Origin of the sequence: Bacillus sp. FSL R12-0074, assembly GCF_038005725.1 — a bacterium.
GTDB classification, from domain to species: Bacteria; Bacillota; Bacilli; order Bacillales; family Bacillaceae_G; genus Bacillus_A; species Bacillus_A mycoides.
Window position 1 is genome coordinate 3,866,823 of sequence record NZ_JBBOTR010000001.1, and the last position, 115,343, is coordinate 3,982,165.

At 35.3% G+C, this 115,343-nt stretch carries 126 protein-coding genes and 1 riboswitch (2 of these 127 cut by a window edge); of the genes, 35 read left to right on the forward strand and 91 right to left on the reverse strand.

The features are described 5' to 3' along the window. The 10 genes from spoVE to panE form a co-directional block, all read right to left on the reverse strand. On the reverse strand, window positions 1-862 hold the 5' portion of the coding sequence (gene spoVE / locus NSS97_RS19940) for a stage V sporulation protein E (RefSeq protein ID WP_002014736.1). It extends 230 nt beyond the left edge of the window; 862 of the gene's 1,092 nt are visible here — the first part of the coding sequence; its start codon is at window positions 860-862; its stop codon lies off the left edge, out of view. A gap of 89 nt (window positions 863-951) precedes the next feature. Beyond that, window positions 952-2,304, reverse strand: coding sequence for a UDP-N-acetylmuramoyl-L-alanine--D-glutamate ligase (murD, locus tag NSS97_RS19945; protein WP_012261608.1), 1,353 nt, complete (start codon window positions 2,302-2,304; stop codon window positions 952-954). Beyond that, window positions 2,305-3,279: a phospho-N-acetylmuramoyl-pentapeptide-transferase gene (mraY, locus tag NSS97_RS19950; protein WP_107886414.1), complete on the reverse strand. Its 975-nt coding sequence runs from the start codon at window positions 3,277-3,279 to the stop codon at window positions 2,305-2,307. It lies immediately after the preceding gene. Window positions 3,280-3,301: 22 nt separating this feature from the next. Then, complete coding sequence (murE, locus tag NSS97_RS19955; protein WP_002014740.1) at window positions 3,302-4,777, reverse strand: UDP-N-acetylmuramoyl-L-alanyl-D-glutamate--2,6-diaminopimelate ligase; 1,476 nt, start codon at window positions 4,775-4,777, stop codon at window positions 3,302-3,304. Window positions 4,778-4,987: 210 nt separating this feature from the next. Continuing rightward, window positions 4,988-6,904 (reverse strand): stage V sporulation protein D, encoded by a 1,917-nt coding sequence (locus tag NSS97_RS19960; RefSeq protein ID WP_002014741.1) that lies wholly within the window; start codon window positions 6,902-6,904, stop codon window positions 4,988-4,990. A gap of 81 nt (window positions 6,905-6,985) precedes the next feature. After that, complete coding sequence (locus tag NSS97_RS19965) at window positions 6,986-9,133, reverse strand: PASTA domain-containing penicillin-binding protein (RefSeq protein WP_107886413.1); 2,148 nt, start codon at window positions 9,131-9,133, stop codon at window positions 6,986-6,988. A 22-nt stretch (window positions 9,134-9,155) separates the two neighbouring features. After that, window positions 9,156-9,518, reverse strand: coding sequence for a cell division protein FtsL (ftsL, locus tag NSS97_RS19970; RefSeq protein ID WP_002014745.1), 363 nt, complete (start codon window positions 9,516-9,518; stop codon window positions 9,156-9,158). A 15-nt stretch (window positions 9,519-9,533) separates the two neighbouring features. Then, window positions 9,534-10,466, reverse strand: coding sequence for a 16S rRNA (cytosine(1402)-N(4))-methyltransferase RsmH (rsmH, locus tag NSS97_RS19975; protein WP_002014746.1), 933 nt, complete (start codon window positions 10,464-10,466; stop codon window positions 9,534-9,536). Between the two features lie 366 nt (window positions 10,467-10,832). Then, window positions 10,833-12,449: a bacillithiol biosynthesis cysteine-adding enzyme BshC gene (bshC, locus tag NSS97_RS19980; RefSeq protein ID WP_341113882.1), complete on the reverse strand. Its 1,617-nt coding sequence runs from the start codon at window positions 12,447-12,449 to the stop codon at window positions 10,833-10,835. A gap of 79 nt (window positions 12,450-12,528) precedes the next feature. After that, complete coding sequence (panE, locus tag NSS97_RS19985; protein ID WP_107886411.1) at window positions 12,529-13,416, reverse strand: 2-dehydropantoate 2-reductase; 888 nt, start codon at window positions 13,414-13,416, stop codon at window positions 12,529-12,531. Between the two features lie 295 nt (window positions 13,417-13,711). Between panE and NSS97_RS19990 the strand changes: the two genes are divergently transcribed. After that, window positions 13,712-14,185: an N-acetyltransferase gene (locus NSS97_RS19990; protein ID WP_002014751.1), complete on the forward strand. Its 474-nt coding sequence runs from the start codon at window positions 13,712-13,714 to the stop codon at window positions 14,183-14,185. A gap of 33 nt (window positions 14,186-14,218) precedes the next feature. Here the strand turns inward: NSS97_RS19990 and NSS97_RS19995 are convergent, their stop codons facing one another. The 3 genes from NSS97_RS19995 to NSS97_RS20005 all read right to left on the reverse strand — a co-directional run bounded on the left by NSS97_RS19995 (window position 14,219) and on the right by NSS97_RS20005 (window position 15,590). Then, a complete protein-coding gene (locus NSS97_RS19995; protein WP_341113886.1) occupies window positions 14,219-14,725 on the reverse strand; it encodes an RsfA family transcriptional regulator in 507 nt (168 codons plus the stop codon). Between the two features lie 129 nt (window positions 14,726-14,854). Beyond that, window positions 14,855-15,028, reverse strand: coding sequence for a 50S ribosomal protein L32 (gene rpmF, locus NSS97_RS20000; protein WP_001984764.1), 174 nt, complete (start codon window positions 15,026-15,028; stop codon window positions 14,855-14,857). A 61-nt stretch (window positions 15,029-15,089) separates the two neighbouring features. After that, a complete protein-coding gene (locus NSS97_RS20005; RefSeq protein WP_002014753.1) occupies window positions 15,090-15,590 on the reverse strand; it encodes a YceD family protein in 501 nt (166 codons plus the stop codon). A 153-nt stretch (window positions 15,591-15,743) separates the two neighbouring features. Here NSS97_RS20005 and NSS97_RS20010 point away from each other — a divergent pair, with 153 nt between their 5' ends. After that, window positions 15,744-16,985, forward strand: coding sequence for a nucleotidyltransferase (locus NSS97_RS20010; RefSeq protein ID WP_164081469.1), 1,242 nt, complete (start codon window positions 15,744-15,746; stop codon window positions 16,983-16,985). A 26-nt stretch (window positions 16,986-17,011) separates the two neighbouring features. Here NSS97_RS20010 and NSS97_RS20015 read toward each other — a convergent pair whose 3' ends face one another. Continuing rightward, the gene (locus tag NSS97_RS20015; protein WP_002088283.1) at window positions 17,012-18,037 is read right to left on the reverse strand and encodes a SepM family pheromone-processing serine protease; all 1,026 of its coding nucleotides are present in this window, start codon (window positions 18,035-18,037) and stop codon (window positions 17,012-17,014) included. Next, the gene (locus tag NSS97_RS20020) at window positions 18,030-18,821 is read right to left on the reverse strand and encodes a patatin-like phospholipase family protein (RefSeq protein ID WP_002088284.1); all 792 of its coding nucleotides are present in this window, start codon (window positions 18,819-18,821) and stop codon (window positions 18,030-18,032) included. Before NSS97_RS20020 ends, NSS97_RS20015 begins: the two co-directional genes overlap by 8 nt. Before the next feature lie 112 nt (window positions 18,822-18,933). On the opposite strand from NSS97_RS20020, the gene ylbJ reads away from it, so the two are divergent. Next, a complete protein-coding gene (gene ylbJ / locus NSS97_RS20025) occupies window positions 18,934-20,163 on the forward strand; it encodes a sporulation integral membrane protein YlbJ (protein ID WP_002033736.1) in 1,230 nt (409 codons plus the stop codon). On the opposite strand, the gene coaD is transcribed toward ylbJ, so the two are convergent. Together coaD and rsmD are read right to left on the reverse strand one after the other, a co-directional pair. Then, window positions 20,155-20,646, reverse strand: a complete 492-nt coding sequence (gene coaD, locus NSS97_RS20030; RefSeq protein WP_044442849.1) for a pantetheine-phosphate adenylyltransferase — start codon at window positions 20,644-20,646, stop codon at window positions 20,155-20,157. The two genes, ylbJ and coaD, sit on opposite strands and share 9 nt — an antisense overlap. After that, the gene (gene rsmD, locus NSS97_RS20035; protein ID WP_001266992.1) at window positions 20,643-21,209 is read right to left on the reverse strand and encodes a 16S rRNA (guanine(966)-N(2))-methyltransferase RsmD; all 567 of its coding nucleotides are present in this window, start codon (window positions 21,207-21,209) and stop codon (window positions 20,643-20,645) included. The genes coaD and rsmD overlap by 4 nt, the downstream gene beginning before the upstream one ends. A gap of 529 nt (window positions 21,210-21,738) precedes the next feature. Between rsmD and NSS97_RS20040 the strand changes: the two genes are divergently transcribed. Then, window positions 21,739-22,128: a DUF7147 family protein gene (locus tag NSS97_RS20040; RefSeq protein ID WP_002014762.1), complete on the forward strand. Its 390-nt coding sequence runs from the start codon at window positions 21,739-21,741 to the stop codon at window positions 22,126-22,128. 55 nt (window positions 22,129-22,183) lie between these two features. Here the strand turns inward: NSS97_RS20040 and NSS97_RS20045 are convergent, their stop codons facing one another. From NSS97_RS20045 to NSS97_RS20070, 6 genes are all read right to left on the reverse strand, one after another. Continuing rightward, a complete protein-coding gene (locus tag NSS97_RS20045; protein ID WP_002088292.1) occupies window positions 22,184-22,450 on the reverse strand; it encodes a YlbG family protein in 267 nt (88 codons plus the stop codon). A gap of 127 nt (window positions 22,451-22,577) precedes the next feature. Beyond that, the gene (locus tag NSS97_RS20050) at window positions 22,578-23,030 is read right to left on the reverse strand and encodes a YlbF family regulator (RefSeq protein ID WP_002014765.1); all 453 of its coding nucleotides are present in this window, start codon (window positions 23,028-23,030) and stop codon (window positions 22,578-22,580) included. A 116-nt stretch (window positions 23,031-23,146) separates the two neighbouring features. Next, complete coding sequence (locus NSS97_RS20055; RefSeq protein WP_107886410.1) at window positions 23,147-23,719, reverse strand: histidine phosphatase family protein; 573 nt, start codon at window positions 23,717-23,719, stop codon at window positions 23,147-23,149. Window positions 23,720-23,796: 77 nt separating this feature from the next. Further along, window positions 23,797-24,042 carry a YlbE-like family protein gene (locus NSS97_RS20060; RefSeq protein ID WP_002014770.1) on the reverse strand — a complete coding sequence of 82 codons (246 nt, stop codon included), beginning with the start codon at window positions 24,040-24,042 and terminating at the stop codon, window positions 23,797-23,799. 11 nt (window positions 24,043-24,053) lie between these two features. Beyond that, window positions 24,054-24,491: a spore coat protein YlbD gene (locus NSS97_RS20065; RefSeq protein WP_107886409.1), complete on the reverse strand. Its 438-nt coding sequence runs from the start codon at window positions 24,489-24,491 to the stop codon at window positions 24,054-24,056. A gap of 173 nt (window positions 24,492-24,664) precedes the next feature. Next, window positions 24,665-25,699, reverse strand: coding sequence for a CAP domain-containing protein (locus NSS97_RS20070; RefSeq protein WP_002088298.1), 1,035 nt, complete (start codon window positions 25,697-25,699; stop codon window positions 24,665-24,667). Between the two features lie 208 nt (window positions 25,700-25,907). Here NSS97_RS20070 and NSS97_RS20075 point away from each other — a divergent pair, with 208 nt between their 5' ends. After that, complete coding sequence (locus tag NSS97_RS20075) at window positions 25,908-26,273, forward strand: YugN family protein (protein ID WP_002066906.1); 366 nt, start codon at window positions 25,908-25,910, stop codon at window positions 26,271-26,273. Between the two features lie 36 nt (window positions 26,274-26,309). Here the strand turns inward: NSS97_RS20075 and ctaG are convergent, their stop codons facing one another. The 6 genes from ctaG to cyoE all read right to left on the reverse strand — a co-directional run bounded on the left by ctaG (window position 26,310) and on the right by cyoE (window position 32,218). Further along, the gene (ctaG, locus tag NSS97_RS20080) at window positions 26,310-27,215 is read right to left on the reverse strand and encodes a cytochrome c oxidase assembly factor CtaG (RefSeq protein WP_033708188.1); all 906 of its coding nucleotides are present in this window, start codon (window positions 27,213-27,215) and stop codon (window positions 26,310-26,312) included. Between the two features lie 81 nt (window positions 27,216-27,296). Continuing rightward, window positions 27,297-27,629 carry a cytochrome c oxidase subunit IVB gene (ctaF, locus tag NSS97_RS20085; protein WP_002014776.1) on the reverse strand — a complete coding sequence of 111 codons (333 nt, stop codon included), beginning with the start codon at window positions 27,627-27,629 and terminating at the stop codon, window positions 27,297-27,299. Window positions 27,630-27,632: 3 nt separating this feature from the next. Beyond that, a complete protein-coding gene (gene ctaE / locus NSS97_RS20090) occupies window positions 27,633-28,256 on the reverse strand; it encodes a cytochrome c oxidase subunit III (RefSeq protein WP_000557861.1) in 624 nt (207 codons plus the stop codon). Continuing rightward, the gene (gene ctaD, locus NSS97_RS20095) at window positions 28,256-30,091 is read right to left on the reverse strand and encodes a cytochrome c oxidase subunit I (RefSeq protein ID WP_176126945.1); all 1,836 of its coding nucleotides are present in this window, start codon (window positions 30,089-30,091) and stop codon (window positions 28,256-28,258) included. Before ctaD ends, ctaE begins: the two co-directional genes overlap by 1 nt. Window positions 30,092-30,151: 60 nt before the next feature. Continuing rightward, on the reverse strand, window positions 30,152-31,201 hold the full coding sequence (gene coxB, locus NSS97_RS20100; protein WP_341113891.1) for a cytochrome c oxidase subunit II: 1,050 nt from the start codon (window positions 31,199-31,201) through the stop codon (window positions 30,152-30,154). A 93-nt stretch (window positions 31,202-31,294) separates the two neighbouring features. Beyond that, window positions 31,295-32,218 carry a heme o synthase gene (cyoE, locus tag NSS97_RS20105; RefSeq protein ID WP_002033731.1) on the reverse strand — a complete coding sequence of 308 codons (924 nt, stop codon included), beginning with the start codon at window positions 32,216-32,218 and terminating at the stop codon, window positions 31,295-31,297. A 497-nt stretch (window positions 32,219-32,715) separates the two neighbouring features. Here cyoE and ctaA point away from each other — a divergent pair, with 497 nt between their 5' ends. After that, window positions 32,716-33,651 carry a heme A synthase gene (gene ctaA, locus NSS97_RS20110; RefSeq protein ID WP_002014781.1) on the forward strand — a complete coding sequence of 312 codons (936 nt, stop codon included), beginning with the start codon at window positions 32,716-32,718 and terminating at the stop codon, window positions 33,649-33,651. Between the two features lie 86 nt (window positions 33,652-33,737). Here ctaA and pyc read toward each other — a convergent pair whose 3' ends face one another. From pyc to NSS97_RS20125, 3 genes are all read right to left on the reverse strand, one after another. Next, the gene (gene pyc, locus NSS97_RS20115; RefSeq protein WP_012261618.1) at window positions 33,738-37,184 is read right to left on the reverse strand and encodes a pyruvate carboxylase; all 3,447 of its coding nucleotides are present in this window, start codon (window positions 37,182-37,184) and stop codon (window positions 33,738-33,740) included. A 333-nt stretch (window positions 37,185-37,517) separates the two neighbouring features. After that, on the reverse strand, window positions 37,518-38,696 hold the full coding sequence (gene ftsW / locus NSS97_RS20120; protein ID WP_044442845.1) for a putative lipid II flippase FtsW: 1,179 nt from the start codon (window positions 38,694-38,696) through the stop codon (window positions 37,518-37,520). Window positions 38,697-38,821: 125 nt separating this feature from the next. Next, the gene (locus tag NSS97_RS20125) at window positions 38,822-39,109 is read right to left on the reverse strand and encodes a YlaN family protein (protein WP_000135698.1); all 288 of its coding nucleotides are present in this window, start codon (window positions 39,107-39,109) and stop codon (window positions 38,822-38,824) included. Window positions 39,110-39,259: 150 nt separating this feature from the next. On the opposite strand from NSS97_RS20125, the gene NSS97_RS20130 reads away from it, so the two are divergent. After that, on the forward strand, window positions 39,260-39,757 hold the full coding sequence (locus tag NSS97_RS20130; protein WP_044442844.1) for a hypothetical protein: 498 nt from the start codon (window positions 39,260-39,262) through the stop codon (window positions 39,755-39,757). Between the two features lie 49 nt (window positions 39,758-39,806). Here NSS97_RS20130 and NSS97_RS20135 read toward each other — a convergent pair whose 3' ends face one another. Both NSS97_RS20135 and NSS97_RS20140 read right to left on the reverse strand, forming a co-directional pair. After that, the gene (locus NSS97_RS20135; protein WP_002088317.1) at window positions 39,807-41,135 is read right to left on the reverse strand and encodes a PhoH family protein; all 1,329 of its coding nucleotides are present in this window, start codon (window positions 41,133-41,135) and stop codon (window positions 39,807-39,809) included. Between the two features lie 246 nt (window positions 41,136-41,381). Further along, a complete protein-coding gene (locus NSS97_RS20140) occupies window positions 41,382-41,837 on the reverse strand; it encodes a pyridoxamine 5'-phosphate oxidase family protein (RefSeq protein ID WP_002014791.1) in 456 nt (151 codons plus the stop codon). Between the two features lie 145 nt (window positions 41,838-41,982). Between NSS97_RS20140 and NSS97_RS20145 the strand changes: the two genes are divergently transcribed. Beyond that, entirely contained in the window at window positions 41,983-42,183 is a 201-nt protein-coding gene (locus tag NSS97_RS20145) for a YlaI family protein (protein ID WP_044442843.1), read from the forward strand. A gap of 35 nt (window positions 42,184-42,218) precedes the next feature. On the opposite strand, the gene NSS97_RS20150 is transcribed toward NSS97_RS20145, so the two are convergent. The 3 genes from NSS97_RS20150 to typA all read right to left on the reverse strand — a co-directional run bounded on the left by NSS97_RS20150 (window position 42,219) and on the right by typA (window position 44,814). After that, window positions 42,219-42,494: a hypothetical protein gene (locus NSS97_RS20150; protein ID WP_002033723.1), complete on the reverse strand. Its 276-nt coding sequence runs from the start codon at window positions 42,492-42,494 to the stop codon at window positions 42,219-42,221. 14 nt (window positions 42,495-42,508) lie between these two features. Beyond that, window positions 42,509-42,811: a YlaH-like family protein gene (locus tag NSS97_RS20155; RefSeq protein ID WP_000893662.1), complete on the reverse strand. Its 303-nt coding sequence runs from the start codon at window positions 42,809-42,811 to the stop codon at window positions 42,509-42,511. Window positions 42,812-42,969: 158 nt separating this feature from the next. After that, window positions 42,970-44,814 carry a translational GTPase TypA gene (typA, locus tag NSS97_RS20160; protein ID WP_002014867.1) on the reverse strand — a complete coding sequence of 615 codons (1,845 nt, stop codon included), beginning with the start codon at window positions 44,812-44,814 and terminating at the stop codon, window positions 42,970-42,972. Between the two features lie 140 nt (window positions 44,815-44,954). On the opposite strand from typA, the gene NSS97_RS20165 reads away from it, so the two are divergent. Continuing rightward, window positions 44,955-45,134 carry a DUF5325 family protein gene (locus NSS97_RS20165; protein WP_000400127.1) on the forward strand — a complete coding sequence of 60 codons (180 nt, stop codon included), beginning with the start codon at window positions 44,955-44,957 and terminating at the stop codon, window positions 45,132-45,134. A 43-nt stretch (window positions 45,135-45,177) separates the two neighbouring features. On the opposite strand, the gene NSS97_RS20170 is transcribed toward NSS97_RS20165, so the two are convergent. Together NSS97_RS20170 and NSS97_RS20175 are read right to left on the reverse strand one after the other, a co-directional pair. Further along, window positions 45,178-45,969: an inositol monophosphatase family protein gene (locus NSS97_RS20170; RefSeq protein WP_002033721.1), complete on the reverse strand. Its 792-nt coding sequence runs from the start codon at window positions 45,967-45,969 to the stop codon at window positions 45,178-45,180. A gap of 88 nt (window positions 45,970-46,057) precedes the next feature. Further along, window positions 46,058-46,246, reverse strand: coding sequence for a hypothetical protein (locus tag NSS97_RS20175; protein ID WP_002121995.1), 189 nt, complete (start codon window positions 46,244-46,246; stop codon window positions 46,058-46,060). A 207-nt stretch (window positions 46,247-46,453) separates the two neighbouring features. On the opposite strand from NSS97_RS20175, the gene NSS97_RS20180 reads away from it, so the two are divergent. Then, window positions 46,454-47,080: a YktB family protein gene (locus NSS97_RS20180; protein WP_002014864.1), complete on the forward strand. Its 627-nt coding sequence runs from the start codon at window positions 46,454-46,456 to the stop codon at window positions 47,078-47,080. Between the two features lie 80 nt (window positions 47,081-47,160). Here NSS97_RS20180 and NSS97_RS20185 read toward each other — a convergent pair whose 3' ends face one another. Continuing rightward, complete coding sequence (locus NSS97_RS20185) at window positions 47,161-47,430, reverse strand: UPF0223 family protein (RefSeq protein WP_002014862.1); 270 nt, start codon at window positions 47,428-47,430, stop codon at window positions 47,161-47,163. Between the two features lie 383 nt (window positions 47,431-47,813). Here NSS97_RS20185 and speA point away from each other — a divergent pair, with 383 nt between their 5' ends. Both speA and NSS97_RS20195 read left to right on the forward strand, forming a co-directional pair. Then, window positions 47,814-49,286 (forward strand): arginine decarboxylase, encoded by a 1,473-nt coding sequence (gene speA, locus NSS97_RS20190; protein ID WP_002128878.1) that lies wholly within the window; start codon window positions 47,814-47,816, stop codon window positions 49,284-49,286. 618 nt (window positions 49,287-49,904) lie between these two features. Next, a complete protein-coding gene (locus NSS97_RS20195) occupies window positions 49,905-50,735 on the forward strand; it encodes a protein-glutamine gamma-glutamyltransferase (protein ID WP_078175401.1) in 831 nt (276 codons plus the stop codon). A 37-nt stretch (window positions 50,736-50,772) separates the two neighbouring features. Here the strand turns inward: NSS97_RS20195 and NSS97_RS20200 are convergent, their stop codons facing one another. The 4 genes from NSS97_RS20200 to NSS97_RS20215 form a co-directional block, all read right to left on the reverse strand. Further along, entirely contained in the window at window positions 50,773-50,901 is a 129-nt protein-coding gene (locus NSS97_RS20200; protein ID WP_002111497.1) for a GapA-binding peptide SR1P, read from the reverse strand. 44 nt (window positions 50,902-50,945) lie between these two features. Then, window positions 50,946-51,074 carry a GapA-binding peptide SR1P gene (locus tag NSS97_RS20205; RefSeq protein ID WP_002033839.1) on the reverse strand — a complete coding sequence of 43 codons (129 nt, stop codon included), beginning with the start codon at window positions 51,072-51,074 and terminating at the stop codon, window positions 50,946-50,948. 59 nt (window positions 51,075-51,133) lie between these two features. Beyond that, the gene (locus NSS97_RS20210; protein ID WP_000536778.1) at window positions 51,134-51,262 is read right to left on the reverse strand and encodes a GapA-binding peptide SR1P; all 129 of its coding nucleotides are present in this window, start codon (window positions 51,260-51,262) and stop codon (window positions 51,134-51,136) included. Between the two features lie 195 nt (window positions 51,263-51,457). Next, window positions 51,458-51,754: a DUF3055 domain-containing protein gene (locus NSS97_RS20215; protein ID WP_000462037.1), complete on the reverse strand. Its 297-nt coding sequence runs from the start codon at window positions 51,752-51,754 to the stop codon at window positions 51,458-51,460. Between the two features lie 134 nt (window positions 51,755-51,888). Here NSS97_RS20215 and NSS97_RS20220 point away from each other — a divergent pair, with 134 nt between their 5' ends. After that, complete coding sequence (locus NSS97_RS20220; protein ID WP_002014853.1) at window positions 51,889-52,281, forward strand: DUF1885 family protein; 393 nt, start codon at window positions 51,889-51,891, stop codon at window positions 52,279-52,281. A gap of 1 nt (window position 52,282) precedes the next feature. On the opposite strand, the gene NSS97_RS20225 is transcribed toward NSS97_RS20220, so the two are convergent. The 5 genes from NSS97_RS20225 to pdhA form a co-directional block, all read right to left on the reverse strand. Continuing rightward, window positions 52,283-52,510 carry a hypothetical protein gene (locus NSS97_RS20225; protein ID WP_002088334.1) on the reverse strand — a complete coding sequence of 76 codons (228 nt, stop codon included), beginning with the start codon at window positions 52,508-52,510 and terminating at the stop codon, window positions 52,283-52,285. 212 nt (window positions 52,511-52,722) lie between these two features. Beyond that, complete coding sequence (gene lpdA / locus NSS97_RS20230) at window positions 52,723-54,135, reverse strand: dihydrolipoyl dehydrogenase (RefSeq protein ID WP_002014851.1); 1,413 nt, start codon at window positions 54,133-54,135, stop codon at window positions 52,723-52,725. Between the two features lie 5 nt (window positions 54,136-54,140). Beyond that, entirely contained in the window at window positions 54,141-55,433 is a 1,293-nt protein-coding gene (gene pdhC, locus NSS97_RS20235; protein WP_002033838.1) for a pyruvate dehydrogenase complex dihydrolipoyllysine-residue acetyltransferase, read from the reverse strand. 93 nt (window positions 55,434-55,526) lie between these two features. Then, window positions 55,527-56,504 (reverse strand): pyruvate dehydrogenase complex E1 component subunit beta, encoded by a 978-nt coding sequence (gene pdhB / locus NSS97_RS20240; protein ID WP_000068162.1) that lies wholly within the window; start codon window positions 56,502-56,504, stop codon window positions 55,527-55,529. 3 nt (window positions 56,505-56,507) lie between these two features. Continuing rightward, complete coding sequence (pdhA, locus tag NSS97_RS20245; RefSeq protein ID WP_000536893.1) at window positions 56,508-57,623, reverse strand: pyruvate dehydrogenase E1 component subunit alpha; 1,116 nt, start codon at window positions 57,621-57,623, stop codon at window positions 56,508-56,510. 513 nt (window positions 57,624-58,136) lie between these two features. Between pdhA and NSS97_RS20250 the strand changes: the two genes are divergently transcribed. Beyond that, window positions 58,137-58,286 carry a YjcZ family sporulation protein gene (locus tag NSS97_RS20250; protein WP_002014847.1) on the forward strand — a complete coding sequence of 50 codons (150 nt, stop codon included), beginning with the start codon at window positions 58,137-58,139 and terminating at the stop codon, window positions 58,284-58,286. Between the two features lie 167 nt (window positions 58,287-58,453). Continuing rightward, window positions 58,454-59,008 carry a peptide deformylase gene (gene def / locus NSS97_RS20255; protein ID WP_002014846.1) on the forward strand — a complete coding sequence of 185 codons (555 nt, stop codon included), beginning with the start codon at window positions 58,454-58,456 and terminating at the stop codon, window positions 59,006-59,008. A 62-nt stretch (window positions 59,009-59,070) separates the two neighbouring features. On the opposite strand, the gene NSS97_RS20260 is transcribed toward def, so the two are convergent. Then, window positions 59,071-59,844, reverse strand: coding sequence for a Cof-type HAD-IIB family hydrolase (locus NSS97_RS20260; protein ID WP_002033835.1), 774 nt, complete (start codon window positions 59,842-59,844; stop codon window positions 59,071-59,073). A 548-nt stretch (window positions 59,845-60,392) separates the two neighbouring features. On the opposite strand from NSS97_RS20260, the gene NSS97_RS20265 reads away from it, so the two are divergent. After that, the gene (locus NSS97_RS20265) at window positions 60,393-60,605 is read left to right on the forward strand and encodes a DNA-dependent RNA polymerase subunit epsilon (RefSeq protein WP_000576436.1); all 213 of its coding nucleotides are present in this window, start codon (window positions 60,393-60,395) and stop codon (window positions 60,603-60,605) included. Window positions 60,606-60,609: 4 nt separating this feature from the next. Further along, entirely contained in the window at window positions 60,610-62,277 is a 1,668-nt protein-coding gene (rnjA, locus tag NSS97_RS20270) for a ribonuclease J1 (protein ID WP_060749587.1), read from the forward strand. 38 nt (window positions 62,278-62,315) lie between these two features. Here the strand turns inward: rnjA and NSS97_RS20275 are convergent, their stop codons facing one another. From NSS97_RS20275 to NSS97_RS20320, 10 genes are all read right to left on the reverse strand, one after another. Then, the gene (locus tag NSS97_RS20275) at window positions 62,316-62,981 is read right to left on the reverse strand and encodes a potassium channel family protein (protein WP_000504033.1); all 666 of its coding nucleotides are present in this window, start codon (window positions 62,979-62,981) and stop codon (window positions 62,316-62,318) included. An 83-nt stretch (window positions 62,982-63,064) separates the two neighbouring features. Further along, window positions 63,065-63,931, reverse strand: a complete 867-nt coding sequence (locus NSS97_RS20280; protein WP_002014843.1) for a hypothetical protein — start codon at window positions 63,929-63,931, stop codon at window positions 63,065-63,067. 272 nt (window positions 63,932-64,203) lie between these two features. Then, window positions 64,204-65,334, reverse strand: a complete 1,131-nt coding sequence (locus tag NSS97_RS20285; RefSeq protein ID WP_107886408.1) for an amidohydrolase — start codon at window positions 65,332-65,334, stop codon at window positions 64,204-64,206. A gap of 61 nt (window positions 65,335-65,395) precedes the next feature. Then, the gene (gene dapD, locus NSS97_RS20290) at window positions 65,396-66,118 is read right to left on the reverse strand and encodes a 2,3,4,5-tetrahydropyridine-2,6-dicarboxylate N-acetyltransferase (protein ID WP_002014841.1); all 723 of its coding nucleotides are present in this window, start codon (window positions 66,116-66,118) and stop codon (window positions 65,396-65,398) included. Window positions 66,119-66,189: 71 nt separating this feature from the next. Next, complete coding sequence (locus NSS97_RS20295; RefSeq protein ID WP_002014840.1) at window positions 66,190-67,074, reverse strand: LysR family transcriptional regulator; 885 nt, start codon at window positions 67,072-67,074, stop codon at window positions 66,190-66,192. A 177-nt stretch (window positions 67,075-67,251) separates the two neighbouring features. Then, complete coding sequence (cbpB, locus tag NSS97_RS20300) at window positions 67,252-67,695, reverse strand: cyclic-di-AMP-binding protein CbpB (protein WP_002014839.1); 444 nt, start codon at window positions 67,693-67,695, stop codon at window positions 67,252-67,254. 169 nt (window positions 67,696-67,864) lie between these two features. Next, window positions 67,865-68,056, reverse strand: coding sequence for an antirepressor AbbA (gene abbA, locus NSS97_RS20305; protein ID WP_002145987.1), 192 nt, complete (start codon window positions 68,054-68,056; stop codon window positions 67,865-67,867). A 127-nt stretch (window positions 68,057-68,183) separates the two neighbouring features. Beyond that, a complete protein-coding gene (locus tag NSS97_RS20310) occupies window positions 68,184-68,702 on the reverse strand; it encodes a ribonuclease H-like YkuK family protein (protein WP_002033829.1) in 519 nt (172 codons plus the stop codon). 74 nt (window positions 68,703-68,776) lie between these two features. Further along, window positions 68,777-68,926, reverse strand: coding sequence for a hypothetical protein (locus NSS97_RS20315; protein ID WP_002033828.1), 150 nt, complete (start codon window positions 68,924-68,926; stop codon window positions 68,777-68,779). A gap of 185 nt (window positions 68,927-69,111) precedes the next feature. Next, the gene (locus NSS97_RS20320) at window positions 69,112-69,348 is read right to left on the reverse strand and encodes a YkuJ family protein (RefSeq protein WP_000055151.1); all 237 of its coding nucleotides are present in this window, start codon (window positions 69,346-69,348) and stop codon (window positions 69,112-69,114) included. A gap of 232 nt (window positions 69,349-69,580) precedes the next feature. On the opposite strand from NSS97_RS20320, the gene NSS97_RS20325 reads away from it, so the two are divergent. Continuing rightward, entirely contained in the window at window positions 69,581-69,817 is a 237-nt protein-coding gene (locus tag NSS97_RS20325) for a glutaredoxin domain-containing protein (RefSeq protein WP_002014835.1), read from the forward strand. 25 nt (window positions 69,818-69,842) lie between these two features. Here NSS97_RS20325 and NSS97_RS20330 read toward each other — a convergent pair whose 3' ends face one another. From NSS97_RS20330 to fadH, 3 genes are all read right to left on the reverse strand, one after another. Beyond that, a complete protein-coding gene (locus NSS97_RS20330) occupies window positions 69,843-70,331 on the reverse strand; it encodes a DUF3993 domain-containing protein (RefSeq protein WP_002128890.1) in 489 nt (162 codons plus the stop codon). A 183-nt stretch (window positions 70,332-70,514) separates the two neighbouring features. Next, window positions 70,515-71,732 carry an EAL domain-containing protein gene (locus NSS97_RS20335; protein WP_002128891.1) on the reverse strand — a complete coding sequence of 406 codons (1,218 nt, stop codon included), beginning with the start codon at window positions 71,730-71,732 and terminating at the stop codon, window positions 70,515-70,517. Window positions 71,733-71,987: 255 nt separating this feature from the next. Continuing rightward, window positions 71,988-72,752, reverse strand: coding sequence for a 2,4-dienoyl-CoA reductase (gene fadH / locus NSS97_RS20340; protein WP_088034435.1), 765 nt, complete (start codon window positions 72,750-72,752; stop codon window positions 71,988-71,990). A 244-nt stretch (window positions 72,753-72,996) separates the two neighbouring features. On the opposite strand from fadH, the gene NSS97_RS20345 reads away from it, so the two are divergent. Next, on the forward strand, window positions 72,997-73,854 hold the full coding sequence (locus NSS97_RS20345) for a metallophosphoesterase (RefSeq protein ID WP_107886407.1): 858 nt from the start codon (window positions 72,997-72,999) through the stop codon (window positions 73,852-73,854). A 97-nt stretch (window positions 73,855-73,951) separates the two neighbouring features. Next, window positions 73,952-74,188 (forward strand): hypothetical protein, encoded by a 237-nt coding sequence (locus NSS97_RS20350; protein ID WP_000283744.1) that lies wholly within the window; start codon window positions 73,952-73,954, stop codon window positions 74,186-74,188. A 168-nt stretch (window positions 74,189-74,356) separates the two neighbouring features. Here the strand turns inward: NSS97_RS20350 and NSS97_RS20355 are convergent, their stop codons facing one another. Both NSS97_RS20355 and ppx read right to left on the reverse strand, forming a co-directional pair. Beyond that, window positions 74,357-76,465 carry a polyphosphate kinase gene (locus NSS97_RS20355; protein WP_341113900.1) on the reverse strand — a complete coding sequence of 703 codons (2,109 nt, stop codon included), beginning with the start codon at window positions 76,463-76,465 and terminating at the stop codon, window positions 74,357-74,359. Between the two features lie 107 nt (window positions 76,466-76,572). Next, entirely contained in the window at window positions 76,573-78,111 is a 1,539-nt protein-coding gene (ppx, locus tag NSS97_RS20360; RefSeq protein ID WP_107886405.1) for an exopolyphosphatase, read from the reverse strand. Window positions 78,112-78,288: 177 nt separating this feature from the next. Here ppx and NSS97_RS20365 point away from each other — a divergent pair, with 177 nt between their 5' ends. Then, the gene (locus tag NSS97_RS20365) at window positions 78,289-78,747 is read left to right on the forward strand and encodes a YkyB family protein (RefSeq protein WP_000804864.1); all 459 of its coding nucleotides are present in this window, start codon (window positions 78,289-78,291) and stop codon (window positions 78,745-78,747) included. A gap of 31 nt (window positions 78,748-78,778) precedes the next feature. On the opposite strand, the gene NSS97_RS20370 is transcribed toward NSS97_RS20365, so the two are convergent. Together NSS97_RS20370 and NSS97_RS20375 are read right to left on the reverse strand one after the other, a co-directional pair. After that, window positions 78,779-79,441, reverse strand: a complete 663-nt coding sequence (locus tag NSS97_RS20370; RefSeq protein ID WP_105590041.1) for a YkyA family protein — start codon at window positions 79,439-79,441, stop codon at window positions 78,779-78,781. Between the two features lie 641 nt (window positions 79,442-80,082). Continuing rightward, a complete protein-coding gene (locus tag NSS97_RS20375) occupies window positions 80,083-80,724 on the reverse strand; it encodes a diguanylate cyclase domain-containing protein (protein ID WP_002192636.1) in 642 nt (213 codons plus the stop codon). 164 nt (window positions 80,725-80,888) lie between these two features. Between NSS97_RS20375 and NSS97_RS20380 the strand changes: the two genes are divergently transcribed. Next, window positions 80,889-81,122 carry an SPP1 phage holin family protein gene (locus tag NSS97_RS20380; RefSeq protein ID WP_002192635.1) on the forward strand — a complete coding sequence of 78 codons (234 nt, stop codon included), beginning with the start codon at window positions 80,889-80,891 and terminating at the stop codon, window positions 81,120-81,122. A 31-nt stretch (window positions 81,123-81,153) separates the two neighbouring features. Here the strand turns inward: NSS97_RS20380 and NSS97_RS20385 are convergent, their stop codons facing one another. Next, entirely contained in the window at window positions 81,154-81,654 is a 501-nt protein-coding gene (locus NSS97_RS20385) for a hypothetical protein (protein WP_107886403.1), read from the reverse strand. Window positions 81,655-82,079: 425 nt separating this feature from the next. On the opposite strand from NSS97_RS20385, the gene NSS97_RS20390 reads away from it, so the two are divergent. The 3 genes from NSS97_RS20390 to metE all read left to right on the forward strand — a co-directional run bounded on the left by NSS97_RS20390 (window position 82,080) and on the right by metE (window position 87,100). Beyond that, window positions 82,080-83,621, forward strand: a complete 1,542-nt coding sequence (locus tag NSS97_RS20390) for an MDR family MFS transporter (protein ID WP_044442822.1) — start codon at window positions 82,080-82,082, stop codon at window positions 83,619-83,621. Window positions 83,622-83,712: 91 nt separating this feature from the next. Beyond that, window positions 83,713-84,270 carry a PadR family transcriptional regulator gene (locus NSS97_RS20395; protein WP_002165135.1) on the forward strand — a complete coding sequence of 186 codons (558 nt, stop codon included), beginning with the start codon at window positions 83,713-83,715 and terminating at the stop codon, window positions 84,268-84,270. Window positions 84,271-84,493: 223 nt separating this feature from the next. Then, window positions 84,494-84,681, forward strand: a riboswitch (cobalamin riboswitch). 130 nt (window positions 84,682-84,811) lie between these two features. Next, window positions 84,812-87,100 carry a 5-methyltetrahydropteroyltriglutamate--homocysteine S-methyltransferase gene (metE, locus tag NSS97_RS20400; protein WP_002014819.1) on the forward strand — a complete coding sequence of 763 codons (2,289 nt, stop codon included), beginning with the start codon at window positions 84,812-84,814 and terminating at the stop codon, window positions 87,098-87,100. 40 nt (window positions 87,101-87,140) lie between these two features. Here the strand turns inward: metE and comJ are convergent, their stop codons facing one another. Both comJ and nucA read right to left on the reverse strand, forming a co-directional pair. Then, on the reverse strand, window positions 87,141-87,530 hold the full coding sequence (comJ, locus tag NSS97_RS20405; RefSeq protein WP_002088359.1) for a competence protein ComJ: 390 nt from the start codon (window positions 87,528-87,530) through the stop codon (window positions 87,141-87,143). 39 nt (window positions 87,531-87,569) lie between these two features. Beyond that, window positions 87,570-88,004 carry a DNA-entry nuclease gene (gene nucA, locus NSS97_RS20410; protein ID WP_002014817.1) on the reverse strand — a complete coding sequence of 145 codons (435 nt, stop codon included), beginning with the start codon at window positions 88,002-88,004 and terminating at the stop codon, window positions 87,570-87,572. Window positions 88,005-88,240: 236 nt separating this feature from the next. On the opposite strand from nucA, the gene NSS97_RS20415 reads away from it, so the two are divergent. Continuing rightward, complete coding sequence (locus NSS97_RS20415; RefSeq protein ID WP_002014816.1) at window positions 88,241-88,984, forward strand: DUF3967 domain-containing protein; 744 nt, start codon at window positions 88,241-88,243, stop codon at window positions 88,982-88,984. 58 nt (window positions 88,985-89,042) lie between these two features. Here NSS97_RS20415 and NSS97_RS20420 read toward each other — a convergent pair whose 3' ends face one another. Next, window positions 89,043-90,317, reverse strand: a complete 1,275-nt coding sequence (locus NSS97_RS20420) for a sensor histidine kinase (protein ID WP_044442820.1) — start codon at window positions 90,315-90,317, stop codon at window positions 89,043-89,045. 309 nt (window positions 90,318-90,626) lie between these two features. Between NSS97_RS20420 and NSS97_RS20425 the strand changes: the two genes are divergently transcribed. Together NSS97_RS20425 and NSS97_RS20430 are read left to right on the forward strand one after the other, a co-directional pair. Beyond that, on the forward strand, window positions 90,627-90,827 hold the full coding sequence (locus tag NSS97_RS20425) for a hypothetical protein (RefSeq protein WP_000929276.1): 201 nt from the start codon (window positions 90,627-90,629) through the stop codon (window positions 90,825-90,827). 117 nt (window positions 90,828-90,944) lie between these two features. Beyond that, a complete protein-coding gene (locus NSS97_RS20430; protein WP_002033816.1) occupies window positions 90,945-92,108 on the forward strand; it encodes an aminotransferase A in 1,164 nt (387 codons plus the stop codon). A gap of 4 nt (window positions 92,109-92,112) precedes the next feature. On the opposite strand, the gene malR is transcribed toward NSS97_RS20430, so the two are convergent. The 4 genes from malR to NSS97_RS20450 all read right to left on the reverse strand — a co-directional run bounded on the left by malR (window position 92,113) and on the right by NSS97_RS20450 (window position 96,891). Then, window positions 92,113-93,144 (reverse strand): maltose operon transcriptional repressor MalR, encoded by a 1,032-nt coding sequence (malR, locus tag NSS97_RS20435; protein WP_088034426.1) that lies wholly within the window; start codon window positions 93,142-93,144, stop codon window positions 92,113-92,115. Window positions 93,145-93,410: 266 nt separating this feature from the next. Continuing rightward, the gene (gene malD, locus NSS97_RS20440) at window positions 93,411-94,253 is read right to left on the reverse strand and encodes a maltosaccharide ABC transporter permease MalD (protein WP_098220054.1); all 843 of its coding nucleotides are present in this window, start codon (window positions 94,251-94,253) and stop codon (window positions 93,411-93,413) included. Next, complete coding sequence (malC, locus tag NSS97_RS20445; RefSeq protein WP_107886400.1) at window positions 94,254-95,555, reverse strand: maltosaccharide ABC transporter permease MalC; 1,302 nt, start codon at window positions 95,553-95,555, stop codon at window positions 94,254-94,256. A gap of 76 nt (window positions 95,556-95,631) precedes the next feature. Then, window positions 95,632-96,891: an extracellular solute-binding protein gene (locus tag NSS97_RS20450; RefSeq protein WP_107886399.1), complete on the reverse strand. Its 1,260-nt coding sequence runs from the start codon at window positions 96,889-96,891 to the stop codon at window positions 95,632-95,634. Between the two features lie 324 nt (window positions 96,892-97,215). Here NSS97_RS20450 and NSS97_RS20455 point away from each other — a divergent pair, with 324 nt between their 5' ends. Beyond that, window positions 97,216-98,976, forward strand: a complete 1,761-nt coding sequence (locus NSS97_RS20455) for an alpha amylase N-terminal ig-like domain-containing protein (protein WP_107886398.1) — start codon at window positions 97,216-97,218, stop codon at window positions 98,974-98,976. Window positions 98,977-99,014: 38 nt separating this feature from the next. Here NSS97_RS20455 and NSS97_RS20460 read toward each other — a convergent pair whose 3' ends face one another. Continuing rightward, on the reverse strand, window positions 99,015-100,691 hold the full coding sequence (locus tag NSS97_RS20460) for a glycoside hydrolase family 13 protein (RefSeq protein ID WP_107886397.1): 1,677 nt from the start codon (window positions 100,689-100,691) through the stop codon (window positions 99,015-99,017). A gap of 278 nt (window positions 100,692-100,969) precedes the next feature. On the opposite strand from NSS97_RS20460, the gene NSS97_RS20465 reads away from it, so the two are divergent. Next, window positions 100,970-102,070 carry an ABC transporter ATP-binding protein gene (locus tag NSS97_RS20465; protein ID WP_044442811.1) on the forward strand — a complete coding sequence of 367 codons (1,101 nt, stop codon included), beginning with the start codon at window positions 100,970-100,972 and terminating at the stop codon, window positions 102,068-102,070. Between the two features lie 64 nt (window positions 102,071-102,134). Here the strand turns inward: NSS97_RS20465 and NSS97_RS20470 are convergent, their stop codons facing one another. The 3 genes from NSS97_RS20470 to NSS97_RS20480 all read right to left on the reverse strand — a co-directional run bounded on the left by NSS97_RS20470 (window position 102,135) and on the right by NSS97_RS20480 (window position 103,539). Continuing rightward, window positions 102,135-102,644 (reverse strand): SDR family NAD(P)-dependent oxidoreductase, encoded by a 510-nt coding sequence (locus tag NSS97_RS20470; protein WP_107886396.1) that lies wholly within the window; start codon window positions 102,642-102,644, stop codon window positions 102,135-102,137. 65 nt (window positions 102,645-102,709) lie between these two features. Continuing rightward, on the reverse strand, window positions 102,710-102,805 hold the full coding sequence (locus NSS97_RS20475) for a hypothetical protein (protein ID WP_000145641.1): 96 nt from the start codon (window positions 102,803-102,805) through the stop codon (window positions 102,710-102,712). Window positions 102,806-103,083: 278 nt separating this feature from the next. Then, entirely contained in the window at window positions 103,084-103,539 is a 456-nt protein-coding gene (locus NSS97_RS20480) for an RDD family protein (protein ID WP_044442808.1), read from the reverse strand. Window positions 103,540-103,670: 131 nt separating this feature from the next. Between NSS97_RS20480 and NSS97_RS20485 the strand changes: the two genes are divergently transcribed. Next, a complete protein-coding gene (locus NSS97_RS20485; protein WP_002138153.1) occupies window positions 103,671-104,102 on the forward strand; it encodes a DUF3997 domain-containing protein in 432 nt (143 codons plus the stop codon). Window positions 104,103-104,146: 44 nt separating this feature from the next. Here the strand turns inward: NSS97_RS20485 and NSS97_RS20490 are convergent, their stop codons facing one another. After that, entirely contained in the window at window positions 104,147-104,905 is a 759-nt protein-coding gene (locus NSS97_RS20490) for a hypothetical protein (protein WP_002066932.1), read from the reverse strand. Between the two features lie 171 nt (window positions 104,906-105,076). After that, window positions 105,077-105,805, reverse strand: a complete 729-nt coding sequence (locus tag NSS97_RS20495) for a DUF4184 family protein (protein ID WP_107886395.1) — start codon at window positions 105,803-105,805, stop codon at window positions 105,077-105,079. 148 nt (window positions 105,806-105,953) lie between these two features. Here NSS97_RS20495 and NSS97_RS20500 point away from each other — a divergent pair, with 148 nt between their 5' ends. Beyond that, the gene (locus NSS97_RS20500) at window positions 105,954-106,223 is read left to right on the forward strand and encodes a hypothetical protein (protein WP_107886544.1); all 270 of its coding nucleotides are present in this window, start codon (window positions 105,954-105,956) and stop codon (window positions 106,221-106,223) included. Window positions 106,224-106,233: 10 nt separating this feature from the next. Further along, window positions 106,234-106,959: an AAA family ATPase gene (locus tag NSS97_RS20505; RefSeq protein ID WP_107886394.1), complete on the forward strand. Its 726-nt coding sequence runs from the start codon at window positions 106,234-106,236 to the stop codon at window positions 106,957-106,959. Between the two features lie 29 nt (window positions 106,960-106,988). Here the strand turns inward: NSS97_RS20505 and NSS97_RS20510 are convergent, their stop codons facing one another. The 3 genes from NSS97_RS20510 to NSS97_RS20520 form a co-directional block, all read right to left on the reverse strand. After that, window positions 106,989-108,164: an acetyl-CoA C-acetyltransferase gene (locus NSS97_RS20510; protein ID WP_002128911.1), complete on the reverse strand. Its 1,176-nt coding sequence runs from the start codon at window positions 108,162-108,164 to the stop codon at window positions 106,989-106,991. A 139-nt stretch (window positions 108,165-108,303) separates the two neighbouring features. Further along, window positions 108,304-108,753, reverse strand: a complete 450-nt coding sequence (locus NSS97_RS20515) for an NUDIX hydrolase (RefSeq protein ID WP_033708394.1) — start codon at window positions 108,751-108,753, stop codon at window positions 108,304-108,306. Between the two features lie 261 nt (window positions 108,754-109,014). Beyond that, complete coding sequence (locus tag NSS97_RS20520) at window positions 109,015-109,308, reverse strand: DUF3928 family protein (RefSeq protein ID WP_002088390.1); 294 nt, start codon at window positions 109,306-109,308, stop codon at window positions 109,015-109,017. Between the two features lie 177 nt (window positions 109,309-109,485). On the opposite strand from NSS97_RS20520, the gene NSS97_RS20525 reads away from it, so the two are divergent. Then, window positions 109,486-110,103, forward strand: coding sequence for an ImmA/IrrE family metallo-endopeptidase (locus NSS97_RS20525; RefSeq protein ID WP_016120760.1), 618 nt, complete (start codon window positions 109,486-109,488; stop codon window positions 110,101-110,103). A 194-nt stretch (window positions 110,104-110,297) separates the two neighbouring features. Here the strand turns inward: NSS97_RS20525 and NSS97_RS20530 are convergent, their stop codons facing one another. From NSS97_RS20530 to NSS97_RS20545, 4 genes are read right to left on the reverse strand one after another with little or no spacing between them, the layout of a single operon-like run. Further along, window positions 110,298-110,570 (reverse strand): hypothetical protein, encoded by a 273-nt coding sequence (locus NSS97_RS20530; protein WP_044442785.1) that lies wholly within the window; start codon window positions 110,568-110,570, stop codon window positions 110,298-110,300. A gap of 51 nt (window positions 110,571-110,621) precedes the next feature. Beyond that, on the reverse strand, window positions 110,622-111,383 hold the full coding sequence (locus NSS97_RS20535; protein ID WP_341113921.1) for a DUF1129 domain-containing protein: 762 nt from the start codon (window positions 111,381-111,383) through the stop codon (window positions 110,622-110,624). 13 nt (window positions 111,384-111,396) lie between these two features. Continuing rightward, window positions 111,397-112,164, reverse strand: coding sequence for a DUF1129 domain-containing protein (locus NSS97_RS20540; protein ID WP_044442781.1), 768 nt, complete (start codon window positions 112,162-112,164; stop codon window positions 111,397-111,399). Continuing rightward, window positions 112,164-112,496, reverse strand: a complete 333-nt coding sequence (locus NSS97_RS20545) for a PadR family transcriptional regulator (RefSeq protein ID WP_002014879.1) — start codon at window positions 112,494-112,496, stop codon at window positions 112,164-112,166. The genes NSS97_RS20540 and NSS97_RS20545 overlap by 1 nt, the downstream gene beginning before the upstream one ends. 196 nt (window positions 112,497-112,692) lie before the next feature. On the opposite strand from NSS97_RS20545, the gene NSS97_RS20550 reads away from it, so the two are divergent. Continuing rightward, the gene (locus tag NSS97_RS20550) at window positions 112,693-113,469 is read left to right on the forward strand and encodes a 3-hydroxybutyrate dehydrogenase (RefSeq protein WP_002128918.1); all 777 of its coding nucleotides are present in this window, start codon (window positions 112,693-112,695) and stop codon (window positions 113,467-113,469) included. Between the two features lie 150 nt (window positions 113,470-113,619). On the opposite strand, the gene NSS97_RS20555 is transcribed toward NSS97_RS20550, so the two are convergent. The 3 genes from NSS97_RS20555 to mtnK all read right to left on the reverse strand — a co-directional run. After that, window positions 113,620-113,757, reverse strand: coding sequence for a YvrJ family protein (locus NSS97_RS20555; protein WP_002014881.1), 138 nt, complete (start codon window positions 113,755-113,757; stop codon window positions 113,620-113,622). Between the two features lie 290 nt (window positions 113,758-114,047). Next, window positions 114,048-115,103, reverse strand: a complete 1,056-nt coding sequence (gene mtnA / locus NSS97_RS20560) for an S-methyl-5-thioribose-1-phosphate isomerase (RefSeq protein ID WP_341113927.1) — start codon at window positions 115,101-115,103, stop codon at window positions 114,048-114,050. Next, on the reverse strand, window positions 115,100-115,343 hold the 3' end of the coding sequence (mtnK, locus tag NSS97_RS20565) for an S-methyl-5-thioribose kinase (RefSeq protein WP_105589699.1). Its footprint extends 935 nt past the window's final position; only the last 244 of its 1,179 coding nucleotides appear in the window; its start codon lies off the right edge, out of view; its stop codon occupies window positions 115,100-115,102. The genes mtnA and mtnK overlap by 4 nt, the downstream gene beginning before the upstream one ends.

Below are 115,343 nucleotides of genomic sequence, written 5' to 3' on the forward strand. Positions count from 1 at the left end.
GCCATAATAATAGACTAAATAATAATAACACAAATGAACCACCAATAAAACCTAATTCCTCGGATAAGATTGCAAATATAAAGTCTGTTTGTGGTTCAGGTAAATAAAGAAATTTTTGTCTACTTTGTCCAAGTCCAAGCCCAAATAAACCACCAGGTCCAATTGCGAGTAACGATTGGATAATTTGAAATCCACTTCCGAGCGGATCCGACCACGGATCTAAATATGATGTGATGCGTTTCATTCGATATGGCGCTGATGCAATTAACCCTACAAATCCCGCTGCACCAAGCAAACCAAACATTGCAAAGTGAAAGACCCTTGCTCCCGAAATAAATATCATAATAATACATGTCCCAATCATTACCGTTCCCGTACCAAGATCTGGCTGTAACATAATTATCCCAAAAGCAAGAAATACAAAACTAAGAGCCGGTAGTAAACCTCGTTTAAAAGATGTAATTAATTTTTGTCGTTCCGCTAAAAATTTTGCTAAGAAAATAATCATCGCGAATTTCATAAACTCTGACGGTTGGATAGAAAATGCCCCGATTCCAATCCAACTTCGCGCCCCTCCACGAACGAGACCTACTCCAGGAATAAGAACGAGAATAAGAAGAACGAAACAAACTAGTAAAATTACTTTTGAATACGTACGCCATACCCAATAATCAATTTTCATCAGAAAAAACATAGCTACTACCCCAAGACTTGCAAATAACAATTGTCTTTTTGCAAAAAAGAATGAATCCCCCATTTTATAAGAGGCCCAAACCGCACTCGCACTATAAACCATAATCATTCCGATTGTTAACAACGCAAGTGTAACGATGATGAGAATAAAATCAGGCGTTTTCTTCATTACCCATGAACACCACCTCTTTGGGCAGAACCTTTGCCCTATGTAACAAAACATCAGTAGGTGTTAGCCTACTGATGTTTTGATTTACTTTATATAAGTTTATGCACAGCTTGTATAAAAATGTCTCCTCTTTCTTCAAATGTTTTAAATTGATCCCAGCTTGCACATGCTGGTGAAAGAAGAATTACATCACCATCGGTAGAATGAGCATAAGCTTTCACTACTGCATCATCTAAAGTATCGACACTTTCAATTACATCTAATCCTGCTTTTTCTGCCGCTCTTACTAATTTTGGTGCAGTTTGTCCAAATGTCACAATCGCTTTGACATGTTTAAAATATGGAATTAAATCATCAAATTCATTACCACGATCAAGTCCACCAGCCAATAATACAATCGGTTGTGTAAATGCAGATAATGCTTTTTCTGTCGCTAGCATATTCGTCGCTTTTGAATCGTTATAAAATTTACGATTATTAATCGTTGTTACATATTCTAAGCGATGTTTTACACCTGTAAAACTTTTTAACACAGCAGTAATTGCTTCATTAGAAACACCTAGTAATTTAGCAATACTCATTGCTGCTAAAATATTTTCTAAATTGTGCTTACCAGGTAAAACAATATCACTTACTTTAACTACTTTTTCGCCTTTAAAATAAAGAGCGTTATCTTTTATATACGCACCATCTTCAATTTCTTTCGTCGTCGAAAATAATACTTTCTGTCCTTTACTATATGCCGATAACGCCATGACATCTGCATCATCTGCGTTAATTATACTATAATCTGTTTCAGTTTGGTTTTTGAAAATATTCGCTTTCGCCAAACCATACTCTTTCTTCGTCCCGTGATAATCTAAATGCGCTTCAAATAAATTTAAAAAGGCTGCAATTTTTGGTTGGAACGATTCCACTCCCATCAATTGAAACGATGAAAGTTCCGTAACGACAACTTCATTTTCCTTCGCCAATTGTGCAACTTCACAAGCTACAGTACCTATATTCCCCGCAATAACTGGGTGCTTTTGTCCTTCTTTTAACATTTCAAACGTTAACATTGTCGTTGTTGTTTTACCGTTAGATCCCGTAATCCCAACAAACGGTGCTGCTGAAATGGAATATGCTAATTCAACCTCAGTTACAATTGGAATTTGTTTTTCTTTCGCCGCCACTAAGAGTGGATTAGAATATGGAATTCCTGGATTTTTTACGACAAGTGAAATGTTTCTCTCCAGCAATTCTAATGGATGCCCACCACACACAACATCCATTCCTTCCGCTTGTAACTCAGCTGCAAGCACATTACCCGCTAATGGTTTCCCATCATTTACAATGACGTTTGCCCCTAATTTTTTTAATAAAGTAGCTGCTGCATAACCACTTTTAGCAATACCTAATACAAGAACATTTTTATTTTGATATTCAGTTACAGTTTTCAATTACATCCACACCCCGATATAAATTCCTAGCACAGCTAATAAAAATCCTACAGACCAAAACGTTACAACAACGCGCCACTCTGACCAACCACATAATTCATAATGATGATGTAATGGACTCATTTTAAAGACACGCTTTCCTGTTGTTTTGAACGAAATAACTTGGATAATAACAGATAACGTTTCCGCTACGAATACACCGCCAATAATAACGAGTAACAATTCTTGTTTTAACAAAATCGCTACAGCTGCGATAGCACCACCTAAAGCTAGAGAACCAGTATCCCCCATAAATACTTTCGCTGGATTCGCATTGAATACTAAAAAGCCAAGTACAGCTCCTACGACTGCCATACAGAAAATCGCTACCCCAAATTGTTCTTGAGCTACAGCAATAATACTAAATGCTCCGAATGAAATAGCAGCTGTTCCTGATAATAAACCATCTAAACCATCTGTTAAATTAACCGCATTTGATCCACCAATAAGCATAAATAATACGAGAACAAAATACGCCCAGCCTAATTCAAATTTAACATCAGTTCCTGGAATCATGATATACGTGTGAAATGCTTGCCCTTTTCCAATTAAAAAGAACGCAATAGCAATTACAAGCTGACCAATCAATTTTTGTTTTGATGTTAAACCAAGATTTCTTTTCTTTACTACTTTTATGTAGTCATCTAAAAATCCGATTAATCCGTACCCAAATGTAACTAATAATAACAATGATACTTCTGCACCTAAATTGTTAAATTTAATCGCCATAATAAGCGTAGTCACCATCATAGATACATATATGACAATACCACCCATCGTTGGTGTCCCTGATTTCTTTTGGTGTGACTTCGGTCCTTCGTCACGAATACTCTGTCCGAACTTTAACTTTCTTAAAAATGGAATAAATAATGGCGAAAGGGCAACAGAAATTAAGAATGCTACCCCAGCCGTTACTAATAAACCTTGTTCAAGCACATGTAGTCCTCCTCTCATGCTGTTACACTTCGTTGTTTAAACGCTCCGTGATTGCTTCTTTAGCAACTTCACGATCGTCAAAATGATGAACTTCTTTACCAATAATTTGATACGTTTCATGCCCTTTACCAGCAATAATAATAATATCTTCTGCTTTTACTTTCGAGATAGCGGAACGTATCGCTTCTTTTCGATCGACAATTACTTCATAATTATTCCCATTTACATCATTTACCATATCATCTAAAATAGCCTTCGGATCTTCACTTCTTGGATTATCTGATGTATAAATTGCGTGAGTTGCATATTCGGTTGCGACACTTGCCATTATTGGTCTTTTCGTTCTATCTCTATCACCACCGCAACCAACGATACAATATACATCGCCTTTTGCAAACTGTTTTGCTGTTTTTAGTACGTTCTCTAAGCTATCAGGTGTATGCGCATAGTCAACAATAACTGTGTAATTTTGTCCACCATCAACAACTTCAAAACGTCCAGGAACGCCAGCAAGCTCTTTAATTACATCAATAATTGTTTGTAAGCTCACTCCTGAAACAAGACCTGCTGCTGTAGCAGCTAACACGTTGTATACATTAAACTTACCAATTAATTTCATCGTAACATTTACAGTTTCGTACGGTGTTACAAGTGTAAATGTTGTACCGCCACTCGTCATTACGATATCTCGTGCCATAATGTCGCTTGCAACATCTATACCGTATGTTACAACAGTAGCTGCTGTACTTCTCATATACTCTTCTGCTACTGGATCATCACTGTTTAATATAGCGTATTTTTCACGATTATGATGATAACTATTGCCAAGCTGTGCGAAAAGCAACCCTTTCGCATGTTTATATTCTTCCATCGTTTTATGATAGTCTAAATGATCTTGTGTTAAATTCGTAAATACTGCAACATCATAATCGCACCCGTGTACACGGCCAAGATCTAAAGCATGAGACGAAACTTCCATTACTGTGCTATCCACACCTTGTTCAACCATTTTTGAAAATGTCTGTTGAAGTGTTAGTGCATCTGGTGTTGTATTTTTCACCTCAAATGTTTCATCACCGATTTTCATATTAATCGTTCCAATTAGCCCTGTTTTATGACCATGTGCGCGCATAATTTCATCCATAATATGCGATGTTGTTGTCTTTCCATTTGTACCTGTAATACCGATTAAATGTAACTTGTGTGTTGGTTGGCCATAAAAATAATCAGCTAAAACCGCTAGCGAACGAAAAGTATTTTTCACAAGTACAACTGGAACGTCAACATCAATTGGTCTTTCCGCAACAATAGCAGCCGCTCCTTGTGCGGCTGCTTGCTTAGCAAAGTCATGGCTATCAACCGTATATCCTTTCATACATATAAATAAGCTTCCCTCTTTCACTTTGCGTGAATCCGCTTCAATAGATGTTATTTCTGGATTTTCTGTTGGAACAACTGGAAAATCATGCAAACATGATACAAGTGTATGCAACTTCATTTCACTAAACCCTCTCTACATTGTTTATTTATCTCTTATTTTAGCAAGTAACACGTTACCTCCTAGTTATATAAAAATAGGAGGTAAGTGCTACTATAGTCTAATCAATAGATTTATTTATTAATGAGACACTTATCGTCTCAAATAAAGCAATTTTTCTATAAAGAACTCACTTCCACCAATTGTACCATAAAACACAATCAGTTACCTTTAATTCCCGAAGTAAATTCTAACTTTTGAACCCTCTTTTACTTTAGCTCCTGCTTCTGGTGATTGTTTAATTACTTTCCCACCATCACCACTTATATCAAGCTTCAAGTCTACAAGTTGCGTTTGTAAATCTTTCTTTTTCATACCAATTAAATTCGGAACTTCCACAGTTGGTGTATCGCCCCATTTATATTCTTTCTCAACTTGCTCTTTTCTCGGTTCCACTCCCATTACAGGAAGTGCGTCACGAAGAATATTCCCAACAATAGGTGCTGCTACAACTCCACCAAATTGAGTGACTCCTTTTGGATTATCCACTGCTACATAAACAACAATTTGCGGATCGTCAGCTGGAGCAAAACCGATAAATGATACAATATAGTTATTATCTAAATATTTTCCATCTTTCACCTTTTGAGCAGTTCCAGTTTTTCCACCTACACGATATCCATCAATATAAGCCCCTTTACCCGAACCTTTCGCTACAACATTCTCTAATGCGTAACGAACTTTCTCTGAAGTTTCCTTGGAAATAACTTCCCTTTTCGCAACAGGTGTCTTTTTGCTGACAACTTGATTATTCTTCGGATCAATAAATTCCTTCGCTATATATGGCTGATACAAAGTTCCACCATTTACAGCGGCTGCTACAGCTGCTACTTGTTGAATCGGTGTAACAGAAACACCTTGCCCAAATGAAGTCGTCGCTTGCTCGACTGGACCAACTTTATCTAAATTAAATAAAATCCCGCTACCTTCACCTTGTAAATCAATTCCGGTCTTCTGTCCAAACCCGAAATTGCGAATGTATTTAAACAATCGATCTTTACCAAGACGATCACCGAGTTCAATAAATCCTGGGTTACAAGAGTTTTGAACTACCTCTAAAAACGTTTGGCTACCATGGCCGCCAGCTTTCCAACACCGCAATCTAGCTCCACCAACTTCAGCTGCCCCATCATCATAAAATGTATCTTTCTCTAAGTCTACTAAATTTTCATTCAAGGCTGCAGCTAATGTAATAATCTTAAATGTTGACCCCGGCTCATACGTACTCCATACAGGTAAGTTTCTGTTATATACTTCCGGAGAAACACTTTGGAAATCTGCTGGATCAAAACTCGGTCGACTTGACATACCTAAAATTTCACCATTTTTCGGATTCATTGCAATTGCTATCATACCGTCAGGATTATACGTTGATTCCGCAATATTCATTTCTCTTTCCATAATCCTCGTAATGCGTGAATCAATTGTTAATCCTAAATTCAAGCCGGCTTCTGGTTTTTTGAAATCATCTCCAACGTTAGGCATTCTCTGTCCTTTCGCGTCTGCAAAAAATCGCACATGACCTTTATCACCATTTAGCTCTTTATCATAATATTTCTCTAGTCCCATAAGCCCTTGATTATCACTGCCCGCAAATCCTAATACGTGTGATAAAAAATTACCGAATGGATAGTACCGGATAGAATCCTCTGCGATGTACACACCCTTTAAACTTAATCCGCGTACTTCTTTCGCTTTGTCATGCGATATTTTCCTTCCGCCTTTATCAAGCCTTACAATCGATTCTTTTTTTGTAATCCGCTTATAAACATCATCTTTTTCCACACCTAATACTGCAGCTAACTTCTCTGCAGTCTCTGCTGGTTTTTCAATTTGCCTCGGCACAACAAAGACGGTCGGTGCACTTTTATTCGTAGCAAGCTCCACACCATTTCGATCTAAAATTTTCCCTCGCTCTGGTTCAAAAGTAATATTACGACTCCATGAATCCTTCGCACGATCCGTTAACATATTTCCAAGAAAAAATTGCACATATCCAAGACGAATATCGATAATGGTGAAAATGAGTATACCCGATATAAGTATAAAAATAAGTCGTTTTCTAACTGTTACATTTGATACACGCATATTGGAACAAGCCTCCCTTACGCCTAGCTTGTTCCAATATATGCTTGTACTTATTTAATTAGAACTTCTTCCCTATTACCATTATGGCTTTTCTGCTTCTTGCTGCGGTTCAAGTGGTGGTACGAGTGTTACACCTAATTCTGTACCAGGTTGCAACAATGTCCCTTCCGCTACACTTTGCTCAGTTACATATCCTGTACCAGAAGGTTTTAAGTTAAGCTTTAATGTTTTTGCTAAATTCATAACATCACGCAGTGCCCATCCCTGTATATTTGGCATTGTAGGTTTATCTCCTACTAAGAAGACTCGATCACCCTTTAATGTTTGTTCAGTTGCTTTTGGCACTTGTTGCTGCACTTTACCTTCACCTAATACGATTGGACGAAGTTTTGCTTTATCAATTGTTTTTTTCGCTTCTTCCATCGTTTTTCCGGTTACATCTGGAACGACAGTTTGTTGTTCTTTCACATATTTTTTCGGGTCTTTTACTTCATTCGGCTTAATCTTTAAGTACTCTAAGCTATTTTTCGTTACATATTTAAAGATATCCGCTAAAGGTTTAGCCCCGTTTTCATCATCTTTTAATTTTGGTTGTTTAACGGCCACATACACAACAAGTTGCGGATCGTCCATCGGTGCCATACCTAAGAATGAGAATATATAATTCTCTCTTCCTGTCATATAGCCACCTTTCCCGTCAGGAATTTGTGCTGTACCTGTTTTCCCCCCGACTGAGTACCCATCAACTTTATATGCAGTTCCTGTTCCTTTCGGTGATGTAACAACACGTTCTAGTAATTGCCTTACTTGCGCTGCTGTATCTTTGGAAACAGGTTTCCCTACTTCTTTTGGTTTATGCTCTAGCTGTACTTTACCTGTTATTGGATCCACAATTTTATCAATTGTATAAGGTTTCATCATTTTCCCATCATTTGCAATCGCTGTTGCAGCTTGTACAAGTTGAATTGGTGTAACTGTAGAACCTTGTCCAAACGCTGTTGTTACTTGTTGTATTTGTTGATCAAATAAAATTGTATTTGACCCTTCACTAGGTAAATCAATGTTTGTTTTTTCATCTAATCCAAAATTATGAATATATTTTCGGAAACTATCTGGACCAAGTTTTTGATCACCTAAAATTGCAAATGCTACGTTTGAAGAGCGCTCTACCCCTTCATCGAAAGTAATAGAACCCCATCCAGCACCGCCGTTATGATCTTTTATTTTGCGATTACCAACTTGATATGTACCAGACTGATAAAAGTCTTGCCCATTGTATACACCTTCATTAATGGCCGCCGCTAACGTGAAAATCTTCATTGTTGATCCCGGTTCAAATGCATTTGCAATTGCGTCGTTATAATAATAATTCATCTTTCCCTGGTTCGGATCATAACCAGGTTTACTAGACATCGCTAATATTTTCCCCGTCTTTGGATCCGCAACAATTCCAATTAAATTTTCTGGTTCATAATGTTTACTCGCTTCTTTCATTGCGTCTTCTAAATAACTTTGAATACGTTGGTCAAGCGTTAAATACACATTATCTCCATTTTTAGGTGCCTTTACATTCACTTTTCCACCGTCAAGAGATACTCCTTTACGGTCACCTGTATAAGCTACCTCACCATTAGAAGCCCCTAAATACTTATCCAAACTCTTTTCTAAGCCAAATTGACCTACTGCGATTCCATTCTCATCAGGGCTGGCATGACCTATGACGTAAGATGCGAAATCACCGTTTGGATACACTCTCGCATTTTCGGTGATAAAAGAGATTCCTGGCAATTTCAATGCTTCTATTTGTTCTTTCTTTTCTTTCGTCAAGCCCTTACCCAATGTTCCAAATTCCACTTGACTTCTATCTTTATTTAAAGCGGCTAAGATCGCATCTTCGCCCGTTCCGAGTACTCCAGCGATTTTCTTTGCAGTATCCTCTTTATCCTCAACAGGCTTAGCACCTTTTAATTCCGCTACCATTCTATAGGAATTTGCGTCTTGTGCTAGCACATGACCATTTTGGTCATAAATTGTTCCTCGATTCGCTTCGAGAACACCTTTTTTACTATGTTTCTGTTCAGCAAGTTTTTTCAAATCATGATTGTCCACTGTTCCTGTTACTTGTATGTAAAAAAATCGGGCTAATAACAGCAAAAAGAGCAGGAGGAAAAATATCATAAAATAACCTGCTCCCTTATTGGTATGAAATTTGGTCATATTTCTCTTCATCTTTTCTTCACACCTATTTGCCTTACTTTAGGCCTTTCACATTATTCGCATTAATTTCTAGCCCGTGTTTTTTTGCAACTTCAGCGATACGTTCATAACGACTTAACTTCTCTACTTCAGCCTGCAATTCTTGATTTTCCTTTTGTTTTTTCACAATTTGTTCTTCTATCGTCGCTGCTTCTACATTAACTTGATATAGACCCGCTTTATTCCCAATAAAAGCTACACAAGCATATAATAAAAATCCAATAAACGTTACGTACAATAGCTTTTCAATTCTTGTAATTTTCGTTTTAACTTTTGGCTTAACCATCTGCTGTGGCGGCGCTTGAATTTGTACCTCTTCTTGCGCCTGTTGTTTATACTTTACAGCTAAATTAGTCATACCTCTCTCTCCTTTTTATCGTTTTTCAGCGATTCTCAACTTCGCAGAACGCGCTCGATTATTTTCTTCTAATTCAATGTCAGAAGGTAAAATCGGTTTCCTTGTAATAAGCTTTAATTTCGGCTTAAATTCATCCGGAATAATCGGTAGTCCCTGTGGTAATTGCGGCGTTGTGCTATTTCGCTTAAACGTCGTTTTACAAATACGATCTTCTAAAGAATGGAATGTTATAACACTAACTCTTCCACCAGGCTTGACCATATCAATTGCAGATTCCAACGCTTCTTCAAATACTTTTAATTCATCATTTACAGCAATACGAATCGCTTGAAATACTCGCTTCGCAGGATGTCCACCTGTTCTACGTGCCGGAGCTGGAATACCTTCTTTAATTAATTCCACTAATTCTCCTGTCGTTTCAATAGCCTTATTCTCGCGATAAGCTTCAATTTTCCTTGTTATTTGCTTTGAAAATTTTTCTTCTCCGTATTGGAAGAAAATTCTTACGAGTTGTTCATATGACCAGCTGTTTACAACATCATATGCTGTTAATGGGGCATCTTGATCCATCCGCATATCTAACGGTGCATCATGATGATAACTAAAGCCACGCTCTGGTGTATCTAATTGTGGGGATGAAACACCTAAATCGAATAAAATCCCGTCTACTTCTGTGATACCTAATTCATGTAGTTTTTCAGATAAATAACGGAAGTTGCTCTTCACTGTTACAAATTGTTCACCATAAGAAGAAAATTTTTCCTTCGCATTTTGAATCGCTATTTCATCTTGATCAAATGCTATTAACTTTCCACCATCTGTTAGCTGAGATAATAAATAAGAACTATGTCCTCCTCCACCCAGTGTACAATCTACATATGTACCACTCGGTTTTATATCTAAGCCATCTACTGTTTCTTTCAAAAGTACTGTTACGTGTTTGAACATTGCTGCACCTACTCTTTTTCCAATTAATTATGTTAAATACATTTCTCACTCTACAAACACAATTTACTACTAGAGGATGAAATGCTACTAAAGAACGACTCATTTAACTTCCAACAAGGTAGTACGCTATACAAATCGCTATTTTATTTTATTATATACTAAATTTTATCATTTTTTGCGGGAATTTAAACAAAAACCTGTCGAAAAAGATATTAATCCGTTTACATTTTGTGCTATTTTGTCATATATATATACCTGATACATAGCGATTCATTACATTAACATAAGATTGATAATTCAGAAATATTTCACTTCACAGTTAATTCAACAGAATAAAAATAAAATCCTGCTCAAAAGAGCAAGATTCTATAGTTTTATTACATGATGTTTTCCATCCCACGAAAAAGATTGTTCCATTACCCGGTCAACAAAATCAAGGCCGAACTGATTTAAATAATAACACACATTCCACACACGTTCTTGCGGTGCTCCTAATGGACGAAGCGCGAATTGTAAACGGCGGAATTTATTCAGTTGAACCTCATGTTTCTTCTCAACATTTCTTTTCAACATTTTTTCTAACAGTTCAATTTGCTCATTAATTTTCAGTTCATTTTTCCCCGCAAACTCATTTAACCCTGGATCTATTTTTTTCACGAATTGTTGTAATGATGTATGAATATCCATTATTTCTTTTTTCGCTTCTATAAATCGCTCGTCTATCGGTTCCTCCATTTGATTAGAAAGCCAATTGTCACGCAGATTATCTATATTATTTAGAAATGGATCAATTTCTTGCAAATCTAAATCATATAAATCTGTCGCTATATCTCGCTCCATATAAGTAATTGTAAGCCGTGGAACAACAGGTGGCATTTGGAAACCTGCCGTATGAAACACTTGTTGCAATTCACTCCAATAAGCTAACTCCCCTGGACCGCCAATAAACGCTAACGTAGGAAACACATATTCTTGCATAAGAGGGCGCGTTACAACATTATTACTAAAACGTTCTGGACTTCTTTCCATCTCTTCCATCAATTCTTCATACGAAAATGAATGCACTCCATCTTTTCCAATAAACTTCCCTTGATTCTCTTCAAGCAATACTCGCTCATTATCAATTTCCATAAATATATGCACTGCATTTGTCTTCGTTTCAATAATCGGTTTAAATCCTAATTCCTTAAGTACTTCCTGTTGATTACGAAGCCCTACTTGAATTTCTTTATATTTACTTATAATTTGTTGTAAAAACGGCACTTCTAATTTTCTTAATGCAGGATGATGTGAATCTACAAGAATTAAACCAGAATTTGCGAACATTTTCGTAATAAGGTGCGCAAAGAAATCTACATATGTATGCGATTTACCTAAAGCATCATCAACAAATTGTAATACATCCTTTGTAAAATTCGTTTCCGGATATGTTTTAAAAATCTCTTCGACCCATTTTCTACAGTCTTCAATAGAAAACTCAGACTCAGAAGCACTCGCCTTTTTCGGATAACGATCATGAAAAATGGTCTTTTTTATTTTTTTATTTTTCGTTACAAATGTATGATTAATTTCATCCATATCATGGTCTTCACCAGCAATCCAAAAGACAGGAACAACCCGAACCCCTAAGCTCTCTTCTTTTTCTTTTGCAAGCTGTAAAATTGAAATGATCTTATGAACTGTATAAAGCGGACCAGTTAATAACCCAGCTTGTTGTCCAGCTATAACTACATATGTATTTTCATCTTCAAGCGCTTTTATATTTTGAATTGTAAATTCTCCCGCTTGCAATTGTGTATTATATTCTAATAAATGCGTTACTAAATCTTGACGGAAAAACTCTCTCTCACGTAAATCATGTAAACGCTGTTTAAAAGCATCCTCTGTTAACAGATAATCAAAACATGACTGTATCTCTTTTTTACCGTTCATATAGTCCGCTACAACACCTTGTAGTGGAACAGAGATTTCTTTTATCTCCATATAATTCTTCCTTTCGTATCCTGTTCTCTCACCAACCCACATTGTATTCAATGTTTCACGTAAAAGCAAAGAAAAACACTTATAATTCCATTCCTTTTATTGCATTGAACAAAAATCGAAGTGTCGGAACAGATTGTTGTTGTTCCTTAGCTTCTTCTAATACATATCCAACAATCGCATTAACTTCCGTTTGTCTATTCGCTCTTACGTCCGCTAACATAGATGAAGTATTACGGGATGTTTTTTCACATACTTGGCATACCATTTTCCATAGCATTTCCTTATCTTCTTCTTTAACAAGAAATGCAACTTCCTGAAATACTTGCTCCATCATTTGATAAAAAAGCGGGTTTGAAATTAACTCCCCGTTCTCAACCCGCAATAATGCCGTCAACGGATTAATACATACATTGACTACTAATTTATTACGCATAATCCCCTTCCAATCATCTTCTATCTGAATCGGAAAATAATCAAAAGGAAAACAATTAAATACCTTTTTAAAACAACTAGATTGACCACGCACTACACCAAACTTTGTAACACCTATTCCAGTATGACGAACTGTATGTCCATCCTCTTTTTTTGCACCATGCTCCACAATCCCGACTGCTATACGTTCATTTCCTATTTTTTGCATAACGTGAAGATGTGACATTCCATTTTGCAAAAAGATTAATGACGATTCTCCCTGCACAAAAGGTAATATATCAGTTACATGATATTGTTTTACAGCAATAAATGTATAATCTAACTGTTTATCCAGCATACTTTCTATCGGTAAAATAGATGGAAATACCGTTTCACGTTCTCCATTCCTAATACAAGTTACACCCGTTAAGTTTAATTCTTCTGCTTGCTTATCGTTTCTTGTAAACAACGTAACATCTTGATTACTTTTTTGTAAATAAAATGTATATAGGAGACCAATAGCTCCCGGTCCAACAATTCCAATTTTCATCTTCACACAAAGAACTCATATTAACAAGTGATATAAGTTCCCTTGCCTTTCCCCCTTTATATCTTATTAAATTACAATTACATAGTTGAGGATTCAATTATCTTTTAACAAATGCAACCTCTTCTTTCACTACGTATATACTACCTAAATACATAGTTCTATTCTTAGTTTAGCAAATCCTCAAAAAAATAATGAAAGAAATACTCTATCTTCTTCATAAAAATTTAAAAATGAGTTATAATATTATTATAAATATTTTAACTTTTCTGCATTCAACAAGATAAGAAAAGGACGTGATGTAATGGGATTCCCAAAAGTTGAACGCTTGCTCATCAATTATAAAACATTAGATGAATTTAAAAAGTTTAAAGGGTGCGGAGCTCAAGAACTATCCATGTTGGAAGAATTACAAGCAAACATTATTGAAAATGATAGTGAGTCTCCATTTTACGGTATTTATTATGGTGGATCGCTAATCGCACGTATGAGTCTATATATGAAAAGGAACGGTGGAGAACCATTTGAAATTACAGGTACTTACCTAGAACTTTATAAACTTGAAGTATTGCCGACTTTTCAAAAACAAGGATTCGGACAAATGCTTGTTAATTATGCGAAACAACTACAATTCCCAATTAAAACGATAGCACGTATCCAGTCATCTGGTTTTTGGGATAAATTAAGTTTCCAGCCAGTATCAGTAACTGATGGTGATTTTTATATTTGGCATCCAGAAACAAATTCGAATGCGATTACAAACGAAGAATCTGCATAAGAAACAAAAAAAACAGCTGTTACGCAGCTGTTTTTATTTCTTTAATTTTTCTAATTCTCCATTCGAGCGAGCGCCATTTCTTTCCGCTACCATTACACTTCTTTTTTGATCGATATAATCAAGTAATGTTCTATATTCTTCCTCATATACTGATAATCGCTCCAGAAGACGTTCTTTCTCTGTTTGTAACGATTCAATTCGTTGTTGCAACACCATTAAAGAGCTTTCATCTTTATAATTTCGCAAGAATTCAATAACATCATTCAATGTAATTGATGTAGGCTCTAATACCTTTGTCTCTTTCACTTCATAATTTTCTACTTTACGAAGTTGCTTTGCTTCTTCAATACGTTCTTTGTATTGCTTTCTAACATAAGAATTCCATCTAAATCCACATGCTGCTGGTGTGCGAGACAAATGTCTCCCCACTTCTTTAAAGGCAGAAAGTTGCGTTCCACCTTCTTGAATATGCCGGAGTACTACTTCTGCCAGAAGCAAATCTTCATCATCAGTCCAAGCATCTTGTCTTGTTGTCGCCATCTCTCTAGTCCTCCCTATGCATTTTTTATTAAGCATATGCAGTTACTAGAAAAGATAGAATACAACAAATAAAGAATAAGACAAAAAAAATAAACGTAGAAGATATCTTCTACGTTTATTTTCCCGCAATTACTTGCTGATTACTTCTTTACCTTTGTAAGTACCGCATGCTTTACATACACGGTGAGCTAATTTCGCTTCACCACAGCTTGGGCACTCTACCATACCAGGTACTGATAATTTGAAATGCGTACGACGCTTTCTTTTTACTGTTTTAGAAGTTCTTCTAAAAGGTACAGCCATTCTTCCCACCTCCTTAAAAGAAATAGTTATTTTCATATGAAGGCCTAAACCAGTCTTCCGATTATTTGTCAAAAAACTTTGCAAGTCCTGCTAATCGTGGATCAACAGTCTTTTCTTTGTTTTCTTCCGAAATCACTTGCCAGTCTTGACCTTGCATCGGTGCTCCACCAGAAACATCATCACTGAAAATTTGCATTGGAATCTCCAAAAGTATATTTTCCTTGATTACGGGCAGTAAGTCAAGTACTTCTCCTTCTAAACAATGAATTTCAGCTTCTGTTTCAAATTCTTCTTCCGAAGTTTGGAACACCTCAGTTGTTTTAATGTCAAATGGTAATGTCACATCTACTAAAGAGCGAGAACATGGTAAAACCATGCTTCCAGTTATATGTAGATGAAACGTAAACTTACCGGAGCCAAAATCAACTCTTCCTGTTACATGAGCAGGATTAATTTCACGAATATCTTTCTCGACCTCTTTTAGCTCACTTACATCTACCATTTCATTTAATGTCAATCCTTTATTTCTCAATTTATTCAATTGATGGATGGACCATTTCATATCATATCACCTCAAGGCAACAAACAAAATTATAGCTAGCCATTTTATATTTGTCAATGTTTTTTCTTTACACTATAATGAAGTCATCATAGGAAATAATATATAGACTATCACGTTTTCCAAAAAGATGCTACATCGAAAGGAGAGATTACCATAAAATCCAGTGGTATTGTTGTTGAATATAACCCTTTTCATAACGGTCATGCTTATCATGTGCAACAAACAAAAAAGTTAACACAGTCTGATATTATTATCGCCGTTATGAGTGGTCCTTTTTTGCAGCGTGGTGAGCCCGCACTCATCTCCAAATGGTATCGTACCAAAATGGCCTTAACAAACGGCGTAGACCTCGTTGTAGAGCTTCCATATGCATTCGCAACACAAAAGGCCGAAACTTTCGCAAATGGCGCAATTTCGATTTTAAACGCCCTTGGTGTTTCTGAAATTTGTTTCGGTAGTGAAGATGGACAAGCTGAAAATTTCTACAATACCATCGCTATACAAAAAAATGAAGAAGAGACTTTTAATCGTCTTGTGAAGCAATTTATGAATGCAGGTAATAGTTATGCAAAAGCTACATCTGAAGCCTTTCTACATATCTTACCACCCGAAAAAAACGTAGATATGTCACAACCAAATAACATTTTAGGCTTACAGTACATTAAAGCAATTCTCTTACAAAACAGTTCGATGCAAGCACAAACTATAAAAAGATTCGCCTCTCATTATCATGATGAAACATTTCACGATCAACATATTGCAAGTGCAACAAGTATTCGCAAACAGCTATTTAATGAAAACAGTTCCTCCACAACTATTGAGCCTTTTATCCCGAAAATGACTGCTTCTCTTTTAGAAAACTACAAGCAAAACTACGGGACGTTACATAACTGGGAAAAATACTTTTCATTTTTTAAATACAAACTTATGACGATGTCTTCAGAGGACTTACAACATATATATGAAATGGAAGAAGGTTTAGAGCATCGTATTTTATCAAAAATACAAAACAGTTCATCTTTCTATTCATTCATGGAAGCATTAAAAACAAAACGTTATACATGGACTAGATTGCAAAGAGCTTGTACACATATTTTAACAAATACAACGAAGGAAGAAATACACAAAGCAAATATAGAGCAACATGCGCCGTATATCCGTCTTCTCGGAATGTCACAAAAAGGACAAACTTATCTTTCTAGAAATAAGAAAAAAATAGAACTCCCAATCCTTACTCATACAAAAACATTCGAACATCCAACTTTAGACATAGAACGAAAATCAAATGCTGTATATTTCTCCATAATGCAAGAACCTTTGCGGACACAACTGCTAAAACAAGACGCAACGCATCATCCAATTCGTTATGATGAAATAACGAAAAAATTCCTATAAGAAAAACCTCTCTTCTTCAGAGAGGTTTACTTTGTTTTACCCATTTTTTCCAAATACGTTAATGCATCATCCAGTGTGTCCACCGGTACAATTTTCATCTTCGTTTTAATATCTTTCGCAGCTTCAAGAGCATCTTTATAATTCGATTTCTCTACACCTTTTTCATTTGGCGCAAAAAACACTTCAGCTCCCGCATCACTAGCAGCTACTACTTTTTGCTGAATACCACCAATTGGACCAATTTCTCCTTTATCATTGATTGTACCTGTTCCAGCTATTTCATGTCCGTTTGTTAAATCTTCTTCAACGAGCTGATTATAAATTTCTAGTGTAAACATTAACCCCGCTGATGGACCGCCTATTTCATGGGAATCAATTTTCACTTTCGGATCTACTACTAACTCTCTTTCCGTAACGATAGAGACCCCTATACCGACGCGTCCATTCCCATTAGGGATCGTCTTTACATTTAAATTTTCTTTAAACTGTTTTCCGCCCCGCTTGTATTCAATATTTACTGTGTCCCCTTCTTTTTTCCCTGTCATATACTCAATAAATTGTTCCGTCTTGTCGAATATTTTTCCATCGACAGCTATAATAACATCTCCCAGCTTAAGCTTTCCCTCTGACGGCATACCCTTTGCTACACCAGCAACTAGTACACCTTTATTTTCAAAAGAAACAGAGCGATTTGCACGTTTATAAGCATTATAGATTGCTGCATTTTGCGAATCTTTCATTGCATAATTTTGGCGAAATTGATATTCTTCATCACTCTCGCCTTTTTGCAATATTTCTTCCGCCTTCGAAACGTGTGTATATTTATTAAATTGCGCGGCTATTAAGTTCACCACATTAGCAGGTCCCATTGAGACAGTGACAAGCATGAAATCACCAGACTCTTTAGTTCCACCGTCAACTTGCACGTACGGCGCTAATTTCGCGGCCATACCTGGTTTTGTCACATAATACGGCAAGCGCACATAAACAAGTAGCATCGCCAATATAACCCCTATTAAAATTGCATATATAAACCGAAAACGCTTAAACATTATGTTTCTCCTTCCACTGCTCAATTAGTAAATAAATGTTTGAAATATGTTTTTCCGCTTCCACTTCTCCGACCCTAATAATGTCTTCAATATGTGTAAAAGCACGCGAACTAAATTGTTCCACTGCTGGCCGCATCATTAAATCTGATGCTATTTGCCGATTCATCACAAGTTCATGTTGCATAATTTCAATACTTTGCATAATTACATCATAAATCGATGTAACCTCTCCATTCACCTTAATTGGAGATACATCAACAGCAATAACAATATCAGCACCTAAATCTTTTACAACCGATACGGGAATACGGTCAATTACCCCTCCATCCACTAATAAGCGACCATCTATTTTTTCTGGAACAAACACCCCTGGTACAGATATACTAGCTCGAACCGCCTCCGCAATCGGACCACTTGTAAAAACAACTTTCTCCCCCTTCAAAATGTCAGTAGCCACAACAGCTGTCGGGATATCTAACTCTTCTAAATTTTTATTATATGTAAACATTTTAATCATATCTTTAATACGTTTTCCAGCAATAAATCCCATTTTAGGAACTGTAAAATCCAAATAATATTTCCTTTTGAAAACAGCTGCCAATTTATACAGTCTTTCAACGTTACAACTCGCTGCATAAAATGTACCAATTAATGCCCCTATACTACTACCTGCTATCATGTGAATAGGGATGCCAGCTTCCCTCAACACTTTTATTACCCCTATGTGAGCAAAACCTTTTGCACCTCCGGATCCAAGCGCTAAACCGATTTTTGGTTCCTTCATTTTTCTCACCCTTTAATTTTTTTCATTCCTTTTTCATACTTATGGTCTAAATTCACCACATATCCACGTATACTGAAATGAACGTTTTTGGGACAAAGGGGGATTTTCTTACATGTACGAAAAATGGAAAACTGCTTTTCTTACCATATCAATGTTGTTTTTAACCTTTTCTCTTGTACTTCACCCCCAAGATGCTTTGCAAGCTTCAATTCGCGGGTTAAATATATGGTGGGAAGTTGTATTCCCTTCACTACTACCGTTTTTCATCATTGCGGAACTTCTAATCAGTATTGGTATTGTAAAATTTATCGGTGTTATATTAGAACCACTAATGCGTCCACTGTTTCGTGTTCCAGGGGTAGGCGGATTTGTTTGGGCAATGGGAATGGCTTCAGGATTCCCCGCTGGCGCCAAATTAAGCGCTAGACTACGCAAGAGCAATCAACTAACACAAATTGAAGCGGAACGACTCGTATCTTTCACAAATTCTTCTAATCCACTTTTTATTTTCGGAGCGGTTTCTATTGGTTTTTTCAATAATCCGAAATTAGGACTCGTATTAGCAGCAGCACATTATATAAGTAACTTTATCGTCGGATTACTTATGCGCTTTTATGGTAATAACGATACTTACATAAAAGACAAACATACGAATCAAAAGCGTGCCTTTCAAAACCCTTTTTCCATCCTCCACCAAACACGTATGCAAGAAAAAAGACCAATCGGAAAACTACTCGGTGACGCTATCGTTTCTTCTATTCAAACATTGCTCATGATTGGTGGGTTTATTATTTTATTCTCTGTTTTAAATAAAATGATTACTGTTTTCAAAATTACAGAAGCGCTTTCTTTTATTATGCAACATATTTTATCATTCTTCCAACTTACATCCCAATTTAGTATTCCGATATTATCCGGTATTTTTGAAATGACGCTTGGAAGCCAAATGATTAGTCAAATTAATGAATCAACACTTCTTCAACAAGCGATGGTAACAAGCTTCATTTTAGCATTTAGCGGTCTTTCTATTCAGGCACAAGTAGCAAGCATATTAGCGGAGACAGATATCCGCTTTAAACCATATTTTTTAGCTCGAATTATCCAAAGTATTCTCGCTCCTATTTTCACTTTTATATTTTGGGGACCATTTTATGAAAAAGTTCATTCTTTCTCGCCTACGCAAGAAGATCTTCCCGTATTTTTATTGAATCATTCTTATACACTAACTGATATTTGGACATCATTTATACACTACGGACCAATCTTCACCTTATTTTGTTTATATTTGTATGTCATCTTATTGTTTTTACGTATTCATAAAGAAAAACCCCGTTCACTTTAACGGGGTTTTAAACTTGTCTTTTAAAGCACGCTCTACAATCGGAGGAACAAGGTCTACTACACTCCCACCATATCTCGCAACTTCTTTCACAATACTTGAACTTAAAAATGAATATTGATTATTTGTCATAATGAAGAAAGTTTCGATATTTTCGTCTAATTTTCGATTCATTGAAGTAATTTGCATCTCATATTCAAAATCAGAAACTGCTCGCAAACCACGTAATATTGCATTTGCATTACGCATTTTTGCATATTCCACCAATAATCCACTATGTGAATCAACTTTTACATTCGGAATATCCTTTGTCGCCTCTCGAATTAACTCTAGGCGTTCTTCTACCGAAAAGAATGGTTTTTTTGATGAATTGTTTAAAACAACTACATATACTTCATCAAATACTTTTGCTCCCCTTTTAATAATATCCAAATGTCCAAGGGTAATTGGATCAAAACTCCCTGAAGAAATAGCTATACTTGTCATTCTGTCCCCTCACCTTCATACTTATAAATCGAAATTGCTGTAATCCCGTAGTTTTCTGCCCGTACTTTTACAAGTTCTCCTATAGAATCAGGTAAAACCACGTCATCCCCATGCTCTGCCATAATGATGCCATCTTTATTTAACAATCCATGTTGATCCATTACACTAACTAAAGACACAATTTTTTGAGCTTTATATGGAGGGTCTATTAGTATAAGATCGAATGATATTTCACGCTTTATAAGCGCCTTTACCGCACGCTCTGCATCATTTCGGTACACTTCAGCTTGTTCTTGTAGTCTACAGCTTTCTAAATTTTGATGAATGACTTTTATCGCTTTACTATCTCGGTCAACAAAAATCGCTTTATCAATCCCTCTACTTATGGCCTCAATTCCAAGACCACCGCTACCACCAAATAAATCAAGAGCGATACCACCATCATAATAAGGACCTATCATATTAAAAATAGATTCTTTCACTTTATCTGTCGTTGGACGTGTTGTATTACCAGGTACCGCTTTAAGTGGGTGCCCTTTACATTTTCCTGAAACTACTCTCATCTGTTGTCACTACCTTTATTTCAATCTATAGAGCGATTACAGCAAATTCATTTCAATTCGGTAACCGCTACCGATTCATACTATTTCATACATTTTTTCATTAATCTGTTATTTAACTAATTGAAAACCTCAGTTAAAATAATCGCTCGCTATTTCTTTCATATCCATTTCACTATTTGCAAGCAACAACCCTCTATGTACATCAGTTCCACTTTACCTTTTTTATCCTATCATAAAATAAAAAAAAGAAAAATAAAAAGCCTAACATAAATTTTAATTTCATTATGTATATCTTCATTTTAGATTGGACATAAATAAATATAACAACATCATTTTCGATGTTGTTGCCAACCGCGGAGAAGACTTACGTTTCCCCATAAGTTCTTCCTCCGGTTTCTCCTCTCCCTTTGCCTTCTTACTAGTAGTACATACTAGTATTAGAAGGGCCCTGCTTTGCAGGGTTTTTTTATTTGTCTACTTTTCATTTAAAAAGTCAGGTGGTACAGTAAAAGAAAGAGGAGGAAAAAATATGATTCAACGCTTTATAGAACTCGGAGAAGGCTACTCTGACTTATATGAATTACTTGAAATTGCCAAAACAAACCAAGAACGTGTAACACATATGTTACAATTCGAAACTGTAAAAAACGAAAAAAAAGTGTGTTCACTTGTTGTAATACTAAAACCGACAACTACTGGTGATTTCCAACCATTATACATATGTCGTGAAGGCATTCCTGTACTTGAAAATAAAAAAAGTAAACGTGTCGTTTTATTTGAAGAAATGGCGGAACAAATAGGGAAAAAAGTTACTCCCTTTACTGTAAAACCATCAACAACTTTCCCTGAAAAAGAACTATTTTTTAATCATCTAATTGGTATTTTACGAATGAACAATTTCATTCCTCCAATGAAATAACACGTTATTTCAAGTAAAAAAATCCCCCGCTAAATTTAGCAGGGGATTTTTTTACTTAGCTATAATCGTATTCTTTTGCCCGATCAGGACGCGAATTTTCGAATTCCGTTTTTAAAAATGGGCGATACGACTGTTCTACTTTTTTTACAAAAGGAAGTTTATTCAATTTTTGCATCATATGCTCAATTTGTTCCATATCACAATATACAACGGCATATTTCAAACGTTTTGATATGTAATGAATGTTACCATATTTCCTTAAAATCTTGGCATGTTTCAATGAATGTAAATAAACAATCATACTTTGTCGTTGCCCGAACATAATCTTCTCCATCTTCTCCTTTTAAAAACTTATATTCTTATATTTTATGAAAACCAATCATAAATTTATGACATTAAAGAACAAACTCTGTATACGTTTTCTTCTATATTCTAAAAAACGGGGTAAATTACCCCGTTTTTTTACAACCACAACCGCCTCCGGTACCACAACCACCGCCACAGCCACCCGCATCAAAAAACGGATTTCCTGTTGGAACTTTAACGGAAGAAGACACCTCAGAACCAATTGCTACACTAACTTCATCTAATAACTTCTGTAAAGCTGTTTCTGCTCTTTTAAAGGTTGCAACCTTATCATGCATATCTACAGAACGCTTTAATTCCCTCATTTTCGTCGAAACGAAAGTATAATCAGGATGATATTTACCAAAACGTTGCACTTCTTCGTATCGCTCTTTCATCGCTGTAAATTGCTGAATTAGCGTCTGGACTTCTATATCTTCTTGTAAATCCTTATAATACTTACGGTAATCTTCTGCTATATCTGAACAGATGATCGCTTTTGCAAGCTGCTCTGCCTTATCTAAAATCAATACGCTTTCCAGCGTCGCTACAATCATGAGAGACACCTCCGAGTATCCATCATAACACATTTGGAACAGAACTACTAATTGAAGTGTCTCACCTAAAAGAAAGATATGATTCTAATTACTTTTCATACAATCTCCTTGCACTCTTATACACTAATATGCTCCGCAATATTATATTTAAGAACATCCCATTTCCCGCTATCCTCTTTCACGTAGCTAATACATGCGTTTTTTAACGGCGTTTTAAATGTAATTTCATTTGGTGCAATTGCGTGTAAAATAGCTTTTATTGCATGTGAATGCGCAACAATGATAATACGTTTATCTCCATGTGCTGCTGCAACCTGTTGTAAAGCCGTAAAACAGCGCTCTACGATTTCTTCATCCTGCTCCATTCCTTCTACATTACCTTCTGTAATTAACTCTCTAACGGCCGCAACTGGTTTCCCAGAAGCTTCCCCAAAATTACGTTCCATAAATCGCTCATCTAATAAAATAGATGGTAATCCAATAGCCCCAGCAATTTCCTTAGCTGTTTCTTGCGCTCTAATTAACGGGCTACTTATAATTATATCCCACGATTCCGCTTGCAAGGCAGCTGCACTTTGACTCGCTTGCTTCTTCCCAACTTCATTGAGTGGAATATCTTCGCGCCCTTGAATAATCTCTTGAAAGTTCCAATCAGTTTGTCCATGTCGTACTAAACAAATTTCCGTCATGCTGCAACTCCTTTTTTAAATAATCCGATTCTATTGTAACAAAAGTTTTGCATAACGGACATAGTTTTCCCTTCCAATTACGTCGTATTTTGCTGCTTCATATACTGGAACATATCAATCATAATTGAAGCAACGGCCAATTGATTTTGAAATTTTTCCACTTTATCTGGTATCGTTTTTTTGAAATGCTGCATGGCAGCTAACTCAAAAGCTTCTTTTTCTTCTGGGTTACGCGTCAATTTCCGGTACCAGTATGGCTGTTCCCGAATATAGCGAGCTAAATCCTCATCAGCTTTTATAAACTCCATAAGCTCTGCTCTCATTCTCTTTCCCCCTAATCCTTTTGAAAGAAAAAAGGATTATTTTCAGAAGTACTTTGTTCTTGCTGCGCACGGTTTCCTTGAAATTGTTGAATAACTTGTTGCACGCTACCAATCGCACTCGTTACATTTGCTAAATGATGTTGCATTTGTTCTACGTCTAGCTTTTTAAAGAAAGAAAGCATTTGCCCCATCACATCCGCAGTTTTTTCCTCTTCTGTTCGATTTTCTTTTTTTTCTTTATTTTCTTTTACCGAAGAAAAAGCAGGTGCTCCATCAGGTCTATATGCTGTCCATATTTGATCTTCTTCACCAAGTAAGTACCATTCTTCATAAAATTGCTGCCAAGTTTTTTGACCACCTCTAACCTCATGAACCATTTTAGGGTGATGGTTTACAAACTCTTTAAACTGTTGAACCGATGGATGTAACGGCCCTTTTGTTGTTGGCATAATCCTCACCTCTTCATGTATATCTACTATATTGTAAGAAAAAAAAGGCACATGGTTCGCCTATTTTTAGACGATTCATGCACCTTTTTATCTTCCTATTTGTGGACAATTAAAGCCCGATTGGTGAAGACTAATAATCAATGAAGGATGCCCCGACTGATTAAAGTTTCATTTTATTTTCGGATAAAGTTTTGAGTATAAAATTTATCATATACTCCAACACCTAATCCAGTAAATTGTTCGTTTAATAAATTCTTTCTATGCCCCTCACTATTTAACCAACCCTGTACCGCCGCAATTCCATCACTATGTTGCGCCGCTATATTCTCACCAGCAAGTTGAAAAGCCACTTGCCCACGTTGCAAGCGATCTCCTAACGTACCAAAAGTAGGTGAATCGTGTGAAAAATAATTATTATCCTTCATATCTTTACTATGGCCAAATGCAACATCTGCAGTTTGTTGATCCAATGTTAACAACGGTAATTGATGACGACTCCGAATAATATTTGTTAAATCGAGAATTTGTTGCATATTTCCATTTTCTACTTGCTTCATTTTTTCTGGCGTCAGCGGCTGTTCCGCTATTAATTCACCTGAATAAACAAGTTGATATGGTCTTTGTCGTAATAACGTTTCATCATCCATATAACGAAGACCAACAAGCTCATGTGTAAAGTGATCAAAGTATAATTGTGCCCACCCATCTTCTACAGGTACTAGCGGTTGTTCCATTACTTCCGTATCAGATAACTCAAATTGATAACTATTCTTTCCTCTTTTTAATGAAATCTCATGTGAAAGTGGATTCTTTTTATATACCTCTTCATACTTTTCATTTATATAATAGGGAGCCACCTTAACTTGCTCACCAGCAACATACGCCGTTACAACTTTACGTTCAGCAACTCCAAATTGAACATACTGAGCTAAATCTTGATTATACACCCACCATTCATATCCATAAGCAGACGGCTCTATTCGAGATGGTTCGCCCCACTTCGCTAATAAATTCTCAGAGTCCCCGCCAATCATATTTAAAACAGTGTCCGTGGATTCTTCATTTACTTGCTTCTTCTTTTTCACAATTTTATTTTCTTGCTTAGAGTGAGATGGGGTTAATATATATTGTGACACGAGTAACTTCCCGTATAAATCAACAGCTAAAATTAAAAATGTAATCATTACGATACGCAATAATTTCTTCAAACGATATACCTCCTGAACAAAGCATAAAATCGAGATATACACAAACCCTTTTATTTCCTTTTTTTGTGTGTACCGTACTCTTTTCACTATATCATATTTTCACGAAAAAAGTCTGGATTATCCCTTTTCTCGCAATACGAATTGCACTTTCTTATTATTCGTACTATTATAAAAATAATGAACTAACATTAAAATAAGGAGGTATTCTATGCAATTTACAAATACAAACTTTAATGATGCAGTCGTTGATCTAACTCTTTTAACTGAGATTATGGAAAACAATCATTTTGTACTTGCCGGACAATGGGATTACGAACGCGTTACATATGATTATAAATTTGAAATATTAAAGGATATTTATTATTTACGTGTACAAGGATTTGCTGTTGAAGGTGACATCGGCGGCAGACACGCTCAAGTAAAACTATTGCCACCCTTATTAGGAAAACATTATTATCCTCATGGCGTTGAATATGGAGATGATGAGATTTTTCCAACGAATGTACTTCAAAAAAGCGAACAACTCCTACAAAATATTGAAAAAGAGTTAAAAGAATTTCAAATTATTGAATAACAAAAAAACTAGCGCATTAACACGATGCGCTAGTTTTTATTTCGTCTGTAAATAAGGAGGTAACTCTTGTAGCTGCTCTTTATCCTTTTCACGCTCTCTACGTGCCCATTTAAAGAACACATAACCGATAATCGTACCGTACACTATTTCCTGGACAATTTTCATAATAATACCACCTGTTTGCTGGTCTTGTACTACCGGCATCCAATGTAAAAATTCTGGTCCAGTTATATTTAAATCTGATAAAGTACCCGCCGGTACACAGAGTTCCATTGCCTTCATCCAAGCGGCCGGATCTGTATATGTTGCAAATAATGGTGCAGTCGCAAAAATTATTAACGCACAAGCTGGCGTTAATAAAATACCATTAGCAAACATGTAACCAAGCTTCTTAATATCACTTAAAGTTTGATATTCTGGCAGTGGATTTAACATCGGCCACCACATCATCATTGCTGCAAAAAACAATATAGCAAGGCAAATAGGATGCGCTATTTGACTTTGTTTTACTGCATCAAAAACAATTGGCAAATGATAAAAGGAAAACAGGCCATTAAATACAAACAACGCAATAAGCGGCTTAGCAAAAAACTTTATCACAATTTGAACGAACTTAAAAGAAGTAATATAACGATATAACCAAACAGGTATACCAAGCAGTAATAACGGAGGCACCGCAATATACATTACTGCCATCTCAAACATATGTGCACTAAATATGATATGACCAATTAAATCAATAGGTCCTCCCTTTACAACATACAAAAGAACAATCCCGGTCGTAAAATAAAAAATTTGCTTCTTACTTACCTTCGTCGCATTTTCAAATCGCGTTCTATACGGTCCAATAATTAAAAAATAACTAATAAGAATCGAGATCATAAATAATAAAAAAATTGGACTCCATAAAGCTTGAAAACCAAATACCCATAAGTTTTCCATTTCCACACCTACCTTTTCAAAATTCTTATATTTCATATAAAAAGAGGGCTTTGATATATCAGAGCCCCCTACTATCACTGTTTAAATCCACACAATTGTCATAAAGGCTAATATTGTTAATAAACCAATTAACAATCCAGAGTACAAGAAGAAACTCGCCGCTTCATGCCCTTTATGACTCATATGCATGAAATAATATAACTGAAATATAACTTGAATGACTGCTAACAATAATATAAATGGAACCGAAAAAATCGGGCTAAATGTTTTCGGATATGCCACCGCTGCAAATGCAACTAATGTTAAAAAAATCATTAGTGAAAATGTAACAACTTGGTGCTTCATTTCCTCTGCACTTTTTCTCTTCCGATAAACAAGATCCACCTTAGGATTATTCGTTTGCTTAACCGCCATTGTTTATCCCACCATTCCCATCAAATATACTACAGTGAAAATAAACACCCAAACTACGTCAATAAAGTGCCAATAAATTGATGCAACATAAAACTTTGGTGCGTTGTATAAATTTAAGCCTCTCTTCGCGTTTCTAAAGATTAATGTTAAAATCCAACATAATCCAAACAACACGTGGAGCCCGTGTGTACCAACAAGAGCATAAAATGCAGAACCAAACGCACTACTTCTCATAGTATGCTTAAATTCATGCGTATAATGATAAAACTCATATATTTCAAACCCCAAAAATCCTAAGCCAAGCAACACTGTTACAAGTAACCAAAGTTGCATTTTCTTAAAGTTAAAATTTTTCATATGATACATTGCGTATACACTCGTTAAACTACTTGTTAACAAAAGCATCGTCATAATGAAAACGAGTGGCATTTGAAACATCTCTTGAGATGTTGGTCCACCATTTGTAGAGTTCTTTAACGCTAAATATGTGCCAAATAAGGAAGCGAACAACACTGTTTCGCCTCCAAGAAATAACCAAAAACCAACAAACTTATTTTTCCCCTCAAGGGTTGCTTTTTCAGGCTCTGCTGGAAATGTTTCATTCGTTAATTTCTCATCTACATGCATTACGCCTTGCCCCCCTTATCATCTAAATCTTCCTTATGAATATGATATCCATGATCATCAATTACTGAACGAAGGAACATTGTACCAAACGTAATGATTAAACCGATAATCGCTACTAATAACCAAAATTTATCTTTGCCACCCTGCATATACATCGCACCGAATGCTGCTATGAATAAGCCTAGAGAAATGATAAATGGTGAAAATGAAGCATTTGGCATATGAATATCACCGGCCGGTTCCGCTGCTGTCATCTCTTTATTACCTTCACGTTTTTCAATCCAAAACGGATCTAACCCGCGAACAAATGGCAATTGTTTAAAATTGTATTCCGGTGTAGGTGCTGGCATTGTCCATTCTAATGTACGTCCATCCCATGGATCACGGCCAGCCTTCTCTTTTGATACCGTTGTTTTTATTACATTGAATAAAAGAACAATCGTTCCAAGAGCCATAAACACAGCTCCGATAGAACTAATCATATTCCCCATTTCCAACCCTTGGCCCTCAAGATATGTGTAGTAACGACGCGGCATACCGATTAGACCTAGGAAATGCTGAATAAAGAACGTTAAATGGAAACCGATAAAGAATAACCAAAATGTTATCTTACCTAATGTTTCATTTAATACTTTATTAAACATAAGTGGCCAATAATAATGCGCACCTGCAAGTAAACCAAATACAACACCACCAACAATTACATAATGAAAGTGTGCTACTACGAAATAGTTATCATGAAACTGATAATCAGCTGGTGCAGAAGCAAGCATAACACCTGTAACTCCACCCATAACGAAGGATGGAATAAAAGCTACCGCCCACATCATTGGTGTTGTAAACCTAATACTTCCACCCCACATTGTAAAGAGCCAGTTAAATATTTTAATACCCGTTGGAACTGCAATCGCCATTGTTGCAACCGAGAAGATAGCATTTGCAACAGGCCCAAGACCAACAGTAAACATATGATGCGCCCATACCATAAATCCTAAAAACCCTATTAATACTGTCGCGAACACCATAGAGGAATAACCGAATAATCGTTTTTTCGAAAATGTGGCGAAGATTTCTGAGAATATTCCGAAAGCTGGGAGTATAAGAATGTATACTTCCGGATGACCGAAGATCCAGAATAAATGCTCCCATATAATCGTGTTCCCACCTAGTGCCGGATTAAAGAAACTTGTGCCAAATAAACGATCTAACATTAAAAGTCCTAATCCTACAGTTAATGGTGGAAATGCAAATAAAATAAGTGAAGATGTTACAAATGTTGTCCATGTAAACATCGGCATGCGCATGTACGTCATCCCTGGCGCGCGCATATTAATAATTGTAACAAGGAAGTTAATACCTCCAATTAATGTACCAATACCTGATATTTGCAAGCCGAGTACATAAAAATCAACACCATGTCCTTTAGAGGCTAAAGCTAAAGATGCATACGATGTCCACCCTGCATCAGGTGCTCCTCCTAAAAACCAACTTAAATTTAAAAATAATCCACCAAAGAAAAATAACCAAAATCCGAGCGAATTCAAAAACGGGAACGCCACATCACGTGCTCCAATTTGAAGTGGTACAGCGGCGTTCATAAATGCAAACACGAGTGGCATAGCTGCGAGGAAAATCATTGTTGTACCGTGCATCGTTAATACTTGATTATAAGCATCCCCAACAAGAAAAGCATTGTTAGGAATCGCTAACTGCAGGCGAATAAATAGTGCTTCTATTCCACCTATTACAAAAAACAATCCACCTGCAATTAAATAGAGAATGGCAATCTTTTTATGGTCTACTGTCGTTAAATAATCCCATATGACAGCACCCATCCCCTGTTTTTTTGCTACAGAACTCACGTTTTCAACCTCCCCTTCGCAAATGATCCCTCTTTATTTTTCAATCTTTAACGTTTGTAAATATGCATTTAATGCATTAATTTGATCATCCGTTAAGTTGCCATATTTACCAGTCATTTTATTACCTGGTTTCATATTTTCAGGATCTTTGAGCCATTTTTTTAAGTTCTCTTCATTATTTTCGGCAATACCAGCAACCATATCGCGATCTGAGAAGTTTGCTAAGTTCGGTGCGATACGAGCAGAAGGTGGTCTACTATCATTTGATCCAACTGCATGACAACCAATACAGCTTTTATTAAATATTTCTTGACCCTCTTGCGCCTTTGTAGAAGCTACTTCTTTTTTCCCATCAATCTTCTTCATGTCAGCAAGCCACTTTTTGTACTCGCTTTCATCCAGAGCTTTCACTTTGAACTGCATTAAAGAATGTGATGGGCCACAAAATTCTGTACAAAAACCATTATAAGTGCCCGATTTATCTGCCTTTAACCACATTTTGTTTACATTATCTGTATTTGTATCCATTTTCCCAGCTAAAGATGGAACCCAAAACGAATGTTTAATATCGGCACCCTTCAAATTCAAATACACTTTCTTACCTGTGGGGATAACTAAATCTTGAGAAGTTACTATTTTTTCTGATTTATAAGAAAATTCCCACCAATAAAGATTCGCTGTTACATCAACAACGATAGTATCTTTATCAATATTCTTTTTCTCCATCGCACTTACATCAGCAAGCTTGAATGTATATGTAACAGTCGGAACAGCCAAGATTAACAAAAGAATAATCGGAATGACTGTCCATATAATTTCTAGTTTGTGATTTCCTTCAACTTGCTCTGGAATATAATCTTCCTCACCCTTTTTTTGTCGGAAACGCACAATTACATATAAGAAAATAATAGTAACTACAAGTACTACTCCTACCATGATTGCACTCGCTAGCAAGAGCAAATCATATTGCATTTTTGCTACTTCCCCTTGCGGAATTAAAGTAGACTGAAAAGCTTTACCGCATCCCCCTAACAGTAAAGCCAGCAGTGAAACGAACGAAAGCAGTCGCCACTGTTTCTTCATACAAACAACCCCCACTTTCTTTGTGAATTAGATTGTACTTTATAGTTAAGTAAAGTAAATCTCAACGTAAAGAAATCCAATCATGTCGTTGTCTTAGAAGAATGTAACTACAATCATTGACACAAATAAGATTGTTAAGTAATTCAGGGAATAAACAAACATTTTTACGGACCACTTGATGTCATCTTGCTGACGGAAGCCATAAAGCCCTAATGCGATCCATCCGATGTTAAGCAATGTTGCAATTACCATGAATGTTATTCCAAGTCCACTCATATAAAATGGTAGTGGTAATAAACATACTGTCCAAATCATAATCTGACGTTTCGTAATATCAAATCCCTGTACAACAGGAAGCATTGGGATTCCTGCATTTCGATATTCATCAACACGCTTCATCGCTAATGCGAGGAAATGTGGGATTTGCCAAATAAACATAATTAAAAATAACATCCAAGCAATTGGATGATTTAAAGACGGATCAATTGCCGCCCATCCAATTAAAGGTGGAACTGCTCCTGATATACTACCTACAACAGTATTTAACGTATATTTTCTCTTCGTCCATAACGTATATAAAACAACATATGTGAAGGCACCAATAAATGAGATTAACACTGCCATCGGTGTAGTAAGTAATAAAAATGCAAAGCCAAGAAGTAAAATTACAAGTCCAAATGCAAGTGCAAAGCCAGGTTTATATTTACCTGTTACCGTTGGACGGTTTTTTGTTCTTTCCATTAATGGATCGATATCTCGGTCAATGTAGTTATTTAAACAACATACCCCTGCCATAATTAATGCCGAACCAACGATTGTGAAAAATAACTTATCTAGATTGTCCATAACACTCAATCCATTAAAATGTAAAGCCAACCAAAATCCTGTAAATACAGTAAGTGTATTTGAGTTTACAATCCCCATTTTAACGAGCGCTGATAAATCTTGTAACCGAGTTGTTTCCGGTACAATTGAAACAGCTGACTCATCATGCAGCTCACTTGTTGCATGGTTCATCACTTTAACCCCCTCTTAAACCTATCATCTTTCTAAGCATATATTTCATGTGAAATATTTCGCTTCTATATAGCAATATTATTACAGTAGAAATATTGTTAACTCATTCTACTACTAATCTACGCCCATACTCCAATATATTAAATCACATTTCCCGAACATTTTGTGAAGAAAACATGAACTTTTTGTGTCGAACATTAAAAAACTTTATTCTAATTTATCCTTATCATAACATGATGTTATCTTCTATAATAAACTATTTTGTCATATTTAGCATGTATTCTCCCCATTTCTTTTCAAAATAGCCTGGATTCCTCCTAAAATATGTATTTTAAATCCCATTTTTTTCTTTATAATACGTACGTTGTCCTCGCCCTCCATTTCTTTGCTATTTTATTATTTTTTATATATCATAGGACTGTAGCACGTTTTATTCTATACATAATGGAATGAAAATATTTCGTAATAACTTCATAGCAGAAAGATGGTGAAAGAGATTGCAACGCTTTATTAAATGGTTAGCAGTCATTACAAGTCTCGATTTATTAGTAGTTTTACTAGGAGGCGCTTTAGTTACAAAAACGGGTTCAGGCCAAGGATGCGGCAAATCATGGCCTCTTTGTAACGGTGAATTTGTTCCATCTAATTTATCAATGGAGACTATTATTGAGCTAAGTCACCGCTTAACATCTGGATCAGCAGGAATCCTTGTTACTCTTCTTTGTATCTTGTCCTGGAAATATTATAAACATGTGCGCGAAACAAAGACGTTAGCAATTTTATCCTTCGTATTTTTAGTTGCACAAGCATTAATGGGGGCGGCGGCGGTTGTTTGGGGTCAAATGCCTGCTGTATTAGCTATTCATTTCGGTATTTCCTTAATTTCATTTGCTTCTGTCATCTTGTTAACGTGTCTTATTTTTGAAATTGATCAGAAATTTGATGCGCGTTCACTTATTATGGACAAAAAAATGAAATTTCATATTTATGGTGTAACAATTTACAGTTATATCGTTGTCTACACAGGAGCTTTAGTACGTCACGAACGAGCTACCTTAGCCTGTCCAGACTTCCCTTTATGTAGCAAAAATAGACCTATGCCAACTCAACTACATGAGTGGGTTCAAATGGGACATAGAGTTGCAGCGATGTTAATTTTCGCTTGGATACTATATGCGATGATTATTGCTATTCGCCATTACAAGCAGCAGCGTGTAGTATACTGGGGATGGATTATTTCATTTATCCTTGTTACACTTCAAGCTATAGTAGGGATTTTGGTCGTATTTACAAATGCTAGTTTAGCAATGGCATTATTACATTCGCTCTTCATTTCTTGCCTGTTTGCTGTACTATGCTATTTAGTTATGATAGGTACAAGAAGTACAGTCAATGCAAAAGAAACTGAATCAACTTCTAAGCAAACAAAATAAAGTAAAACTTTAATACCTTGCCAATTCGGCAAGGTATTATTTACACACAAAAAAGAGCTGCTTTCGCACAGCTCTTTTTCTTTATTTTAATGATCTAATTCAATGAGTAAATCTCCCGTTTGAATTGCATCCCCATCATTTACATATACTTTTTTCACTTTACCACTAAATGGCGCTTGAACCGTCGTTTCCATTTTCATAGCTTCTGTAATTGCCATGGAATCACCTTTTTTCACTTCATCGCCTTCTTTTACAACTACTTTAATAACAGTTCCCGGCATCGTTGCGCTAATATGATTTGGATTTTCACGATTCCCCTTCACACGCTGTGCAACAGTTGATTTCACGTTTTCATCTTTCACTACGATTTCACGCGGTTGTCCATTAAACTCCAGGTAAAGCACACGATTTCCATCTGGCTGTGGCTCCCCAATGGAAACTAGTTTAACCATCAATGTTTTACCTTGCTCGATTTCCACATCAATTTCTTCACCAAGTCTCATACCATAGAAGAATGTCGGTGTATCAAGCACAGATACATTTCCATAAATCCCAGCAACTTTTTCGTAGTCCATAAATACTTTTGGATACAATGCATATGCGACTACATCAAAAATTGTTACTTCGCGTCCAAGTTTGTGGAATAACTCTTCTTTTAAAGCATCGAAATCTACTGGTTCTAATAATTCACCCGGTCTTACTGTTAATGGCTCTTTCCCTTTTAAAATAATTTTTTGTAATTCTTTCGGGAAACCACCATATGGTTGTCCTAAATCTCCAGAGAACATTTCAACAACAGATCCTGGGAAGTCCATAGCATGTCCACGTTCTAAAATATCTTGTTCTGTTAGGTGATTTTGAACCATAAATAATGCCATATCACCGACAACTTTAGATGATGGTGTTACTTTTACAATGTCGCCAAACATATCATTAACACGGCGATACATCACTTTAACTTCATCAAAGCGATCTCCTAAGCCAACCGCTTTTGCTTGTTGTTGAAGATTACTATACTGTCCACCCGGCATTTCATGCATATATACCTCTGTGTGAGGAGCATTCATACCACTTTCAAATGGAGCATAATATTTTCGTACATCTTCCCAATAATGAGATAGTTTTTCTAATGAGTCTATATTAACATCTGGCTGTCTTTCGTTTCCACCTAACGCATAGTATAGTGTATTCGCACTTGGTTGTGACGTTTGACCAGCCATTGAACTCACCGCTACATCGACAATATCAACACCTGCTTCAATTGCCTTCGTATACGTTAAAATACCATTTCCGCTCGTATCGTGTGTATGCAGGTGAATTGGAATCGACACCGTCTCTTTTAGTGCTGAAACTAAATCATATGCTGCGTTTGGCTTTAATAAGCCCGCCATATCTTTAATTCCTAAAATATGAGCTCCTGATGCTTCCAACTCTTTTGCTAAGTTTTTATAATAATTTAAATCGTATTTACTACGTAACGGATCATGAATGTCTCCTGTGTAACACATTGTTGCTTCTGCAATTTTACCAGTATCTCGTACAGCATCAATTGCAACTCTCATGCCTTCTACCCAGTTTAAGCTATCAAAAATACGGAACACATCAATTCCAGCTTGCGCGGAACATTCCACAAATTTTTGAATTAAATTATCTGGATAGTTTTTGTAACCTACTGCGTTTGAAGAGCGAAGTAACATTTGGAATAAAACGTTTGGCATTTTTTCACGAAGATCTAGTAATCGTTCCCATGGATCTTCTTTCAAGAAACGATACGCAACATCAAACGTTGCACCGCCCCACATTTCTGCTGAGAATAAGTTTGGTAACATTCTCGCTGTCGGCTCTGCAATGTGATGTAAATCTTTTGTACGAACACGAGTTGCAAGTAATGACTGATGTGCATCACGGAATGTTGTATCCGTTAAAAGCACACGCTTTTGATCTTGTACCCACTTTACTAATCCATCCGCTCCACGCTCATCCAAAATTTGTTTCGTTCCATTTTGCATTGGCTCTGAGTGTATCACATTTGGTATACGAGCATCTGGGAAAATTGGTTTCTCTTTTTTCCCTACTCCAGGGAAGCCATTTACTGTTACTGTACCAATATAATTTAACATTTTTGTTCCGCGGTCTTTACGTTTCGGGAACAAGAATAGTTCAGGTGACGCGTCAATAAATGAAGTGTCATATTCTCCTGATAAGAAGTTTTTATGTTTTACTACATTCTCTAGGAATGGAATATTTGTTTTAATACCACGAATACGGAATTCTTTTAAGTTACGTTCCATTTTTGCAGCGGCTTGTTCAAAAGTAAGTGCCCAAGTAGTAACTTTTACAAGTAAAGAATCGTAGTACGGTGTAATAACTGCACCTTGGAAACTATTACCTGTATCAAGACGAACACCAAAACCACCGCCTGATCGGTACGCCATAATCTTTCCTGTATCAGGCATAAAGTTATTAAGTGGGTCTTCTGTCGTTACACGAGATTGGATTGCAAATCCATGCACAACCACTTCCTCTTGCTTAGGAACACCTACCATTTTGCTATGTAATGCATGTCCATCAGCTATTAAAATTTGCGATTGAACGATATCCACTCCTGTAATCATCTCTGTAATCGTATGTTCAACTTGAACACGTGGGTTTACTTCAATGAAGTAAAACTCATCACCTTTTACAAGGAATTCTACCGTTCCAGCATTTAAATAATTTACATTTTTCGTTAACTTTACTGCAGCATCACAAATACGCTGACGCAAATCATCTGAAAGCGACACGCTCGGTGCAATTTCAACTACTTTTTGATGGCGTCGTTGTACAGAGCAATCACGCTCATACAAATGAACAACATTACCTTCTTCATCTGCTAAAATTTGTACTTCTATATGTTTAGGTTTTTCAACGAATTTTTCAACGTACACTTCATCATTACCAAAGGCTGCTTTTGCTTCTGATTTCGCGCGATTATACGATTCTCTTAACTCTTCACTAGCACGTACAATACGCATACCGCGACCGCCGCCACCAAGGGATGCTTTAATAATAATCGGGTAATCATACTTTTCAGCAAATTCTTCAACTTCTTCTATTGAATTTACTGGACCATCACTACCAGGAATAATTGGAATTTGTGCTAGCTGCGCTTGTGTTCTTGCTTTAACTTTATCTCCAAACATGTCTAAATGCTTACTTTTTGGACCGATAAAGATAATCCCTTCTTCTTCACAACGTTTTGCAAATTGAATATTTTCTGACAAGAAACCATATCCAGGGTGGATTGCATCTACATGATTACTTTTCGCAATCTCAATAATGCCTTCAATATCTAGATAAGCATCAATTGGCTTTTTCCCTTCCCCAACTAAATAGGACTCATCGGCTTTATAGCGATGATAAGAACCGCTATCCTCTTTAGAATAGATCGCAACTGTGTTTAATCCAAGTTCTGAACATGCTCGGAACACACGAATTGCTATCTCTCCACGGTTAGCTACCAATACTTTTTGAATACGTTGCAGCTTTGTCATGATTTTCCCCCTCTATTTTCCTACCACTCTAGAGATAAAATACATACACACTCTAAAGAGCGTGAAGTTCTTCACTTTCTACATTATATTATACTTAGAAAGCTTCACTTTATTTTTATCCATCATACCTTATTTTTCAACAAATGATAAGTTTTCTGATCAATTTGTTTCACAAAAATAGTATAGCATACCTCTTCCTTTTCTAACAACAATATTGTATATCACATTAACTTGAATGTAATATACTTTTCGTTTTAAAACAATCAATGTTGTATCACATTTAAAACATAACAAAATAAAAAACACATTGAACTCTAGAGCTCAATGTGTTTTTTATTTTACAACAACAAGATGTGGTCCACCTTGCCCTATTTCTGTATTCATTTCATTCTGTAATTTCTCTTGTCGTTTTACATAACTAGCAATATTTAACAGTATACCCATTGCAAGTAAATTAGCCAATAAAGAACTACCACCATAACTTACAAACGGTAATGGTACCCCTGTAAGCGGTATTAACCCAGACATACCACCGACATTAACAAAAGTTTGAACTCCAAACAAACTTGCAATTCCAATTGCTATTAAACTTCCAAATGGATCTTTACACTTTTGTGCAACTCTAAATGCCCGAATAATAATAAGTAGTAAACAGATTAAAATGACAGCTACGCCTATAAATCCGAGCTCTTCAGATATAATTGCCATAATAAAATCTGTTTGCGGTTCTGGTAAGTATCCATATTTTTGCACACTGTTCCCTAACCCTCGACCATTTAGCTCTCCTGAAGCAATTCCAATAAAAGAATTTATTAATTGGAATCCATCATTCTGAGGATCATTAAATGGATCAAGAAAAACTGAAAACCGAGCTTTTTGGTACGAACTTAACTTATAGTTCCCAATAAAATATAACGCTGGAATCCATATTATAGATGTTAAGAGGAATCGCTTTATACTTAAATTAACATTAACTCCTGAACAAAAGAACATAATCAGTACAGTTCCACCTATTAGTATATCGGTACCTAAGTCATTTTGAAGTAAAATTAATCCCATCGCTCCACCGACAACAGCTAGAGGAGGAATTATCCCTTGTACAAAAGCTGTTTGCGTTTCTTGTTTCTTAGCAAAAAAGTTTGCTAACGTAATAATAACCGTTATTTTCACAAACTCAGCTGGTTGTATACCTAATATCCATCCTTTTGCACCATTTACGTCCTTACCGAAAAGCAAGGCTGCTGCTAGTAGACCAATACTCCCTATTCCCATTGCGATTAAAACTATTCTCTTTCTCCACAACTTATAAGGAATGGCAACGATAATCGCTAACATTATCGTTCCAATAGCTAAAGCAATTAATTGTTTTTTAAAAAAGTAATTTGCTGGCCAGTTATGCCTCGAAATCGCAACAATGGAACTAGAACTATATACCATTATAACTCCCAACACACATAAGATAACAAGAGGAAGTAATAAGGAATAATCCATCGATTTCCATACTTTTTTCATTTCATTTCCTCTTTCTGTTTCAATTTAATTATTGTTGTATTCCATATGTATATAGGTTCTTCCTTCTTTATTATATAAATAAAAAGCCCAAACTATTTCAGTTTGAGCCCCCTTATTTGAACCCGTTATTGTTGTTTGTTTGTAAATGCTTCATGAAGTGCAGACAACTCACGTTCAAGCTCTCCTAACATTGCTTTCCCTTGTTCTTCTGCAATAAGACCAAGGCGAACCGCAAAATCGACCTCGCGGGATAGTCCAAACATTTGTGTGTCTAAAACTTCTTCATATAATGGACATTGCGGCATTGTAAGATTGTCCATTTGTACCTTAATAAGTCTTAAAATCTTCTCTGCATCCGCTTGTAGAAGGGCTAGTGCCTTTTCCTGATGATTTGATACTGTCTCAGACGCCAAATTGATTCCCTCCGTTTCCGTCCTACTCTCTCATATCTATTAATATTAGCGATAGTTTTAATAAATTGCAATAGAAACATTTTTTGTGACAACAGTGTCTAATACTATTATACTGAAAAGTGGGAGTATAACACAAATGGGGGAACAACAATGAGCGAAATTTTATTTATTAATGGAAAAGTTCGTTTTTCAATCACTATCGATCCAACTGTATGGATTTTCGATGATCGAAAAATAGATTTGACAACCTACTTTGATGAAACTAGAGAAGAATCATCCGAATTAGAAACATACTTAAAACATACTTCAGAGCATTGGGATCGCGAAATCCGTGATGGTGCTGCCTTCCCGCCAATACAACAAAGTGTAAAGAAATATAAAAAAGAACAGCTTATTAACGGGACATTTGGCATACCACTTCATCCATTTCTAAAAAATGCTGAAATTTTAGAAGATGCTACTCATGTCGAAATTGAAACCACAGACAATACAATTACACTTCCGTTAGAAACAGCCCATAAAGCTATTCTCGGTTTTTCAAAAGAAGGTAAACCATTACGAGAAGACGGGCCTGTTCATCTATATTTCCATGATGGATCTAATAGACAAAATCCGATTCGTAACATCCGTAAATTTACAATCATTTAAATTGTATAATTAAAAGGCAAAAAAGGGGTGAGCTTAAGCTCACTCCTTTTTATAATAAATCCGCTGCTAGTTGTGCTAAATTAGAACGCTCTCCTTTAACAAACTTTACATGACCACTAATACGTTGTTCTTTAAACTTCTCTACAACATATGTTAAACCGTTATTATATTCATCTAAATACGGGTGATCAATTTGCTGAGGATCCCCCATTAATACAATCTTACTTTTTTCGCCTACCCTTGTTAATATCGTCTTTACTTCATGCTTCGTTAAATTTTGTGCCTCGTCAATTATAATGAATTGGTCTGGAATACTTCTCCCGCGTATATAGGTAAGCGCTTCTACTTCAATCGAACCCATCCCAGCTAAAATAGCATCTAGCTCCCCAGGCTTTTTCGTATTGAATAAATACTCTAGATTATCAAAAATCGGCTGCATCCACGGTCTTAATTTTTCCTCTTTCTCTCCTGGTAAATAGCCTATATCTTTCCCTACCGGTACAATTGGTCTCGCGACAAGTAGTTTTTTATATAACCCTAAATCTTCCGTTTGCATTAGTCCCGAAGCTAATGCAAGTAACGTTTTTCCTGTACCGGCTTTCCCTGTTAACGTTACAAGTGGAATATCTTCCCGAAGTAGCAATTCTAATCCCATAATTTGCTGCACGTTTCGTGGGCGTATCCCCCACACTTGTTCATTGTGAAAAATAAGTTTTTTTACCTTCTTACCTAAATGATCCACAATCCCAAGTGCAGAACTAGAACCCCCTAGTGCATCTTTCATTACAACAAACTGATTTGGATAAAAAGGATGATTTGCGATTTCAGATAAAGGCAGTTCACCTTTTTCATAAAAATAATCTAACTGTTCTTTTGATATATACCCTTCTAAAAATCCTGAATATATATTTTCCACTTCGATTACTCGGTCACTTAAATAATCTTCGGCCTGCAATCCGATTGCATCAGCTTTTACCCTTACGAGTACATCTTTACTTACTAAAATAACTGATTTCCCGTCCTCTTTTTCTTGTTCTTCTAAAGAGAGGTTTTTCGCTACCGCTAAAATTCGATTATCATTTGTTTTTTCTACAAAAATATCTTGCAGTTGAACAAATGAGCGATGATTTAATTCAATACGAAATGTACCGCCGTTTTCTAACGGAATACTTTCATGTAGCTTTCCTATTTCGCGAAATTTGTCGATTAACTTAGATACATAGCGAGCATTCCGTCCTACTTCATCCATATAACGTTTTTTCGAATCAACCTCTTCTAATACAACTGCTGGAATCACTACTTCATTTGTTGCAAATGAAAAAATAGATAAAGGATCCTGCAAAAGTACATTCGTATCTAACACATAAATTTTATCCAACCTGTTACCCCCTGACTCCACTTTTAAATTTGTAGAACAAGGGTTTCATCCATAAAATATGGACGAACCATTGTTATAATTATATGTACCGTAAAAACGAGGTAGAATCGAAACTCATAGAAATTAAACCTTTTCTTTATTTTTTATTCATTTCTATTCAATATATTACTTTTTATTATAATTTTTCACATTAAATCACAATACTCACTTGTAAAAGTTTATGAACGATGTTCCTATTCATCTTCTTTATAATTCTTTCATTCCTACTAATACTTGGTTATCAAGCTTTTTAGCTGCTCGAAGATCATATGTTTTTTCATATGTTGGTTCAGTAGCAAGTTTCGCACCATAAAACATAACATCTCGAACTTCTTGTACATTCACTTCTACTACCGTTAATTTTAGAGGAATCCCTTCCATTCTATCTGTTAAAATTTCACTTTCACCACTTATGGAAAATACGGATTCATTCGCCATTATAGTCAATACAACCCCTGCACTATGCCGTATATTCCCCACAATACGTGAGCGTTGATCTACCGCAAATCGAATACTAGTTTCACTCACTGCATATACCCAAGAAATAGCACTTACGTTAGGAATTTGTTTTTCGAAATCTGTTGTTGCTATCATAACGATACACTCTTTACGCAAAGATTGTACTAAATCACCTGTCAATGTAGGCTCAACTACATTCGCCATATTTCCACCTCCAAATATTATTTATATATCCTTATCATAACCTATTTTTCGAATTGCGAAAATATTATTTTTTCCCGCTATTATTCAAAAACATTATGCTTCCATGATATACTTATACTGATAGAATTCGTATTGAGGTGACGAAATGAGAGTCAGATGTATGATTTGTGATAAAAAAGATATGTTAGATGACGAAAATCCTATGGCAAAAAAACTGCGTAATCGCCCTATTCATACATATATGTGCATGGAATGTACGGAACGCATTGCAGAGCGTACTACGGAACGCCATGCAAGTGGTAATTTCCGATTATATCGTGATAAAAAAGTAGAAGACGATTGGTAAACCGTAAATAAGTCCTTAATCATATAGATAAGGACTTATTTATATTTTTCTGGTTCACGATTCATCTGATCCAAAAAACAATCAATTGCTTCTACTGGAAATCTTGCACACCTTATTTCTCCATCAATTTCATATGTAATTAAATACATTTCCTCGTTCTTTTCCACTTCTACATTTCGTAATTTATGCTCTTCATATATCATATTTCGAAATAATACATACGTTTCTTGTGCAGCGCTATCATCTGGACGCGCTTCCGCAACAGTTTTAATTGTTAACCAATTATATAGTGCATCTTGTACCGAGCGCATGAAACTCCCCCTTTTCACCCTGCTTTTTGTTGTTTCGCTTGACGTAAACGTAATCTATAAATTCCAAGTACAATCGCCGCTACAACGAGCCCCTCTCCAACTGGTAAAAAAACTGCAAAGAAAGTTAATACCGTGCATCCAATTGCTAAAGATATGTATATTACTATATTTTTTAGCACTGATAGCTTCCTTGCAAATCCTAAATTATATACAAGTGCACTCAATATAATAATTGTTCCATAAAGTAACCACATCCCTAGTTCTGGATTTTCATCAACTTTGCACAATTTCGCGAAAAATGACATTCTTTCTAACACTATCTTTCCTCCCTTCTCATAAAAACAAATTTTCTTTATGTACTTAATACAAGAGTAACTCGCAAAAAAAATACTGTCCACAAAAAAGAATAAATATTCTAAAAATAAACAAAATAAAAAAACAACTACCTTTTATAAAGGTAGTTGTTTTTTTATTTTTACGCTTCTACAGATTTCTTTTTCTTAGCAGCTCTTTCGCGCTCACTCTTATCAAGAATCTTTTTACGTAGACGAATTGATTCTGGAGTTACTTCACAGAACTCATCATCGTTTAAGTACTCTAATGACTCTTCTAAAGTCATTAAGCGTGGTTTTTTCATTGTTGAAGTTTGATCTTTCGTTGCAGAACGAATGTTCGTTTGTTGTTTCATTTTTACAACGTTAACTGTTAAATCATTCTCACGTGTATGTTCTCCAACGATCATACCAGCATATACTTCTGTACCTGGTTCAACGAAGATTACACCACGGTCTTCAACTTGCATAATACCGTATTGTGATGCTTTTCCTGCTTCAAGTGAAACTAGAACACCTTGACGACGTCCACCCACTTGTCCAGCATGTACTGGTTGGTAGCAATCAAATGTGTGGTTTAAAATACCATAACCACGAGTTAATGTTAGGAATTCTGTTGTGTAACCAATTAACCCACGTGCTGGAACCATGAAAGTAAGGCGAACTTGACCGTTTCCGTTATTCACCATATCTAACATTTCACCTTTACGTGCGCCCATTGATTCCATAATAGAACCAGTGTATTCTTCAGGAACATCGATTTGTACGCGCTCTACAGGCTCACTTCTTACGCCATCGACATCTTTAATAATTACTTCAGGCTTAGATACTTGTAGTTCATAACCTTCACGACGCATGTTTTCAATTAAGATAGATAAATGTAACTCTCCGCGTCCAGATACGATCCATGCATCAGGAGAATCTGTATTATCTACACGTAAACTTACATCTGTCTCTAATTGTGAACGAAGACGCTCTTCAATTTTACGAGAAGTAATGAATTTACCTTCACGACCTGCAAATGGGCTGTTATTTACAAGGAATGTCATTTGTAATGTTGGCTCATCAATACGTAATAATGGTAAAGCCTCTTCATGCTCAACCGGACATACCGTTTCACCTACGTTAATGTCTTCCATACCTGAAACAGCTACTAAATCCCCAGCTTTTGCTTCTTCAATTTCTTGACGTTTTAATCCAATGTAACCAAATAATTTAGTTACACGGAATTGTTTTACACTTCCGTCAACTTTCATTAATGCAACTTGTTGTCCTACTTTCATTGTACCGCGGAATACGCGTCCAACCCCAATACGACCAACATAGTCATTGTAATCAAGAAGTGCTACTTGGAATTGAAGTGGCTCTTCGCTGTTATCAATTGGTGCTGGAATATGTTCAATGATTGTGTCAAACAATGATTTCATATTCTCTTCTTGATTTGCTGGATTTGAATCTAAGCTTGCTGTTCCGTTCATTGCTGATGCAAATACAACTGGGAACTCTAATTGATCTTCGTTTGCACCAAGTTCGATGAATAAGTCAACTACTTCATCAACTACTTCATCAGGGCGAGCGAAGTCACGGTCAATTTTGTTTACAACAACGATTGGAGTTAAGTTTTGCTCAAGAGCTTTCTTTAAAACAAATCGTGTTTGTGGCATACAACCTTCATATGCATCAACTACAAGTAGAACACCATCAACCATTTTCATGATACGTTCTACTTCTCCACCGAAGTCAGCGTGACCAGGTGTATCTAAAATGTTAATTCTTTTATCTTCATAGTGAATCGCAGTATTCTTCGCTAAAATTGTAATACCACGTTCTCTTTCTAGATCATTTGAGTCCATTGCGCGTTCTTCAATATGTTCATTCGCACGGAACGTCCCCGCTTGACGTAATAACTGGTCAACAAGTGTTGTTTTACCATGGTCAACGTGGGCAATAATTGCTATATTTCGTAAATCTTGTCGTTTTTTCAACATGTCCAACTCCTAATGTCTTTTTAATCCTTCTCTATTATAAGAGCGAAGGGGATACAATGGCAATCAAAATAAAATCAAGAATGAAAATATAGTTGTATTCTTACTTTTGTGAAAGTAAAATAAGATTGGAGGGTGAAGAAATGGAACACATTCAATATCGCTTTTTATTAACAGCAATTATCGGTGTTATCTTCTTAATTGGTATCGGAATTATGATTGCTGAAAATAGTCCCATCGGCATTATTATTTGCATTATCGGCACATTTGTTACAGTTGGATACGGTTTTGTAACAAAAAGAAAAATGCGTAAATCGCAATAACATTAAAAAGTAAGAAGCTTCTTTATGCCTCTTACTTTTTTCATTATTGCGATACAAATGGTAATAATTCTTCGTATACTCCTGGTTTTGCAACTAACACACTGCTTTTCTCTACAATAGAAAGAGGCGTTCCCAAGAACGTTGTCACTTTACCGCCAACTTCCTCTACAATAATCTGTCCCCCGCCAAAGTCCCATGGCGATAAGCGCGGTGTTACATATGCGTCTAATCTTCCCGTGGCAACATATACCATTTCTAACGCTGCACAACCATATGACCTCGTACCTCTCGCCTTCTTAACGAGCATCATCATTTTTTCCATATTAAGCAATGGATTATCAGTAAGCCATATCGCATTCAAAGCTATAACTCCATGCTCTACCGTTCCTTTTTCCAACATGGGAATAGCTAAATCATTGCAAAAAGCCCCTTCTCCCTTTACCGCATGATATAGTTCGTCATGAACTGGATCATAAATAAGACCAATCTTTCCGATACCGTTCTCATAAATCCCGATTGAGATTGCGAAATTTCTTTTTTGATGAACAAAGTTCATCGTGCCATCAATTGGATCAATTAACCAAACAACCCCATTAGAAGAGGTAATCTCATCTCCATAGCCTTCTTCTCCTAAAATATTATGAGCCGGGAATGTTTCTTTAATTTTCCCAATTAAAAACTGCTCCGTTTCTCGGTCCATATTTGTTACTAGATCAGCTGCATTTGACTTTGTTTCTATAATAAGTGTTTTTTTCAGTGACGCCATTAATTGTTCTCCGGCTTCTCGAATCCACTGTTTCGCGTGTGTATCGATGTCTTTCCATACTTCTTGCATGTTTAAACACTCCGATCTATACTGTTCACAGAAAAAACGAACCCTTTATAAGGTTCGCACCAACTAATTATTTATACATATACTATTATTACGCTTCTAAACGGATCATTTCAAGTCTTAACACTTCTAATTTTTGTACGCACTCTTCTTTTTTCTGTTTGTCGTTATCCATCATCGCATCATATAAAGTTGCTAATTCATAATCTAGCTCCAAACGTAGCACCGGAATTCTCTTTTCAGCATCTGTTCTCTTTAACGCATTAATCACCTGTCTCATTTTTTTTGCCTCCTCCCAATATTCGTCTGCCCTCGGACTAGAATTGATTCAATTTTCTGATTTTTTGTTTTATACTATACTATGTTGGATAAATCATCTATGCAACAAAATTATATTTTTTTATTTAAATTTTTTTGTGATGTTTTTTTTTATGAATAGTACAAGCTATGCTAAAATTAAAACAAAATAGGAGTTGGAGGAACAATCATGACACTACAAACATTCACATCAACTGATTTTGAAGTCTTTACTGTTGATGGTCTTGAAGAACGAATGAGCGCAATTAAAACGAATATTCATCCTAAGCTAGAAGCTTTAGGGGAACAATTTGCAGAATATTTATCACAACAAACTGATGAAAACTTTTTCTACCATGTAGCAAAACATGCACGCCGCAAAGTCAATCCACCAAACGATACTTGGGTTGCTTTTTCAACAAATAAACGTGGATATAAAATGTTACCACACTTTCAAATTGGTTTATGGGGTACTCACGCCTTCATATACTTTGGTTTAATCTATGAGTGTCCACAAAAAGTGGAGACGGCTCACGCCTTCTTAGAACATTTAAATGATTTAAAAACAAATATTCCAAATGACTTCGTTTGGTCCATTGACCATACTAAACCAGGTGTAAAACTACATAAAACGCTTGAAACGGAAGACTTACAAAAGATGATTGAACGTTTAGCTACTGTGAAAAAAGCAGAGTTATTAGTCGGTATTCATATATCACCAGAGGAGTTTTCAGCAATGACCAACGAACAATTCCTTGCTAAGATTGAATCTACGATGCAACCACTCCTTCCTTTATATGCACTTTGTAATCGATAGTAGAAAACGGACAATTTATATTGTCCGTTTTTAGTTGTTATCACATTATAGCACTTCGTATTTTAATTTTCAAAATATTTTTACATTTTTACAATCTTTTTTTCCGCTACTTCTTTTGCTCTTTGAATCGTACGATATATAGAATATCCACTTACTTCTTGAAATTCTTTATCAATTTTTTTCTCCGCTGCCTTCGATGGCACAATCTCTTTAAAACGACGATATAATTCCATCAAATCTTCTCTCAAAACTCCTTTTTCATATACCTTTTCAATCGCTTCATAAAACTTTACAACTGCTACCATTTCTTCATTTGACCAATTGTAATCAAGTGGATATTGATATTCCATTTTTGCACCTCATTCAGTATTCTTTCTTTTTCCATTATGCTACCTTTAAGACAACCTTTTATTCTTCACTATAGCCACTCTGCATTATACACCATTTATCCATTTCAATGGAATTGTCTTCCTCTTTGCAGTATTTAAAATATAACTATTAAATATACTCACCTTGAAAAGGCGATTTTTCTATACATCTATAATTATTGGTGATATAATGCTTTTGTTTTATAGAGAATAAAGTGAGACTACCATCCCCAAAAAGGCTTTTGCGAATGGCAGAAAAACAAGTCAAGTTCTAAAAGTTTGTCATCTTAATTTCCTTTTAGAATGAGATGAAATCATATAAAACAAACTCTAATAAATATTACGAAGAAGAAGGGGTGTATAGATTGTCCCAATACGAAACACCATTGTTTACCGCTTTAGTTGAGCACAGTAAGCGAAATCCAGTTCAATTCCATATTCCTGGTCATAAAAAAGGACAGGGCATGGATCCTACATTTCGCGAATTTATTGGGCATAATGCATTAGCAATTGATTTAATTAATATTGCGCCGCTCGATGATTTACATCATCCAAAAGGTATGATTAAAGAAGCACAGGATTTAGCAGCCGCTGCTTTCGGTGCAGATCATACGTTCTTTTCTATTCAAGGTACAAGTGGTGCAATTATGACAATGGTGATGAGCGTGTGCGGTCCTGGGGATAAAATCCTCGTGCCACGGAATGTGCATAAATCAGTAATGTCAGCTATTATTTTCTCAGGTGCAAAACCAATTTTCATGCATCCTGAGATTGATCCGAAGCTCGGTATTTCACATGGGATCACAATTCAATCTGTCAAAAAGGCTCTTGAAGAGCACTCAGATGCGAAAGGCTTACTTGTTATAAATCCAACATATTTTGGGTTTGCTGCAGATTTAGAGCAGATTGTAGAATTAGCTCATTCTTACGATATTCCTGTACTTGTTGATGAGGCTCACGGTGTTCATATCCATTTTCATGATGAACTACCAATATCAGCTATGCAAGCAGGTGCAGATATGGCAGCAACAAGTGTTCACAAATTAGGTGGGTCTTTAACCCAAAGCTCTATTCTTAATGTAAAAGAAGGTCTTGTGAACGTAAAGCATGTCCAATCCATTATTAGCATGCTTACGACTACATCAACTTCTTACATTTTGTTAGCATCCCTTGATGTTGCTAGAAAACGTCTTGCTACAGAAGGAACAGCTCTCATAGAACAAACAATACAATTAGCTGAGCATGTTCGTGATGCTATTAATGCTATTGAGCATCTTTATTGTCCCGGAAAAGAAATGCTAGGAACAGATGCTACTTTTAACTATGATCCTACAAAGATAATTGTATCTGTAAAAGATTTAGGTATTACAGGCCATCAGGCTGAAGTATGGCTTAGAGAACATTACAACATTGAAGTAGAACTCTCTGATTTATATAACATACTTTGTCTTATCACATTTGGAGATACAGAAAGTGAAACAGATACACTTATTACAGCATTACAAGATTTAGCAGCAACATATAGAAATAGAGCAGACAAAGGTGTTCAAGTACAAGTAGAAATACCAGAAATACCTGTGCTAGCACTTTCTCCTAGAGATGCTTTTTATTCAGAAACAGAAGTCATTCCATTTGAAAACGCAGCAGGTCGTATTATAGCTGATTTTGTTATGGTTTATCCGCCAGGGATTCCAATCTTTACTCCGGGGGAAATTATTACACAAGATAACTTAGAGTATATTCTTAAAAATTTAGAAGCTGGGTTACCTGTACAAGGTCCTGAAGATATGACATTACAAACATTACGTGTTATTAAAGAGTACAAGCCTATCAGTTGATAGGCTTTTCTTTCACCTTTTTTGTCTTTTTTTCATACGATACTAAAGAATTTGACATTCCCACCCTAATGGGGCAAGCTAACTAACCTCAGTGGGATTTTTGCTACCTAAGGCGAAGTCCATTTCTGGTATCGCTGACGTGCAAGATTGCGGTGTGCCATCACCACTCTCACAACAAATCGTATAGGTTCGTGAGCTACGGTACTATACCATACCGTACAGATTCGTGTTCAGGTGTTTTAGCGTCTTGTTCTTGACGACACATATCATTTTACCGATAGCTTGAATTCGGCTATCGAACTCCCTATGCTATCTTTTTTCAAAGAACACATTGGCGTTTTAAAGACTTGTACTTGTCTGTAGTTAAAGTCTACCAAAATATAAAGTGAAACTTTAATCAGTGGGGTTTTGTTCATCCCCACTGATTATTAGCCTTCACCAATCGGACGTTTACGGACAGCAGGGCTCCAGCCGAATTTTGAGGTGGAATTCTTACTGCCCGCAAATAGCGGGATAAATGTTTTTCTATGAAAAAGCGATACTTTCATCCTATGTCTAAAGTCCAATATAGGCTTTCCCGTATCGCGAAATCTGTAACGTATAGGTGGGGATACCATTATGATTGTGATAGGCCGTTCTATTGTACACCCTTATATCACAAATGAATATGAGCCATTTGCAGCTGAAAAACAACAGATTTTATCCATAATGGCGGGAAATCAAGAAGTTTATTCCTTCCGAACAGCCGATGAACTCAGCTTTGATCTTAATTTACGAGTTAATATTATTACTTCCGCGCTAGAACTTTTTCAAAGTGGATTTCAGTTTCGTACGTTTCAACAATCTTTTTGCAACCCTCAGTTTTGGGAAAGAACATCACTTGGCGGATTTCAACTACTCCCAAACATAGCCCCTTCCATTGCCATCCAAGATATTTTTAAAAACGGAAAACTATATGGAACTGAATGTGCCACCGCAATGATTATCATTTTTTACAAAGCATTACTATCATTATATGAGGAAAAAACTTTCAACCGTCTATTCGCAAACCTCTTACTTTATACATGGGACTACGATCGCGACTTAAAGCTCATAACAAAAACGAGTGGCGATATCGTTCCAGGTGACCTCGTTTACTTTAAAAATCCACAAGTTAATCCAGTTACGATTGAGTGGCAAGGAGAAAATACAATCTATCTAGGAAACTTCTTTTTTTACGGACATGGCGTAGGCGTAAAAACGAAAGAGGAAATTATTTATTCATTAAATGAACGAAGGATTCCTTATGCTTTTATTTCAGCTTATTTAACCGATTTTATTACTCGTATTGATAGCCGTATGATGAGTCAATATGCCCCTCCTAACACGCCACAAACATCAATAGGATTTATTCCTATTAGAGATGATGCAATTGTTGCAACAGTCGGGCATACAACTACAATCTATTAAAAAAACGCCTACATGTGTAGGCGTTTTTTCTTAATTATTAAGCTTTTGTATGTTCTGTATGGTCACATTCGCAATGAGATCCACATTTCCCATAAAGTACTGTTGATTTTTCATCTTCAAAATGTCCGATTGTTCCTTCACAAACTTGGCATACGATTGTTCCCATTTTCATTTCCCCCTGAGTTTAAAGAATAATCTACTTATATATGATTAAGCTTTCGCATTGTCTCTACTAGCACAGTCACAATTGGAACCACATTTCCCATAAAGTACTGTCGTTTTCTCATCTTCAAAATGTCCGATTGTTCCTTCACAAACTTGGCATACGATTGTTCCCATTTTTCATTTCCCCCTAAGTTTATGGTCCTAAAAACTTTTAGCTGTCAATTTCCTATCAATTATTGGGCTTTTGTATGTTCTGTGTGATCACATCCGCAAGATCCACATTTCCCGTAAAGTACCGTTACTTTCTCATCCTCGAAGTGTGCAATTGTACCTTCACAATCTTGACATACGATTGTTCCCATTTTTCATTTCCCCCTAAGTTTATAATCCCAAAAACTTTTGTAACCGCTTAACTTTCTGTCTTTATTTTAATATGTTATACTTTTTACGTCAATAGGTTTTTAGTATAACACATTAAATATTTTAAAATTAAATTAGTATGCGATATTAACACAAAAAAACAGCCATATCTCATACGTACGACTGTTTCTTGTTAATTATTCTTCATACTCCGCATGCAAAGAAGTAGACGGAACAAGAAATTTAAAAAACTGAGCTAACTCCTCCGCCTCCTCTTCCGATCCTAACTTAAAAGTTTCCTGTATATATGGAACATTTTCTACATCATCTCTCCCAAGCAAAGTAGATCTCCCTGTTTGCATACAAACAATAAGTGGCTTTCCAAAAAACATATTTGTATAAATAACTCCAAAATCATAACGTGTATCATGCGTCATAAATCCTAAAAATCGTACCTTCACACTTTCATGCTCATCATACAATTTTTCAAACATGAGTTTCCACCTTTCTAAATAACACTTCCTACTCATTAATATATTAAACAAAAAAAGGAATACTCCTTTTAATTGTCAAAAAATTCAGTAGGATGTAGAATGATATTATTCTACTAAGCTAAGGGGGAATTTGTATGCAACACGCCTTTATCACACTTGTACCTAAATCCAATCAACAATCTGTTTCAATAGAAGATGTTAAACACCTTTTTCATAACTATAAAACCGTTACTTCCAAGACTGGTGATCAAATTAATTATGCTTATACAAATACAGCTTTTCCTTATGAAATATTAGATACATCAGCAACAACATTAAAACTCCAATCGAGTCACGATCGATATGATTCTATTTATGTTGGGATTGGAATAGAAAAGGAACAATCTTTTATTCAGGTTTCTTTGCCTACTACAGCAACATTTGGTGATAAAGGAAAAGCAAATGAATTTAGCCGTTTTCTAGCGAAGAAATTAGAAGGAGAGTTACAACTATTTAATGGAAGAACAATGTATTTCTATAAACGTTAATTTAAAAAATAGAGAATATGATTAAAAAAAGTATGCAATTTGAACACGTAAGGAATAATGCCTGCTTTCTTACGTGTAATACAAAACATGCAATCACATATGCCAAATAAAGAAATACGAAAAAGAGAATTACTTTATAATGAAACTTATCACCATTCGATAATGTTAATACAATGGAAAAACCACTCCATAATAGAAAATGATAAAATATAACATGTAATATTCTCATGGAACCTTCTCCTTTGACATGCTCTATTTTATTAATATATGGGATTAAGTTTGAATCAATTACATATTATATAACGGCATATATGCTAACGGTTCATTTAAAGTATTATATATTCATTCGACAAGTACATATAAAGACCTTGCAAGTCATTTTATGAAAATAAAAATACCCCATCTCTTTAAATAAGAGATGGGGTATTTACATTACTTAAATTATTTTACAATGTGAATTGGCATTCCAAGAGCAACTTCAGCTGCTTCCATTGTGATTTCACCTAATGTTGGGTGAGCATGGATTGTTTGAGCGATATCTTCAGCTGTCATTCCAGCTTCGATAGCTAAACCAATCTCAGAGATAATATCAGAAGCACCTGCACCTGCAACTTGTGCACCTACAAGAAGACCATCTTCTTTACGCGTTACAAGTTGTAAGAAACCGTCAGTGCTGTTTAATGATAACGCACGACCGTTTGCAGCGAATGGGAACTTAGATACAGCTACTGTCATTCCTGCTTCTTCAGCTTGTTTCTTAGTGTAACCAACAGATGCTAATTCTGGATCAGTGAAGCATACTGCAGGAATTCCGATGTAATCGATTGCTGATGCATGGCCACTAATTACTTCAACAGCTACTTTACCTTCGTAAGAAGCTTTGTGAGCTAATGGTGGTCCAGGAACGATATCACCGATTGCATAGATGTTTGAAATATTTGTACGGCATTGCTCATCAATTTCGATAATGCCACGGTCAGTCATTTTAATTCCAACTTGCTCAAGACCGATTTCTTGAGTGTTTGGACGACGACCTACAGTTACTAATACGTAATCTGCTTCTACAGTTTGGATTTCACCGTTAACTTCAAAGCTAACTTTTACGCCAGTTTCTGTTTCTTCAACGCCTTTAGCCATAGCTTTTGTATGGATATTTACGTTACCTTTTTTCTGTAGAGCACGTTTAACAACAGAGCTCATAGCTTTTTCGAAACCAGCTAAGATTTCGTCGCCAGCTTCTACTACAGTAACTTCTGTACCGAAGTTAGCATATGCAGTACCTAATTCCATACCGATGTAACCGCCGCCGATTACAACAAGTTTTTTAGGAATTTCAGGTAAGCTTAAAGCGCCTGTAGAGTTGATAACACGTTTAGAGTATTTGAATCCTGGAATTTCGATTGGTGTAGAACCAGTTGCAAGAACAGCATTTTTAAACGTATAAGTTTGTGCTGCATCTTCAGTCATTACGCGTAATGTATTAGCATCTACGAAGTAAGCTTCACCGCGAATGATTTCAACTTTGTTACCTTTAAGAAGGCCTTCAACACCGCCAGTTAATTTCTTAACTACGCCGTTTTTCCATTCTTGAACTTTTGTAAAGTCAACTTTTACGTTCTCTGCAGTGATACCCATGTCATCAGAATGCATTGCATTCTCATAACGATGACCTGCATTGATTAACGCTTTTGAAGGAATACATCCAACGTTTAAGCATACGCCACCAAGGTTAGATTTTTCAATAATCGCTACCTTTTGACCTAATTGTGCTGCACGAATTGCCGCAACGTATCCACCAGGACCTGCACCAACAACGACTGTATCTAATTCAATTGGGAAATCTCCTACTACCATTGTTATTACGCCTCCATTACTAATAATTGTGGGTCATTCAATAGACGTTTAATTTGGTTTAATGCTTTTTGAGCAGTTGCGCCGTCAATTAAACGATGGTCAAAGCTTAGAGATAATGCTAATACTGGAGCTGCAACGATTTCACCGTTTTTCACAACTGGTTTCTCAGCGATACGGCCGATACCAAGGATTGCTACTTCTGGGTGATTGATAACTGGAGTGAACCATTGTCCACCTGCAGAACCAATGTTTGTAATTGTGCAAGAAGCACCTTTCATTTCAGTTGGAGCTAAACGACCATCACGTGCTTTACCAGCAAGTTCATTGATCTCGTTAGAAATAGTAAAGATAGATTTACGATCTGTATCTTTAACAACTGGTACTAATAGACCTTTGTCTGTATCAGCTGCGATACCGATGTTGAAGTAATGTTTATGAACGATTTCTTGAGAAGCATCGTCTAAAGCAGTATTCAACATTGGGAATTCACGTAATGCAGATGTTAAAGCTTTTACAACGTATGGAAGGTAAGTTAATTTAATACCTTTGTCAGCTGCAACAGCTTTGAACTTCTTACGGTGAGCAACAAGTTCTGTTACATCTACTTCATCCATTAATGTTACGTGAGGAGCTGTATGCTTAGAGTTAACCATTGCTTTCGCAATCGCTTTACGGATACCACTCATTTTCTCACGAGTTTCTGGATATTCACCAGCTGGGATTGGTTGTGCTTTTGGTGCTTCTTCTTTCGCTGCTGCTGCTGGAGTAGCTTCTACTGCTGCTGGAGCCTCAGTTGCTGCTACAGTTTGTCCACCATTTGCAAATGCATCGATGTCAGTTTTCACAACACGGCCGTTCTTACCAGAACCAGCTACTTTATGAATATCTACACCTTTTTCACGAGCATATTTACGAACAGATGGCATAGCGATTACACGCTCATTTACTACTTCTGCAGTTGCTGCTGGAGTAGTTTCCGCTGCTGGAGCTTCTACTGCTGCTTCTTCAGCTTTTGGAGCTTCATCATGATCGTCACCTTTAAATTTAAGGTTTTCGTATCCAGGAGCATCAAATTTAATTAATGTATCTCCTACAATTGCAACTGTTCCTTCTTCTACAAGTACTTCAAGTACTTTACCTTTAACAGGAGAAGGGATTTCTACTACTGCTTTATCATTTTGTACTTCAAGAAGTACATCGTCTTCATTTACTTCATCGCCTGGTTTAATAAACCATTTTACGATTTCACCTTCGTGGATACCTTCACCGATATCTGGTAGTTTAAATTCAAATGCCACGGAATTCAGCCCCCTGATTCATTTCATTATTATGGAATATGTACAAAAGAAACCAGCATGTGCTGATTTCTTTTGCACATGAAAAACTAAAAATTAGAAGTTCATTACTTTGTTAACAGCTTCAACAATATCTTTATGGTTTGGTAACCATACGCTCTCAGCTTGAGAGAATGGGAATACTGTATCAGCAGCTGCAACACGTACAACTGGAGCTTCTAAGTTTAAGATTGCACGGTCGTTAATTTCCGCTACAACGTTAGCTGCAATACCAGCTTGTTTTTGAGCTTCTTGAACTACAACTACGCGGCCTGTTTTTTCAACAGAAGCGATGATTGTTTCGATATCTAATGGTTGAACTGTACGTAAGTCAACAACCTCTAAAGAGATACCTTCTTTTTCAAGTTCTTCAGCAGCTTTTAATGCAGCATGAACCATAGCACCATAAGCGATAACAGATACATCTGTACCTTCACGTTTGATGTCAGCTTTGCCTAAATCAATTGTGTAATCACCTTCTGGTACATCTTGACGGAATGAACGGTACAATTTCATATGCTCTAAGTAGATAACTGGATCGTTGTCACGAATCGCAGAGATTAAAAGACCTTTTGCATCGTATGGAGTAGATGGAATAACAACTTTTAGACCAGGTTGTTGTGCCACTAATCCTTCTAAGCTATCAGCATGTAGTTCAGGAGTATGAACACCACCACCGAATGGAGAACGAATTGTTACTGGAGCAGTCCAACGTCCACCAGAACGGTAACGCATACGAGCTAATTGACCAGAAACTGAATCCATTACTTCATAAATGAAACCGAAGAATTGGATTTCTGGAACTGGACGGAAGCCTTCAAGTGCAAGTCCAACTGCAAGTCCACCAATACCAGACTCTGCAAGTGGAGTATCCATTACACGATCTTCACCGAATTCAGCTTGTAAACCTTCAGTAGCACGGAATACTCCGCCGTTTACACCAACGTCTTCACCAAACACAAGTACGTTAGGATCATTTTTCATTTCAACGCGTAAAGCATCAGTGATTGCTTGAATCATTGTCATTTGAGCCATGGCTTACTTCGACTCCTTTTCTTTGTAAATTTCATATTGTTCAGCTAAGTTGTAAGGCATTTTTTCGTACATGATTTCCATTAAATCAGTAACTTTTTGTTTTGGAGCTTGGTCAGCCTTAGCAATTGCTTGTTTGATATCTTCTTTTGCTTCTTCGATAACTTTCTCTTCAACTTCTTGAGACCATAGGCCTTTGTTTTCTAAGAATGCACGGAAGCGTACGATTGGATCTTTTTGTTCCCATTCGTTTTCGATATCTTTTGTACGGTAACGAGTTGGGTCATCACCAGCCATTGTATGTGGACCATAACGGAATGTTAAAGTCTCGATTAAAGTAGGACCTTCGCCATTTACTGCGCGCTCACGAGCGAAAGCAGTTGCTGCGTATACAGCTAATGGATCCATACCGTCTACTTGAATTCCGTAAATACCTGCTGCTACTGCTTTTTGTGCTACAGTTTTAGCTGCAGATTGCTTTTCTACTGGAGTAGAGATTGCATAACGGTTGTTTTGTACAACGAAGATTGCTGGAGCTTTGAATGCACCCGCAAAGTTCATACCTTCGTAGAAGTCACCTTGTGAAGCACCACCGTCACCAGTGTAAGTAATTGCAACAGATTTTTTACCACGTAATTTCATACCTAACGCAACACCAGCAGTTTGGATGATTTGCGCACCGATAATGATTTGTGGAGCAAGTGCATTTACATTCTCAGGCATTTGGTTACCCATGAAATGTCCACGAGAGAATAAGAATGCTTGGTATAATGGTAGACCGTGCCACACTAATTGTGGAACGTCACGATATCCTGGTAAGATGAAATCTTCTGCTTCAAGTGCGAAATGACTTGCTAATTGAGAAGCCTCTTGTCCAGCAGTTGGTGCGTAGAAACCTAAACGTCCTTGACGGTTTAAAGAAATAGAACGTTGATCTAGTACGCGAGTATACACCATACGGCGCATTAATTCTTTTAATTGATCATCAGATAATTCAGGCATAGCTGCTTCATTCACAACTTCGCCTTTTTCATTTAAAATTTGTAATGTTTCAAATTGAGCTGCGATAGCTTTCATTTGCTCATCAACATTAAATAGGGTCTTTTTTGTTTTAGTACCCATTCCGTTCACCTCTTCCTCTCTTGAACCATATTCTGAAACGCTTTCACTATCTATTAGCTAGACTGAAAGCGCAACAATGTAAACCAACAAATTTGTTTGTCGGTTGAGAATAATTTTGTGTACCTAACAATCTGTACTAATGTTTTTTCAAAAACATATTAATACAATCTTGATCACGTTTTTTAGTTTACAACTATTCTAATTACGATGTCAATTACTTTGAATACGTTTTTTTATAAATAATATGCCGGTTTCCTCTACACAAACGTGTTTTTATTTTTCACATCTGTATTAGTAAGCAATAACCTGCTGTTATATTATTCCCTTTTTAACTTATTTTTTCTCTTAGAATAATATGTAAACGATTTAATTCTCCTTAGTTTTTCTCTCTTCTCAAGAAAATTATACAAACACTTCTTCCTTTTATAGGTAAATACCTATACATTTCTGATCATTCCTCCATACATTATAGTAACCGCAGTATTAGCGGGAAATGATAAAGGAGGTCATCTCATGTACGGATACTCATATTGCTATCCAACAACTTGTTCATATCCTTCCTACGGTTATGGCGGTTCTTGTGGCGGATCTGGAAGCGGCTTCGCCTTAATCGTTGTGTTGTTTATCCTTTTAATTATCGTTGGTGCTGCTTGCATTCGCTAATTAATGTAAAATGAAACAACTATGGAAAGAAACAGACGGCTTTGCCGTCTTTTCTTTTTATTACATAACTTATCTGTAGAAGATTTGTTTCCAAGTAGCTCTTCCTTACTTGCCGATGACTTTTTTTATCTCCTTTGGTAGACTAAAGGAGAAAGGAGAGATTACATATGCTTACAATGAATGAGGTAATTCGTGAAGGAAATCCTATTTTGCGCGACGTCGCAGAAGAGGTCTCCTTACCTGCTAGCGAGGAAGATACAAATACTCTTAAAGAAATGATTGAATTTGTAATAAATAGCCAGGACCCTGAAATGGCTGAAAAATATAATTTACGCCCCGGAATCGGATTAGCGGCTCCGCAAATCGGTATTTCAAAGAAAATGATTGCGGTTCATGTAACTGATACGAACGATACGTTATATAGCTACGCGTTATTTAACCCAAAAATCATTAGTCATTCTGTTGAACGTACATATTTACAAAATGGTGAAGGCTGTCTATCTGTAGACCGTGAAGTACCTGGTTATGTCCCTCGTTACACGAGAATTACAGTAAAGGCAACAACGATTAACGGTGAAGACGTAAAACTGCGATTAAAAGGTTTACCAGCAATTGTATTCCAACATGAAATCGACCATTTAAACGGTGTTATGTTCTATGACCATATTAATAAAGACAATCCATTTGTGGCTCCCGATGATTCAAAACCTCTCGAGCGATAATAGTAAAAAGGCGGAAGTTAACCTTCCGCCTTTTTATTATATGAAATGGGTTCCACACTTACTTATAACAAGCCAGCCCACTTTAATCCGTGATAAATACCGTCTTCATTAACATCTTTTGTCACATAATTAGCAAGTTTTTTCAAATCCTCATGACCATTCCCCATCACAATGCCCGTTCCTACTGCTTCAATCATTTCTAAATCATTTAATCCGTCCCCAAATGCATATACTTGTTCACGATTAAATCCTATTTTCTCAATAAACTTCTCAATCCCTTTTGCCTTAGAACCACCATTAGGGATAATATCCATTGAATATGCATGCCAGCGTATAAAATGAAAATCTGGATAATGATGAATAAACTTTTCTTCTTCGTTTACTTCACAAAAAAGAAGCGTTTGATAAATATCGCGTTTCTCATAAAAATCAGGTTCATATGCCGGATGATCGAATTGTAAGCTTCCAAAACCTTCTTTTACATAATCATGATATTCCACTGACGCTCTCATTTCTTGATGGTCAAGATATACAAGTGGATATCCTTCTTGTTTTGCAAACTGAGTAAACTTATGTAGAGCATCAGGATGTAATGGATTATTAAATAATACCTCATCCTCAAATACAACATACTGCCCGTTAAAACTAACATAATTATGTATATTGAGTTCCTCACGAATATCTTCAAACATAAATGGCGCACGCCCTGTCGCAATCGCTACATGCACACCTTTTTCTTGTAAATCTCTTACTGCATCTCTTGTAGATTGCGGAATTTTCTTATCATGATCTAATAATGTTCCATCAATATCAAAAAAGACAATTTTATCATTCATTTGTCAAAATCCTTTCTGGCACTCTATATTCCTATTTTGATTATCACTTTTCAAATTTCAAAAAAAAGTATAACATATTAAACATCTGTGAAGAAAGCGTTCACTTTCTGACCTTATTTATGAAATGTGCATATACTATTAGTGAAAAAATGTGGATACTTGTTCGGATGAATTTTCTTTTCTATTCTTCCTCATACTATATCTATAACTAACGGCTACTAATCGTTACTACAAGATAACTTACACTATACTAAAAAGAACAAGATTCACTATTCACTTCTAATCTTCTTTCTTGTATGGGAGACAGAGTTATCATTAGTAATATGCATGTTTTAAATAAGGAAAGGAAGGAGTAATCATGCTGAAGAAGCTGAAGAAAAAGCTCAAGCGTTATTTAAACGATTTAGTCCGTAAGAAGACAATCGCTTAAATTGTGCCCATTTCGGGCTTTTTCTTCATTCTCATTCGAAAAAACATGAAAATCGTGACTGTTTGCTTTATAATAAGTAACAGATAATGCAAAACATAGACAAGGAGAGGTTTTCCCAATGATTTTTAAAGTATTTTATCAAGAAAAATTAACTGAGGTCCCAGTACGTGAAAATACAAAAGTTTTATATTTAGAGGCTACGTCTCAAAAGGATGTTCGTAAAAAATTAAATAAGTTCGCATATAATATCGAGTTCGTTCAGTCTGTTACTGGTGCTCATCTTGAATATGAAAAACAAAACGCTGATTTAATATTAGCGGAGATCGTATAGTCATATGAAATTCCTAAAAAATGATCAAGCTGCCGTTTTTGCCCTCGGTGGTCTTGGTGAAATCGGTAAAAATACATATGCTGTTCAATTTCAAGATGAAATTATTATAATTGATGCTGGAATTAAATTTCCAGAAGACGAACTCCTCGGGATCGATTATGTAATACCAGATTACACTTATTTTGTGCGAAACGAAGATAAAATTAAAGGGTTATTCATTACACATGGTCACGAAGATCATATCGGTGGAATTCCTTATCTATTACGTCAAGTAAACATTCCAATTTACGGTGGAAAATTAGCAATTGCCCTAATAAAAAACAAATTAGAAGAGCACGGATTACTTCGTAAAGCAAAACTTTATGAAATTCAAGAAGATGATGTTATTAAATTTAAAAAGACATCTGTTTCCTTCTTCCGTACAACTCACAGTATTCCGGATTCATACGGAGTTGTTGTGAAAACACCTCAAGGACAAGTCGTTCATACAGGTGATTTCAAATTTGATTTCACACCAGTAGGTGAGCCAGCAGATTTAACAAAAATGGCCGAAATCGGAAAAGACGGTGTACTTTGTCTCTTATCTGATAGTACAAACAGTGAAGTGCCAAACTTTACGATGTCTGAGCGCCGCGTTGGTGATAGTATTCAAGATATATTCCGCAAAGTAGACGGTCGTATTATATTCGCAACCTTTGCATCGAATATCCATCGCTTACAACAAGTTGTTGAGGCTGCTGTTGAAAACAATCGTAAAGTAGCTGTATTCGGTCGAAGTATGGAAGCGGCTATTGAAATCGGACAAAACCTTGGTTATATCCGGTGTCCAAAGGATACATTCATAGACACATCTCAGCTAAACCGCCTACCAGCTAATAAAGTTGTTATGTTATGTACAGGTAGTCAAGGGGAGCCGATGGCAGCACTTTCACGTATTGCCAATGGTACACATCGTCAAATTCAAATTATCCCTGGCGATACAGTTGTTTTCTCTTCTTCACCAATCCCAGGCAATACAATTAGTGTAAGTCGTATAATTAACATGTTGTACCGCGCTGGTGCTGATGTAATCCATGGTAAACTCTCAAATATTCATACGAGTGGACACGGTGGACAAGAAGAACAAAAGTTAATGCTACGTCTTATTAAGCCGAAATATTTCATGCCAATTCATGGTGAATATCGTATGCAACGTATGCATATGAAATTAGCGAATGATTGTGGTATTCCAGAAGAAAATTGTTTCATTATGGATAATGGAGATGTTCTTGCTTTACGTTCTGATGAAGCAAGCGTAGCTGGGAAAATTCCATCTGGCTCTGTCTATATCGATGGAAATGGTATTGGAGATATCGGTAATATCGTATTACGTGATCGTCGCATTCTTTCTGAAGAAGGACTTGTTATTGTAGTTGTAAGCATTGATATGAAAGAATTTAAAGTTGCAGCAGGACCTGATATCATCTCGCGTGGTTTCGTTTATATGCGTGAAAGCAGCGATTTAATCAACGATGCTCAAACATTAATTACAACACATTTAGAAAAAGTAATGGAGCGAAAAACAACACAATGGTCTGAAATTAAAAATGAGATTACAGACACATTAGCACCATTCCTATACGAAAAAACGAAACGTCGTCCAATGATTTTACCAATCATTATGGAAATATAAGAAAAAGGACAATGCCTCCTCGGCATTGTCCTTTTCTCTTATCTTAAAAAATGCTTAAAACGATCTACTTCATCGTCATGACCAATTACAATTAATATATCTCCCGCCTGAACGTTTTCTGTAGCTCGAGGAGATACGATAACTTCTTTTCCACGTTTAATTGCTACAATGTTCAAACCAAACTTCGCACGAATATCTAATTCAATTAAAGAGTGCCCATCAATTTTTTTATTTGCGATAATCTCTACAATACTATGCTCATCTGAAAGCTCTAGGTAATCTAACACATTACTTGATGCGATATTATTAGCAATCCTTTTTCCCATATCTCGTTCTGGATGCACAATATGATCTGCCCCTATTTTACTTAACACTTTTTCATGATAGTCATTTTGAGCTTTTACAGTAATATTTTTCACACCTAATTCTTTCAAAATTAACGTTGTTAAAATACTTGAATTCAAATTATCTCCAATAGCAACGACTACATGATCAAAATTACGAATACCAAGACTTTTTAATACCATCTCATCTGTTGAATCTGCAATTACAGCATGCGAAGCTATATTTGCAAACTCATTAATTTTATCCTCATCTGAGTCAATTGCCATTACTTCCATACCTAATTGAGCTAATTCACGGCAAATACTTCCACCAAAACGGCCAAGCCCAATAACAGCAAATTCTTTCTCTTTTTCGCCCACAGGAATTCCTCCAATAACATCAAATACTATGTACTTTTATTGTAACATACTTTAAATTCGCTACAAAAACCTGTATATACTTCTTATTTTTGTTTTTGCATATAAAAATACTGTTGTAAATAAAACGCGATACCGAAAATTAACATACCAAATACAAATATATTTCCAAATGAACTAAATGTTTCAAAAACGAACAATAGCGTTTCTTGTCCGAAAAAAGCAAATAAAAGTTGTGTAAATGCGAATAACAGTGCCAATATGTAATGATGTTGATGGAATAAATAATGTGTTGCGCCTAAAAAAGCTACAAGCGAAACAATGAAGATCCACCAAGTTTCTAAAAACAATTGCCAATTAGTAAATTGATATCCATTTACTAATATCGCAATAATTCCTATAACTGCCATCGTCGGCACACTCCATAATAATGCACGCCCTCTAAAGAAGTGCGCACCTTTTGCATCTCCTTTTTCATTTGCGATGTATGTTAGCACGACAGTACTTATATACAAAACAGAGAGGATTGTTAAAACAATGATAAGCCAAAAATGTAATTGATAATATTCATGTTCTATATTCGTCACAATTGCAGCTAACATACATGGAATAAACATCCCTGTCCAACCATCTATTTTTCTTTCGTTCCAAAACACCGTATTACCAATCCGAATTCCTAATAGCATAAAAATAATGATACCTAGTACAAATAACGTAGTCTTATTCCCTACTAAACTCGTCGAGAAAGCAATTAATCCAATAAATAAAAAAAGAACAAATCCATTCATAATTTCTAGTACAGGTGACAAATATCTTTTCACCCATTTGTATGTTTCTTCATATTCACTATTATTTGCTAAACGATAGGCGTAAAAACTTATCCCAAAATAAACCGCCGCAATAATAACATATGCATATAAGACGAAACATAAAATCGCACTGCTAATTTGCACGTAATTCCCCACCCTTTTTCTATGTATCACATTGATTTTACACACTTTTCATACTAAAAGTAAACATATATAGGGTAGTTAAATAATTATCTTCCCTATTAGCAATAATTAATAATGAGCAGTGGCTAAAAACCCCCTGCTCATTATTAAGACGTCAAATTTAACTTTACTCATTTGTATGAAGATGTCTAACACGAACGAATACGAAAGATGTTTTCGTCTCTGAACTAAGAAGTCCCCACTCTAAACTATTGCACAATTAGCGAGTAAGTTCACTTTCTATTTCCCTTCCACTTCACATATTGATTTAAAAATACAATTGCTTTCTCAATAACCTCTTCGTCTGGTTTTAATTTCGCATGATGTAAACCATATTCTGAATTTACTCCAAGCCAAAACATAAATCCAGGTATCTCTCGAAGCATATAACCAAAGTCTTCACCTGTCATTGCCTCCGTACACGTAATTACGTCCATAGTCGTTTGTTCACGTGTAAATTGCATAAACTCTCTCGTTAGCTCCTCATGGTTATACACTTGATGATACATCGCTCCGTAGTCAATAACAGCTTCACATTGAAAAGAAGTTTCTATTCCCGCAACAATTGCCTCAATTCGGCTTTTAACACGTTTCATTGATTCCACTGATAGCGTTCGAATTGTTCCTTCTAAACGAGACTTTTCTGCGATAATGTTTTGAACTGTACCACCTGTAATTTTCCCAATTGTAATTACCGCACTGTCAAGAGGGTTCACATTACGACTAATAACTGATTGAAGTTGTGTAACGAGATGACTCGCTGCAACAATCATATCATTTGCTGTATGCGGATATGCAGCATGTCCACCTTTTCCTTTTAAATCAACGTATAGCTCTGATGTATTCGCAAATAATAAACCTTCTTTTGTCGCAATTGTTCCCACAGAGTATTCAGGCGCAATATGAAGTCCAAGAATCATATTAGGCTTCCATTCTTTTAACTCATCGCTTTCTAACATAGGAAGTGCACCACCTGGACCTTCTTCAGCTGGTTGGAATATAAACACAAGATCATCATCTATTCTTTCGCTTACAGCCGCTGTTAGAAGTCCTAAACCGATTGTTGCATGCAAATCATGTCCACATGCATGCATCATTCCTTCATGGACAGAAGAGAATTCATATCCAGTTTCCTCTGTAATTGGTAGACCGTCTATATCTGCACGATAACCTATTATTTTTTCTGGATTTTTTCCATTTACTTTAACAATTACACCTGTTTTCCATGTTTTCACTTCCAAATATTCATTAGGAAGCGTTCCTATATAATCTAAAATATACTGTTGTGTTTTCCACTCTTTAAATCCGATCTCCGGAATTTTATGTAAATCTCTACGAACTTGGACAAATTTGCTTACTGTCATTTTTGCACCTCTATCTATAAAAAGCGTAAGAGCACATTCATGCTCTTACGCTTTTTATTTTTTATTTCTCTGGGTTTAATTGACGAAGCTCTTGTTTAATTTCAGTTTTTGCTTTTGTCTTCTCATCAATTTCTTTAATTACACGTGCCGGAGTTCCCGCAACAACTGTATATGGAGGCACATCTTCTGTTACAACAGCTCCTGCTGCTACAACTGCACCTTTACCTACTGTAACGCCTTCTAGAACAACTACATTTGCACCAATTACAACATCATCTTCAACGATAACTGGTTTTGCAGAAGGTGGCTCAATAACACCGGCAAGTACAGCACCTGCACCTACGTGACAGTTCTTACCAACTGTTGCACGTCCACCAAGCACTGCGTTCATGTCGATCATAGTACCTTCACCAATTACAGCACCGATGTTAATTGTTGCATTCATCATGATAACAGCGTTGTCACCAATTTCTACATGGTCACGAATAATCGCGCCTGGCTCAATACGAGCTTTAATACCTTTTAAATCAAGCATTGGAATTGCAGAATTACGACGGTCATTCTCAACTACATAGTCAACAATGTGCTTGTTATTTTCATCAAGAATTGTCTTAATTTCAGACCATTCCCCGAATAATACACCAGATTTTTTATTTACAAATGCTTGTACTGTTTCAGGGAATGTTACCTCTTTTAAATCCCCTTTTATGTATACCTTTACAGGAGTTTTCTTTTCACTGTTTTGAATAAACGAAATAATTTCGTTAGCGTCCATCATTTTCATTCTTGTTGCCTCCTAAATCCATTTATAATGTTACTCTACCAAACGATAGAGCGAGTAGCAAGACAATAATCTTATTTTTCCATTTGAATTTCTTCTATAATTTCTAAAAATGCTTGTACTTGCTTCAACTGCCTTGCCGAGTCACTCGTCAATAACCATGTTTCTCTCGTTAATTGAACAGGTGTTTTATACATATTTTCCTGCACTTCTTTTAAAACAGTCGAAGGTAAAAGAGCATAACCTATTCCATTTAAAACAAGCTGTTTGCACGTTTCAATTTGGTCAACTACAATCGTTCGCTTAGGTGGATTTGAAAATAATCCATACCACCAATTTTGTATTTGTCCATAGTAGGTCGAATCACTTTTAAATTGAATAAATGGTCTATTTGTCTCTTTTAACATCGAAATATCTTTTATTTCTTTATCAACTAAATATAATTCATCTTCAAATAATTGTTGTTTCTGCCCTTTGTATTCTTGTGATCCTCTCAGTATAGCAACATGAACGTCTCCTTCATAAAATTGCTTTTGCACTTCACTACTCCAGCCAGTAAACAGAGATATCTTCACAGAAGGATACTTATGCACGAATTTTTTCAAAACAGGTGGAAGCCAATATTGCCCAATGACTGATGCAACAGCTATTTTTAACGTACCGTATGTTTCGGTTCTAAAAAGAGCCAGTTCACTTTTAATACCCTCTTCCCGTTGTAACATTTCTTTTGCATAATTTGCAACTTTTTCCCCTTCAGGTGTAATTGTTAATCCTTTTTGTGAACGAATAAAAAATTTCATTCCCCATTGTTTCTCCATAGATTGTAATCGTTGACTAAGCGCAGGTTGGGAAACAAATAAACGTTCCGCCGCTTTTCTCATATTTGATTCCTGAGCTAACACAACCATCATTTGAAAATCATCAATTTGCAACTTTCTCCCTCTTTCCTTAGCTTCCATACACCTAATTTTAATAAGTATTTCATCCTTAATTTAATTGCATACTTTTATACATTAGAACGGTTTGTTAGTTCAAACTTTTCTTATGCTTTATGTCTTTTTAAATATAATACATACACAACTGATATGCACGAAAAAAAGTGACTTCGCCTTTTCTGTGAAGTCACTTTCCCTACGTTATCGATTATGCTGTCTCACTTTTTTATTCAACAATTTTAAAATAGCCCGCCGTGTTAAAATACCCTCGAAGTAACCTTCTTCATTGACAGCGCAAATAAAAGGATGATCAATTGTCATTTCTAAAGCTTTTGCAAAAGAATCTTCTAACGTAAGAACTGGAATCTCTTCCTTCATCACTTGTTCCACTTTCATATTCTCAAGTCTTTCAAACTCAATGCGCTCTAATCCTAAAATACCATCTAAAATCATAGCAGTACTAATTAACCCATGTAATTTATACATAGGGTCTAAAACAGGAATCGCCGAATATCCAGATTTCACAAGAACGAGTAAAGCATGTTCTAGACCATTCCCTATTTGTACATGTGCTACTTTATCTGATGAAATCATTAAATCCTTCACAAGAATTTGTTGAAACTCGTCTTTCGGAATACTAATCATGTTACATCCCCCATTTTCCCTTTTTCCTGCTAATATTCTCCGATCCTATTTACATTTTATGATAGCGTTTTCATATTATTATTTTGTCCTGACATTCTTCTAATAAAAATAAAAATACATAACTATTTTAGCATATAACATAAAAAAAAGACTACCATTCCGGTAGTGCTTAATACCCTTTATTTTTTAATCGGTAAAACAATCTTGTGATTTTTTTATATTGCGTCACATCTGTCTGTTTTAAACCATTCTCAATGTCTGTAAGCTCCACCGCTAAAATTTCGCTCGCGTAATTTTGCTGAAACAGAATATCCAACAATAAATTTTCTTCTTCTCTTGTTAAAACAAATTCCTTTTCCATATGCTCCTCTCCTTGCACTCGCATCATCACTCTCATTATATAAATTTTTCAGTCTATTTAACAGATGTAATATTCAGTTTTTGTTAGAAATACTTAACGACTGCGAATATATAGACATCATTTCACATTATTTTGTATATCTGTTTGCGTAACTAAATGCCGCATAAGCATCTGGTTTAATTTTTGCTGTTAATCCCATTGCTTGAATTTTCATCGTCATATCTAAAATAAATTCTTTTGTTAAACCATCATTCCCGATATCTAAATGAATTTCCATTATGAATCCTGCTCCATCTTGAGCGTATGGGTGCAATAAATCCCATATCGCTTGTATATGATTGGGAGTAAATAGATAGGCGATTTCTTGACTAAACTGTGTTTCTAAATATATTTTCTCTCGCAACGTTGCTGGCTTATTTTTCACTGATTTATGATGCAAACATCCCCATGCTCCTTTTCCAACACGATGAATATGTATCGCTGTAATAAACCTCGTATCCTTTTGATGCGCTTGTGAGTCTGTCCCAATAGATAATCGATATAAATTTCGCGGATCCTTTTCAATGAAACTACAAATACGGTTAAATACCATATCAAAATTCAAATGTCTCTCTGAAACATTATAAAATGTATGCTCACCGTCCACATAGTCACGTCCTTTCAATTAGACAGACTTTTCGTATTCTCATTGTATGGGACAAAAACAAAAATTATAACTTACTACCCTTTATTCGTTTCAATATTTCGAATTACATAATTACAAAACCTACATGTATATATTACATTTTGATTAGACTGGGCGGTTAATACGTGATTAATTTCAGCATGACTGTGACAATTAGGACAAATAACAATCGGTAAGCGTTCCATCCTTTGCACCTCCTATTAATATTTACTATCATTGTAGGAAAAATAAAAAATTCCTATACATATACATTTGTAAAAACTCTTTTATTTAATCGCGACTTAAATTACAACTTCTACTACCTATATAGCCCATTAATTAATATAACTAAAAAAGGTACCGCCATTTGGCAGTACCTTTTTTATATGTATCAAGAAATGATATCGTAAATCTCAATTGCAACCATATCGATGTTATCGAATTGATACACTTGAGGTTTTTCACCTTGTTGATACACTTCTAACTCATACATTTCACTTTTATCGAAAAATTTCACGCTACATTTGCGCTCACCGTTCACTTCAAAATAGCGTTGTGCTACTTCACCGCTTTCAGCTTGTTCTTGTAGACTAACAAGTCGAGTTAAAATTCCTTGGAGTAGAGACATGAAATCTCTCCTTTCTCTGATCTTCCTACCAATAGGTTTTACAGCTATACTCATTCTATCCGTCATAACAGAAAAAACGTTCCACAATCTAGGATAAAGGTTCTTGGCAAGAAACTCAACTAAAATTTGTCGAAATAAGAAGTAAAAAGATGAAAGAGCATCTTTTTACTTCTTTATTGCGCTTTTTATACTGGCAGAATATAATAAACAACAGAAAAAGGGAGGAATTACAATGAAAAAAATTGAGGTTTATACACAACCTGATTGTCCGCCTTGTACCATTGTAAAAGAATTTTTAAAACATAATAACGTTGTATACGAAGAATTTGACATAAAAAAAGACGCTGCTGCACGCAATCGTCTTTTATATGACTATGAATCCTATTCAACTCCAACAGTTGTAATTGACGAAGAAGTTGTGGCAGGTTTTCAAATTGAAAAATTACAACAGCTACTCGGTATAGAATAGGAATAGGCGACACCTATTCCTATTCTCATAATTGTTGTAACCTTTTTATTTCAGTCAACAGTTCCTGACTTTCATGATACCCTGCTAATTTCCATTTTCCATTATCCTTTTGCAATGTCACAATTTGATATTGTCCACTCTTTGTTCGCTCATAGACATATAAATTTTTATGTTCTTCATCATAAGACATTTTTGTTTCTGAATTAAAAGAAAATGGAGCTTCTTTTGCTGGAAGTAAATATTCACCACTTTGTTTTTCATTTCTACTGTTTTCATCTGTAAAAACTTGAAGGAAATTATTTGTAAAATATGGTGATAACGTCTCTATCATCTTATTCGTAGGTATTTGCTTCCCGCGGATTGAAAATTGCGTCTCATAACCTTTTTGTATCGTTGTAAACACTTCTTTCCGATCCACTTTCACTTCTTCTTTTCCTAAGACAGTTGTGACACTATAGCCAACTAGAAAGGCAACACATATAAATAGAACAAACCATATTCCATATTTCTTCATTTTTTCACCTTCCTTTTAAAAGAGCTTGTCTTTGTAGTATTCATTGTAACAATGATTATGCAAAGAAAGGGATGATTTCGTTCGTAAAATCTTTACAACGATAGACAGCATTTTCATCATCATTTTCACTATTACCAATTTATGATAAAAACAAACAAAAAAATACACGAATTTCTTCGTGCATTAAAATAAAACATCTTCTTCATATAAATATTCGTACGATAAATCTATAAATAAAAAGTTTTCATCATCAATCGGGAATGAAAATGTTCGTACCATTTCACCAGTTTCGATATCAGCATATAAATCTGAAAGTCTTGCCTTATTCTCAAAACGCATTTTCATTATATTTTCTAGAAAATACGGGCGCCAGCTCCAGTTCTTCATATAATACTCTGGCATAATGATCCATCCACCATCTTTTTTCATAATATTACCCGATTGTTGAAAACCATCTTCATTACAAATAAATATCCGAAAACTATATTGTGATATGCTTTGGCTAAATTGTAATAACCAATCATTTATATCTTCATTCTTTTTTTGTTTTGACAGAACATCACCAATTCGATCACGTAACATCTCTGTTAAATTATAAATTTTTTGCAACTTCTTCTTCTCATGCAGAATAAATTGATGACATTCATTACCAAGTCGCTCTTTTAAAACATTCGTTTCAATAAAATCAGGTAAACATTCTTTTAAATAATTACCTTGATAATATCTACCACCGTTTTTCCAAGCATATTGTAGTTGATAAAAAGCATCAATTTCTTCATATAACAATGTCGCACCAATTCTTCTAGCAAGTAAAGATAAGGAATATAAAATATCTTGATAAGATTGTAAAAGTGCAGTTTGCCTTAAATTTGTTAAATCTACTTTTAAAATATCCGGTGCTAACACGCTAATACGCTCTAAATTACTTGTACCCGTTCCGACTTTATTAATCGAAATTTGAATACCATATGTACGATAATACATGAGTAAATGATTAAATTGTTCTATATCTTCTTTACATTCATGTTCTGTTATTTCCAGAACAATGCGTTGTAAGTTCAAACCTTGTTCTTCATACATCAGCAAAAGTTGAAGTAAACTTTCATCTTCATCATTCATTAATACATTCGCATTCCGATGTATAAATAATAATAATTTTTGATCCGTTTCTAAATACCTATTTAACGCTTTTTCTACGATGATGTTATCCGCTTCAAGTTGAAACTCACTCGGAATAGAATCATCATGGAAGAAAGATGCTAAACTTTGTATGCCCTCTTCTGTTTGAATACGTCCTACAACTTCATATCCAATTACTGTATGCTCATCAGCACTAAAAATAGCTTGATAATAAGGAAGGACTTTATCCAAGTTACTCATTACATCTAATGCATCTATCAACGTGCTTCCCTCCATTTACTTTTCAAAAATTATAACACGATATTTACGGAAAAATAATAAAAAATCCCTTCAGTTTTCCTGAAGGGATTAGAGGGGTAAAATGCTAAGGGGAATTAGCAATTCTACTATGAAGAAAAAAGAGGTCTTAAATATAACGTATATATCCCCTCTTGTAAACACATTTCTTTTAGGTGTCACAATTTCGTCATATTTTACCACAAAGAAATGAATAAATCATTCGTTTTTTCATCCTTTTTAAAATGGATATTGATGCAAATGCTGGCCACCATCCATTGTCATACAAGTTCCATTTATGTATGCAGCTTCATCTGAACATAAATAATAAGCTAGACCCGCAATTTCTTCTGGTGTACCCATTCTACCAAGTGGAACACTTTGCAATGTACGCTTAGCCATTTCTTCTGAAATCCATAATTTATCGGCACCACCTGTACGTTCAATTGGTCCTGGTGCGATAGCGTTAACTCGTATTCCATATTTACGTCCCCACTCAACAGCAAGAGTTTTTGTCATCGCTAATACACCAGCTTTAGCTGCTGCCGAATGGATAACCCCTGGGCCTGCATCCCATGCATATGTTGCCACCATGTTAATGATATTCCCTTTTATACCTTTTTCAATCCAATATTTTCCGACAGCATGGCTGCAGTAAAATGTACCGTTTAATACAATATTAATGACTGAATTCCAGCCATTCACGGATAAATCTTCTGCTGGACAAATAAAGTTTCCAGCTGCATTGTTTATTAAAACATCAATTCGACCAAACTTCTCATCAATCTGTTCAATCATTTTCTGAATGTCATCTGTATTTCTTACATCCATTTGTACAGGTAATACTTGCCCCGGAAATTGTTCAATTTCCAACTTTGTTTCCTCTAGTTTTTCCTTTGTACGTCCTGTAATAACAACTCGTGCCCCTTCTTTTGCAAAACGGGTCGCCATTCCTTTTCCCATTCCGCTCGATCCACCTGTTATAATAACTACCTTTTCTTTCACATACATCCCCTCCCAAAAATGAATACACATTCATTTTATCATTTTATTTAATAGAAATCTTTATATTTTTAAACTTTTCTGATACTTTAACGTAAAGAGGTTTCTTTTTATTAGTTTTTTTCGTAATCTATACTACTTTTTTATTATTTAAAATATATTTTAAATAAACTGAAAGGAGATTTGAGTAACCTATAAATGTAACGAAAACATGTGATATAAGTTAAATAGGTATACTCATATTTTTATGAAGAAAATTACAAGAAGAGATTTTTTTAAAGCTGGAATGCGCACTTGTCTATATTCATTTATAACCACTAGCATCGGATACTATTACGCTAAATATATTGAGCCTCATTTACTCTCTTTTACAGAGCATACACTTAAATCACAACTCATACCCAAAAGTTTTCATGGTATGAAGATTCTTCAATTTAGCGATTTACATCTCGGATACTATTTCTCTCTCCAACATTTATCTCAAATCGTTTCTAAAATTAATGCTGTAAAACCTGACATTGTTCTTTTCACTGGTGATCTCATTGATAATTATCAAACATATACTGACACTCCTTTCGTTCCATCTATTTTAAAAAATATACAAGCACCCTTCGGTAAATTTTCTATTTATGGTAACCATGATCACGGCGGATATGGAACGGAATACTACGAGCACATCATGCGTGAATCTGGATTTGAACTACTACTAAATAGCGAAAAGAGAATTCGTCTACTAGATAATAGTGAAATTTCAATTTTCGGTCTTGATGATATACTACTAGGCAAACCCAAAATAGAGGAAACACTACAGCACGCGAGGCACAACACTTATAATATTGTTCTTGTTCACGAGCCAGATATTGCACCACAAATCGCTAAATATCCAGTTAACTTACAACTTTCTGGTCACAGCCATGGCGGACAAGTACAAATTCCCTTTTTAGGCGCTATTATTACCCCATCACTTGCTAAAAACTATGTAGAAGGTTTCTATACGATTCAAGATTTAGCTCTCTATGTCAATCGAGGTCTTGGCAGAACACGCGTCCCATTCCGATTTATGGCAAAACCTGAAATTACAATTTTTACGCTCCAACATTCGTAATAATTCGCCTATTTTCTTACATATCCTTTCTTGTACGCGCTCATCCACGTTTCATTTACCATATGATAAAAATGAGTCCAATAAAGGAGGTTTGTTCATGTATCCATATTATCAACCAATCCCAGTCCGTTCAGCACCTATTGGTCCAGTAGGCGACTCACGCTTCTTTCCGTTTTTTGGTGTTCCATTTCTAGCTGGGATTGCTGGTGGACTGCTCGGTGGAGCATTAGCTTTCGGTCCTAGACCGTATTACCCACCATATCCACCACCTTTCCCACCGCCAACACCTTATCCTTGTTATGGCGGACCTTGTCAACAACCATTCTATTATTAATGTACTCCAACAATTCTACCAATGTTATTCCCTCTCTTAACTGATCCATTAACATGCTTACAATAAAAACTATTCTCTCTACGCATCCTTCTATTTAGAGAATGTATAATAAGTAGAGAACAAAGTAAAAAAACCTCTTAAAAAAGAGGTTTTTTTACTTTGTTCTCATTATTCAGCATCCGTGTTTTGATACGCCATCTTAAACAACTTCACTTGGCTATCAATTTCTTCTGTACTACTATTAATAACATAGTAGTACTCACCAGATTTATTCTGTTCACGTGTTTTCACATTATCAGCTAATATAAGTTGTAAAATCGCCTTAATTCTCGCCTTCATTTCAATATCTAATATCGGGAAAGATATTTCTACTCGCTTCTCCATATTCCGCGTCATCCAGTCAGCTGAAGATAAGTATATTTTCTCTTCTCCATTATGATGGAAATAATAAATTCGGCTATGTTCTAAATATCTCCCGACAACACTAACTACCCGAATATTTTCACTTACATTTGGAATACCAGGCCTTAAACAACATGTTCCTCGAACGATAAGCTCTACCTTTACTCCAGCTTGTGATGCTTCATACATTTTTTTTATTAATGGTTTATCTGTTAATGAATTCATCTTAGCGATAATATACCCATTTCCATATTGCCTATGATAACGGATTTCTTCATCTATTAAATCCATAAATTGCTCTCTTATATCAAATGGTGCAACCGATAAATGATGAAAATGCGGCTTTGTTGTATAACCACTCAAATAATTAAAGAAATTTGTTGCATCAACCCCAAAGTCTTTTCGTGATGTAATATATCCGAAATCAGTATATAACTTTGCTGTTGCATCATTATAATTTCCAGTCCCAAGATGTACGAACCTTTCGATTTTTCCGTTTTTTCTTCTTACAACTAGCGTAATTTTACTATGTGTTTTCAAATGACTTACACCGTAAATAACGTGACAGCCTGCCTTTTCTAATTCTTTAGCCCAATGCACATTATTTTCTTCATCAAATCTTGCCTTCAATTCAACTAATACCGTCACTTGTTTTCCTTTTTCAGCCGCTACCTTTAGCGCCTGAATAATCGGCGAATCCCCACTTACTCGGTATAATGTTTGTTTGATCGCAAGTACATTCGGATCGTCTGCCGCATCACGGACAAAATCAATTACTGGCTGAAACGATTCAAACGGATGATGTAATAAAATATCATGCTCAATTGCTTTTTCAAATACATCTTCCGCATCCCCCAAGTCTTGAGGCCGTTGCGGAATAAGAGCCGGATATACTAGATGTTCATATAAAGGAGCTAGTTTTTTATATAAAGAAAATAGACATGTTAAATCTAATGGTCCATCCATTATATACACATCTTCATCTTTTACTTCCAACACCTCATATAATAATGCTAATACTCTTTCATCAATATGCTCTTTGCCAACTTCTAAACGTACAGCAGCTCCCCACTTATGCTTTTTTAATTCTTTTTCAATTACCTTTAATAAATCCCTCGCACCTTCTTCATGAATCGTTAAATCCGCATTGCGTGTAATACGGAAACGAGTAACAGACGATACTTTATATCCTGTAAATAATTTATGAGTAAAACCACTAATTACATCTTCTAATAAAATAAATTTATGCTTTTGTCCCTCACTCGGTAAAAATATGAAACGTTCAAGTAATGAAGGAACTTGTACAATTCCTAACTTCGTGCGGTTTTCTTCCTCCACTTGTTTCTCATCATATAAAAGAGTAGCTAAATTCAAACTTTTATTTAATAACATCGGAAATGGACGATATGCATCAATAGCTACAGGTGTTAAGACTGGAAAAATTTGCTCATCAAAATACTCTTCTATAAATTCCCTCTGTTCTTTCGTCAAATCGTGGAATGTTAAACGTTCAATCCCCTCTAACTCCAGCGCTGGCAACACATAATTTTTAAACGTATCATATTGTACAGTCATTAATTCATGGGCCTTTATCGCAATTTTATTTAATTGCTTTTTTGGTGTTAAGCCAGCCTTATTTTCTGGTTGGTTAAACCCAGCACTCACTTGATCCTTCAATCCTGCTACGCGTACCATAAAGAATTCATCTAAATTGGAACTGAAAATGCTAATAAACTTTAATCTTTCCAAGAGCGGATTTTTTTCATCCTGTGCTTCTTGTAGTACACGTTCATTAAATGCTAACCAACTTAATTCTCGATTATTGTAATAAGCTGTATCATTTAAATTTACTATATTCCCCATCAACATTTCCATCCTCTTCACACTTCCCCTGAAACTTTTTTACTATAATTTAGTTACTTTTATTTTAGCAAATTACAATATTCCAAGGTGTTAATTTTTTGTAAAGACATCCGTACAACTTAACGTTTTGATTCGAAGGATAAATTAATAGTCGTTTTCAACACTCTTTCCAGCTGCTTTTTTTGTTTTTCAGCTTGCACTTTTTCCGCTAATGCCGATTGCTCACATACAATTTTAAATGTTAATCCTTCTTTACTTTCTGTTATAGATATCGATTCAACAAGCGATCTTTGTCTTATATTCAGAGCTGCTGAAAACTGTAAAACAGCCCCTAATAGGCGGATTTTTTTTTGTTCATTTTTATCAAACCATCCTTCAAATGGGGACAAATGTTGTTTGAATAACATTTTTGATTTATAAGACGCAATAAGCGCTAATCTAACTCGCTCTTTATGCATCATCCCATCAATTGTTTTATTCGCTAATAAATAAAACGTATGTAAGCGGCTCGCTTCTTCGTCTATATATTTACCTATATTAAATACTTTCGCTGCTTGATGGAATACTTCCCAGTCTTTTACTGACATAGAAATCAGCCCTGTTTCTTCAAGTTTTTGACAAATGAGTCTTCCATGTTTAATAAGCTGAATTACAAATTCCATATCCATTTCATATTCATGTGATAATAAATGTAAACTTTCTTCGACTACGTTCGGATAATATGAAATCCCCAAATCTTTTGTCAACTCTTCATAGAAAACACCTTCTCGTAACCCTTTTCTACTTAACACAAATGCTGGTGCCTCTATAACATTAACAAGCGTATGAAAAACTTCAACTGCTGGAATAATTGTATCTGCTCGATCTTTTGCCAATCCTTCCAATTTTTGAAGTTCTATGAACGACAATGCTTCCAATTCTTCTTTCACATTTTTAATATCTTCTTCTTTCATTTTATATAAATGTACCCCTGCTATAGGATAACAAATTAAATTTTGATGGATTTTCACTAAGTTCCTCGCACTACCACCAATTGCAATAAGAGGCAATTTCTTATCAATTAACCATGGTAATGTTCGAAATTGATAGTCTAAGTACGTTTGAATCTTTTCCAACTCGTCTTCAGTAGGTATATCCTCTTTAATAAATTGTTGCTTTAAAGAAAGGGCTCCAAAAGGAAAGCTATGGTACTCTAGAATCTCTCTATTTCGAAAGTATGTAACTTCTGTACTTCCTCCACCAATATCTACTGTAATTCCTTCAGAGAACGAAGTTGAATTCATAACTGCTAAATAGCCGTAACGTGCTTCCTCATATTCTGATAAGACTCTAAGAGTAAAGTCTGTTTGTCCTTCAACCAGTTTTTTAATTGCCTCTTGATTCTCAGCCTGTCTAATTGTTGCTGTTGCAACACAAAGTACATGATGCAACTGGTGGAATCGTGTACTTTCTTGAAATTGAAATAACGTTTGTAACAATACCTCTATTCCTTCTTCAATCAACACACCATTAATTAAGTAATTCCTTAACCTAGCAACCACTTTCGTATTTTCAATCTCCTTATAAAAACCTCCGTTTTGCTTTTCATAAATAACTAAACGCATTGTATTAGATCCAATATCTATAATGGCATATTGCTGTTTTAATATTTCTTTCAAACTTCTCACTCTTTCATTATCAAATTTCTAAAACACATTCTATTACTATTATACAAAATAGTTGTTTTTTGTAACAATATTGCTTTAATATTGAAAATATATACAATCACTTTTTGCATATAATAAAAACCTCTTTTATTTATGTTATAATAATGAAAAATTGAAAGGAGATTCAATATGAAACCTTCACAACCACAATCTCAATTACAAAACCAACATTCTATTAATCGACTAGCTCAATCTATTTTCGTTGTGAATCGTCATGCTAAAGCTGCAACTAATCCGAAGTATTTATACTGGTTAAAAAAGACGGCTTTAGAACGCTTAATTGCTGAAAAAAAAGCTATTAAAGAAGGATTACATTTTTCTAGAAATCCTCGTTTTAGCCAACAACAATCTGATGTTCTTATACGTTTAGGTGATTATTTTTTCCATATTCCTCCTACCAAAGAAGATTTTCGAATCCTACCACATCTTGGTCATCTTGAATCCTCCTATCGAAATCCGAAAACAACCTTATCTTTAACAGTAGCAAAAAAAACACTTCAAGATTATATTGGTCCTGAAGCACTGAAACAAGAAAAAAAATTAAGTGAACCTGTCCCATGGTATAGTCGTACTTATACAAAAAAATAAAACAGTTTGGCCAATTGTAGGCCAAACTGTTTTATTTTTTCTCTTCTTTAATTTTAATATTTGCTTGTTTATAAAAAGCTATTTTTTCTGTATTATAAGTTTTTGTAAATTCATTAAACTTGTCTTTTTCTGATTCAATATCTTTATAAGACTGATTTACCACTTTTACTTTTTCACTAATATCTTTTAATTTTGTACCTTTATCTTGTAACATTGTATATAATTCTTTTTCTTGTTTTAACGATTTATTATAGCTATCATACATTTTGTTAAATGAATCGTGTCGTTTCTCATATGTGCTTTTCACTTTATCCGCTTGATCTTTCAATTTCTTATCTTCAATTTTCTTCACATATTTATCTGCTGACTTCACTTCTTCTTGTGCCTTATTTAAAGATTCTTTTTCTTTTTTAAGCACTTTTTCTCGTTCATCTGTATTTTTCACTGCTTGGTTCAGTTTTTCCTTAACAGTTTGATTATTATCTTTTCCTTCTTGAACAATCTGATTATATAATTCTTGTCCCTCTTTTTCTAAAGTTTCAAGTTTCTTCGCATCTTCAAACATTGTTTTTTCTTGTTTTGCAGCATTTTCAAATGCAACATATAATTCCTCTTCTGGTTTCGGCCCGAAACAACCCGCTAGTAAAGTCATTGATAATGCAGTTACAATTGCTAATTTACTATACTTCAACATCTTTTTCCTCCTACTTATATACGATAATCGTGTAAAAAGCTATGAAATTATTTATCCTTTTATTAACTCCACACTCGCACCTTTTTTACGAAAATCATTCATATTGTTTATAATGCTTGTACAAATTGTATTACTCAAAATTACATTTTTGAACTAAATAGCAGTTTCATATCTACCTTTTACTTGGCACTTTTTAAAACCTGTTTATACTATGTATTACATAAAAGTACAACGGAATTCATCACAGCCATAATAATTTGGAGAACAACAGTAATAATTCACCTGATAAAAGATGGTCGTTGTTCTGTCACGTCTATCATTCTATCATTTCCTTTCCGCTTTCTATCAAATAATTTCTTTGTTCATTTTACACAGTGTAAATGTCATCTTGCAACAACTTACAATTATTCTTGTCATTCCCTAAAAAGGAAAAGTGTAGAGCATGCTTTCCTCTACACTTTAAAAATGAAACACATTGTGCAAAATGCATTGACACATCCAACATAATTATATGCTTATTCCATATATTTTTAAAGACTTTTATTACAATAAAAGTTCCTTTTGTAATAAAAGTCAAAAAAATGTTACATTCAAAACTTCTTCATATCATATTTCTTCAAATCGAAGTTTCACTCATTTTCTTACAAATCCCTATGCTGGTACAATTGATTTTGTGCCTTTCTTAACAATTCTTCAAAGGTTTTTCCTTCTATTGGATAACTAGCAGCTCCAAATAATAGCGTCATACTTAACAAACCATTTTCTATTTCATTTTCAATATTTTTCATTAATCGGTTTGTTATTGTCGACTTTTCATGTCCGTTATCAATCGCCACAATAACATACTTATTTTCATCCCACCTAGTAACGACATCCCCTTTACGAATTGTCTTTACAATCGTACTCTCCAATTTTTGTACTAACACCTCCAATTTTTTTTCTTGTACTGTTTCTTTTAGTTCTTTCCATTCTTTCACTGAAAGAATGTACACTGTAATATTATGAGAATCCCGTTCCGATAAAGCAGCTACTTTCTCAAAGAAATCAACTACAAAATCATTACTTGCCATTCCCCCTACTTCCGTATCCATACGCCCACTCGCTCTTTTATCATACCAATGTCCAAAATAATAGCTGAGTATCATTTGCAATATATAAATAATAAAGACGGTATAAAATGATCGCGAATCCAGTTTTGTAATTACATCCTGAAGCGCAATCCATTCTGTAACTGCCACTGTATTCCCAAGTAATAACCCACTAATTTTACCTTTATGTTTCATATTTCTCCTCCTTTCTATACCAATATATGTTTCTATAACAATTATGTTTTTCTACAAAATAAAAAATGTACACATTGGGTGTACATTTCCGCTTAAGCTTGTATACCATTTCTATTCTATTTCATATATATACTATATATCGTTTTTAGGAAGAGGTGACTTATATGCTACAAAAAGAAAATCTATCAGATATTATACGTTTACTAGCGGGGTTTCTGCTATCATTAAAATTATTATGTAATTCTTTCGGAGTGAACTTTATTACAAACGATCAAATTGACGCTATTGTAAATGTCGTTTCCTTTCTGTTCATTTTATATTTTGGTTATAAAAATAATTATGTAGGAAAAAAAGGAATCGAGCAAAAAAAAGTACTCAAAAAACACAACCTTCATTAAAAAAGGAACCTTTCTTACAGGTTCCTTTTTATCATTGCCGCACAACAACTTCATTTGTTTGCAGCGGACCATATGATACTCCTTTATATTGAAATGTATATGTAGCCTGAAATAATGCGTTTTTGATTGCTTTATCTTTATTTGCTTTTATTTTACAAATTAGTTCTACTTTCTCATTCGGTAATAAATTATCGATTCGCCACCTTACAAGCTGGAACAAAAACTCGCTCATCCCCTTATCAGCCTCTAATGAATTTGGGATATATGCAAAATAATCTCGAATCATATGACTTACTACAACTCGTGAAATCATTTCCATTCCTTTATTTTCTACTTCAATTCGAATAATAAGTATGTCATTTACATCATAGGTCAGTTCATATGAAAATTTTTCTTTATACATACTACGGATTTGCAATGTAACTGCTACATTAGGACATTCGTTTTCCTTTTTTGAGCCATCAATCCATAACACCGGTTGTAACGGTATTGAACGCCTTCCTTGATCCGAAATTCGTTTCCATATTTTCATAATAATATTCACCCCATTTCAGATGCATCATATCCATACGACCTTATTCTGCCTCTCCACACAATATTAATAAAGCTTGTTACAAACGATATATAGTTATTACTCTTCCTTTTATCCTATTCGACAATATAAAGAAAAAACCATTTTCCCTCTGTTAACAGAAGGTATTCTTACTGAAATATTTTTTTACAATTTCCTTCATTGACTTTACACCACTACTAAGTATCGCTCACTCTTTCTCTGTCCATACAACAGAATATTTTGACGGAAGAAAAAGTTTGCCTTTTAGTCAAATTTGACTATAATATTCTTTATGGCTTTGTCAGTGCACTTGTGTAAATTGATTTAAAAAACTATATTTCAAATTTTTATGCGCTGCACTCAAAACTTCATATAGTTTACTTATTATTAAAGGAGGGTTATATTTGGAATCTCAATTATCAAAAAAAAACTCCAACAATACAAAATTTGTTGTTGCTGGTTTACTACTTGGTATTCTAATGGCAGCAATGGATAACACAATCGTCGCAACTGCGATGGCAACGATTGTCGGAGACTTAGGAGGGTTCGACAAATTCGTTTGGGTCACATCCGCCTACATGGTAGCAACAATGGCCGGAATGCCTATTTTCGGTAAGCTGTCTGATATGTACGGACGGAAACGCTTTTTTATTGGCGGATTAATTCTCTTCTTATTTGGTTCTGCACTTTGCGGGACAGCATCAAGTATTGAACAACTAAGTATTTATAGAGCCATTCAAGGAATTGGTGGCGGCGCTCTTATGCCTATCGCATTTACAATTATGTATGATATATTCCCGCCTGAAAAACGAGGAAAAATGACCGGACTATTTGGTGCTGTTTTCGGGACATCTAGTGTTTTCGGACCTTTATTAGGTGCTTACATTACAGATTATATAAGTTGGCACTGGGTCTTCTATATTAATATTCCATTAGGACTTATTTCCTTCTTCTTCATTACTAAATACTATAGCGAGTCTCTAGAATATCGAAAACAAAAAATTGACTGGGCTGGTGCTATTACGCTTGTCATTAGTATCGTTTGCTTAATGTTTGCTTTAGAACTTGGTGGTAAAGAATATGCATGGGACTCTAATGTGATTATTGGTTTATTTTCAACTGTTGTTATTCTGCTTATTATTTTCTTCTTCGTAGAAAGAAACGCAACCGAGCCTATTATTTCTTTCCATTTATTTAAAAAACCTTTATTTGCAGCTAGCCAAGGTGTTGCCTTTTTCTATGGCGCAGCTTTTATCATCTGTACAGTTTATATTCCAATCTTCGTTCAAGGTGTTCTCGGTGGTTCAGCCTCAAATGCTGGATTAATTTTGACACCTATGATGGTAGGATCTGTAATCGGAAGTCAAACTGGTGGACAATTAGCTTCACGAACAAGTTATCGTAACATCATGACAGTATCTGGAGTTTTCTTCGTTCTTGGTATTTATTTACTAAGTACTTTAACTATGGAAACACCTCGTACACTCGTAACAATGTTTATGGTGCTTGCTGGACTTGGAGTTGGATTCTCCTTCTCAGTTTTAAGTATGGCATCTATCCACAAACTAGAAATGAGAGATCGCGGTTCTGCTACATCCACGAACTCATTCTTCCGTTCACTTGGAATGACCCTTGGCGTCACGATTTTCGGTACGATTCAAAATCATGTTTTCACTGATAAATTAAAAGCAGTCTTCCCTCCTGAACTAGAAAAAATGGCTCCTAAAGGTGGAGACACAAGCTTTTTATTATCACCAAACGCTACTGAAAAGCTACCTCCTGAAGTACTGAGCGGAATTAAAGAGGCTCTTGCAACATCTATTGCTAATACATTTTTCTGGGCACTTATCCCAGCTACGCTAAGTATAATTTGTATTTTACTTATGGGAAATGAACGTCTTTTAACAGGACCAAAAACAAAGCAAAAACAAAAACAAGTAAGCTAATATAGAAAAACAAAACGGTATATCCCTTTATGAAAGAGGATATACCGTTTATAATATATATAAAGTTTCTATATACAGGAGTTGAGACAGCATGAGCATGAAGTTAGTCATTCTCGGCTTGTTACTCGAAGGAGATAAACATCCCTATGAAGTGCAGCACATAATGAAAGAAAGACAAATGGATTGTTATATTAAATATGCCAAGGGATCGCTATACTACGCCTTCGAGCAATTAGAAAAACAAGGTGCGATTAGCGTTACCAATATTGTTAGAGATACGAATAGACCAGATAAAACAATCTTCCATATAACAGGGGAAGGAAAAGCCCTTTTCCACACCTTATTATTAAAACAATTTGAAGCGAAAAACCAAATATATAAACCTATTTATTCAGCGCTCTCTTTCGCTCACTTTAGCGACGAACAAGCTCTAGCTCCTATTTTGAAAAAAAAGAGAGATGATACAATGCTATATTTACATACAATGCAAACGATATACGATCATAATAAACAACTAGTTCCTCGTGCTCAACTATATATTCTACAAAGCGTCATTGAGCATATTAATGTTGAATTACGTTGGCTAAACACGCTCTTACAAGATGCAACTGCAGGTCGTCTTTCAGAAATAGGTGTAGATAATGATTAAGTTTTTCTAAAAGAGGTACCTCCTCTTCTAGAAAAACTTAACACTATAATTATTCCTCGCAACTCAAAATACCCTCATTTTAATAATAAATAAACGTTGAAAAAACTTAATTTTCCGAATAAAAAGAAATAAAAAACTTTAGAATTTTCTTATTTTAAAACAGTGGACAAAATTCCGAAAATTGTGTTAGAATTTGTTTCAATATCATATCGCTTGTTAAATTCCTTTCAAAAGGAAAATAGGTACACGAATATTTCACTTCGTGTTTAAAAGGGAAGTTTGGTGAAACTCCAACACGGTCCCGCCACTGTAAATGCTGAGATTTCTTTTTTGTGCCACTGTGAAAACGGGAAGGTGAAAGAAATTATATGAAGCATAAGTCAGGATACCTGCCTATTTTAACAACACTGATAGACTCACGGATGATGATGAGGTGTTAAGAACAAAAAGGAAGGCTTATTTTTCTATGCCTTTATGCTTTTTGTTATAGGTATTTCCGAGTAAACGGAAATGCTTACTTTCAATTAGGGAGGAATTTAAAATGGCAATTCAAACAAGTAACTTAGGTTATCCACGTATCGGACTACAACGAGAGTGGAAAAAAACATTGGAAGCTTTTTGGTCCAATAAAATTGATGAAGAACAATTTTTAACGACAATGAAAGAAATTCGCCTTCAACACGTCAAAGTACAGCAAGAAAAGGGAATTGAATTAATTCCAGTTGGCGATTTTACATATTATGACCACGTTCTGGATACGGCCTACATGTTAGGATTCATCCCGTCACGTTTTTCAGAGTTTACCTCTTACCTTGATGTATATTTTGCAATGGCACGCGGCTCTAAAGATCACGTTGCTTCTGAAATGACAAAATGGTTTAACACAAACTATCATTACATTGTTCCTGAATATGAAGAAGGATTACAAATCTCTTTAAAAGACAATCGTCCTCTTCGTTTATATGAAGAAGCGAAAAAAGAGTTAGGTGTTGATGGAAAACCAGTTATTTTAGGCCCTTATACATTCCTAAAACTAGCAAAAGGTTACAACGAAGAGCAATTTGCCACTATTTTAAAAGAGCTAGTTGCACCTTATGTACAATTATTCTCTGAATTACACGCAGCTGGAGCACAAATTATTCAAGTTGACGAACCAATCTTCGCATCTTTAACAAAAGATGAAATTAATCAAGCGAAAGAACTTTACGAAGCTATTCATAAAGAGGTTCCAAATGCTAATCTTCTTCTACAAACATATTTTGATAGTGTAGAAGAGAACTATGAAGAAATTATTGCATTCCCTGTTTCTGGTATTGGATTAGACTTTGTTCATGGCAAAGAAGGTAATGTAAATGCTATTTCAAAATACGGATTCCCAGCTGATAAAATTTTAGCTATCGGTTGTATAGATGGCCGTAACATTTGGAGAGCTGATCTTGATGATGTACTTTCTTTATTTACAACATTACAAAATCAAATCACAGCAAAAGGTTTAATTGTTCAACCTTCTTGTAGCTTATTGCATACTCCAATTGATAAAACGGAAGAAACGCACTTAACAAGTGAATTATTTGATGCACTTGCATTTGCTAATCAAAAATTAGAAGAACTAGTCCTTATCCATTCTGCTCTTACTAAAGGTGTAGAAAGCATCAGTAGCGATTTAACAACATATCGTAATGCACATCATGCAATCCGCTCATCAGCTGCACGTAATCGTGAAGATGTAAAAGTGGCACGTACATCACTTAAAGAAGATGATTTCTCACGTCCTCTTCCATTTGAAAAACGATATGAACTACAACAAGTAGCTTTACAATTACCGTTGTTACCAACAACAACTATTGGTAGCTTCCCGCAAACATCTGAAGTTCGTCAAACACGTAAACAGTGGCGTAACGGCGATATTACAAATGAACAATATAATCAATTCATTGAAAAAGAAACTGCAAAGTGGATTCGTTACCAAGAAGATATTGGTCTTGATGTACTAGTACATGGTGAATTCGAAAGAACTGACATGGTGGAATATTTTGGAGAAAGACTTGCTGGTTTCTCCTTTACTAAAAACGGATGGGTACAATCATACGGTTCTCGTTGCGTAAAACCACCTGTTATTTATGGTGATGTTGCCTTTATAAGTGGAATGACTATTAAAGAAACTGTATATGCACAAAGCTTAACAGAGAAAGTAGTAAAAGGTATGCTAACTGGACCTGTCACTATTTTAAATTGGTCATTCGTTCGAAATGATATTTCAAGAAAAGAAGTTTCATATCAAATTGCATTAGCACTTCGTCATGAAATTGAATTACTTGAATCTTCCGGAATTAGAGTAATCCAAGTCGATGAACCTGCACTTCGTGAAGGTATGCCGTTAAAAGAAAAAGATTGGGATGCATACATTACATGGGCAGTTCAATCATTCCTTTTAGCAACATCTTCTGTAGAAAATGAAACACAAATTCATACTCATATGTGTTATAGTAACTTCGAAGATATTGTAGATGCAATTCGAGCGTTAGACGCAGATGTTATTTCTATCGAAACATCAAGAAGTCATGGAGAATTTATTAATACATTAAAGCATACAACATATGAAAAAGGAATTGGTCTAGGGGTATATGATATTCATAGCCCACGTGTCCCAAGTAAAGATGAAATGTTCACAATCGTAGAACAATCTTTACAAGTATGTGACCCTAAATATTTCTGGATTAATCCAGACTGTGGTTTAAAAACACGAAGAACTGAGGAAGTTATACCTGCTTTAGAGCACATGGTTCAGGCAGCAAAAGACGCTCGTTCTCTCCTAAAAACAAACGCATAATAAAAAACGTGTTATCCTTCAAAAAGGATAACACGTTTTTTTATTCTACACTCTCAAAATAGAAGTCGTATTGTACTTTATACAATTCATCGTCTGATGGCTCTTCAAGAGGAGTTGCCTGCAAGACTATCATATATTCCCCGTTCGGAATAGGAATATGATATTTATTAGAAAGAATACTTGTTATATATACTTCTTCATTCTTCACTGTGAAAGGAACTGATATCGTTCTAACCACTTCTTCTTTCTCAATATGATTTCCACAAGTAACTTCCACTTCACAAGTATAGTCAGAGATTGCTTCAAAAATAATAGCTCCATCCACCTCAGCATAGCCTCTTTCAAAATCTTCAGGAGTCCAATCTACATAAGGCTGCTGACCATCATAGTTCATTATCATTAATTGCGAATATGAAATTGTTAATTCCATAACTATCCCTCTCCTCCACTATGAAATGTATGCCAATTACTATTTCACTTCAAATTTCACACGCGTACCATCTGGATATTTGTCTAGCTTATTCCCTACCCAAGAACCTGCACCGCGGTTATCTGCTGGACTTATATATTCAATATGAGCTCCTTTTCCGCCTTCCTTACACATCGCCATCGGCCATTCATCACGATCATAACCTTTTTTCGTCGGATATGGCGCTAACGATAATTTCCTTCTATCCGCTGCACCATTACGATCAATTGTGCACATTTCCGAATGTCCTTCTTTTATAGCATCCGTTATATGTTTCCCGGTCTCTGGATATCGTTCTTTCGGGAACTCTAGAATTTGATCATACGTAGTTGTTTTTTTAGTACTTGTCTCCTCTGGCACAAGTACTTCATATACCGCTACCAAAAGAGAAAGAATTGCAATAATTGAAATGATAATACCTTTAAATTGCTTCATGTGTACCTCCGTGTTCCTACCAATTTCTTTTCCTCAGTTATTATAACAAACTTCTTCTATGTATGTTTTCAGACATTATTTTAGCTCTTCCTCTCCATTCCGCCAAAAACATTCATTTTTCTTCATCTTTTCACTAATGCTGTAGAAAACTAATAACCTTCCGACATTCTTTTTCAAAGGAAGTCCACATAAAAGGTTGAAATGATATATACGATACTTTTTGGGGAGGAACTATCATGGAAGCTATTTATAAAACGAAAGATGTTACAAATAAAACAGGTATCCCAAAACATATAGTCCGAAAATATAGCCAACTCTTAGAGGAACACGGTTATATCATTTCAAAAACAGCTGATGCTCGTATTTATAAATTGGATGATTTAAAACTATTGAAATCTATACATGAAAGAGCTGCTACATTACAAGAGGACATTTCAGAAACAATACCTATTATTTTAAAAGAAAAAGAAGCCCCACCTGTACCTGTTATTCAAGATAAACAAGAAGTGCAACCAAAAGAAGATGGGCGTAACTTTGAGGAGTTCATGCTAAAACTTGAAATGCTTGCTCAATTGAATGAAGCAATTATTCATCAAAACTCTACTCTCATTACACAAAATCGTTTAAAAGACGAGAAATTAGATGAACTAATGCAACAAGTTTATGTAAAAGAAGGCTCACAAGAAAAAATGTTACAAGATCTAGTTGTTCACGCCGCTCAAACAGATGCACTCCAAAAAGAAAAGATGGACTTATTAATGAATCATATGTATAAGCGAGAATCCAAACAAGAAGAAAAAATGAATAAACTTGTCAATCAAATTTACAATAAAGACAGCAACCGTGATACACAACTTATGCAAGTTATTCGTGAAATTCAAGAAACAAAAAGATTAGTCGCCGCCTCAAAAGAGCAAAGCTTCTTTCAATCATTTAAAAGTTTATTCGTTCGAACAAAACAAGAAAAAATAAATGAATAAAATTTTGTAACTTTTTCTAATGCACGAAAAATAAAAAGTTACCTTCTATCGGTAACTTTTATTCCTTATATCGTACAGCTGGCAATATAATAATAGCTTCAGTTCCTTTTCCGCTTTCACTTTTATATTCCAATGTGCCATTATGCGCTTGTAAAATACTAAATGTTACCATAAGGCCTAATCCTGTTCCTTTTTCTTTTAAAGAATAATACGGTTGTCCAAGCCTTACTAACTGTTCTTTTGTCATTCCAACACCACTATCTTTAACTCTTATTATTATCAATTCATCTTTTTGAATAGCTGTTACTTTTAAATACCCTTTGTTTCCTTGAATTGCTTCAATACCGTTTTTAACAACATTCATAATAGCTTGCTTCAATTTCGTCTTATCGCCGATAGTATAAAGGCTCTCAGAAATCTCAACTTGCAAATAAACGCCCTGCATCGCTGCAAATGATGACATAAGAGTTGTCATTTCAATTAATTGTGCTGATAAACAAATATGTTCTTTTTTTTCAATTTGAGGCCTTGCTAAATTTAAATAATCTGAAATAATCTGTTCAGCACGATCCAGTTCAGCTAATACGAGACGCATATAATCTTTGTTTTTTACGTCTTCCGTACTCTCTAGCAATTGAATAAACCCTCGTACAACAGTGAGAGGGTTTCGAACTTCATGTGCAACACTTGCAGCTAACTCACTTACAATATTAAGTTTTTCTGATTTTTGCATTTCTGTACGCAATAATGCATTTTCGTTTAAATACTCAGTCAAATACACTTGAAATACCATTGTCATAACCATAATAAGTGATGCAAATATATACCCACTATATAGATTAGATATGTACGGTGTAAAACCTGTTTCTAAAAGGACATTCAACATCCCGACTACTAATGAAACAAGAACATAAAATGATGCAATCATAAAAGCTAATATTAGCTTCTTATCTCTTGAAAAAAGAGACCATTTCTTTGACAAAAATAATGGAATTATCGAAAGAAATATAACTTCTACCATAGGCAACCAACTAAGCCCCTTAAAAACCCATTCATATGCAACATAAATAATGGCAGGGATGAGCCCAACAATCCCACCATATAAAAAACCACTAACAATTGGGACTGGATGAAAATTGTATCCGCAAACGGTACCAAAACAAATAGAGTATGTCATGGAGAGAACGAGTGTAACGCTAGATAAAAACATAATAAAGTAGCGATTAGGCTTCGGAAGCATTCCTTGATAACGATTTAAACGAATCGCTTCATATAAAAATAGTGGTAAAATAATGATGGCAATTTGGATCATTAAATCACGAATCAGCTCCATAGCCTCTCATCCCCTATATGTATTTTGATATGATTATATCATTTTATAAGTCTATTTGTTTCAAAGTTTTGATTTTTCTTAACATCTTTGTTAATTATTTGTTAACAACTAATAATAAATGTTACAAATTTCCGAAATGATTGTAAACCCTGTACCAAATTTCCTTCGTGCAGTATACAATGAATACGGATTACAAAGAAAATAAAAAACACTTCACTAGACGGACAACTATCGCAAAATACAGCATATAATCCATACTATCTATGTTTACAAATAAGTGATCATTACTTTAGTAGGAGGAAGATAAATATGGCGGGTACTACGCTTGTTTTAAAAGAAGAAAATTTGGTTGTGCTAGAAAACGTTGAAAAATCAGTATACGAAGAATTGCAACATAAAGCAGGGGACGAAGACTGTACATGTGCTGTAAATGAATCCGTTGTCCATCTTGGCAAAGTATCTTCCGTACTTTGGAACGAAGATGAAATAGATTGGGAATACGGTTATTAAAAAGTCGCTTTCAGCGGCTTTTTTCTTTTCTCTCTTTCTAAATAACATATGCAAAGCGTAATCATAGAAAATATGATAAAATGGACTTAATTTTCAAACGGAAGAAAGGGAGATACAATGGAACAATTCATTAATCCTAGAGTGAAGGACATCCAGATTTCTGGAATTCGCCAGTTTTCTAATATGATTCAAAACTATGATAATCTTATCTCTTTAACAATTGGGCAACCCGATTTCCCTACACCTTCTCTAGTAAAAGAAGCAGCTAAACGGGCCATTACAGAAAATTATACAAGCTATACACATAACGCTGGTTTACTAGAATTACGCAAGGCAGCTTGTAACTTTGTAAAGGACAACTACAATTTACATTATTCACCTGAAAACGAAACCATTGTTACAATCGGTGCTAGTGAAGCGATCGATGTTGCATTCCGAACTATTTTAGAACCAGGAACGGAAGTAATTTTACCTGCTCCTATTTACCCTGGTTACGAGCCGATTATTCGACTATGTGGTGCAACTCCTATTTTTATAGATGTTCGTGAAACTGGATTTCGTTTAACAGCTGAAGCATTGCAACATGCAATTACAGAACGAACAAGATGCGTCGTTTTACCGTATCCTTCTAATCCAACTGGTGTTACCTTATCAAAAGAAGAATTAGAAGATATTGTATCTGTCTTAAAAGATAAAAATATTTTCGTTCTTTCTGATGAAATTTATAGTGAACTTGTATATGAAGAAAAACACACATCTATCGCTCATTTCCCAGAAATGCGTGATAAGACGATTGTCATTAACGGCTTATCAAAATCACATTCTATGACCGGCTGGCGTATCGGACTTTTATTTGCTCCAGAATATTTAGCAAAACACATATTAAAAGTTCATCAATACAATGTTACATGTGCTACTTCAATCGCTCAGTATGCTGCAATCGAAGCTTTAACAGCTGCTAAAGATGCCCCGAAGATGATGCGCTATCAATACAAAAAACGCCGTGATTACGTATATAATAGACTCATTCAAATGGGTTTAACGGTTGAGAAGCCAACAGGTGCATTTTATTTATTTCCATATGTTGGACATTTAACATCTTCATCATTTGATTTTGCACTTGATCTTGTAAAAGAGGCTGGGCTAGCCGTTGTTCCTGGAACCGCATTTTCCGAATACGGTGAAGGCTACCTTCGCCTTTCCTATGCTTACAGTATTGAAACTTTAAAAGAAGGCTGTGACCGTTTAGAAGCCTTTCTAAAGAAAAAAGCTAAGAGTTAAACTCTTAGCTTTTTGTTGCATAATGATCACAAGTTTGACGCTTCAATAATTTATGCGGAATAATAATGCATTTTGAAGTAGATTCAGAATGCTCCACCTTATCAACTAAAGCTTTTGCCGCTTCATACCCTAATTGATAAATATTCACATCAACTGTCGAAAGTGGTGGACTAGCAATTTCTGATAATAAAGCATTGTTAAAGCTTACAATCGAAACATCTTTCGGTACAACAAATCCTTTTTTAGAAAGCGCACTTAACACGCCAAGTCCAATTAAATCATCCGTTGCCATAATTGCCGTCGGTGGTTGCTTTAGTCCCATTAATTCCTCAACAGCCTGTTGACCACTCTCTCTTGAAAAATCAAAGTGTAAAATATACTCTTTCGGCAATAGAATATCTGCTAGTTTCAAAGCATCACTCATCCCCGCCAAACGATCTCTCGTTACAAGTAAATCTGATCCACCGCCGATGAATGCGATTTGTTTATGGCCTAATGAAATTAAATATTCCGCTACTTCTCTTGCAGCTGTATAATTGTCATTATCTACATATGTAATTTCATCTTTTCGATCATATGGTTTTCCAATTAAAACAAACGGGAAGTTTTGGTCATGCAAGTATTGAATAATCCGATCGTTCTCTCTTGAATATAAAAGAATAATACCACCGATTTGACGCCCTTGTACCATTTTTACAACACCATTAAAAATTTCATCTTCCGTTTCACCAGTCGACATATAAAGCGCATACCCTTCCACATGTGCAAATGAACTAATTCCTCTTATAACTTCTGGGAAAAATGGATTTTGAAAAGCTTTACTTGCAGAACTGGGCATAACAAGACCAAGTGTCTTCGTCGTTTGGTTCGCAAGATTTCTTGCATTTAAATTAGGATGATATCCCAGTTCACTCATCACTTTTCGAACACGGCGCTTTGTCTTTTCACTTATACTTGGATTATCAGCAATTACACGAGAAACTGTTGATGGTGCAACATTTGCCTGCTTCGCCACATCTTTAATTGTAACTGTCATAAAAATCCCCTCCTCTCACTTCTCTGCCATTTTTCATATATTTTATCTCGCACTCATTGCAAGTCATAAACATTCATTTCTTATATCTTGCAAAACTAATCCTATTCTCCCTCTTCATGTATTGTAAGGGATATAGCTATTTTTTCCTATACTATAATATACTATTTATTTCACTTCTTTTCATATGCGATGTCAAATCTCTTTTCATCTCCCTACAAATTTTTTATAGGGAGATGAAAAGAGAAATGGGACGTAATGTCCCATTTTTATCCTTTCGTACCTCCAGCTGTTAAACCGGAAACAAAATATTTTTGCAGCGATAAGAATAAAATAGAAATCGGAATTGCAATTAATACTGAACCAGCTGCAAATGTCGTAAATTCATTACCAAATTTTTTCGCTACCATTTCATATAGTCCAACTGCTAAAGTATAATTTTCCGGTGTGCGCAAAATAATACTCGCTAAAATGAAATCTGTAAATGGACCGATGAAAGTGAATAGCGCTACAACCGCTACGATTGGTTTTGCAAGCGGCATAATGATTTGCCAGAAGATACGGAAATGTCCTGCTCCATCCATTCGAGCTGATTCATCCAGTTCTTTTGGAATCGTATCAAAATACCCTTTCATTAGCCATGTATTCATCGGAATTGCCCCGCCCACATAAATTAAAATTAATGCAAGATGTGTATCAAGTAATCCTGTTAACTGAGCTAATATATATAGTGCGATTAACGCTGCAAAATTCGGGATCATTTGCAGAATTAAAAATGTTAATAAACCATTCTTTCTTCCAACAAAACGATATCTCGAAAATGCATAGGCAGTAAAACTAATGGCTAGTACAGAGAAAATCATCGTCATTACGCTAACTTTCAAAGTATTTTTATACCAAAGTAAGTAATTACTTGAATCGAGATCAAGTAGCTTGCGATAATGATCTAACGTGGCATTTTCCGGAATAATACTTGACCCAGATAAACTATCCCCTGGATTAAACGATGAGCCAATAATCCATAATAACGGATAGAAAATGATGGCACACATTACGAAAATAACTAAATAACTTAATGAGAGACGTAACATCTTCTGTCTTTTAATATTCATTTACATCATATCCTCTTCTTGGAATGATTTTGTTCTCTTAAATTGCCATAACGCAACTGTAATAACGATTAACGATAAAATCATTGTAAGAGCTGCTGCTTTTCCGTACTGAGCCGAGGTCATCGTTAACTTATAAATCCATGAAATTAAAATATCCGTTCCACCTGCATTTTGTCCAGACACAGCAGGTCCCCCGTTATTAAATAGATAAATAATACTAAAGTTATTAAAGTTAAACGTATATTGTGTAATTAATATTGGCGCTGTTGCATATAACACAAGTGGTAATGTAATTTTGCGGAACTGTTGCCAAGCTGTCGCTCCATCTACTGTAGCCGCTTCATATAATTCTCCTGGAATCGATTGCAATATACCTGTTGTCATCGCAAAGACGAACGGGAAACCAAGCCACGTTTGAATCATAATTAAAGCAATCTTTGCCCAAAACGGGTCTGTCATCCAAGCAATCTTTTCAATCCCGAATAAAGCTAATACTTGGTTATTAATTGCTCCAAATGTTTCATTAAACATACCAGCAAATACAAGGATAGATACGAATGCTGGAACAGCCCACGGTAAAATGAAGATTGTTCGAATAATCGCTTTTCCTTTAATACCAGGCTGATTTACGATAATCGCTAAGAAAATACCAAGTGCAACTTGTAATGTTGTTGCAATGAATGTCCAAATGACAGTCCAAGAAAATACACTTAAAAATGTATCTCTCCACATTGGTAATGTGAAAATATCAATAAAGTTTTTAAAGCCCACCCAATCTACTAATTTAGCTGGAGGGGAGTGATATAAATCATAATTCGTAAATCCAATTAAGATAACAAAAATGATTGGAAATACAACAACAAATATAAGCAATAAGAATCCTGGTGAAACCATTAAATAAGGAAAACCTTGATCTAACAAATTACGGTATTGCTCTTTTACAGAATTTAACGGTATTCCTATATCACGTTTCTTTCCATTTTGATATGCATCATATAAGTTAAATGCATATATGCCGAGCCCAAACGCGATAACGATAAGTGCCAAGATTCCTTCTACTAATAGAAAGACAGAATGGTCACGTGGAACTTCTGTACCGAGCGTTACAATACCCCATAATCCCATATTTAATAAATCAGCAAAGGCTACAATAAATGAACCTGTTAATACTAGAAAAATAAGACCTTTTACAAATTGTTTATTATACATTTGGCCCACGCCTGGAATGATTGATAACATGGTTGCCATTTTCCTATGCTTTGAATGGTTTAACCCATTTGCTGGTTCCATAGATGTTTGCATGTTCCTTCCCCCTTTTTTCTTCCTACATGGAAGGGAGAGAATTCGTGCCCCTCATATTAGAGACACGAATTTCACCTTATTTTTTCTTACTATGATTTGCCTCAATATTACCTTTAATTTGTTTCACTGCACTATCAAGTGCGGATTTTGGTGCTTCTTTATCTGATACAACTAATTGAAGCGCATCCCCAGCTGGTTTCCAAACTTCCTGCATTTCTGGAATATTTGGCATTGGAATTCCATTTTCCGATTGCGTGGCAACCGCTTTTGCAGCTTCGTTATCTTTAATAATTGGATCTTCCATTACTGATTTTACTGGAGGAATTTCTTTCGTTTTCTCAAATCGAATTTTCGCATTTTCTTCATTTGTAACCCACTCAGTAAATTTTGTAGCTAAATCATTTTGTTTAGAGAAGCTTGTTACATGCCATCCTTTTACGCCAACAAATGTTTTCATCGGTTGACCATTTTGTAATTTTGGCATTGGAGCAACACCATAATCTATTCCAGCCTTTTCCATCGCTTGAAATGCCCATGGACCATTCATAATAGATGCTGCTTTTCCTTCATTAAATAATCCATCTGCAGCTGAACCACCAGATTCACCGATAATACCTTTCGGGAATAACTTTTCTTTGTACCATTTTTGAATATATTCAGCACCTTGTACTGCACCGCTATTATTTAATCCAATATCATTTGCATTTGGCTTTCCATCTTTTTCACCAAATACATAACCACCCATACCTGCCATAAATGCATTAGCGAAGTAGAAGTTATCTCCTAGTGCTAAAAATCCGTATTTTCCATCCTTCGTAAAGTCTTTTGAGAAGTTAAACAGTTCATCCATCGTTTCAGGTGCCTTTTGCATCAATTTTTTATTATAAATAAAGATTGGTGTTTCAATCGCTTTTGGCAAACCGTATAATTTTCCGTTATATGTTTGTGCTTCTATTGATAAATCTGTAAATTTACTTTTTACTGTATCATCTACTTTCACTTCTGAAAGTAGCCCTTCTGTTACCGCATTACCAATATGATCATGTGGCAATGTTACAACATCTGGCCCTGTGCCAGCTGGACCGTCAAGACGAAGTTTTTCTATTTGTTTCGTCATCTGAACCTCTTCAACTTTTACTTTCACATTATATTTCTTTTCAAAACTTTTCACCGCTGGCTCTAGACCCACACCTTTTTTCTCATCTTCCCAAACGAGAAGATCATAATCTTTCTTCTCTTTACTTACTTCCTTTTTCCCTGAATCTTTCGGTCCACATGCAGATAACATACCAATTGATAATGCTGAAACCGTTAATAATGATAATGCTTTCTTCATCCCAAAAACCTCCCTAAATTGTCTATGTACCTTAGCCACTGAAAACGTTTGCATTTAATAGTTTAATTGAAGCGCAAACAATATATCAATCTATGAAAACGTTTGCGCTATTTGTCTATCATTATACATTCTTTTATTCATTTTGCAAATATTAATTTTCAAAATAATCTCCTCATACTCTTTATTCATTGACTTTACATAAAATGAATACTACTCTTATAAGCAATATTAAAGTTATGTTAAAGGAAATCGTTTGCAACATAATCTTTATTATTTCGTTTTAGGTAACAATATGTATAGAGGTATTAAAGGGGGATTTTCTATATGCTTAAAGAAGCGATCTATCATAGGCCAAAAGATAATCATGCATACGCTTACAACGAAAAAACAATTCACATCCGAATACACACAAAAAGAGATGATGTTCACAGCGCCGCCCTCATCTACGGGGATCCGTACGAATGGCAAGATGGGAAATGGATTACAGCAAGTACACCAATGAAAAAAACCGGATCTACTGAGTTATTTGATTATTGGTCGGTTTCAATCGAACCGAAATTTAAACGCTTACGATATGGATTCGAATTAAAAAACGACGTAGACACTCTTATTTATACAGAAAGAGGATTTTTTTCTAACATTCCAAATGACGATGTCGGTAACTTTTTCTGTTTTCCATTTATTCATGCAGATGATGTATTCAAAGCACCATCCTGGATTAAAGACACCATTTGGTATCAGATTTTCCCTGAACGATTCGCTAATGGCGATAGTACGCTGAATCCAGAAAACACCCTTCCTTGGGGAAGTACGAATCCAACTCCAACTAATTTTTTCGGTGGAGATTTTGCTGGTGTTATTCAAAACCTTGATTACCTTGTTAAGCTTGGCATTTCCGGAATATATTTCACACCTATTTTCAAAGCTCATTCAAACCATAAATATGACACAATTGACTATATGGAAATTGATCCACAATTTGGTACGAAAGAAACTTTTAAAGAACTCATTGAAGCGTGTCATAAACGTGGTATAAAAGTAATGCTCGACGCTGTTTTTAATCATAGCGGGTACTTCTTTGATAAATTTCAAGACGTGCTGGAACAAGGTGAAAATTCCGCCTATAAAGATTGGTTCCATATTCATGAATTTCCAATTATAACCGAGCCACTTCCTAACTATGATACTTTCGCATTTACACCATATATGCCTAAATTAAATACGGCACATCCAGATGTAAAAGAATATTTACTTGAAGTAGGTCGTTATTGGGTAAGGGAATTCCATATAGATGGTTGGCGCCTTGATGTAGCAAATGAAGTCGATCACAGTTTTTGGAGAGAATTCCGAACTGAAATAAAGACATTAAATCCTGAAGTATATATTTTGGGAGAAATTTGGCACGATGCCCTCCCGTGGCTACAAGGCGATCAATTTGATGCTGTCATGAGCTATCCTGTTACAAACGCTCTACTTTCTTACTTTGCTAACGATTCCATTAAAGCAAGTGAATTCATGAAGCAAATTACAGAATCTCTACATTCCTACTCTATGAATGTAAATGAAGCAGCATTTCATTTATTAGACAGCCATGATACTCCAAGAATTTTAACAACATGCAACGGAGATAAAAATAAGTTAAAATTGCTCTATGTATTCCATCTTTCTTTCATCGGCTCTCCTTGTATTTATTACGGAGATGAAATTGGTATGGATGGTGGCATGGACCCCGATTGCCGTAAATGTATGATTTGGGATACTAAAGAACAAGATCATGCATTATTTACACATATACAAACATTAATTTCATTACGGAAACAACATAAAGCATTTGGAGGACATGGTACTTTTCAATTTATCGAAGCAAATGATGAACATAATTATATTTCTTATACGAAAACATATGAGGATGAAACTATCTTTTTCGTTTTAAACCCTACTAATAGTGAAGTTACAGTGTCACTCCCTCTTCATGTTACTGGTAAGAAAATAATTAACATTTATACAAACGAAGAATTTTCAGCGGAAGCAAGTGTATTACAAGTTACACTTCCACCGTATGGATTCTCTATTTTAAAATGGTAATAGTAAAAGCCTTATGCCAGGGTGGCATAAGGCTTTTCTTATTTCAATTTAAATACCATTGCTTCATATGGTCGTAATGTAATGTTTTCTATCAATACATTTTCTACATCATAATTGTGTATTAATAACTCTGCTTCACTATAAACAATATCCTCTGGCAATTCAAATACACATTCATCCGCAGTGAAGTTTGCAATCACCAGCAGCTTTTCTTCTCCATATGTTCTTACATAAGCAAAAATAGAAGGGTTATTTTCTAATATTAAATCATATGTTCCATACACAACTATTTCATTGTTTTTACGTAATTCAATCAATTTTTTATAGTAATAAAAAATCGATTCTTCGTCTTGGATTGCCTGTTTCACATTAATCTCTTTGTAGTTAGGATTTACCGCAATCCAAGGCTCACCCGTTGTGAATCCAGCATGTTCTCTATCATCCCACTGCATCGGAGTTCTAGCATTATCTCGGCCCTTTATATATATAGACTGCATCACTTTATCTATATCTTCGCCGCGCTCTATAACTTTTTCTTTATACATATTTAGTGTTTCAATATCTCGGTATTCATCAATTGATTCAAATCGAACATTGGTCATTCCGATTTCTTCTCCTTGATAAATATATGGTGTCCCTTTCATCATATGAAGTACTGTCGCTAACATTTTCGCTGATTCAGTATGATAAGCTCCATCATTACCAAAACGAGATACAACGCGAGGCTGGTCATGGTTATTCCAATAAAGGCTATTCCATCCTGTTTGTTCTAATGCTTTTTGCCACTTTGTTAAATTTTGTTTCAAAGTAAGAAGTGAGCATGGTTTTACATCCCATTTCCCACCTTCTCCGGAATCTAAATCCATATGTTCAAATTGGAATACCATTTGCAGTTCTTTTCTAGCTTCCCCTGTATACAATTTAGCCTCTTCTGTCGTTACACCCGGCATTTCCCCAACCGTCATAATGTCATACTGAGACAATACGTCTTCATTCATTTCATGCAAATACTTATGAATGTTCGGACCGTTCATAAAATGTTTATGCCCTGAAACATATCCTTCTTCATCCGTTTCAACAGCTGGTAAGCCATCTTCTTTAGAAATAAAATTAATAACATCCATACGGAACCCATCAATTCCTTTTTCTAACCAAAACTTCATCATGTCATAAACATCTTGTCTTACCTTTTCATTATCCCAGTTTAAATCTGGCTGTTTTTTAGAAAACAGATGTAAATAATATTCATCTGTCATCTCATCATATTGCCATGCAGATCCACTAAAGGCTGCTCCCCAGTTATTCGGCTCTTTCCCTTCTTTTCCAGGGCGCCATATATAATAGTCTCTATATTTATTATCTTTCGATTTACATGATTCAATAAACCAATTATGTTCATCTGAAGTATGATTAACAACTAAGTCCATCATAAGTTTCATATTACGTTTATGCATTTCATGTAATAGTTCATCCCAATCTTCCATTGTTCCGAACTCTTTCATAATTTTACAATAATCACTTATATCGTAACCATTATCATCGTTTGGAGATTCATAGACTGGTGATAACCAAATTACATCAATACCTAATTCTTTTAAGTAGTCTAGCTTCGCAAGAATACCACGAAGATCACCTATACCATCACCATTACTATCCATAAAACTACGAGGATAAATTTGATATACTACACTTTCTTTCCACCATTGTTTTCCCATTATGCTACCCCATTTCATCTATACTATTGATTCTTTTTTCTTTTTTTTAAGGCGCAAACGTTTTCATTACTGAATGATAACAGATTCTATCCAAATTTAAAATAGCGCTTACAATATTTATTTTCTTTTTCTAATAAAACATGTGGAACTTATTATATATTCATAGGAATAATGAAAACGTTTTATTTTTTTATAGTGTTTTTATTTCTTTTTTGAATCTATTCGTTTATAATAAATTCAAAGAAAACGTTTGCATAAACTTTCTAGGGGGAAATATCATGGCAGAACTTAAATTAGAAAATATTTATAAAATATATGATAATAACGTAACAGCCGTAACAGATTTTAATTTACACATTCAAGATAAAGAATTTATCGTATTCGTTGGTCCTTCTGGCTGCGGAAAATCTACAACACTACGAATGGTAGCTGGACTTGAAGATATTTCAAAAGGAGAATTTTCAATTGACGGTAAGCTAATGAACGATGTTCCTCCAAAAGATCGAGATATCGCAATGGTCTTCCAAAACTACGCTCTTTATCCACATATGAGTGTGTATGATAATATGGCATTTGGATTAAAGCTTCGAAAAATACCGAAAGATGAAATCGACCGTCGAGTGAAACATGCAGCTCAAATTTTAGGGCTTGAACAATATTTAGATAGAAAACCGAAAGCTTTATCAGGTGGACAACGTCAACGTGTTGCATTAGGTAGAGCAATCGTTCGAGACGCAAAAGTTTTCTTAATGGATGAACCCTTATCAAACTTAGACGCTAAACTACGTGTTGCAATGCGATCAGAAATTTCTAAATTACACCACCGCCTTGGCACAACGACAATTTATGTAACACATGATCAAACTGAGGCAATGACAATGGCTTCACGTCTTGTTGTTATGAAAGACGGCAAAATCCAACAAATTGGAACTCCCAAAGAAGTATATGAAACACCTGAAAATATTTTCGTTGGTGGTTTTATCGGTTCACCCGCAATGAATTTCTTCCGCGGAAAATTAACTGAAACCGATTTCGTTATAGACAGTTCATTAAAGTTTAAAGTATCTGAAGGAAAAATGAAATTATTACGCGAACAAGGCTATGTAAATAAAGAAATTATTTTAGGTATTCGTCCAGAAGATATTCATGATGAACTATTATTTTTAGAAGCTTCACAATCTACTACTTTCACAACAAAAATTGAAGTTGCTGAGTTGTTAGGTGCTGAATCCATTTTATATATGAAACTTGGAAACCAAGATTTTGCAGCACGTGTTGATGCAAGACATATATTCTCACCTGGAGACCAAATTAAATTGGCATTTGATTTAAATAAAGCGCATTTCTTTGACAGCCAAACAGAACAACGTATTCGCTAAAAATTTTTTCTTCTATATAACATACAAAAAAACCGTCCACATACATTGAGGGCGGTTTTCATTATTATACTAGGGCGTCTACTGTATGAAATGATTGTCCTTTCATGCTAATAATACCGAAAATCGGTAAGTCACTAAGCACCACTTCTTCTTGCTGTTTCATAAAAGATGACGTTAATTGTTTTATCTCTATCCAAACGTCATTAATACAAAGTACATTGGAATCGTTCTCTTGTTGGCGAGAAAAAATAGAATCTATTTTATATAAACCAGCATTTTGAAAAAGCATATCAATGCGACTGAATGCATTCAAAGTAATACTGATAACGCGTTGCCAATCTCCTTGTTTTTCCATATCATAGGATACAAAAAGTGCCTCTCCGCCTAGATTCGTAATTTCTTCCACTGTTGCTTGTCCACTTTCTTGATCAATGTCCGTCACAATTATTTTTGCGCCTTGCTTAGCCAACAAAAGAGCTGTACTACGTCCAATACCGATGCCACCACCAGTTACAATGGCAACTTTTCCTGCAAGCTTCATTTTCATTACCCCTTCTATATGTCTTACCGTCATTCAGTATACTCCTTTATTAGATTAGTCCGCAAGCAGGAAAAGTTAACCTTACAAATTGTAAACGATTACTTTTTTGTTTCTTTTTTCTTACTATTATATTGATCGAAGGTTAAACCGATAAAAATAAGAATCCCCCAAAATATTAAGCTACCTCCGGTCATTCCAAATCCCCCTTTGTTATACAACAATATTATCTATATTCATTATAACATTAACTTAATTTTCAATCTATTCGGACGAAAAATAGGATGTTTGAATTAGCCACCGCTTCTTTAAACATTCTTCAATAACATGGTGAGTACTATATAGGAGATATCTAGCCTATATAAATCCCATTATATCAATTACATTTATCAAATTTCTAAAAAAAATAAGACTTTTTATATACAAACAATAAAAAGTCTTATTTCACTATTATAACGTATAATCTAAATGTTCCTTATACCAGACTCATCACTTTCGTCTTTGCAATTAAATCATGGAAACCACAATTATCTTTGCGGAATAACATCATATATACGTTACATATTAATGGGATTCCAAGTAACAATATGTTTGGTAATAACAATACAAAAAATCGTATTATTAATGTTTGTAACGTTAGTTTTTCACTTGTTAACGAGATTATTTTTGTTCTTGTTACCTTTTTACCAAGTGTAGAACCGTTCCAAAGAAAAGGTAAAAGAATAAAATTTATAGCCATTAATACGAAAACAAGTGTAAGGTCATATCTATAGTCACCTAAACTTATATTAAAACGATTGAAAATAGCACTATAGTTTCCGGTAATAATAGCTACTACTGCACCGTACGTAACCGAGATTAAAAACATGTCAATAAGGGAAGCACCTATGCGATTCATTACAAGCGCTGGACGATGCATCTTTAACTTCATTTTGTGTCGACTCCTTCATATCCTTCTTTACCCGTCTCATCGTACCACTTCTAAAAAACATTGTAAACTGGCGTTTCGCTTACTTTTCTTGTACAATGTGTTACAACAGCATTGTAAAGGAGGTTCCCATATTGAAAAGATGGATAATCCTATTTGCCGCACTCTTATTAACAGGTTGCACAGGCAATACAAACCATTTGACCTATACAATTAACGATGAATATGAACTCATACATACTTCTGGAGATGCATTTGAACTTTTCCCATCGCAGGATGCTGTATATGCTACACAATACATCCCTGCAAAAATTACAGAAATTGCTTGGGATGATAAATACATTATCACAAAGCAAATTGAGGAAAAATCAGATCCAAATAATCCTGACGCAGCAATTACAAATAAAAAAAGTGAACATTATTGGATTATCGATGTAAAGCATAATAAACGATTTGGTCCTTATAATGAAAAACAATTTAACGAGCAAAAAGATGCTTTTAAAATTACAGTGCCTTTTCAAAGTGTAGATTCATATATGAAAGAGCTAAAAAAACAGTCAGCATAACTTTTTATGCTGACTGTTTTTGCTTAAATTATTATAAAGACACTTTATTTAGAGAGTGAAATATTAAAAGTTTGCGGTTCTTTAACAGCTTCATTTGTGTCTCCTGCTGCTAAATCATCTGTCGTAAACTTAATATCCTTTACTTTTTCTTTTCCATCATCAAGTATTAAACCGATAATTCCTTCTCGTGTCTCACCAGGCCTATAATCTTCCCTTGAAACACTCTTTGTACCAACGAGCGTATCTTCATCATATAAAAAGTTTTGAGTTGCTACATTAAAATGTTGTTTGTCATTTATAGCAACATCATTCATAGAGAAAAATTGCATGTTCTTATCTCCACTATTCTCTACCTTATATGTAATTTCAACATACCGAATCGTATCGCTAATCTCTGTTCCACTTAACGATGCATATAATTCAGCATCTTCTTGACTCACTTTATCTCCCAATCTACGCTTTACTTCTTCAGGAGTTAATGCAGTATACACTTTCAATGTATTTTTTGCCTCTTTGCTCATTTGTGATAATGAGATAACTTTAACGTCTTGTACGTGAATTTTCATTGGGGCTACTTCAAATGTCTGATTCACAGAATGAATCTGTTCTAATTCAAATGTCCCCCACCCTTTTTCTTTCACTTTTTGTCCTACTTTTTTAAGCTCACGCCCACCATACTCTTTTGTTTCGGGAATAGATTCTTTCTTTTTAGGTTCTGCCTTCTTTTCTTCTTGCTGGAAGCAACCACTTAACATAAGAAGAAAACTGCATAAAACAAAAATACTTTTCCATGCTTTCATCATTTAATTTCTCCTAACACTATCATTCATTAATATAAAGTGAAACTTTAATCAGTGGGGGTTTTGTCCATCCCCCACTGATTATTAGCCCGCACCAATCGGGCTTTTACGGGCAGTTGATCTCCAGCCGAATTTTGAGGTGGGAGTCTTACTTGCCCGGAAATAGCGGGTAAATTAGTCCCTTGATTTGTAAACTATAGAAACAATAAGAAGTCCACAAAACGAACTTGTCAGTCCAGATACTATTATACCTCCTATTTGGAAAATATGAAAATAGGGGTCTAATAACGCGTGAACGATAAATATAATGGCCGCCACAACGATAGATGAAGCCCAATATTTCTTTTTTTCCGAAGTTAAACTAGTATCTTGATCAGTTTCCCTCCTATATTTCCATAGTACATATATTAGTAATAGTAGACCAAAACATGTACTCCCATGCTGTAAAAATTTATAAATTGGAATACTATATACTTCTTGCTGTAACAGCGGTATTTTCATAACAAAATAGCCTGTCTTATGAGTAAAAGCATCCCAAACGACATGCGTCACCATACCGAATAAAGCAGAATAGCAAAATACAAAAAAGTCCTTCCAAGTATATAGCCCCCACTTCGCATCTACTACATATTTATAGTAACTAGCAAAAGGCTTAGGTAAATATGTTATAAACGGTCCTTTTAAAATACGATGATATGCATATGCTAATAAAAAAACGAGTGGTAAATTCAAATAGAAGAAACCAGCCCATGTATGGCCAATAATACCGTATGGCCTAAAATATAAAAAATATTCAAAATCAGGTGCCATACTACCCAATACAAGAGCCGTCACCGAAATATAACTAGAATGTTTCTTAGCAAAAGGGAGAACAGCTGCTGGATGTGCAAATGTAAACGGCATATTAATACTCCTCTTCATATTTCTAATAGACTACCATCTATCATAACGAGAGAATTGATCTTGATGCAATGTTTATTTTCACATTGGAATATGATAGCTTACGTGTTATAATCCACATGAAATATTCAGAAAATAAGGAGATGTTCACGTGTCATTAACACTTGTCTTTTTTCTTGTTTTGTTTATATTGTTTTTAAGTACATACATCGGATTCTTTATATGGAAGCACTTGAAAATTATAAAATATATGCCTGCTCTCTTTGGCTTTATGAGCGTTCTTTTCATTTTCATATGGAAGAGAATGACTTTCGGCTGGGAAGGGCTCGGTTTTGACGCACTTCGATATACAATATTACTAGCAAGTTGTATTACACTTGTATTCGCTGCTTTTTTAGAAACAAAATCCCTTATGAATTGAGGTTTATATATTGATTGAAACACCCTTTTTAAAAAGCGTCTCATTACAAAAAGAAAATATCCCTAGCTTTTCCGCATATCCATACTGCTTACCGGCTATACGAACATTACAATCACTCCTTTTCCATCCGAATGTAACATTCATTATTGGAGAAAACGGAACGGGTAAATCAACATTACTCGAAGCGATTGCAGTTGCTTTAGGTTTTAATGCAGAAGGTGGAACGAAGAACTTCCGTTTTAACACGTACGATTCACATTCATCTTTACATGAATACATTCGAATTTCAAAAAGTTTCAATACACCAAAAGACGGTTTCTTTCTTCGCGCTGAATCATTTTATAACGTTGCTTCTTATATCGATGAAATAGATGCTATAAAATCTTATGGCGGCGTTTCACTTCACGAACAATCACACGGCGAATCCTTCTTCTCATTATTTATGAATCGTTTTTCAGGACAAGGTTTATACATTTTAGATGAGCCTGAGGCAGCTTTATCCCCAATGAGACAACTTTCAATGCTCATTCGCATGCACGAACTAGCTGAACAAGGTTCACAATTTGTTATCGCAACGCATTCTCCCATTTTAATGGCTTATCCTGAATCTACTATATACTCTTTAACTCAAGAAGGGATTCACGAATCGTCATTAGAAGAAACGGAGCATTACCAAACGACGAAACTTTTCTTTGAAAATCGCGATCGATTATTTTATCACTTATTTGAGTCATAAAAAAAGAGGCAGCAATCGCTGCCTCTTTTTTATAATGCTTCTATAAATAAAGCTACTCCAATACCGCCTCCAACGCATAGAGAGGCAATACCTTTCTCTAATCCACGTCTTTTTAATTCGTGAATTAAACTTACCGTAATACGAGCTCCTGTACAACCAATTGGATGTCCAAGTCCTACACCACTACCGTTTACATTCACTTTCTCACGGTCTAACCCTAACTCTTTCTCTACAGCTAAATATTGTGCAGCGAAAGCTTCATTAATTTCAAGTAAATCTGCATCTTCTAATGACCAATCTACTTTTTCTAATCCTTTACGAATTGCTGGTGCTGGTCCAATACCCATAATTTTCGGATCTACACCCGCTACTGAGTATCCAACAATTCGAGCTAACGGTTGTAAGCCTTTTTCTTTTGCTTTTTCTTCGCTCATTAATACTAGAACTGCACTTCCGTCATTAAGACCAGATGAATTCCCTGCAGTTACTGATCCGTCTTTACGGAAAGCTGGTTTTAATCCTGCTAATTTTTCAGCTGTAATATCTGCACGTGGATGTTCATCCTTCGCAAATACAACTTCTTTTCTACGTTCTTTTATTGTAATAGGAACAATTTGATCGTCAAAGTATCCAGACTCCATCGCTTGCAGCGCTAATGTATGACTACGAAGCGCAACTTCATCTTGTTCCTCTCTTGTAATTTCATATTGTTCAACTAAATTTTCCGCTGTTTCACCCATCATAATATGGTGAATCGGATCTTCTAAAACTTCCCACACCGTATCACGAATTTCTCCGTGCTGTAGACGTTGTCCCCAGCGGTGTTGTTTCAATGCATAAGGGCTCGAGCTCATTGCTTCTACTCCACCTGCAACAACAATATCACTTACACCTAATTGGATTTGCATTGCAGCAGACATAATTGCTTGCATACCTGAAGAACATTGACGTTGAATTGTATAACCAGTAACTGTGTCAGGAAATCCTGCCGCTAATGCAGCTGTTCTTGCCGTATTTGCTTCATCAGTTCTTTGAATACAATGACCTAAAATTACTTCATCAACTTCATGTGGCTCTACTCCGCCTCTTTTTACAGCTTCCTGAAGTACAGGAACAGCTAATTCTACTGGTGTTATATTTTTTAGTGCTCCTCCGAAAGTTCCAATTGGTGAACGAACTGCAGCTGTAATGACAACATTATGCATTTTGTACTTGCCCCTCTCTTATGTACCCTAGTAAGTTTTTAGGTGAAATTCCATAAGTTGTATGTCTAAAATTATCATACTATAAACATACCAAAAAATCAAAATATTTAATATAATAAAAATAGAAGGAATTAACCTTCTATTCTGTCAATGCGTATAAGAATTTTTGTAATATCTTCTCTGTCGTTTCATTCAATTTTGGTAACTTATCTACTGGAAAATATTGAAGTTGTAACCCTTCATGATCGAGCTTTAATTCTCCGCTTACATGATGTGCCTGATACAGATGAATCACATTAAAAATTTCATCTCCATTTGGATAACGGAAATAAACTTCCTTTCCTGAAAGAACGCCAAGAAATTGCATAATTTTCGCGTTTAGTCCCGTCTCCTCGAATAATTCTCTACGAGCAGTTTCTTCTGTCGTTTCTCCCAGTTCCATTGCCCCACCAGGTACGCCCCAATCATATGTATCTGAACGATATTGAAGCAATACTTCTTGATTATCATTTAATATAATAATTGCTGATCCTACTAAAATAAGTGGTCTCGTACCAACTACTTTGCGTAACTCTTCAATATACCCCAATATGTAAACTCCCCTTTCCTCACCCTTCCTTATCATAACAAAATTCTCTTTCTTTTGTTGCTGTAATTTTCAATAAAAAAGGAAGCTTCCACTTCCTTTTTTTACCGTTATCCTGCTATTTGCGGGCGGTAAGACCCCTACCTCAAAATTCAGCGAAAGTAAAGAAGTTAGGTGGGGATCGGGCTGCCCATAAAAGCCCGATTGGTGAGGGCTGATAATCAGTGGGCGATGAACAAAACCCCCACTGATTAAAGTTTCACTTTATTTCTTAAAGCTTTCGTATTTTACAACTTCAAAAGCTTCTTCAATTTCCTCATTATGATAATGGACATATGTAAAACGTCCTAATTCTACTAATCTAGCTATTTCTTGCAATGCTTTATGCTGATCATATGTTTCTTCAATTGTAATATGTACATAAAACTTCATTAATGGATGTTCATATAAAGGTTCTCCCACCTCTACATATACATCTTCAACCCCTTGCACAACTCTTACATAGCTCGCAAATTGATACAGAGCTTCTCTGTCTGAAACGATTTTTAATGTATACATATATTCTCCCCCTTTTCTTTACTATATCAAAAAGATGACCATACTACGTTATAGAACTATGAAATTTTTTCGACTTATAGTCTATATATTCGTGTAATAAACAAGGCGTTTATCCATACATAGGACCTTTCCCCCACATATATTATAGAAAGAATTTTTTCATTTGAGGTGTTCCTTATGAATTCATACGTTAATATATGTGTTTGCATTACTCCAGGCGCCGATATTTCTGACGACCGTATTGCAAAAGATTTAGCAGTTGCAGAATCAATTTGGCATCCCATTACATTTAAAATTAAAGAAGTAATTGTACTAAACGAGCTTTTCCGTTTTTCTAATCGGGAAATTAGTTATAAAAACTCCATTCAAAGTCAGGAAAAATTATCATCTTTTTTTCAAACTTGTGTTAACGAAGCTCCTGAATGCGACCTTTATATTTGTTATATTGGTAGTGATTATTTCAAAGAAACCGCAGTAATCGCTTGCGCTTACTCTCTAGCGAAACAACAACAACTTACTGGTTACATCGTTTTAACAAACTCAGCTGCTCCAATGAAAAATATATACACCCTCGCTCACGAAATTGGTCATATTTTATTTACAAGACGAATTCATGGAAAACTTACGCACGCAGATCCCCACTCTCCAACCGGTTCTGAACATCACCATTCACCATCGAACCTTATGTACCCTATAGTCCCTAGCCCTAATAACGTTCACATCAATTCATTATTAACAAATGAACAAAAAGCGCTCTCTTTACAAAGTCCTTTATTACAAAGAAAAAAACAGTAACGATATTGTTACTATTTAAAACAATATATTCAAATAAATAAACCGGATTTCAGCTGCTAGAAATAAAGTGAAACTATAATCAGTGGGGGTTTTGTTCATCCCCCACTGATTATTAGTTGAACCAATCGGGCGTTTACGGGCAGTTGATCTCCCACCTAACTTCTTTGCTCCATCCGAATTTTGAGATGGGAGTTTTACTGCCCGTTAATGCGGGATAAAAACATACAACTAAAGATAAACGTAATCCCTCTAAAAATCCCTATATAATATTTCTTTGGAAATACTTTTTTGCATATCCAGAGCAGCCCTTTTCCTATTAAACCGAAGAACAAAACATAACCCGATGTGTCATCTAGTAAAGTATCGAAATAGTCATCATGTACCTTTTTCGAAAAGGTAGTATATAGCCCAAAAATCGTTAAACCTAAAAATACAATAGACAATATACCTAGAAATATACTTTGCATATTTGTTCCCCCCTTAATAAAAAATTCAGTTCGTGCACTATTAATATAAAGCTAGCTTACAGTTTTTTTCTCCTCATTTTTCAAAGACCATCGCATTAATACATACAAACTTCCGTACAGAAGTAAAGGCTCTAGTATTCTCCAATATGGGTTTTGCTTCCCTAATTCTTTAAATACAAACATAATTAATAGCGGTACGATAACAGCTAATATTCCAATCCATCCAAGTATAAAAGCTTCACCAATTAACAACACTAATAAGACAATTCCAGCTAGTATATAACTTTGCATAGTAGTTAATTGCAATACAGGTGTCCCATACCATTTATTCATAAACATTAATAATACTAGTAATAAAATTGGTAGCAAAGCTGCTACATAAATAATGCTAAATTCTTTTATTTTGCTTTTAAATGATGACATCTTAAAAGCAAAAATAATACACACAATAGTAATCATTAAAACAATTGGATACCCAATCAATTGTACATTCGTTAATGTAAATTTATGATTCGGACTTTCAAATGAAATATTTGTAAGTAACCAATATCCACCTATCCCAATTATCATTCCTAAAATAGTCTTTATACTCCCGCTTTTATCCTTCTCCATCTCTTTTGCCAATTCTTCCGCATACGCTTTTGGCGAATCACCAAATATATCACTTACCGTCTTTCCTTTTTTCTCACCTTCTATTAAATGTAGCTCTGCATCCTCTAAAAAAGCATCTACATCTCCTTCTTTAATTCCCTTCGTAATTAAATACACTTTCGTATCAATTAAAAACTTTTCTCCCTCTTTAGAAACTTGCATTAAAACCCCTCCCTTAATTAACCGTTTCTCTTCTATTCGCCTTCATCATAATTTCAAGGAAGATTAAAATAAACAAACTTCCGTATAAACATATAATTTGAAATAACATTGGCACGAGATCTTCCGATGTGAACGTTTTAAAAACTAACATAATAGAAATCGGAATAATTAAATATAAATTTTTAAACCATCCTTCAAAATATATATTTATAGCTACCGTGAGGATAAAGATCCCTCCAGCTAATATATAACTTTGGACTAGAGTCAACGTAAACATCGTTGTAGGATATATCATATCTAATATCGGAACTGCTCCTAATAAAAACATTGGCGCAATCATGACTAAAAACCACATGGAAAACCACGTTTTTGTAAAACTTGTTACAAATGTCATTTTACTAAGCAGAAAATTAGGACCCATTACAGCTACGATCAATGTAAAGCTATAGCCAATGCACTGAATAAGTGAAATCTGTAGAATTCCATTATTCACTATTAAGATAGAAGCAATAAACCAAAACGATACGATATTCATTACCGTAAAACCAATTTGCTTCCAATTTTCCTTTCTATCCCTTTCCATCACTTTTACAAGTTCATTCGCGTATTCTTTCGGTGAACTTCCGAAAATATCTTCTACACTTTTCCCTTCACCCTCACCTTCTATTAAATGCAACTCTGCATCTTCTAAAAAGCTTTCAATATCGCTTTCTTTCACACTCTTTGCAGTTAAAAACAATCTCATATCTAATAAAAAATTTCGCGCTTCATTTGATAACATTATTTTTTTCTCCCCTTCCCTTCAAGTAGACGCTCTACACTACTTTGCATCGCTTCCCAGCGATCCATAAATTCATCCAGTGCTTCCTCGCCTTTTTCTGTTAATGTATAATATTTTCGCTTTGGACCAGATGGAGATTCCTTCATTACACTTGTTATTAATCCTTCCTTTTGCATTCGTATTAATAACGGATAAATACTTCCCTCACTCGCCATTGTGAAACCATACTTCGCTAATCTTTCACTCATTTCATAACCGTATATTTCACCTTCAGAAATAATAGCAAGTAAGCATCCTTCTAAAATCCCTTTCAGCATTTGACTTGTCGACATAATTGAAATCCTCCTGCTATCTTGTTTTACAAGATAGATAAGCGTAAGTACCTTGCTTTACAAAATAGTATAGCAGAGACTATTTTGCAAAACAAGATAGCTAAAGATATTTTTCCAAATGTTTGCAGGGATTTTATTATCACCTCTCTAAATAGAGCAATAAGAGAACTTTTATTATGAAGGAGTGTTTTTCATCATGGTTACAAATCGAGTTGTCTTTTTAACAGGTGCTGCGAGCGGTATTGGTTATGAAATGGGAAGTGCTTTCGCAAAAGAGGGTGCTAAAGTTGTCATTAGTGATCGCCTTGAAGATCGTGCAAAAGAAGCTGCTGAACAATTGCAAAAAGAAGGCTATCAAGCCATTGGTTTAAAATGTGACGTTACATCTGAAGAAGAAATTACAGCAGCACTTTCTCAAACAGTTCGTCATTTCGGTTCATTAGATGTATTAATTAACAACGCAGGAATGCAACATGTTTCACCGATTGAAGATTTTCCAACTGATAAATTCGAGCTTCTTATTAAAATTATGCAAATCGCTCCATTTATCGCCATCAAACATGCCTTTCCGATTATGAAAAAGCAAAAATATGGTCGTATTATTAATGTTGCTTCGATTAACGGACTGGTTGGATTCGCTGGAAAAGCTGCCTATAATAGTGCGAAACATGGTGTAATTGGATTAACAAAAGTTGCTGCTTTAGAGGGAGCAACTCATGGAATTACTGTAAATGCTCTTTGTCCCGGATATGTTGATACCCCTCTTGTACGAAATCAACTACAAGACTTAGCAACTACGCGAAATGTACCACTTGAAAATGTTTTAGAAGATGTCATTTATCCTCTTGTACCACAGAAACGTTTGCTACAAGTACAAGAAATTGCTGATTATGCTATGTTTTTAGCGAGTGAAAAAGCAAAAGGTATAACTGGTCAAGCTGTCGTTATCGATGGTGGTTATACTGCTCAATAAAGTGAAACTTTAATCAGTGGGGGTTTTGTTCATCCCCACTAATTATTAGCCTTCACCAATCGGGCTTTTGCTGCCCGTTAATGCGGGATAAAAAATAAAGTTTGCTCTTCGCGAGCAAACTTTATTTTACTTTCTATCGCGAGGATCTTCCTACTTTAGTAATTGTTTAGGGAGCTTCTCAATTGCTACAATCACGCCGTCTAATTTACTTTCAATGCGATGTAGTAAATATAGCGTTACAACAATTGGAAAGCCCACATTACCTATCATCCCGATCCACTCTTCCATCTTTCTCTCCTCCCTTCATTACATAAATAAGAGGAAACGAAGACTTAAGGCATAAAAAACAAGCTATTTTTTATTAGCTTGTTTTTTAACTACTCAGCCATACATTTCATTTTTCAGCATATAGATTGCTACCATGAAGATACAAATAGTCCTACACCTTGCTACCTTTCTTTGTTTTAAAACGTTGCGCGTGGTAGGAACAGGCACTTACCGCTCCTATACATAGCCAGTCCCTCTCGACCATTTAAAAACATGCTTTTCTACCGTTTTTTTATATAGCGACTGAGCAGTTAGCTTATTTTTTCAAATAATGATGTAATTTCTTGCTTATAATCTCCACGTAAAATACCTTTCTCAGTAATAATCCCCGTAATTAATTCATGCGGTGTTACATCAAATGCAGGGTTAAATACAGGCGTTCCAAGTGGCGCCACTTGTTCCCCAAAAATTTTCGTAACTTCTGTTTCATCTCTTTCTTCAATGACAATTTTAGCACCTGTTTGTTTCGTAGTATCAAATGTAGATAACGGTGCTGCAACGTAAAATGGGATACCGAAATACTTTGCTAATATAGCTAAATTTAATGTTCCTATTTTATTAGCAGTATCACCGTTTTCAACGATTCGATCTGCCCCTACGATAATCGCATTAATTTCTTTCGTTCGAATTGCATGTGCTGCAGTATTATCCGTAATAAGCGTTACATCAATGTCTGCTTGTTTCAATTCCCATGTCGTTAAACGACCACCTTGTAAAACCGGCCTCGTTTCACACGCATACGCATGTAAACGCACACCCTTCTCTTTCCCAATATAAAATGGGGCTAATGCTGTTCCATATCTAGCAGTTGCAATACTTCCAGCGTTACAAATTGTTAAAATTTTATCACCGTCTTTAAAACATGTTAAAGCATGTTCTCCAATACTTCGGCACACCATTTCATCCTCTTGCTGAATATGAAGCGCTTCTTCTTCTAATATTTTTTGAGCTTCTTTTATTGTAGTAATCTCTCGAATAGATTCTCTCATACGATCGATTGCCCAAAATAAATTGACTGCTGTCGGGCGTGATGTTCCTAAATAGTTACAATCTCTATTAAACTTCTTCTGAAACTCATAGATATTTATAGCATCGTATTTCTTTGCCACAAGCGCCAAACCAAACGCAGCTACAATTCCAATTGCAGGCGCTCCTCGTACTTCTAACATAATGATACTTTTCCATACATCTTCAATATTCGTTAATGTTTTGTATTCAGTGACATGCGGCAACTTTGTTTGATTTAATACTGCAATTGCATCGCCTTTCCAACTTACAGATCTCGGAATAGTAATAATTGTACTCATGCTTTTACGCCTCCAACTGTCTGTTGAAATAATGTTCGAAACAGTTGAATATCAGCACACTTGGCTTCATATTTTATTAGTTCTCTACCTAAGGATAACGCTTGTTTTTTAGCTTGAATTCTATTTTCTTTATTTGCTATCCCATCTAAATCCGCTACATGAGCTAAACCAATTGTTCTACGAATCAGTTCACATCCGGCAAATCCGACGGCATCAGTAAAGATATTTTGCAAAATAATT

Bases quoted from the DNA above. Each gene is read 5' to 3' on its own strand.
- murE (WP_002014740.1), bottom strand. From the start codon at position 4,777: ATGAAGTTGCATACACTTGTATCATGTTTGCATGATTTTCCAGTTGTT.
- NSS97_RS19960 (WP_002014741.1), bottom strand. From the start codon at position 6,904: ATGCGTGTATCAAATGTAACAGTTAGAAAACGACTTATTTTTATACTT.
- NSS97_RS19965 (WP_107886413.1), bottom strand. From the start codon at position 9,133: ATGAAGAGAAATATGACCAAATTTCATACCAATAAGGGAGCAGGTTAT.
- ftsL (WP_002014745.1), bottom strand. From the start codon at position 9,518: ATGACTAATTTAGCTGTAAAGTATAAACAACAGGCGCAAGAAGAGGTA.
- rsmH (WP_002014746.1), bottom strand. From the start codon at position 10,466: ATGTTCAAACACGTAACAGTACTTTTGAAAGAAACAGTAGATGGCTTA.
- bshC (WP_341113882.1), bottom strand. From the start codon at position 12,449: ATGGAGATAAAAGAAATCTCTGTTCCACTACAAGGTGTTGTAGCGGAC.
- NSS97_RS19990 (WP_002014751.1), top strand. From the start codon at position 13,712: ATGGGATTCCCAAAAGTTGAACGCTTGCTCATCAATTATAAAACATTA.
- NSS97_RS19995 (WP_341113886.1), bottom strand. From the start codon at position 14,725: ATGGCGACAACAAGACAAGATGCTTGGACTGATGATGAAGATTTGCTT.
- rpmF (WP_001984764.1), bottom strand. From the start codon at position 15,028: ATGGCTGTACCTTTTAGAAGAACTTCTAAAACAGTAAAAAGAAAGCGT.
- NSS97_RS20005 (WP_002014753.1), bottom strand. From the start codon at position 15,590: ATGAAATGGTCCATCCATCAATTGAATAAATTGAGAAATAAAGGATTG.
- NSS97_RS20015 (WP_002088283.1), bottom strand. From the start codon at position 18,037: ATGTTTAAGCGTTTTCGGTTTATATATGCAATTTTAATAGGGGTTATA.
- NSS97_RS20020 (WP_002088284.1), bottom strand. From the start codon at position 18,821: ATGAAGGAACCAAAAATCGGTTTAGCGCTTGGATCCGGAGGTGCAAAA.
- ylbJ (WP_002033736.1), top strand. From the start codon at position 18,934: ATGTACGAAAAATGGAAAACTGCTTTTCTTACCATATCAATGTTGTTT.
- coaD (WP_044442849.1), bottom strand. From the start codon at position 20,646: ATGACAAGTATAGCTATTTCTTCAGGGAGTTTTGATCCAATTACCCTT.
- rsmD (WP_001266992.1), bottom strand. From the start codon at position 21,209: ATGAGAGTAGTTTCAGGAAAATGTAAAGGGCACCCACTTAAAGCGGTA.
- NSS97_RS20040 (WP_002014762.1), top strand. From the start codon at position 21,739: ATGATTCAACGCTTTATAGAACTCGGAGAAGGCTACTCTGACTTATAT.
- NSS97_RS20045 (WP_002088292.1), bottom strand. From the start codon at position 22,450: ATGTTCGGGCAACGACAAAGTATGATTGTTTATTTACATTCATTGAAA.
- NSS97_RS20050 (WP_002014765.1), bottom strand. From the start codon at position 23,030: ATGATTGTAGCGACGCTGGAAAGCGTATTGATTTTAGATAAGGCAGAG.
- NSS97_RS20055 (WP_107886410.1), bottom strand. From the start codon at position 23,719: ATGACGGAAATTTGTTTAGTACGACATGGACAAACTGATTGGAACTTT.
- NSS97_RS20060 (WP_002014770.1), bottom strand. From the start codon at position 24,042: ATGAGAGCAGAGCTTATGGAGTTTATAAAAGCTGATGAGGATTTAGCT.
- NSS97_RS20065 (WP_107886409.1), bottom strand. From the start codon at position 24,491: ATGCCAACAACAAAAGGGCCGTTACATCCATCGGTTCAACAGTTTAAA.
- NSS97_RS20075 (WP_002066906.1), top strand. From the start codon at position 25,908: ATGCAATTTACAAATACAAACTTTAATGATGCAGTCGTTGATCTAACT.
- ctaG (WP_033708188.1), bottom strand. From the start codon at position 27,215: ATGGAAAACTTATGGGTATTTGGTTTTCAAGCTTTATGGAGTCCAATT.
- ctaF (WP_002014776.1), bottom strand. From the start codon at position 27,629: ATGGCGGTTAAGCAAACGAATAATCCTAAGGTGGATCTTGTTTATCGG.
- ctaE (WP_000557861.1), bottom strand. From the start codon at position 28,256: ATGCATGTAGATGAGAAATTAACGAATGAAACATTTCCAGCAGAGCCT.
- ctaD (WP_176126945.1), bottom strand. From the start codon at position 30,091: ATGGGTGCTGTCATATGGGATTATTTAACGACAGTAGACCATAAAAAG.
- coxB (WP_341113891.1), bottom strand. From the start codon at position 31,201: ATGAAGAAACAGTGGCGACTGCTTTCGTTCGTTTCACTGCTGGCTTTA.
- cyoE (WP_002033731.1), bottom strand. From the start codon at position 32,218: ATGAACCATGCAACAAGTGAGCTGCATGATGAGTCAGCTGTTTCAATT.
- pyc (WP_012261618.1), bottom strand. From the start codon at position 37,184: ATGACAAAGCTGCAACGTATTCAAAAAGTATTGGTAGCTAACCGTGGA.
- ftsW (WP_044442845.1), bottom strand. From the start codon at position 38,696: ATGAAAAAAGTATGGAAATCGATGGATTATTCCTTATTACTTCCTCTT.
- NSS97_RS20130 (WP_044442844.1), top strand. From the start codon at position 39,260: ATGAGCGAAATTTTATTTATTAATGGAAAAGTTCGTTTTTCAATCACT.
- NSS97_RS20140 (WP_002014791.1), bottom strand. From the start codon at position 41,837: ATGGCGAATGTAGTTGAGCCTACATTGACAGGTGATTTAGTACAATCT.
- NSS97_RS20145 (WP_044442843.1), top strand. From the start codon at position 41,983: ATGAGAGTCAGATGTATGATTTGTGATAAAAAAGATATGTTAGATGAC.
- NSS97_RS20150 (WP_002033723.1), bottom strand. From the start codon at position 42,494: ATGCGCTCGGTACAAGATGCACTATATAATTGGTTAACAATTAAAACT.
- typA (WP_002014867.1), bottom strand. From the start codon at position 44,814: ATGTTGAAAAAACGACAAGATTTACGAAATATAGCAATTATTGCCCAC.
- NSS97_RS20165 (WP_000400127.1), top strand. From the start codon at position 44,955: ATGGAACACATTCAATATCGCTTTTTATTAACAGCAATTATCGGTGTT.
- NSS97_RS20170 (WP_002033721.1), bottom strand. From the start codon at position 45,969: ATGCAAGAAGTATGGAAAGACATCGATACACACGCGAAACAGTGGATT.
- NSS97_RS20175 (WP_002121995.1), bottom strand. From the start codon at position 46,246: ATGAGACAGGTGATTAATGCGTTAAAGAGAACAGATGCTGAAAAGAGA.
- NSS97_RS20180 (WP_002014864.1), top strand. From the start codon at position 46,454: ATGACACTACAAACATTCACATCAACTGATTTTGAAGTCTTTACTGTT.
- NSS97_RS20185 (WP_002014862.1), bottom strand. From the start codon at position 47,430: ATGGAATATCAATATCCACTTGATTACAATTGGTCAAATGAAGAAATG.
- NSS97_RS20195 (WP_078175401.1), top strand. From the start codon at position 49,905: ATGATTGTGATAGGCCGTTCTATTGTACACCCTTATATCACAAATGAA.
- NSS97_RS20200 (WP_002111497.1), bottom strand. From the start codon at position 50,901: ATGGGAACAATCGTATGCCAAGTTTGTGAAGGAACAATCGGACATTTT.
- NSS97_RS20205 (WP_002033839.1), bottom strand. From the start codon at position 51,074: ATGGGAACAATCGTATGCCAAGTTTGTGAAGGAACAATCGGACATTTT.
- NSS97_RS20210 (WP_000536778.1), bottom strand. From the start codon at position 51,262: ATGGGAACAATCGTATGTCAAGATTGTGAAGGTACAATTGCACACTTC.
- NSS97_RS20215 (WP_000462037.1), bottom strand. From the start codon at position 51,754: ATGTTTGAAAAATTGTATGATGAGCATGAAAGTGTGAAGGTACGATTT.
- NSS97_RS20220 (WP_002014853.1), top strand. From the start codon at position 51,889: ATGCAACACGCCTTTATCACACTTGTACCTAAATCCAATCAACAATCT.
- NSS97_RS20225 (WP_002088334.1), bottom strand. From the start codon at position 52,510: ATGAGAATATTACATGTTATATTTTATCATTTTCTATTATGGAGTGGT.
- lpdA (WP_002014851.1), bottom strand. From the start codon at position 54,135: ATGGTAGTAGGAGATTTCCCAATTGAATTAGATACAGTCGTTGTTGGT.
- pdhB (WP_000068162.1), bottom strand. From the start codon at position 56,504: ATGGCTCAAATGACAATGATTCAAGCAATCACTGATGCTTTACGCGTT.
- pdhA (WP_000536893.1), bottom strand. From the start codon at position 57,623: ATGGGTACTAAAACAAAAAAGACCCTATTTAATGTTGATGAGCAAATG.
- NSS97_RS20250 (WP_002014847.1), top strand. From the start codon at position 58,137: ATGTACGGATACTCATATTGCTATCCAACAACTTGTTCATATCCTTCC.
- def (WP_002014846.1), top strand. From the start codon at position 58,454: ATGCTTACAATGAATGAGGTAATTCGTGAAGGAAATCCTATTTTGCGC.
- NSS97_RS20260 (WP_002033835.1), bottom strand. From the start codon at position 59,844: ATGAATGATAAAATTGTCTTTTTTGATATTGATGGAACATTATTAGAT.
- NSS97_RS20265 (WP_000576436.1), top strand. From the start codon at position 60,393: ATGATTTTTAAAGTATTTTATCAAGAAAAATTAACTGAGGTCCCAGTA.
- rnjA (WP_060749587.1), top strand. From the start codon at position 60,610: ATGAAATTCCTAAAAAATGATCAAGCTGCCGTTTTTGCCCTCGGTGGT.
- NSS97_RS20285 (WP_107886408.1), bottom strand. From the start codon at position 65,334: ATGACAGTAAGCAAATTTGTCCAAGTTCGTAGAGATTTACATAAAATT.
- dapD (WP_002014841.1), bottom strand. From the start codon at position 66,118: ATGAAAATGATGGACGCTAACGAAATTATTTCGTTTATTCAAAACAGT.
- NSS97_RS20295 (WP_002014840.1), bottom strand. From the start codon at position 67,074: ATGGAAGCTAAGGAAAGAGGGAGAAAGTTGCAAATTGATGATTTTCAA.
- cbpB (WP_002014839.1), bottom strand. From the start codon at position 67,695: ATGATTAGTATTCCGAAAGACGAGTTTCAACAAATTCTTGTGAAGGAT.
- abbA (WP_002145987.1), bottom strand. From the start codon at position 68,056: ATGGAAAAGGAATTTGTTTTAACAAGAGAAGAAGAAAATTTATTGTTG.
- NSS97_RS20315 (WP_002033828.1), bottom strand. From the start codon at position 68,926: ATGGAACGCTTACCGATTGTTATTTGTCCTAATTGTCACAGTCATGCT.
- NSS97_RS20320 (WP_000055151.1), bottom strand. From the start codon at position 69,348: ATGTCTCTACTCCAAGGAATTTTAACTCGACTTGTTAGTCTACAAGAA.
- NSS97_RS20325 (WP_002014835.1), top strand. From the start codon at position 69,581: ATGAAAAAAATTGAGGTTTATACACAACCTGATTGTCCGCCTTGTACC.
- NSS97_RS20330 (WP_002128890.1), bottom strand. From the start codon at position 70,331: ATGAAGAAATATGGAATATGGTTTGTTCTATTTATATGTGTTGCCTTT.
- NSS97_RS20345 (WP_107886407.1), top strand. From the start codon at position 72,997: ATGAAGAAAATTACAAGAAGAGATTTTTTTAAAGCTGGAATGCGCACT.
- NSS97_RS20350 (WP_000283744.1), top strand. From the start codon at position 73,952: ATGTATCCATATTATCAACCAATCCCAGTCCGTTCAGCACCTATTGGT.
- NSS97_RS20355 (WP_341113900.1), bottom strand. From the start codon at position 76,465: ATGGAAATGTTGATGGGGAATATAGTAAATTTAAATGATACAGCTTAT.
- NSS97_RS20365 (WP_000804864.1), top strand. From the start codon at position 78,289: ATGAAACCTTCACAACCACAATCTCAATTACAAAACCAACATTCTATT.
- NSS97_RS20370 (WP_105590041.1), bottom strand. From the start codon at position 79,441: ATGTTGAAGTATAGTAAATTAGCAATTGTAACTGCATTATCAATGACT.
- NSS97_RS20375 (WP_002192636.1), bottom strand. From the start codon at position 80,724: ATGAAACATAAAGGTAAAATTAGTGGGTTATTACTTGGGAATACAGTG.
- NSS97_RS20380 (WP_002192635.1), top strand. From the start codon at position 80,889: ATGCTACAAAAAGAAAATCTATCAGATATTATACGTTTACTAGCGGGG.
- NSS97_RS20385 (WP_107886403.1), bottom strand. From the start codon at position 81,654: ATGAAAATATGGAAACGAATTTCGGATCAAGGAAGGCGTTCAATACCG.
- NSS97_RS20395 (WP_002165135.1), top strand. From the start codon at position 83,713: ATGAGCATGAAGTTAGTCATTCTCGGCTTGTTACTCGAAGGAGATAAA.
- metE (WP_002014819.1), top strand. From the start codon at position 84,812: ATGGCAATTCAAACAAGTAACTTAGGTTATCCACGTATCGGACTACAA.
- comJ (WP_002088359.1), bottom strand. From the start codon at position 87,530: ATGGAATTAACAATTTCATATTCGCAATTAATGATAATGAACTATGAT.
- nucA (WP_002014817.1), bottom strand. From the start codon at position 88,004: ATGAAGCAATTTAAAGGTATTATCATTTCAATTATTGCAATTCTTTCT.
- NSS97_RS20415 (WP_002014816.1), top strand. From the start codon at position 88,241: ATGGAAGCTATTTATAAAACGAAAGATGTTACAAATAAAACAGGTATC.
- NSS97_RS20420 (WP_044442820.1), bottom strand. From the start codon at position 90,317: ATGGAGCTGATTCGTGATTTAATGATCCAAATTGCCATCATTATTTTA.
- NSS97_RS20425 (WP_000929276.1), top strand. From the start codon at position 90,627: ATGGCGGGTACTACGCTTGTTTTAAAAGAAGAAAATTTGGTTGTGCTA.
- NSS97_RS20430 (WP_002033816.1), top strand. From the start codon at position 90,945: ATGGAACAATTCATTAATCCTAGAGTGAAGGACATCCAGATTTCTGGA.
- malR (WP_088034426.1), bottom strand. From the start codon at position 93,144: ATGACAGTTACAATTAAAGATGTGGCGAAGCAGGCAAATGTTGCACCA.
- malD (WP_098220054.1), bottom strand. From the start codon at position 94,253: ATGAATATTAAAAGACAGAAGATGTTACGTCTCTCATTAAGTTATTTA.
- malC (WP_107886400.1), bottom strand. From the start codon at position 95,555: ATGCAAACATCTATGGAACCAGCAAATGGGTTAAACCATTCAAAGCAT.
- NSS97_RS20450 (WP_107886399.1), bottom strand. From the start codon at position 96,891: ATGAAGAAAGCATTATCATTATTAACGGTTTCAGCATTATCAATTGGT.
- NSS97_RS20455 (WP_107886398.1), top strand. From the start codon at position 97,216: ATGCTTAAAGAAGCGATCTATCATAGGCCAAAAGATAATCATGCATAC.
- NSS97_RS20460 (WP_107886397.1), bottom strand. From the start codon at position 100,691: ATGGGAAAACAATGGTGGAAAGAAAGTGTAGTATATCAAATTTATCCT.
- NSS97_RS20465 (WP_044442811.1), top strand. From the start codon at position 100,970: ATGGCAGAACTTAAATTAGAAAATATTTATAAAATATATGATAATAAC.
- NSS97_RS20470 (WP_107886396.1), bottom strand. From the start codon at position 102,644: ATGACGGTAAGACATATAGAAGGGGTAATGAAAATGAAGCTTGCAGGA.
- NSS97_RS20475 (WP_000145641.1), bottom strand. From the start codon at position 102,805: ATGACCGGAGGTAGCTTAATATTTTGGGGGATTCTTATTTTTATCGGT.
- NSS97_RS20480 (WP_044442808.1), bottom strand. From the start codon at position 103,539: ATGAAGTTAAAGATGCATCGTCCAGCGCTTGTAATGAATCGCATAGGT.
- NSS97_RS20490 (WP_002066932.1), bottom strand. From the start codon at position 104,905: ATGATGAAAGCATGGAAAAGTATTTTTGTTTTATGCAGTTTTCTTCTT.
- NSS97_RS20495 (WP_107886395.1), bottom strand. From the start codon at position 105,805: ATGCCGTTTACATTTGCACATCCAGCAGCTGTTCTCCCTTTTGCTAAG.
- NSS97_RS20510 (WP_002128911.1), bottom strand. From the start codon at position 108,164: ATGCATAATGTTGTCATTACAGCTGCAGTTCGTTCACCAATTGGAACT.
- NSS97_RS20520 (WP_002088390.1), bottom strand. From the start codon at position 109,308: ATGTATACATTAAAAATCGTTTCAGACAGAGAAGCTCTGTATCAATTT.
- NSS97_RS20525 (WP_016120760.1), top strand. From the start codon at position 109,486: ATGAATTCATACGTTAATATATGTGTTTGCATTACTCCAGGCGCCGAT.
- NSS97_RS20530 (WP_044442785.1), bottom strand. From the start codon at position 110,570: ATGCAAAGTATATTTCTAGGTATATTGTCTATTGTATTTTTAGGTTTA.
- NSS97_RS20535 (WP_341113921.1), bottom strand. From the start codon at position 111,383: ATGCAAGTTTCTAAAGAGGGAGAAAAGTTTTTAATTGATACGAAAGTG.
- NSS97_RS20540 (WP_044442781.1), bottom strand. From the start codon at position 112,164: ATGTTATCAAATGAAGCGCGAAATTTTTTATTAGATATGAGATTGTTT.
- NSS97_RS20545 (WP_002014879.1), bottom strand. From the start codon at position 112,496: ATGTCGACAAGTCAAATGCTGAAAGGGATTTTAGAAGGATGCTTACTT.
- NSS97_RS20550 (WP_002128918.1), top strand. From the start codon at position 112,693: ATGGTTACAAATCGAGTTGTCTTTTTAACAGGTGCTGCGAGCGGTATT.
- NSS97_RS20555 (WP_002014881.1), bottom strand. From the start codon at position 113,757: ATGGAAGAGTGGATCGGGATGATAGGTAATGTGGGCTTTCCAATTGTT.
- mtnA (WP_341113927.1), bottom strand. From the start codon at position 115,103: ATGAGTACAATTATTACTATTCCGAGATCTGTAAGTTGGAAAGGCGAT.